This window comes from Paraburkholderia sp. SIMBA_027 (assembly GCF_046535315.1).
GTDB classification, from domain to species: domain Bacteria; phylum Pseudomonadota; class Gammaproteobacteria; order Burkholderiales; family Burkholderiaceae; genus Paraburkholderia; species Paraburkholderia tropica.
The window spans coordinates 229,244-339,552 of sequence record NZ_JAWRWY010000010.1; the positions used below are offsets into that span (position 1 = coordinate 229,244).

General features: G+C 64.5%; 125 protein-coding genes, 1 tRNA gene and 1 pseudogene (2 of these 127 running past the window's edge). 96 read left to right on the plus strand and 31 right to left on the minus strand.

All coding sequences use genetic code 11. The features are described 5' to 3' along the window. The 3 genes from SB764_RS20355 to SB764_RS20365 all read left to right on the plus strand — a co-directional run. Positions 1–1,188, plus strand: partial view of an AAA family ATPase gene (locus SB764_RS20355; RefSeq protein ID WP_410864573.1) — the 3' portion only. 81 nt of this gene lie to the left of the window's left edge; only the last 1,188 of its 1,269 coding nucleotides appear in the window; its start codon lies off the left edge, out of view; the stop codon is at positions 1,186–1,188. 12 nt (positions 1,189–1,200) lie between these two features. Then, entirely contained in the window at positions 1,201–3,000 is a 1,800-nt protein-coding gene (locus tag SB764_RS20360) for a cobaltochelatase CobT-related protein (protein WP_410864575.1), read from the plus strand. A 160-nt stretch (positions 3,001–3,160) separates the two neighbouring features. Then, the gene (locus SB764_RS20365) at positions 3,161–4,426 is read left to right on the plus strand and encodes a J domain-containing protein (RefSeq protein WP_410864577.1); all 1,266 of its coding nucleotides are present in this window, start codon (positions 3,161–3,163) and stop codon (positions 4,424–4,426) included. 14 nt (positions 4,427–4,440) lie between these two features. Here the strand turns inward: SB764_RS20365 and SB764_RS20370 are convergent, their stop codons facing one another. Continuing rightward, positions 4,441–4,860 carry a MarR family transcriptional regulator gene (locus SB764_RS20370; RefSeq protein WP_080180489.1) on the minus strand — a complete coding sequence of 140 codons (420 nt, stop codon included), beginning with the start codon at positions 4,858–4,860 and terminating at the stop codon, positions 4,441–4,443. Between the two features lie 252 nt (positions 4,861–5,112). Between SB764_RS20370 and badH the strand changes: the two genes are divergently transcribed. The 3 genes from badH to aliB are packed head-to-tail and all read left to right on the plus strand — an operon-like array spanning position 5,113 to position 7,920. Further along, the gene (badH, locus tag SB764_RS20375) at positions 5,113–5,880 is read left to right on the plus strand and encodes a 2-hydroxycyclohexanecarboxyl-CoA dehydrogenase (protein ID WP_065063498.1); all 768 of its coding nucleotides are present in this window, start codon (positions 5,113–5,115) and stop codon (positions 5,878–5,880) included. Positions 5,881–5,931: 51 nt separating this feature from the next. After that, positions 5,932–6,714: a 2-ketocyclohexanecarboxyl-CoA hydrolase gene (gene badI, locus SB764_RS20380; RefSeq protein ID WP_110326087.1), complete on the plus strand. Its 783-nt coding sequence runs from the start codon at positions 5,932–5,934 to the stop codon at positions 6,712–6,714. A 54-nt stretch (positions 6,715–6,768) separates the two neighbouring features. Then, the gene (gene aliB / locus SB764_RS20385) at positions 6,769–7,920 is read left to right on the plus strand and encodes a cyclohexanecarboxyl-CoA dehydrogenase (protein WP_410864580.1); all 1,152 of its coding nucleotides are present in this window, start codon (positions 6,769–6,771) and stop codon (positions 7,918–7,920) included. 12 nt (positions 7,921–7,932) lie between these two features. On the opposite strand, the gene SB764_RS20390 is transcribed toward aliB, so the two are convergent. The 3 genes from SB764_RS20390 to SB764_RS20400 form a co-directional block, all read right to left on the minus strand. Continuing rightward, positions 7,933–9,546 (minus strand): inorganic phosphate transporter, encoded by a 1,614-nt coding sequence (locus SB764_RS20390; protein WP_110326583.1) that lies wholly within the window; start codon positions 9,544–9,546, stop codon positions 7,933–7,935. Positions 9,547–9,814: 268 nt separating this feature from the next. Then, the gene (locus SB764_RS20395; protein WP_065063504.1) at positions 9,815–10,993 is read right to left on the minus strand and encodes a porin; all 1,179 of its coding nucleotides are present in this window, start codon (positions 10,991–10,993) and stop codon (positions 9,815–9,817) included. Positions 10,994–11,132: 139 nt separating this feature from the next. Further along, complete coding sequence (locus SB764_RS20400; RefSeq protein WP_110326581.1) at positions 11,133–13,034, minus strand: bifunctional sugar phosphate isomerase/epimerase/4-hydroxyphenylpyruvate dioxygenase family protein; 1,902 nt, start codon at positions 13,032–13,034, stop codon at positions 11,133–11,135. 345 nt (positions 13,035–13,379) lie between these two features. On the opposite strand from SB764_RS20400, the gene aroQ reads away from it, so the two are divergent. From aroQ to SB764_RS20460, 12 genes are all read left to right on the plus strand, one after another. Next, positions 13,380–13,847, plus strand: a complete 468-nt coding sequence (gene aroQ / locus SB764_RS20405; protein WP_065063506.1) for a type II 3-dehydroquinate dehydratase — start codon at positions 13,380–13,382, stop codon at positions 13,845–13,847. Next, positions 13,844–14,740: a shikimate dehydrogenase gene (locus SB764_RS20410; RefSeq protein ID WP_321868793.1), complete on the plus strand. Its 897-nt coding sequence runs from the start codon at positions 13,844–13,846 to the stop codon at positions 14,738–14,740. Before aroQ ends, SB764_RS20410 begins: the two co-directional genes overlap by 4 nt. Positions 14,741–14,782: 42 nt before the next feature. Beyond that, complete coding sequence (locus SB764_RS20415; protein ID WP_336753978.1) at positions 14,783–16,165, plus strand: MFS transporter; 1,383 nt, start codon at positions 14,783–14,785, stop codon at positions 16,163–16,165. 245 nt (positions 16,166–16,410) lie between these two features. Further along, a complete protein-coding gene (locus SB764_RS20420) occupies positions 16,411–17,085 on the plus strand; it encodes a TetR/AcrR family transcriptional regulator (RefSeq protein WP_065063510.1) in 675 nt (224 codons plus the stop codon). Between the two features lie 285 nt (positions 17,086–17,370). After that, on the plus strand, positions 17,371–19,044 hold the full coding sequence (locus SB764_RS20425) for a methyl-accepting chemotaxis protein (RefSeq protein ID WP_065063512.1): 1,674 nt from the start codon (positions 17,371–17,373) through the stop codon (positions 19,042–19,044). A gap of 46 nt (positions 19,045–19,090) precedes the next feature. After that, positions 19,091–19,618: a chemotaxis protein CheW gene (locus tag SB764_RS20430; protein WP_183715397.1), complete on the plus strand. Its 528-nt coding sequence runs from the start codon at positions 19,091–19,093 to the stop codon at positions 19,616–19,618. Further along, on the plus strand, positions 19,615–21,303 hold the full coding sequence (locus SB764_RS20435) for a CheR family methyltransferase (protein WP_410864584.1): 1,689 nt from the start codon (positions 19,615–19,617) through the stop codon (positions 21,301–21,303). Before SB764_RS20430 ends, SB764_RS20435 begins: the two co-directional genes overlap by 4 nt. Beyond that, on the plus strand, positions 21,296–22,033 hold the full coding sequence (locus tag SB764_RS20440; protein WP_231957707.1) for a chemotaxis protein CheW: 738 nt from the start codon (positions 21,296–21,298) through the stop codon (positions 22,031–22,033). The genes SB764_RS20435 and SB764_RS20440 overlap by 8 nt, the downstream gene beginning before the upstream one ends. Continuing rightward, on the plus strand, positions 22,030–24,429 hold the full coding sequence (locus SB764_RS20445; RefSeq protein WP_410864586.1) for a hybrid sensor histidine kinase/response regulator: 2,400 nt from the start codon (positions 22,030–22,032) through the stop codon (positions 24,427–24,429). The genes SB764_RS20440 and SB764_RS20445 overlap by 4 nt, the downstream gene beginning before the upstream one ends. Continuing rightward, positions 24,429–25,457: a chemotaxis response regulator protein-glutamate methylesterase gene (locus tag SB764_RS20450; protein ID WP_183715393.1), complete on the plus strand. Its 1,029-nt coding sequence runs from the start codon at positions 24,429–24,431 to the stop codon at positions 25,455–25,457. Before SB764_RS20445 ends, SB764_RS20450 begins: the two co-directional genes overlap by 1 nt. Positions 25,458–25,521: 64 nt before the next feature. Further along, the gene (locus tag SB764_RS20455) at positions 25,522–26,637 is read left to right on the plus strand and encodes a diguanylate cyclase (protein WP_080180480.1); all 1,116 of its coding nucleotides are present in this window, start codon (positions 25,522–25,524) and stop codon (positions 26,635–26,637) included. Between the two features lie 926 nt (positions 26,638–27,563). Further along, on the plus strand, positions 27,564–31,457 hold the full coding sequence (locus SB764_RS20460) for a beta strand repeat-containing protein (protein ID WP_410864739.1): 3,894 nt from the start codon (positions 27,564–27,566) through the stop codon (positions 31,455–31,457). Here SB764_RS20460 and SB764_RS20465 read toward each other — a convergent pair. Both SB764_RS20465 and SB764_RS20470 read right to left on the minus strand, forming a co-directional pair. Then, positions 31,403–32,488, minus strand: coding sequence for a phage integrase central domain-containing protein (locus SB764_RS20465; RefSeq protein WP_410864588.1), 1,086 nt, complete (start codon positions 32,486–32,488; stop codon positions 31,403–31,405). The two genes, SB764_RS20460 and SB764_RS20465, sit on opposite strands and share 55 nt — an antisense overlap. After that, positions 32,478–32,684, minus strand: a complete 207-nt coding sequence (locus tag SB764_RS20470; RefSeq protein WP_124262478.1) for an excisionase — start codon at positions 32,682–32,684, stop codon at positions 32,478–32,480. Before SB764_RS20470 ends, SB764_RS20465 begins: the two co-directional genes overlap by 11 nt. Positions 32,685–32,973: 289 nt before the next feature. Here SB764_RS20470 and SB764_RS20475 point away from each other — a divergent pair, with 289 nt between their 5' ends. Beyond that, positions 32,974–33,210 (plus strand): hypothetical protein, encoded by a 237-nt coding sequence (locus SB764_RS20475; protein WP_124262477.1) that lies wholly within the window; start codon positions 32,974–32,976, stop codon positions 33,208–33,210. Here SB764_RS20475 and SB764_RS20480 read toward each other — a convergent pair. The 3 genes from SB764_RS20480 to SB764_RS20490 all read right to left on the minus strand — a co-directional run bounded on the left by SB764_RS20480 (position 33,207) and on the right by SB764_RS20490 (position 36,145). Then, on the minus strand, positions 33,207–34,451 hold the full coding sequence (locus SB764_RS20480) for a hypothetical protein (protein ID WP_410864591.1): 1,245 nt from the start codon (positions 34,449–34,451) through the stop codon (positions 33,207–33,209). The genes SB764_RS20475 and SB764_RS20480 overlap by 4 nt on opposite strands. Positions 34,452–34,849: 398 nt before the next feature. Continuing rightward, the gene (locus SB764_RS20485; protein WP_410864593.1) at positions 34,850–35,233 is read right to left on the minus strand and encodes a hypothetical protein; all 384 of its coding nucleotides are present in this window, start codon (positions 35,231–35,233) and stop codon (positions 34,850–34,852) included. Between the two features lie 12 nt (positions 35,234–35,245). Next, complete coding sequence (locus SB764_RS20490; protein ID WP_410864595.1) at positions 35,246–36,145, minus strand: hypothetical protein; 900 nt, start codon at positions 36,143–36,145, stop codon at positions 35,246–35,248. Between the two features lie 194 nt (positions 36,146–36,339). On the opposite strand from SB764_RS20490, the gene SB764_RS20495 reads away from it, so the two are divergent. Together SB764_RS20495 and SB764_RS20500 are read left to right on the plus strand one after the other, a co-directional pair. Beyond that, on the plus strand, positions 36,340–36,606 hold the full coding sequence (locus SB764_RS20495; RefSeq protein ID WP_124262473.1) for a hypothetical protein: 267 nt from the start codon (positions 36,340–36,342) through the stop codon (positions 36,604–36,606). 21 nt (positions 36,607–36,627) lie between these two features. Next, complete coding sequence (locus SB764_RS20500; protein ID WP_410864597.1) at positions 36,628–36,864, plus strand: hypothetical protein; 237 nt, start codon at positions 36,628–36,630, stop codon at positions 36,862–36,864. Between the two features lie 384 nt (positions 36,865–37,248). Here SB764_RS20500 and SB764_RS20505 read toward each other — a convergent pair whose 3' ends face one another. The 6 genes from SB764_RS20505 to SB764_RS20530 all read right to left on the minus strand — a co-directional run bounded on the left by SB764_RS20505 (position 37,249) and on the right by SB764_RS20530 (position 40,200). Then, the gene (locus SB764_RS20505; RefSeq protein WP_410864599.1) at positions 37,249–37,509 is read right to left on the minus strand and encodes a hypothetical protein; all 261 of its coding nucleotides are present in this window, start codon (positions 37,507–37,509) and stop codon (positions 37,249–37,251) included. Positions 37,510–37,544: 35 nt separating this feature from the next. Continuing rightward, positions 37,545–37,736 carry a hypothetical protein gene (locus SB764_RS20510; RefSeq protein ID WP_410864601.1) on the minus strand — a complete coding sequence of 64 codons (192 nt, stop codon included), beginning with the start codon at positions 37,734–37,736 and terminating at the stop codon, positions 37,545–37,547. Between the two features lie 18 nt (positions 37,737–37,754). Beyond that, positions 37,755–37,889 carry a hypothetical protein gene (locus SB764_RS20515; RefSeq protein WP_410864603.1) on the minus strand — a complete coding sequence of 45 codons (135 nt, stop codon included), beginning with the start codon at positions 37,887–37,889 and terminating at the stop codon, positions 37,755–37,757. Then, positions 37,889–38,485, minus strand: coding sequence for a hypothetical protein (locus SB764_RS20520; protein WP_124262295.1), 597 nt, complete (start codon positions 38,483–38,485; stop codon positions 37,889–37,891). Before SB764_RS20520 ends, SB764_RS20515 begins: the two co-directional genes overlap by 1 nt. 298 nt (positions 38,486–38,783) lie before the next feature. Beyond that, positions 38,784–39,056 (minus strand): zinc ribbon domain-containing protein, encoded by a 273-nt coding sequence (locus tag SB764_RS20525; RefSeq protein WP_410864605.1) that lies wholly within the window; start codon positions 39,054–39,056, stop codon positions 38,784–38,786. A 238-nt stretch (positions 39,057–39,294) separates the two neighbouring features. After that, positions 39,295–40,200, minus strand: coding sequence for a helix-turn-helix transcriptional regulator (locus tag SB764_RS20530; protein ID WP_410864607.1), 906 nt, complete (start codon positions 40,198–40,200; stop codon positions 39,295–39,297). Between the two features lie 82 nt (positions 40,201–40,282). Between SB764_RS20530 and SB764_RS20535 the strand changes: the two genes are divergently transcribed. From SB764_RS20535 to SB764_RS20610, 16 genes are all read left to right on the plus strand, one after another. After that, a complete protein-coding gene (locus tag SB764_RS20535) occupies positions 40,283–40,498 on the plus strand; it encodes a helix-turn-helix transcriptional regulator (RefSeq protein ID WP_124261082.1) in 216 nt (71 codons plus the stop codon). Positions 40,499–40,555: 57 nt separating this feature from the next. Continuing rightward, positions 40,556–40,777, plus strand: coding sequence for a hypothetical protein (locus SB764_RS20540; protein ID WP_410864609.1), 222 nt, complete (start codon positions 40,556–40,558; stop codon positions 40,775–40,777). A 308-nt stretch (positions 40,778–41,085) separates the two neighbouring features. Beyond that, the gene (locus tag SB764_RS20545) at positions 41,086–41,685 is read left to right on the plus strand and encodes a toxin YdaT family protein (RefSeq protein ID WP_410864611.1); all 600 of its coding nucleotides are present in this window, start codon (positions 41,086–41,088) and stop codon (positions 41,683–41,685) included. Beyond that, positions 41,682–41,960, plus strand: a complete 279-nt coding sequence (locus tag SB764_RS20550; protein ID WP_410864613.1) for a hypothetical protein — start codon at positions 41,682–41,684, stop codon at positions 41,958–41,960. The genes SB764_RS20545 and SB764_RS20550 overlap by 4 nt, the downstream gene beginning before the upstream one ends. Positions 41,961–41,967: 7 nt before the next feature. Continuing rightward, positions 41,968–42,975, plus strand: coding sequence for a helix-turn-helix domain-containing protein (locus SB764_RS20555; protein WP_410864615.1), 1,008 nt, complete (start codon positions 41,968–41,970; stop codon positions 42,973–42,975). 2 nt (positions 42,976–42,977) lie between these two features. Further along, positions 42,978–43,205 carry a hypothetical protein gene (locus SB764_RS20560; RefSeq protein WP_410864617.1) on the plus strand — a complete coding sequence of 76 codons (228 nt, stop codon included), beginning with the start codon at positions 42,978–42,980 and terminating at the stop codon, positions 43,203–43,205. Positions 43,206–43,331: 126 nt separating this feature from the next. After that, positions 43,332–43,553 (plus strand): hypothetical protein, encoded by a 222-nt coding sequence (locus SB764_RS20565; protein WP_410864619.1) that lies wholly within the window; start codon positions 43,332–43,334, stop codon positions 43,551–43,553. Next, positions 43,550–44,131: a DUF1064 domain-containing protein gene (locus SB764_RS20570; RefSeq protein ID WP_410864621.1), complete on the plus strand. Its 582-nt coding sequence runs from the start codon at positions 43,550–43,552 to the stop codon at positions 44,129–44,131. Before SB764_RS20565 ends, SB764_RS20570 begins: the two co-directional genes overlap by 4 nt. After that, entirely contained in the window at positions 44,131–44,601 is a 471-nt protein-coding gene (locus tag SB764_RS20575; protein WP_410864623.1) for a hypothetical protein, read from the plus strand. The genes SB764_RS20570 and SB764_RS20575 overlap by 1 nt, the downstream gene beginning before the upstream one ends. Further along, positions 44,601–45,176, plus strand: coding sequence for a hypothetical protein (locus SB764_RS20580; RefSeq protein WP_410864625.1), 576 nt, complete (start codon positions 44,601–44,603; stop codon positions 45,174–45,176). The genes SB764_RS20575 and SB764_RS20580 overlap by 1 nt, the downstream gene beginning before the upstream one ends. After that, the gene (locus tag SB764_RS20585; protein WP_410864627.1) at positions 45,173–45,616 is read left to right on the plus strand and encodes a nuclease domain-containing protein; all 444 of its coding nucleotides are present in this window, start codon (positions 45,173–45,175) and stop codon (positions 45,614–45,616) included. Before SB764_RS20580 ends, SB764_RS20585 begins: the two co-directional genes overlap by 4 nt. After that, positions 45,604–45,945 (plus strand): hypothetical protein, encoded by a 342-nt coding sequence (locus SB764_RS20590; protein ID WP_410864629.1) that lies wholly within the window; start codon positions 45,604–45,606, stop codon positions 45,943–45,945. Before SB764_RS20585 ends, SB764_RS20590 begins: the two co-directional genes overlap by 13 nt. Next, positions 45,942–46,271: a hypothetical protein gene (locus tag SB764_RS20595; RefSeq protein WP_410864631.1), complete on the plus strand. Its 330-nt coding sequence runs from the start codon at positions 45,942–45,944 to the stop codon at positions 46,269–46,271. Before SB764_RS20590 ends, SB764_RS20595 begins: the two co-directional genes overlap by 4 nt. After that, positions 46,268–46,456, plus strand: a complete 189-nt coding sequence (locus tag SB764_RS20600) for a hypothetical protein (protein WP_410864633.1) — start codon at positions 46,268–46,270, stop codon at positions 46,454–46,456. The genes SB764_RS20595 and SB764_RS20600 overlap by 4 nt, the downstream gene beginning before the upstream one ends. A gap of 175 nt (positions 46,457–46,631) precedes the next feature. Further along, a complete protein-coding gene (locus tag SB764_RS20605; RefSeq protein WP_410864635.1) occupies positions 46,632–47,255 on the plus strand; it encodes a hypothetical protein in 624 nt (207 codons plus the stop codon). A gap of 192 nt (positions 47,256–47,447) precedes the next feature. After that, positions 47,448–47,524: transfer RNA gene (locus SB764_RS20610), tRNA-Met, on the plus strand. A gap of 42 nt (positions 47,525–47,566) precedes the next feature. Here SB764_RS20610 and SB764_RS20615 read toward each other — a convergent pair. Continuing rightward, positions 47,567–47,761, minus strand: a complete 195-nt coding sequence (locus SB764_RS20615; protein ID WP_410864637.1) for a hypothetical protein — start codon at positions 47,759–47,761, stop codon at positions 47,567–47,569. Between the two features lie 57 nt (positions 47,762–47,818). On the opposite strand from SB764_RS20615, the gene SB764_RS20620 reads away from it, so the two are divergent. From SB764_RS20620 to SB764_RS20695, 16 genes are all read left to right on the plus strand, one after another. Then, positions 47,819–48,298 (plus strand): hypothetical protein, encoded by a 480-nt coding sequence (locus tag SB764_RS20620; protein ID WP_410864639.1) that lies wholly within the window; start codon positions 47,819–47,821, stop codon positions 48,296–48,298. Positions 48,299–48,305: 7 nt separating this feature from the next. Continuing rightward, on the plus strand, positions 48,306–48,701 hold the full coding sequence (locus SB764_RS20625; protein WP_410864641.1) for an HNH endonuclease: 396 nt from the start codon (positions 48,306–48,308) through the stop codon (positions 48,699–48,701). 264 nt (positions 48,702–48,965) lie between these two features. Continuing rightward, on the plus strand, positions 48,966–49,436 hold the full coding sequence (locus SB764_RS20630) for a terminase small subunit (RefSeq protein ID WP_410864643.1): 471 nt from the start codon (positions 48,966–48,968) through the stop codon (positions 49,434–49,436). Positions 49,437–49,439: 3 nt separating this feature from the next. Beyond that, entirely contained in the window at positions 49,440–49,847 is a 408-nt protein-coding gene (locus tag SB764_RS20635) for a hypothetical protein (protein ID WP_410864645.1), read from the plus strand. 64 nt (positions 49,848–49,911) lie between these two features. Further along, positions 49,912–51,102: a tyrosine-type recombinase/integrase gene (locus SB764_RS20640; protein WP_410864647.1), complete on the plus strand. Its 1,191-nt coding sequence runs from the start codon at positions 49,912–49,914 to the stop codon at positions 51,100–51,102. A 60-nt stretch (positions 51,103–51,162) separates the two neighbouring features. Beyond that, positions 51,163–51,375, plus strand: a complete 213-nt coding sequence (locus SB764_RS20645) for a helix-turn-helix transcriptional regulator (RefSeq protein ID WP_410864649.1) — start codon at positions 51,163–51,165, stop codon at positions 51,373–51,375. Positions 51,376–51,775: 400 nt separating this feature from the next. Continuing rightward, entirely contained in the window at positions 51,776–51,946 is a 171-nt protein-coding gene (locus SB764_RS20650) for a hypothetical protein (RefSeq protein WP_410864651.1), read from the plus strand. Further along, the gene (locus SB764_RS20655; protein ID WP_410864653.1) at positions 51,943–52,326 is read left to right on the plus strand and encodes a hypothetical protein; all 384 of its coding nucleotides are present in this window, start codon (positions 51,943–51,945) and stop codon (positions 52,324–52,326) included. The genes SB764_RS20650 and SB764_RS20655 overlap by 4 nt, the downstream gene beginning before the upstream one ends. Before the next feature lie 274 nt (positions 52,327–52,600). Then, positions 52,601–52,780: a hypothetical protein gene (locus tag SB764_RS20660; RefSeq protein WP_410864655.1), complete on the plus strand. Its 180-nt coding sequence runs from the start codon at positions 52,601–52,603 to the stop codon at positions 52,778–52,780. Continuing rightward, the gene (locus SB764_RS20665; RefSeq protein WP_410864657.1) at positions 52,777–54,390 is read left to right on the plus strand and encodes a YfjI family protein; all 1,614 of its coding nucleotides are present in this window, start codon (positions 52,777–52,779) and stop codon (positions 54,388–54,390) included. Before SB764_RS20660 ends, SB764_RS20665 begins: the two co-directional genes overlap by 4 nt. A 103-nt stretch (positions 54,391–54,493) precedes the next feature. Further along, a complete protein-coding gene (locus tag SB764_RS20670; RefSeq protein WP_410864659.1) occupies positions 54,494–54,865 on the plus strand; it encodes a hypothetical protein in 372 nt (123 codons plus the stop codon). After that, positions 54,862–55,119, plus strand: coding sequence for a hypothetical protein (locus tag SB764_RS20675; protein ID WP_410721864.1), 258 nt, complete (start codon positions 54,862–54,864; stop codon positions 55,117–55,119). The genes SB764_RS20670 and SB764_RS20675 overlap by 4 nt, the downstream gene beginning before the upstream one ends. A gap of 130 nt (positions 55,120–55,249) precedes the next feature. Beyond that, entirely contained in the window at positions 55,250–56,533 is a 1,284-nt protein-coding gene (locus SB764_RS20680; RefSeq protein ID WP_410864661.1) for a phage major capsid protein, read from the plus strand. Between the two features lie 105 nt (positions 56,534–56,638). Beyond that, entirely contained in the window at positions 56,639–56,965 is a 327-nt protein-coding gene (locus SB764_RS20685) for a hypothetical protein (RefSeq protein WP_410864663.1), read from the plus strand. An 8-nt stretch (positions 56,966–56,973) separates the two neighbouring features. Further along, entirely contained in the window at positions 56,974–57,129 is a 156-nt protein-coding gene (locus SB764_RS20690) for a hypothetical protein (protein ID WP_410864665.1), read from the plus strand. After that, on the plus strand, positions 57,126–57,440 hold the full coding sequence (locus tag SB764_RS20695; RefSeq protein ID WP_410864667.1) for a hypothetical protein: 315 nt from the start codon (positions 57,126–57,128) through the stop codon (positions 57,438–57,440). The genes SB764_RS20690 and SB764_RS20695 overlap by 4 nt, the downstream gene beginning before the upstream one ends. A 61-nt stretch (positions 57,441–57,501) precedes the next feature. Here SB764_RS20695 and SB764_RS20700 read toward each other — a convergent pair whose 3' ends face one another. Both SB764_RS20700 and SB764_RS20705 read right to left on the minus strand, forming a co-directional pair. Next, entirely contained in the window at positions 57,502–58,389 is an 888-nt protein-coding gene (locus SB764_RS20700) for a hypothetical protein (protein ID WP_410864669.1), read from the minus strand. A 55-nt stretch (positions 58,390–58,444) separates the two neighbouring features. Then, positions 58,445–59,326, minus strand: a complete 882-nt coding sequence (locus tag SB764_RS20705; protein WP_410864671.1) for a restriction endonuclease — start codon at positions 59,324–59,326, stop codon at positions 58,445–58,447. Here SB764_RS20705 and SB764_RS20710 point away from each other — a divergent pair. The 28 genes and pseudogenes from SB764_RS20710 to SB764_RS20845 all read left to right on the plus strand — a co-directional run bounded on the left by SB764_RS20710 (position 59,325) and on the right by SB764_RS20845 (position 81,449). Further along, a complete protein-coding gene (locus tag SB764_RS20710; protein ID WP_410864741.1) occupies positions 59,325–60,989 on the plus strand; it encodes a terminase large subunit in 1,665 nt (554 codons plus the stop codon). The two genes, SB764_RS20705 and SB764_RS20710, sit on opposite strands and share 2 nt — an antisense overlap. 7 nt (positions 60,990–60,996) lie before the next feature. Further along, positions 60,997–62,292: a phage portal protein gene (locus SB764_RS20715; RefSeq protein ID WP_410864673.1), complete on the plus strand. Its 1,296-nt coding sequence runs from the start codon at positions 60,997–60,999 to the stop codon at positions 62,290–62,292. Further along, on the plus strand, positions 62,270–63,112 hold the full coding sequence (locus SB764_RS20720) for a head maturation protease, ClpP-related (RefSeq protein ID WP_410864674.1): 843 nt from the start codon (positions 62,270–62,272) through the stop codon (positions 63,110–63,112). Before SB764_RS20715 ends, SB764_RS20720 begins: the two co-directional genes overlap by 23 nt. A 4-nt stretch (positions 63,113–63,116) precedes the next feature. Beyond that, the gene (locus SB764_RS20725) at positions 63,117–64,397 is read left to right on the plus strand and encodes a phage major capsid protein (protein ID WP_410864676.1); all 1,281 of its coding nucleotides are present in this window, start codon (positions 63,117–63,119) and stop codon (positions 64,395–64,397) included. 75 nt (positions 64,398–64,472) lie between these two features. Then, on the plus strand, positions 64,473–64,637 hold the full coding sequence (locus SB764_RS20730) for a hypothetical protein (protein WP_410864678.1): 165 nt from the start codon (positions 64,473–64,475) through the stop codon (positions 64,635–64,637). A gap of 3 nt (positions 64,638–64,640) precedes the next feature. Beyond that, positions 64,641–64,982: a head-tail connector protein gene (locus SB764_RS20735; RefSeq protein WP_410864680.1), complete on the plus strand. Its 342-nt coding sequence runs from the start codon at positions 64,641–64,643 to the stop codon at positions 64,980–64,982. Then, on the plus strand, positions 64,982–65,329 hold the full coding sequence (locus tag SB764_RS20740; protein WP_410864682.1) for a phage head closure protein: 348 nt from the start codon (positions 64,982–64,984) through the stop codon (positions 65,327–65,329). Before SB764_RS20735 ends, SB764_RS20740 begins: the two co-directional genes overlap by 1 nt. Then, on the plus strand, positions 65,322–65,504 hold the full coding sequence (locus SB764_RS20745; protein WP_410864684.1) for a hypothetical protein: 183 nt from the start codon (positions 65,322–65,324) through the stop codon (positions 65,502–65,504). The genes SB764_RS20740 and SB764_RS20745 overlap by 8 nt, the downstream gene beginning before the upstream one ends. Beyond that, positions 65,491–65,844 (plus strand): DUF3168 domain-containing protein, encoded by a 354-nt coding sequence (locus SB764_RS20750; protein ID WP_410864686.1) that lies wholly within the window; start codon positions 65,491–65,493, stop codon positions 65,842–65,844. The genes SB764_RS20745 and SB764_RS20750 overlap by 14 nt, the downstream gene beginning before the upstream one ends. A gap of 4 nt (positions 65,845–65,848) precedes the next feature. Further along, entirely contained in the window at positions 65,849–66,283 is a 435-nt protein-coding gene (locus tag SB764_RS20755; RefSeq protein WP_410864688.1) for a phage tail tube protein, read from the plus strand. Between the two features lie 3 nt (positions 66,284–66,286). Beyond that, complete coding sequence (locus tag SB764_RS20760; protein WP_410864690.1) at positions 66,287–66,670, plus strand: hypothetical protein; 384 nt, start codon at positions 66,287–66,289, stop codon at positions 66,668–66,670. A 2-nt stretch (positions 66,671–66,672) separates the two neighbouring features. Then, positions 66,673–66,981 (plus strand): hypothetical protein, encoded by a 309-nt coding sequence (locus SB764_RS20765; protein WP_124262325.1) that lies wholly within the window; start codon positions 66,673–66,675, stop codon positions 66,979–66,981. After that, a complete protein-coding gene (locus tag SB764_RS20770) occupies positions 66,965–67,405 on the plus strand; it encodes an HK97-gp10 family putative phage morphogenesis protein (protein WP_260400537.1) in 441 nt (146 codons plus the stop codon). Before SB764_RS20765 ends, SB764_RS20770 begins: the two co-directional genes overlap by 17 nt. Further along, a complete protein-coding gene (locus tag SB764_RS20775; RefSeq protein WP_410864692.1) occupies positions 67,392–70,346 on the plus strand; it encodes a phage tail tape measure protein in 2,955 nt (984 codons plus the stop codon). Before SB764_RS20770 ends, SB764_RS20775 begins: the two co-directional genes overlap by 14 nt. After that, positions 70,346–70,684: a phage tail protein gene (locus SB764_RS20780; RefSeq protein ID WP_410864694.1), complete on the plus strand. Its 339-nt coding sequence runs from the start codon at positions 70,346–70,348 to the stop codon at positions 70,682–70,684. The genes SB764_RS20775 and SB764_RS20780 overlap by 1 nt, the downstream gene beginning before the upstream one ends. 6 nt (positions 70,685–70,690) lie before the next feature. Continuing rightward, entirely contained in the window at positions 70,691–72,088 is a 1,398-nt protein-coding gene (locus SB764_RS20785; protein WP_410864696.1) for a tail fiber domain-containing protein, read from the plus strand. Continuing rightward, on the plus strand, positions 72,085–72,768 hold the full coding sequence (locus SB764_RS20790) for a phage minor tail protein L (protein WP_410864698.1): 684 nt from the start codon (positions 72,085–72,087) through the stop codon (positions 72,766–72,768). Before SB764_RS20785 ends, SB764_RS20790 begins: the two co-directional genes overlap by 4 nt. After that, positions 72,769–73,524 carry a C40 family peptidase gene (locus SB764_RS20795; RefSeq protein WP_410864700.1) on the plus strand — a complete coding sequence of 252 codons (756 nt, stop codon included), beginning with the start codon at positions 72,769–72,771 and terminating at the stop codon, positions 73,522–73,524. Beyond that, positions 73,517–74,097: pseudogene (locus SB764_RS20800) on the plus strand (tail assembly protein). The gene SB764_RS20795 and the pseudogene SB764_RS20800 overlap by 8 nt, the downstream one beginning before the upstream one ends. Next, positions 74,097–77,486: a host specificity protein J gene (locus SB764_RS20805; RefSeq protein ID WP_410864702.1), complete on the plus strand. Its 3,390-nt coding sequence runs from the start codon at positions 74,097–74,099 to the stop codon at positions 77,484–77,486. The pseudogene SB764_RS20800 and the gene SB764_RS20805 overlap by 1 nt, the downstream one beginning before the upstream one ends. Next, positions 77,486–77,797 carry a hypothetical protein gene (locus SB764_RS20810; protein WP_410864704.1) on the plus strand — a complete coding sequence of 104 codons (312 nt, stop codon included), beginning with the start codon at positions 77,486–77,488 and terminating at the stop codon, positions 77,795–77,797. Before SB764_RS20805 ends, SB764_RS20810 begins: the two co-directional genes overlap by 1 nt. Then, positions 77,797–78,546 carry a hypothetical protein gene (locus SB764_RS20815; protein ID WP_410864706.1) on the plus strand — a complete coding sequence of 250 codons (750 nt, stop codon included), beginning with the start codon at positions 77,797–77,799 and terminating at the stop codon, positions 78,544–78,546. The genes SB764_RS20810 and SB764_RS20815 overlap by 1 nt, the downstream gene beginning before the upstream one ends. Before the next feature lie 11 nt (positions 78,547–78,557). Beyond that, complete coding sequence (locus SB764_RS20820; protein WP_410864708.1) at positions 78,558–78,872, plus strand: hypothetical protein; 315 nt, start codon at positions 78,558–78,560, stop codon at positions 78,870–78,872. A gap of 83 nt (positions 78,873–78,955) precedes the next feature. After that, the gene (locus SB764_RS20825) at positions 78,956–79,264 is read left to right on the plus strand and encodes a hypothetical protein (RefSeq protein WP_124261043.1); all 309 of its coding nucleotides are present in this window, start codon (positions 78,956–78,958) and stop codon (positions 79,262–79,264) included. Further along, complete coding sequence (locus SB764_RS20830) at positions 79,261–79,479, plus strand: hypothetical protein (protein WP_110328083.1); 219 nt, start codon at positions 79,261–79,263, stop codon at positions 79,477–79,479. The genes SB764_RS20825 and SB764_RS20830 overlap by 4 nt, the downstream gene beginning before the upstream one ends. Further along, a complete protein-coding gene (locus SB764_RS20835) occupies positions 79,479–79,979 on the plus strand; it encodes a lysozyme (protein ID WP_124262336.1) in 501 nt (166 codons plus the stop codon). The genes SB764_RS20830 and SB764_RS20835 overlap by 1 nt, the downstream gene beginning before the upstream one ends. Next, on the plus strand, positions 79,979–80,521 hold the full coding sequence (locus tag SB764_RS20840) for a lysis system i-spanin subunit Rz (RefSeq protein ID WP_410864710.1): 543 nt from the start codon (positions 79,979–79,981) through the stop codon (positions 80,519–80,521). Before SB764_RS20835 ends, SB764_RS20840 begins: the two co-directional genes overlap by 1 nt. Positions 80,522–80,600: 79 nt before the next feature. Then, positions 80,601–81,449: a hypothetical protein gene (locus SB764_RS20845; protein WP_410864712.1), complete on the plus strand. Its 849-nt coding sequence runs from the start codon at positions 80,601–80,603 to the stop codon at positions 81,447–81,449. A 373-nt stretch (positions 81,450–81,822) separates the two neighbouring features. On the opposite strand, the gene SB764_RS20850 is transcribed toward SB764_RS20845, so the two are convergent. The 3 genes from SB764_RS20850 to SB764_RS20860 are packed head-to-tail and all read right to left on the minus strand — an operon-like array spanning position 81,823 to position 83,041. Then, positions 81,823–82,140, minus strand: a complete 318-nt coding sequence (locus SB764_RS20850; RefSeq protein ID WP_410864714.1) for a hypothetical protein — start codon at positions 82,138–82,140, stop codon at positions 81,823–81,825. 9 nt (positions 82,141–82,149) lie between these two features. Continuing rightward, entirely contained in the window at positions 82,150–82,686 is a 537-nt protein-coding gene (locus SB764_RS20855) for a helix-turn-helix domain-containing protein (RefSeq protein ID WP_410864716.1), read from the minus strand. After that, positions 82,637–83,041: a hypothetical protein gene (locus tag SB764_RS20860; protein ID WP_410864718.1), complete on the minus strand. Its 405-nt coding sequence runs from the start codon at positions 83,039–83,041 to the stop codon at positions 82,637–82,639. The genes SB764_RS20855 and SB764_RS20860 overlap by 50 nt, the downstream gene beginning before the upstream one ends. A gap of 588 nt (positions 83,042–83,629) precedes the next feature. Between SB764_RS20860 and SB764_RS20865 the strand changes: the two genes are divergently transcribed. After that, positions 83,630–85,495 carry an autotransporter domain-containing protein gene (locus SB764_RS20865; RefSeq protein ID WP_410864720.1) on the plus strand — a complete coding sequence of 622 codons (1,866 nt, stop codon included), beginning with the start codon at positions 83,630–83,632 and terminating at the stop codon, positions 85,493–85,495. A 66-nt stretch (positions 85,496–85,561) separates the two neighbouring features. On the opposite strand, the gene SB764_RS20870 is transcribed toward SB764_RS20865, so the two are convergent. After that, positions 85,562–86,134 carry a nucleotidyltransferase family protein gene (locus SB764_RS20870; RefSeq protein ID WP_110326078.1) on the minus strand — a complete coding sequence of 191 codons (573 nt, stop codon included), beginning with the start codon at positions 86,132–86,134 and terminating at the stop codon, positions 85,562–85,564. A gap of 207 nt (positions 86,135–86,341) precedes the next feature. Here SB764_RS20870 and SB764_RS20875 point away from each other — a divergent pair, with 207 nt between their 5' ends. Beyond that, positions 86,342–86,896 (plus strand): hypothetical protein, encoded by a 555-nt coding sequence (locus SB764_RS20875; RefSeq protein WP_110326076.1) that lies wholly within the window; start codon positions 86,342–86,344, stop codon positions 86,894–86,896. A gap of 36 nt (positions 86,897–86,932) precedes the next feature. Here SB764_RS20875 and SB764_RS20880 read toward each other — a convergent pair whose 3' ends face one another. Continuing rightward, positions 86,933–87,385, minus strand: coding sequence for an Lrp/AsnC family transcriptional regulator (locus SB764_RS20880; RefSeq protein ID WP_065063530.1), 453 nt, complete (start codon positions 87,383–87,385; stop codon positions 86,933–86,935). A 131-nt stretch (positions 87,386–87,516) separates the two neighbouring features. Between SB764_RS20880 and SB764_RS20885 the strand changes: the two genes are divergently transcribed. The 4 genes from SB764_RS20885 to SB764_RS20900 all read left to right on the plus strand — a co-directional run bounded on the left by SB764_RS20885 (position 87,517) and on the right by SB764_RS20900 (position 90,494). Beyond that, on the plus strand, positions 87,517–88,143 hold the full coding sequence (locus SB764_RS20885) for a LysE family translocator (protein WP_065063585.1): 627 nt from the start codon (positions 87,517–87,519) through the stop codon (positions 88,141–88,143). 128 nt (positions 88,144–88,271) lie between these two features. Further along, on the plus strand, positions 88,272–89,093 hold the full coding sequence (locus tag SB764_RS20890; RefSeq protein WP_065063532.1) for a hypothetical protein: 822 nt from the start codon (positions 88,272–88,274) through the stop codon (positions 89,091–89,093). 22 nt (positions 89,094–89,115) lie between these two features. Beyond that, the gene (locus tag SB764_RS20895; protein WP_065063534.1) at positions 89,116–89,634 is read left to right on the plus strand and encodes a sigma-70 family RNA polymerase sigma factor; all 519 of its coding nucleotides are present in this window, start codon (positions 89,116–89,118) and stop codon (positions 89,632–89,634) included. After that, the gene (locus tag SB764_RS20900) at positions 89,631–90,494 is read left to right on the plus strand and encodes an anti-sigma factor family protein (protein ID WP_183715385.1); all 864 of its coding nucleotides are present in this window, start codon (positions 89,631–89,633) and stop codon (positions 90,492–90,494) included. The genes SB764_RS20895 and SB764_RS20900 overlap by 4 nt, the downstream gene beginning before the upstream one ends. 149 nt (positions 90,495–90,643) lie before the next feature. Here the strand turns inward: SB764_RS20900 and SB764_RS20905 are convergent, their stop codons facing one another. Continuing rightward, complete coding sequence (locus SB764_RS20905; RefSeq protein WP_065063538.1) at positions 90,644–90,997, minus strand: DUF4148 domain-containing protein; 354 nt, start codon at positions 90,995–90,997, stop codon at positions 90,644–90,646. 286 nt (positions 90,998–91,283) lie between these two features. Here SB764_RS20905 and SB764_RS20910 point away from each other — a divergent pair, with 286 nt between their 5' ends. The 3 genes from SB764_RS20910 to SB764_RS20920 all read left to right on the plus strand — a co-directional run bounded on the left by SB764_RS20910 (position 91,284) and on the right by SB764_RS20920 (position 96,287). After that, a complete protein-coding gene (locus SB764_RS20910; protein WP_321890943.1) occupies positions 91,284–92,411 on the plus strand; it encodes a transporter in 1,128 nt (375 codons plus the stop codon). A 214-nt stretch (positions 92,412–92,625) separates the two neighbouring features. After that, positions 92,626–94,479, plus strand: a complete 1,854-nt coding sequence (locus SB764_RS20915) for a diguanylate cyclase (RefSeq protein WP_074984890.1) — start codon at positions 92,626–92,628, stop codon at positions 94,477–94,479. A gap of 134 nt (positions 94,480–94,613) precedes the next feature. After that, entirely contained in the window at positions 94,614–96,287 is a 1,674-nt protein-coding gene (locus tag SB764_RS20920) for an EAL domain-containing protein (RefSeq protein WP_343665657.1), read from the plus strand. Between the two features lie 88 nt (positions 96,288–96,375). On the opposite strand, the gene SB764_RS20925 is transcribed toward SB764_RS20920, so the two are convergent. The 4 genes from SB764_RS20925 to SB764_RS20940 form a co-directional block, all read right to left on the minus strand. Continuing rightward, positions 96,376–97,335 (minus strand): ABC transporter substrate-binding protein, encoded by a 960-nt coding sequence (locus tag SB764_RS20925; protein ID WP_065063543.1) that lies wholly within the window; start codon positions 97,333–97,335, stop codon positions 96,376–96,378. 103 nt (positions 97,336–97,438) lie between these two features. Next, positions 97,439–98,473, minus strand: coding sequence for an ABC transporter permease subunit (locus tag SB764_RS20930; protein ID WP_065063545.1), 1,035 nt, complete (start codon positions 98,471–98,473; stop codon positions 97,439–97,441). Positions 98,474–98,529: 56 nt separating this feature from the next. Beyond that, positions 98,530–100,083 carry a sugar ABC transporter ATP-binding protein gene (locus tag SB764_RS20935; protein ID WP_065063547.1) on the minus strand — a complete coding sequence of 518 codons (1,554 nt, stop codon included), beginning with the start codon at positions 100,081–100,083 and terminating at the stop codon, positions 98,530–98,532. Then, entirely contained in the window at positions 100,070–101,332 is a 1,263-nt protein-coding gene (locus SB764_RS20940) for an ROK family transcriptional regulator (protein ID WP_110326068.1), read from the minus strand. Before SB764_RS20940 ends, SB764_RS20935 begins: the two co-directional genes overlap by 14 nt. Before the next feature lie 471 nt (positions 101,333–101,803). Here SB764_RS20940 and SB764_RS20945 point away from each other — a divergent pair, with 471 nt between their 5' ends. Further along, positions 101,804–102,226, plus strand: coding sequence for a VOC family protein (locus SB764_RS20945; protein ID WP_321903211.1), 423 nt, complete (start codon positions 101,804–101,806; stop codon positions 102,224–102,226). A 44-nt stretch (positions 102,227–102,270) separates the two neighbouring features. Here SB764_RS20945 and SB764_RS20950 read toward each other — a convergent pair whose 3' ends face one another. Next, positions 102,271–103,644, minus strand: a complete 1,374-nt coding sequence (locus tag SB764_RS20950) for an MFS transporter (protein WP_183715378.1) — start codon at positions 103,642–103,644, stop codon at positions 102,271–102,273. Between the two features lie 306 nt (positions 103,645–103,950). Between SB764_RS20950 and SB764_RS20955 the strand changes: the two genes are divergently transcribed. Next, positions 103,951–105,033, plus strand: coding sequence for a lactonase family protein (locus tag SB764_RS20955; RefSeq protein ID WP_110326062.1), 1,083 nt, complete (start codon positions 103,951–103,953; stop codon positions 105,031–105,033). A gap of 61 nt (positions 105,034–105,094) precedes the next feature. Here the strand turns inward: SB764_RS20955 and SB764_RS20960 are convergent, their stop codons facing one another. Continuing rightward, positions 105,095–106,372 carry a serine hydrolase gene (locus SB764_RS20960; RefSeq protein ID WP_410864725.1) on the minus strand — a complete coding sequence of 426 codons (1,278 nt, stop codon included), beginning with the start codon at positions 106,370–106,372 and terminating at the stop codon, positions 105,095–105,097. A 509-nt stretch (positions 106,373–106,881) separates the two neighbouring features. On the opposite strand from SB764_RS20960, the gene otnI reads away from it, so the two are divergent. The 3 genes from otnI to SB764_RS20975 all read left to right on the plus strand — a co-directional run bounded on the left by otnI (position 106,882) and on the right by SB764_RS20975 (position 109,725). Then, entirely contained in the window at positions 106,882–107,667 is a 786-nt protein-coding gene (gene otnI, locus SB764_RS20965) for a 2-oxo-tetronate isomerase (RefSeq protein ID WP_065063556.1), read from the plus strand. 110 nt (positions 107,668–107,777) lie between these two features. Beyond that, positions 107,778–108,776: a D-erythronate dehydrogenase gene (gene denD, locus SB764_RS20970; RefSeq protein WP_110326060.1), complete on the plus strand. Its 999-nt coding sequence runs from the start codon at positions 107,778–107,780 to the stop codon at positions 108,774–108,776. Between the two features lie 43 nt (positions 108,777–108,819). Further along, positions 108,820–109,725, plus strand: a complete 906-nt coding sequence (locus SB764_RS20975) for an SMP-30/gluconolactonase/LRE family protein (RefSeq protein WP_074984879.1) — start codon at positions 108,820–108,822, stop codon at positions 109,723–109,725. A gap of 38 nt (positions 109,726–109,763) precedes the next feature. Here SB764_RS20975 and SB764_RS20980 read toward each other — a convergent pair whose 3' ends face one another. Further along, positions 109,764–110,033: a hypothetical protein gene (locus SB764_RS20980; protein ID WP_321904361.1), complete on the minus strand. Its 270-nt coding sequence runs from the start codon at positions 110,031–110,033 to the stop codon at positions 109,764–109,766. 49 nt (positions 110,034–110,082) lie between these two features. Between SB764_RS20980 and SB764_RS20985 the strand changes: the two genes are divergently transcribed. Continuing rightward, positions 110,083–110,309: the 5' portion of a hypothetical protein gene (locus tag SB764_RS20985; protein WP_321868809.1), read on the plus strand. The gene runs 19 nt beyond the window's last position; the window shows 227 of its 246 coding nt (coding positions 1–227); it begins with the start codon at positions 110,083–110,085; its stop codon lies beyond the right edge, outside the window.

Below are 110,309 nucleotides of genomic sequence, written 5' to 3' on the forward strand. Positions count from 1 at the left end.
TGGCGCGTCTCGCTGTCCGAGCGCGCGAACATGTTTCGCATCGAGCATGGTCATGGCGAGGACGGTGCGGGTCAGGTGGATATCGACACCGTCGTCGACCTCGACAATCTCGAAGCGAAACTGCTGAAGTGGCGGCGCGAAGGTTTCGTTTCCGCCGCCGATCACGAAGACGAGGCGCGCGCCGCACAAGTGGGCAGCGCGTTCGCGGCGGATCTGCAACGCGCCGCACAGGCGGCCCGCGAGGCGCGCGAAGCCGCGCGCTCGCTGAGTTCGGCGCAACGTACCGTGCGCATCGGCAACGTGGATATGCCGGTTTCGACCGATTCGAGCGATGCGAATGCCGCGCTCGTGCCGCGCATCAACGACGCGTATCTCTTCACGCCGCGCGCGGACGACATCGCGCTCGATATCGTCGAAAACCGCCGCGTGATGCTGATCGGTCATACGGGTTCGGGCAAGACCAGTTTCGTCGAGCAGGTGGCGGCGCGCACGGGCCACGGCGTGCTGCGCGTGAACATGAACGGCCAGACTACCGTCGGCGACTTCGTCGGTTTCTGGACCGTGAAAGGCGGCGAAACCCTGTGGGTCGACGGCGTGCTGCCCGTGGCGATGCGCGCGGGCTACTGGCTCATCATCGACGAACTCGATTTCGCCGAGCCGTCGATTCTCGCCGTGCTCACGGCCGTGCTCGAACCGGGCGGCAAGCTGCTCCTCAAGGAGCGCGGCAACGAGATCGTCACGCCGCATCCGTCGTTCCGGCTGTTCGGCACGGCGAACGCGGCAGGCGCGATGAGTGCGTACCGGCATCTCTATCAAGGCGCGAATCTGCTCAACGAAGCCTTTCTCGACCGCTGGCGCGTGTATCTGTTCGATTATCTTTCGAACGATGAGGAAGCCAAAGTATTACTGCGGACCTTGCCCGCGCTCACGCCCGCGCTGGCGCACACGCTCGCGGCCATTGCCGCCGACTGCCGCGCCGCCTTCGCGCGCGAGGATCTGGCGAGCGCGTTTTCCACGCGGCGTCTGCTCGACTGGGCCGAACTGATGCTGCGAACCGGCGACGCCGAGCGCGCCGCCGCGCCCGCGATCTACTCGAAGGTGAGCGCCGAAGACGCCGCGTTGATCCGCAGCATCATCCTCCATCACGCGATCTTCGATGCCGCGCCCGACGGGCAACCCGCAGCCTGAACGCGGCGCGCCATGCAGACCGCCCAGATCGACGAACTCGAAGCGCGCCTCGGCAAGCTCGCGCGCGTGCTGACGGGCGAGCCGCGCGTGACGGTGTCGATGGGGGCGGGCGGCCCGCGCGTGGAGCGCGAGCGTTTCGTGTTGCCGACGCATCAGTCGACGAATGATCCCGCTGCGGGAGCCACGCACGACGAAGACCTGCTGCTCGGCTATCTCGATCTGCTGGCGGCGCGCTGGCGTCATAGCGCGATCCGGCGGCTCGACATCGCCGAAGCGGGCGTGACGGGCCGCATCGCGCAAGCGGTCGAGGACCGCCGCGTGCTCGCGCGCCTGCTCGCCGATTATCCGGGCGCGCGCCGTTACGTCGAGCGCTGGCGCGCGCAGTCCGCGAAGGAAGCGGCGCAGCGCTGGCAGACGCTCGCGTGGCGAGAACGGCTCGTGTGGGCGATCGAGCGTACGCTCTGGAACGAACCGCCGACGCTAAGCGGTCCCGACGCCGATACGCTCGCCGCCGCGCTGCGCGTGCTCGAAGGCGCGGGCGGCGCGTTCGAGACGGCGCGCGCGAGCGCTTCGACCGCGCAAAGCGTGCAGGCCGCGCGCGCCATCGTGGCGGGCGTGCGCTCGCTCGCCTCGGGCGGCGCGAACAATATGATGCAGACGGCCGGTCCCGATCAGACCGTCGACGAAACGGCGCTCGCGCGCGAACTCGACGGCTTCGGCGAGCACGACGATCTCGCGTTCGCGTTCGCGCTCGATCTCGACGGCGCCGATCCCGCGCGGCAAGCCGATACGCAGACGCCCGGCCAGACCGGCGAGGCGCGCAACGAGGCCGTGTCCGCGCCCGGCGCGGCGCTGTCCGAAGCGGATGCCGCCGCCTCGCCGCGCGCCATCGACGCGGCATCGGCGCCCGGCAAACCGTCGCGCTCGATCCCGCTCACCACGGCGTTCGACGTGATCACCGACCTCACCGGCAGCGGCGACGCCACCGCCTGGCGCAAGCTGCGCGCGCTGGCCCGCGCGGAAACCGGTGCGCTGAAAACGCATCTCGAACGCACGCTCAAAGCCGACGAACTCACGCACTGGAAGCGCGAGCAGGAGCGCGGCGAGATCGACCGCGCGGCGCTGGCGCGGCTCGCCGTCTCGCGCGGCTATCGCACGCCGTTTCGCGTGAGCACGCGCGCGAGCGGGCGCGACGCGGCCGTGACGCTGCTGCTCGATCTCAGCGGATCGATGGCGGGGCGCAAGATCGAACTCGCGCGCCTATGCGCGGCGGCGCTCGCCGACGCGCTCGCGCAACTCGATTTCGAGGCCGAAGTGCTGGGCTACAGCTCGATCGACTCGCCGGCGATGCGCGCGCACTACGAGCGCGAACGCGCGGCGCACGCCGATCTGCGCGGCTATAACCGCTTTGTGGAACGGCTCGATCTGCGCGTGTTCAAGCGCTTCGATGCGCGCGACCTGAGCGGGCTCGCGCGCATCGAATGCGGCCACGAGAATCCCGATGGCGAGGCGCTCAGTTGGGCCGCCACGCGGCTCATGGCGCGCAAGGCGCGGCGGCGTCTGCTGTTCGTGCTCTCGGACGGCTCGCCTTCCACGAGCGACGGCGATCCCGCCGTGCTGCACCGCGATCTGCATGCGCGCGTGGTGGAGGTGCGCGGGCAGGGCATCGAACTCGTCGGCATCGGCATTCAGGACGACGCGGTGGAAGCGTTTTATCCGCATTCGGTGGTGGTGCGCAAACTGCACGAATTACCCGCCGTGGCCTTCGCCACCCTGAGCCGCATGCTCGCGCGGCGCACGCGAGAAGCCTGACGACCCCGAACCCTGTGCCACCGCTGTTGCGTGCGCGCCGCGCTTTTCTTGCGATGCGGCAAAGCGTGTTTTAACCTTGTGCGTCTCGCCGGTCGTCTGCGGCTGCTTTCGGGCGGTTCGTGATTCGACTGAACAAACCCCTTGAAACAAGGCTTCGGACATGCCCGCTCCCCATCCGAGGACCCGCGAAGATTACGACCGCCTCTATTACCGGCTCGAACTCGAGCCCGGCGCGAGCGCGGCCGACATCAAGCACAACTATCGCCAGCTCGCGCAGATTTTCCATCCCGACAAGTGGCGCCATCCCACGGCGGCCTCGCTGCATTGGGCCGACGAGCAGTTCAAGAAGATCAAGGAAGCGCGCGAAGTGCTCGAAGGCTACTGGCTCGCGCATCACGAGGCACCCGCGAGCCGCACGGCGCTCGGCGAGTCGCAACTCGCGGAGGCGCGCGGCCAGATGCGCGACCTGCAATTGCGGCGCGAACGTCTGCGTGGCGAAATCGACGCGATGCAAAGCGAGCAGGCACGCGGCGTCGCTGAACTCACGCGCATGCAGGCCGAGCGCGAACGGCTCGCGAGCGAGCTGATTCAGTTGCGTGACGAAGTGTCGAGAGCGCGGATGCGCGAGGCCGCGCGGCGCGATATGGAGCGCATGCAGGAACGCACGCAGCAACGCACGCGCGAGCAAGCCGCCGAGGCGCAGGCGCAGCGCGAGCGCGATGAGGCGGCGTTTGCCGCGCAGGCGGCGTCGGAGGCGGCGTCGCACGCCACGCGCGACGCCGCGATGGCCGCCGGTCCGTGGCCGCCCGCGAAGCATGCGGTGCGCGACGCGTGCTTTGGGCGTCTCGACGATCCGTCGCGCGGCTGGCTGATCACGCTGAGCGGCATCGTCGTGGCGATGATCGTGCTGTTCGTCGTGGCGCACCGGATCGTGTTCAGCGTGTTCGACGCGACGGGCGGCTGGCGCTGGCTAGGCGACACGTTGCAAGCCGTGTTGATTGCGGCGGGCGTGGTTTTCGCGGGCGGTTTTGCTTGGGCGCAGCGTCACTTCTATCGTGCGGATCGCGCTGGACGCGCGCACGCCGTCGCGCTGCCCGCGCCCGAAACGTGGCGGCGCGTGAACGCGGCGCTGCGCGGCACGGGCCGTTATGGCGCGACCTGGCAGATCGAATCGTGCACGCTATCGCCGGGCGATTCCGGTTTCGATCTGCGCGCGGTCCTCACTTATTCGACGAAAGCAGTCGCCGATTCACAGGCGCATCAGACGCTGCGCGTTCACTGCCGCGCGCAGCAAACCGATGCGCAAGAGACGCGTCTCGCATGGGGTTTCACCGTCGAGGCGCCGACGTGGTGGCTCGTGCCGGCCGCGAAGATCGTGCGCGATCTGCGTCGGCGCGTGGAAGCGGAGCTTGCGGCGCGCGTTTGATTTGCCCGGTTGATTCAATCTTCCTCGACCGCGCCGCGCCGCGCGTCGATCTGCTTCATGTTGTCGAGCAGCTTGAGCAGATAGTGCAGCGTGTGCGTCATGTCGTCGACGGAAAAATTCCCCAGCACTTCCTCGTAATACGCCTGAATCTTGGGCGTGGCCTCGTTCAGCCAGAGCTTGCGGCCCGATTCGCTCATGCGCACCCGGCGCGAGCGGCGGTCCTGCGCGTCGGGCGTCGCGCTCAGATGCCCGTCGCGCTCCATGCGGCTCAGCAGCCCTGAGAGATTCTGGCGGCTTACCAGCAGATAACGCGCGAGTTCCCCCACGCTCATGCCGTCGCGTGCTTCTTCGCGCGAGAGTGCGCCCAGCACCGCCCATTGCTGCGTGGTCAGCCCTTCCTCTTCCACCGCTCGCGTGCCCGTTTTATGCAACATATTGGCGGATTGATAAAGACGAAAGAACAGCCGGTTCGCCAGTTCGAAGCGCGTCGCGTCCTCCGATTGAACGGTATTTTCCGGGGTATTTTTTGTTGATGACAAAGGGTTTCTCCTGATGATGCCGCGCTTGCCGATGTCGGATGGTCTGCCTAGTATACGTCAATATATTGACGTAATTGGCGCGAGCTACAAGAAGGCGCCAACGTCGACGGACTCCATGGTAACAACCTCGCCACGCAAGGAGGCGCGATGAAACGGTTCGAAGGCAAAACGGTCGTGGTCACGGGCGGCGGAGGCGGCATCGGCGGCGCGGCGTGCCGGCGTTTCGCGGCGGAGGGCGCGCGGGTGGCGGTGCTCGATCTATCGCTCGATGCCGCGCAGCAGGTGACCGCGCAGATCGTCGCGCAAGGCGGCACGGCGCTGGCGCTGCACGGCGACATCACGGTGCGCGCCGACGTGAACGACGCGATCGCGCAGATCGAGGCGAAACTCGGACCGGTCGATGTGCTCGTCAACAACGCGGGCTGGGACGTTTTCAAACCGTTCACGAAGACGACGCCGGTGGAATGGGAGCGGCTCATCGCCATCAATCTCGTCGGTGCGCTGCATCTGCACCATGCGGTGCTGCCCGGCATGGTCGAGCGCAAGCGCGGCAGCATCGTCAATATTGCTTCCGATGCGGCGCGCGTCGGTTCCTCGGGCGAAGCGGTGTACGCGGCGTGCAAGGGCGGACTCGTGGCGTTTTCGAAGACGATCGCGCGCGAACATGCACGCCACGGCATCACGGTGAACGTGGTCTGTCCGGGGCCGACCGATACCGCGCTGTTCGCCGACTACAAGGAAGGCGCGGGCAATCCGGAGAAACTGCTCGAAGCCTTTCAACGTGCGATTCCGCTCGGACGCATCGGCCAGCCCGACGATCTGCCGGGCGCCATCGCCTTTTTCGCCAGCGACGACGCGCGCTATATCACGGGCCAGGTGCTGAGCGTATCCGGCGGCCTGACCATGGCCGGCTGACACGCGAACGTGCACGCACACGGCACGCCATCACCTCACCAGGACTCGACGATGCAATACGACGACATTCTCTACGAAGTGCGCAACGGCGCGGCATGGATCACGATCAACCGGCCCGAGAAGATGAACGCGTTTCGCGGCCGCACTTGCGACGAGCTGATTCACGCGATCAATCGGGCAGGTTATACGCGCGAGATTGGTGCGATCGTGCTTGCAGGCGCGGGCGAGAAAGCGTTCTGCACGGGCGGCGATCAATCGGCGCACGCTGGGCAATACGATGGGCGCGGCACGATCGGCTTGCCGATCGAGGAACTGCACAACGCGATTCGCGACGTGCCGAAGCCCGTGATCGCGCGCGTGCAAGGCTATGCGATTGGCGGAGGCAACGTGCTCTGCACGATCTGCGATTTCACGATTGCCTCGGAAAAAGCAGTGTTTGGGCAAGTGGGGCCGAAAGTTGGTTCGGTCGATCCGGGCTTTGGTACGGCGTATCTGGCGCGCGCGGTCGGCGAGAAAAAGGCGCGCGAGATCTGGTATCTGTGTCGCCGTTATCCGGCGGCCGAAGCGCTCGCGATGGGACTCGTCAACGCGGTCGTGCCGCACGATCGGCTCGACGACGAAGTGCAAAAGTGGTGCGATGAAATCATGGAGAAGAGCCCGACGGCGATTGCCATCGCCAAGCGCTCGTTCAATATGGATACCGCGCATCAGGCGGGTATTGCGGGCATGGGCATGATGGCGCTGAAGCTCTATTACGACACCGAGGAGTCGCGCGAAGGCGTGAAGGCGTTCCAGGAAAAACGTCCTCCCGATTTTCGCAAGTACGCGAAGTAAAGACGTTTAAAATTAATCTGGATTCCGTAATGATGTCGTGATTCAGGAGCGCGCATGAACCCCTATATCGACGAAGATCTCGCGGCGCTCGCCGAGCACGCGCAGCGTTTCGCGCAAGGGCGCGTTGCGCCCGGCTTTCTGGAGCGCGACCAGACGCGCGTGCTCGATCGCGATCTGATGCGGGAGATGGGCGAGATGGGTTTTATCGCGCCCGAACTGCCTGAGGCGTTCGGCGGGCAGGGATTGGGCTGTCTCGCGGCGGGCGTGATTCACGAAGCGATCGCGGCCGCCGACCTGAGTCTTTCGTACATCAACCTGCTCGCGTCGCTGAACGGGCAGATTCTCGCGCAGCACGCGCGTCCCGAACTCGCGCGGCCGTGGCTCGAACGGCTCACGCAGGGCCGCGCGCTGCTCGCCATCGCACTGACCGAACCGCGCGGCGGTTCCGACGCGGCGAATCTGCGTCTGAAGATGGAGCGCGTGGGCGACCACTACGTGCTCAACGGCGAAAAGACCTCGATTTCCGCCGCCGATCAGGCCGACGCCGCCGTGGTGTTCGCCCGCAGCGGCCGCGTGGAAGACGGCGCGCGCGGCGTGTCCGCGCTGCTCGTGCCGATGGATCTGCCCGGCATCACGCGCAATCGTTTCGATTGCCACGGTCAGCGTGCGATCGGGCGCGGTTCGATTTTCTTCGACAACGTGCGCGTGCCCGTCGATCATCGGCTGGGCGACGAGGGCAAGGGCTTCGTGCAGGTGATGCAGGGCTTCGATTTTTCGCGCGCGTTGATTGGCTTGCAGGTACTCGCCGTCGCGCGTGCGAGCCTCGACGAGACGTGGACTTACGTGGCGCAGCGCGAGGCGTTCGGCAAGCCGCTTGCGGCGTTTCAGGGCGTCTCGCATCCGCTGGCCGAATACGCGACGCAGGTGGATGCGGCGCGCCTGCTGTGTCTGCAAACGCTCTGGCTCAAGGATCGCGGGCTGCCGCACACGGCCGAAGCCGCCATGTGCAAATGGTGGGCGCCGAAGCTGGCCTATGACGTCGTGCATCAGTGCCTGCTGTCGTTCGGCCACGGCGGCTACGATCGCGGACCGATGGAGCAGCGTCTGCGCGACATCCTCGGTTTCCAGATCGGCGACGGCACCGCGCAGATCATGAAGACGATCATCGCGCGTGCGAACGCGGGGCGCGAGGCCGTGCCCGCGTAGCGCGCGAGGTCATCAGAAGATCTGGCGGAACACCCAGTACAGCGCGGCGGCCAGCGCGATGGAAGCCGGCAGCGTGAGCACCCACGCCAGCGCGAGATTGCGAATGGTGCTCCATTGCAGTCCTGAGCCGTTCGCGGCCATGGTGCCAGCCACGCCCGAAGCCAGCACGTGCGTGGTGGAAACGGGCAGGCCGTAGACGTCCGCCATGCCGATGGTGAGCATGGCCACCGCTTCGGCGGACGCGCCCTGGCCATAGGTCAAGTGCTGCTTGCCGATCTTCTCGCCGACGGTCACGACAATGCGCTTCCAGCCGACCATCGTGCCGAGACCGAGCGCGATCGCCACCGCCACTTTCACCCACGTCGGGATGAATTTCGTCGCGTGGTCCATCTGCTTGCGGAAGTCGTCGAGCACGGCGGCGTCGGCGGGCGCGAACGTGGGCGCGTGGGCCTTTTCCATCAGGCGGATTGCTTCGGAGGCCACGTACATGTTGTTGCGCACGTTGTCGACGATCACTTCCGGCACCTTCGCGAGCGAACCCGAAAGGCTCACCTGGTCGCCGATGGTGTCGGTCAGCGCGCGCAGCGCGGGCAGCGTTTGCGGTTGCAACTGGCGCGTGCGCACATACTTTTCGACCTCGGCGCGCGGATCGGCGGGCGCGGCCACGAGCGCGGCGGCAGGGTCGGGCGGCGCATAGTGCGTGAGCGTAAGCGAGGCGGCGCGCGCCGACGCCACGAAGGCCTCGGTCTGCTCCGGCGTTACCGCCTTGTTGAGCGCGTAGGCGGTCGGCACCACGCCGATCAGAATCAGCATGATGAGGCCCATGCCTTTCTGGCCGTCGTTCGAACCGTGCGCGAACGACACGCCTGTGCAGGTGCAGATCAGCAGCACGCGAATCCAGAACGGCGGCGGCTTGGCCGCTTCGGGTTCGCGATAGAGGCGCGGCGCGCGCACGGCGAACTTGAGCGCGAGCAGCACCAGCGCCGAGAGCACGAAGCCCACCACCGGCGAGAACAGTAGCGCCTTGCCCACGCCCGCCGCCTGGGCCCAGTCCACGCCGCTCGTGCCGGACGGCCCGCTGATCCACTGGTTCATGATGCCCACGCCGATGATCGAGCCCACCAGCGTGTGCGAACTCGACGAAGGCAGGCCGAAATACCAGGTGCCGAGATTCCACACGATCGCCGCGATGAGGAGCGCGAACACCATCGCGAAGCCTGCGCTGCTGCCCACCTGGAGAATCAGTTCGACGGGCAGCAGTTGCAGGATGCCGAACGCGACCGCGCCGCTCGACACCAGCACGCCCAGAAAATTCCACGCGCCCGACCACGCGACGGCGACATGCGGTTCGAGCGAGTTCGTGTAGATCACGGTAGCGACCGCGTTGGCCGTATCGTGAAAGCCGTTCACGAATTCGAAGCCGAGCGCGATGAGCAGCGCGAGGCCGAGCAGCACGAAGGGCAGCGCGGAACTCTCGCGCACCGCGTGCAGGTCGAGAAACAGATGATCGAGAACGTAGAGGGTGCCGATGGCGATGATCGCGAAGAACAGGACGATCGCGAAGTGGCGGCGGCGCGGTTGCGCGCGCAAGGGGCGAGTTGCGGGAGGTAAGGGAAGGTCCGGCATGACGGTGCGCTTGAGCGAACTGGGGCAAATGAGTTCAGACTGGTTTGCCTCGCGCGCGCCGCGCCGTGAATCATCGCGCATGACAACGCGGTTTGCGAACGTCGTCAGCGCAATCGGGAGCAATCGGGAGCCGCTCGATCGAGACGGACAAGTGTCGCATATCGACCGGAATCGCCGCGTCAGCCTGGCCGCGCGCCGATATGTCCCTGCGGCGCGACGCCCGTGGGGCGTGGCGCCGCGCGGATTCGCGTCGTATTGACGCGCCGCCTCAGAACAGGAACGCGATGCCCGCCATGCCGACGAACTGCGAGTGCGTGCTCGACGGCGTGCTGTTCTGCGAATCGCCCACGGCCGGCGTCGCGTCGACGATGTCGCCCGCGCCGTTCGCGCCCAGCGTCTGGCCGCTCGCGTGCTGATAACCCTGCAACGCGTAGAGCGAGGTGCGCTTCGAGAGGTGGTAGGTTTCCTTGAGCGACACCTGCTGATAGCGCGCGGCGCTGCTGATGCCGTTCGCCTTCGAGGCCATCGTGTACGCGTAGCCGCCGCCCACGTCGAACGCCGGCGTGAAGCGGTAGACGGCCAGCGCGGCCCACGTGTTGAAGACGGCCGTATCCGCGAAGATCGACTTGCCGCCCGGCAGATATTCGACGTTCGAATACGAGGCGCCGAGCGTGAGATTGCCGATCGCGTAGTTGCCCGCCACGGCAATATGCTGCACCGCGCGCGCCGACACATAGCCCGTATTCAGCGAGGACTTGCCGAAGCTCGCCGTCGACGAGGTGTCGAAGCCGCTCGTCAGCGCGGCGTTGTCCATGCGCAGGTAAGCGGCCGCGAGCGAGATCGGGCCGTTCAGGTAGCGCAGCGCGGCGCTCCACGTCTGCCCCTTGCCGGTGCTGCCCGCAATGCCGCCGAATGCGTACATCGCGCTTGCCTGCAGGCCGTTCCACGAGGGCGTGGTGTAGATCGCCGAGTTGTTGATGCGCACGGTGGTGTCGAGGCCGTCGATATCGCCCGGGTGCGCGCCCGTTGCGCCGGTCAGCCAGTTGCTGCCCGTGAGCGGACCGACGAACTGGTAGTAGGGCGTGTACTGGCGGCCCATCGTGAAGGTGCCCGCGCTGCGGTTTTGCAGACCCACATACGCCTGGCGGTTGAAGATCAGGCCGCTCGACTGCATCGCGCCGGTGTTCGGATCGAAACCGTTTTGCAGATCGAAGATCGCGAAGGTGCCGCCGCCGAGATCTTCCTTGCCCTGGAAGCCGAACTTCGAGGCGTAGACGTTACCCTGGCGCAGATAGACGTTCGACTTGCCGTTCTGGTTGTTCACGTAGGTGATGGCGTCGTCGATGGCGCCGTACAGTGTGACGCTGCTCTGCGCGAAGGCGGGACTGGCGATCAGGGCAGCGCCGGCTGCGAGGAACAGGCCGGGACCGAAGGCGGATTTCTTCATCGTTGTGCGTCTCCAGGAAAAGTAGGAATACTTATTGTTATGTGCTTTTTCGAGCACTTATAAGTTCTGTGCGAGAAGTGGGCGCGGCAGGTGCCGCGCCGGTGTTGCGTACTGTGCTTGTGCTTCGTTGTTTCGTCGATTACTTCTGCGACTGCGCACGTTGACGCGCCTGTGAGGCGAGACGCACGGCCGCGTTCGGCGCGCCATAGCCGTCGTAGCCGCCGCGCCGTTCCACGAGTTCGAGGAAGAAGCGCTGGTCGAGCGTCTCCGTGTAGGCGTGCAGGAATTCGCCGCCGCGTTCGTCGCGATCGTAGAGCAGATTGTGTTGACGCAATGCGTCGAGGAAATCGCCGCGCAGCGCGAAGCGCGCGTCGAGATCGTCGTAATAGTTCGCGGGCACGCGCAGCAGCGGCACGCCCGCCGCTTCGAATTCCGTCACCGCGCGGAAGATGTCGGCGGTCGTGAAAGCCACGTGACTCAGGCCGCTGCCGTGATACGCGCGCACGGTTTCGGCAGCCGCCGTGTGCTGATCGACCGACGCGTTGAGCACCATGCGCAGGCCGCGATCGGCGCTGAACAGGGCGCGGCTGCGCACGAGACCATACGGATCGGGCAGCATCACGGGCGCGCTGGCCTGCAAACCGAACACCGATTTGAGGAACAGCACCCACGCGTCGAACGAACCGGCGGGCAGCGAAAGACTCACGTGATCGATGCCGCTGATCGGGCCGACTTCGGTCGGACCGTCCACATCGGTGAGCACGAAGTCGGCTTCGAACAGCGTCGGCTGACCCGGTTCTTCGTTAACGAAATAGTTAAGACTGCCGTCCGGACCCTGCACGGCGGGCACCACGCGCTCGTTCGGCCCGACGCGGCCCGAGAACGGCTGATAGCCGAAACCGGCGGCGCGTTCGAGCGCCAGTTGCGCGTTGTCCACGCGCAGCGCGGAGGCGCACAGCGAGAGACCGTGGCGCTGGAAAAAGGCGTCGGCGAACGAATCGCGCTCGGCGTTCAGCACGATGGCCGCCGAGCCGTGCTGATAAAGCGTGACGTTCTTCGAGCGATGCTGGCCCGCGCGGCGGAAATGCAGCTTGCCGAGCCAGTCGGCGACTTGCGCGCGCGCCGTATCGTTCACGGCGAATTCGAGGAATTGCCACTCCGTGTGCGTGGGCGCAGCAGGCGGATGATAGAGCGGCGCGGCATGCGCGGTGTCGTGTTCGGCTTCCAGCGTGTCGCGCGTGAGCGCTTCGAGCAGCAGCAGCGAACGATGGCCGTCGGCGGCCGTGGCCGCGGGCGGCGCGCCGCGAAAACCGTCGTTGAAGATCTCGAGCGAAAGCGGACCGGTGTAGCCGCTTTTCACCACTTGCGCCGTGAAATCGGCGAGCGCGAAGTCGCCCTGACCCGGGAAGCAGCGGTAATGGCGGCTCCATTCGAGCACGTCCATCTGCATTTTGGGCGCGTCCGCGATCTGCACGAAGCCGATGCGGCCGCCGGGAATCTGCGCGATGGCGTCGGGCGTATCGTCGAGCGAAAGCGTGTGGAAACTGTCGAGCGCGAGCGTGAGATTCGGATGATTCACCGTATTCACGAGCTGCCACGCATGGCGGTAGGTCCGCACGTGACGGCCCCATGCGAGCGCTTCATAACAGGTCACCACGCCCGCTTCGCCGGCCGCCTTCGCCAGCGCGCCGAGCTGTTCGGCGACGAGCGCGTCGTCGGTGATCGTGTCGGGCGAGACGTTGCTGCAGACCAGCATGCGGTCCGTACCCAGTTCGTGCATTACGTCGAACTTGCGCTTGACGCGCTCGACGTTGCGCGCGAGGCGCTCGGCGCTCACGCCCTCGAAGTCGCGGAACGGCTGGTACAGCACGATATCGAGGCCCAGATCGGCGGCCATGCGGCGCACGTCGGCGGGCGAGCCTTCGAAATAGAGCAGGTCGTTTTCGAAGATTTCCACCGCCGTGAAGCCCGCGGCACTGATGGCGGCGAGCTTCTCCGCGAGCGTGCCGCTAATCGAAACAGTCGCGATCGAGCGGCGCAGGGGCGCGGGAGCGGAGGCGTGGGGCAGCTTGGACATGGCGTAAATGCAGCAATAACTGTAACCGGTATGAGCCGTACGACCCGGGCCGGCGGTGCGGATACAGATGCCCGCCGGAGTGTCGCAAGAATAACCAAACTAACCAGTTAGTACAAATTCGCGGAAACCCCAGGGTGACCCCGGGGCGCGCGCGCGGCACACTGGCGGCCATGCGTGGGATGCCATGCGGCCAATCAATCTCAAGAATGTTATTAGGCGCCGTCTTGTGTTGAGAATCAACCGCAGCGAATTTCGACCGAAGATTCCGCGCTTGCCAAACCGTTGTTGTGCGCTGTTGTGGAGTGTGTGATGCAATTGCCGTCGGTACTGGTCCTGAACGGGCCGAATCTGAATCTGCTGGGAACGCGGGAACCCGCGATATACGGGGCGGAAACCCTCGACGACGTGGCGCGGATGTGCCATGACGCGGCGGCCCGCCTTCATCTCGAAGTCGATTTTCGGCAGTCGAACGCCGAGCATCAACTGATCGACTGGCTGCACGAGGCGCGCACGCGCGTCGACGGCATCGTCATCAATCCGGCCGCTTATACGCATACGTCGGTGGCGATCGCCGATGCGCTGTCCGCCATCGCCAAGCCCGTGATCGAGGTCCATATTTCCAACGTTCACAAACGCGAAGCCTTCCGGCACCACTCGTTCGTTTCGCCGATCGCCGAAGCGATCATCGTCGGTTGCGGCACGCAGGGCTACGTGCTCGCGCTCGAACGCATGCAGACCTTGTTGACCACGAAATTCGCGAAGCAGGTGACGCAATGAGCCAGCACGACAGCAACAAACCGCGCTCGTTCCTTTGCGGCCTGATCGGCAAGGGCATCGGCGGCTCGCTCACGCCCGCGATGCACGAGAAAGAAGGGCGCGAACTCGGTTTCAACTACGTCTACCGTCGCATCGATCTTGACGCGCTCGAACTCACGCCCGCCGCGCTGCCCGAGCTGCTGCTCGCGGCCGAGCGCATGGGCTTCGACGGCCTGAACATCACCTATCCCTGCAAGCAGGCGGTGATCGAGCTGCTCGACGAACTCTCGGACGACGCCCGCGCGCTGGGCGCCGTCAACACGGTGCTGCTGCGCGACGGCAAGCGCATCGGCCACAACACCGACTGGTCGGGCTTCGCGAGCGCCTTCAAGCGCGGCCTGCCCGACGTGTCGCTCGAATCGGTGGTGCAACTGGGCGCGGGCGGCGCGGGCGCGGCGGTCGCGCACGCGGCGCTGCAAATGGGCGCCGGCGCGCTCACGCTGTTCGACGTCGATGCCACGCGCGCCGACTCGCTCGCCGCCGAACTGCAGGCGCGCTTCCCGCAGGCGCGCGTGAGCGCGGGCGGTTCGCTCGAAGCGACGCTCGCGGCGGCCACCGGCCTGATCCACTGCACGCCGACCGGCATGGCCAAGCTGCCGGGGCTGCCGCTGCCCGCCGAGTATCTGCACGCGGGCCTGTGGGTGGCCGACATCGTCTATTTCCCGATCCGCACGGCGCTGCTCGAAGCCGCCGAGGCACGCGGCTGCCGCACGCTCAGCGGCGGCGGCATGGCGGTCTATCAGGCCGTGGACGCTTTCCGCCTCTTCACCGGCGTCGAGCCGGACGCGGAGCGCATGTACGCGCATTTGCAGTCGATGCTGGCACCGGGCGCAGCCCAGGGCGCCGGCCAATAACAAGCCGGGCCAATCCGGCCATTAACAGGAATGGAGACAGACATGGCACCTCCCGTATCCACGGGCCGCGACGCGCCGACGCTTTCCTCGACGTCCGCCGCAGGCGCAGTACGGCGCTCGAAAGCGCGCTATCGCATCCTCGGCCTGCTCGCCGTCGGCACCATGATCAACTACCTGGACCGCACCGTGCTGGGTATCGCGGCGCCGCAACTGACCAAGGAACTGGGCATCAATGCGGCGCTGATGGGCCTCGTGTTCTCGGCGTTCTCGTGGAGCTACGTGGTCGCGCAGATTCCGGGCGGCGTGTTTCTCGACCGCTTCGGCAGCAAGCTCACGTACTTTCTCGCGATGACCTTGTGGTCGACCTGCACGCTGATCCAGGGTTTCGTCGGCAGCGTGGGCGCGCTGTTCGCCTGCCGGCTCGGGCTGGGTGCGGCCGAATCGCCGTGCTTTCCGACCAATAGCCGCGTGGTGGCGACCTGGTTCCCGCAGCACGAACGCGCGTTCGCGACCGGCACCTACACCGTGGGCGAGTACATCGGCCTCGCGTTCTTCAGCCCGTTTCTGTTCGCGCTGATGGGCGCCTACGGCTGGCGCTCGCTGTTCTACGTGGTGGGTGCGGCGGGCATCGGCTTCGGCTTCATCTGGTGGTTCCTGTATCGCGAGCCGCACGAGCACCCGGCGGCCAACCGCGCCGAACTCGATTACATCGAGGCGGGCGGCGGCCTGGCGAAGCACGAACGCAAGGCCGCGAAGGAAGAGGCCGCCGCCGAACAGGCGGGCGGCAAGAGCGCGAAGAAGGGCTTCGACTGGCGTCTCGCGGGCCAACTGGTGCGCCGCCGTCAGCTCGCGGGCATCTGCCTCGGCCAGTTCGCGGGCAACTCCACGCTCGTGTTCTTCCTGACGTGGTTCCCGACCTATCTCGCCACCGAGCGCCACATGGGCTGGCTCAAGATCGGCTTCTTCGCGATCATGCCGTTCATCGCCGCCTCGATCGGCGTGATGTTCGGCGGCACGTTCTCCGACTGGATGCTGCGCCGCGGCTACTCGGCCAACGTGGCGCGCAAGCTGCCGATCATCGCCGGGCTGCTGCTGGCCTCGACGATCATTCTGGCGAACTTCGTCGAAAGCAACGTGACGGTGATCGTGATCCTCTCGATCGCGTTCTTCGCGCAGGGCATGGCGGCGCTGGGCTGGACGCTGGTCTCCGACATCGCGCCGGCCGGCATGCTGGGCCTGACGGGCGGCATCTTCAACCTGGCGGCCAATCTCGCGGGCATCATCACGCCGCTGGTGGTCGGGCTGATCGTGGGCGTGACGGGCTCGTTCGTCTGGGCGCTGGTGTTTATCGGCGTGATCGCGCTGATCGGGGCGGCGTCGTATATCTTCATCGTCGGCGATATCAAGCGGATCGAGCTGGTGTGATCGGTCTGGTGCGCGGCTTCGTCGAGGCGTCAATGAAACCTCGATGAAGCCGCGCCGAAAGCGCGCTGCAACGCGGCGGCAAGATCGGCGAAATACCGCTGCAAGGCCGCTGCAATCCGCGCGCCGCGCGCCTGCTCCAGACGGCCTGCGGAACACCGGCCGGCTTGGCCCGGCCTCGCGGGACGCGGCGCCCGCCATGCTAGAATCGGCCGCATCCCTCCCTCCCTGCGGTCCACAACAACGATATGGCAAGACCGGCGGCTTCGGCCGAACGCAACGACGCTCAATCCGAAAGCCGGCGCAAGTACGATCCGGAGCAAACCAAGCGCAACATTCTGGAAGTGGCGACCGCCGAGTTTTCGGCGATGGGGCTGTCGGGCGCGCGCGTGGACGCGATCGCCGAGCGCACGAACACCACGAAGCGCATGCTGTATTACTACTTCGGCAGCAAGGAAGGGCTGTACGAAGCGGTGCTCGACAAGGTCTACGGCGACATCCGTGCGCTCGAACAGGACCTGCATATCGACGAACTCGATCCCGAGGAAGGCCTCAAGCGCCTTGTCGAATTCACCTTCGACTACCACGACCGCCATCGCGACTTCGTGCGCCTCGTGACGATCGAAAACATCCACGGCGCGAAGTACATCGAGCGGCTCAAGACGTTCCGCACGCGTAACGCCAGCGTGATCCGCACGATCGAGGATCTGCTCGCGCGCGGCGTCGCGGCCGGCGTGTTCCGCACCGATATCGACCCGATCGACCTGCACTTGCTGATCAGCTCGATGTGCTTTCATCGCGTGGGCAACCGCCACACGTTCGGCGCCGCGTTCGGCCGCGATCCGTCGCATCCGCGCCTGCGCGCGCGTCATCGCGAAATGGTCGTGGACGCGGTCGCGCGCTTCGTGCGCAAGACGGATTAAGCAAGCGTTTCAAGCCCGTCGCGGCGCACACCCGAAGGCGATGTCAGCCCGGACGAGCCGAGCGAGCGTGCCCGCCGCAGCTTTGCTGCTATATCGAAAAACGCGCTCAGCGTTGCCGCGCCGCCTCGTCAGGTAGTGTCCTCATCGCATAAAAGTGCTCAAACGCATTACACTACGCCCCGGAAGCCCGTGTGACGGGCCTTCGCCGGGGCGTCTGTGCGCTCGCGCACCTTGCGCGGACGGCAAACGCCGCCTCCCGCCGCCAACCGGAAAAGCCCAAGCGTAATGAGCACAGCCATGCCCCGTTCCGGCTCAGCCGGCCTGCCGCGCCAGACCCACGGTCGCTACACACTCGGGACGCGCATCGTCGTGAGTTTCGGCTTGCTGTTCGTGCTGATGCTCGCCACGGCCGCCCTCTCGTGGGACCGCCTGCGCGCCATCGACGACGAAGCCCTCAGCCTGTCGCACGATTCCGTGCCGGGCCTGTTCTACTCCACCTCGATGCGTGCCGCCGCCAATCAGACCTACGCGCTGGTCGAGCGCGCCGTCTTCGTGGAAACCGATCCGGCCGCCGTGGCGCGCGTCCTCGCGCAACTGCCGGTTGCCGTCAACCAGGCCCAGCAGGACGCGGCGCACTACGAGGCCTCGATGTACGACGCCGACGACCGCGCGCGCTTCCAGCGCTTTCGCGATGCGTACGGCCGCTATCTGCCGCAATTGATGGCCATCGCGCGCCAACTGCCCGCGCAGCGCGCCGCCGCGCAAGGCGCCTTCGTGCAGCTCGACGCGAGCTGGCGCGAAGTGATCGACGCGGCCAACGTGGTCGTCGACGAAAACCGCCGGCGCGCCGACGAGTCCGCGCGCGCGATCCGCAGTTCGGTGACCGGCACGGAAATCACGCTCGCCACGGCGCTCGGCGTCGTGCTGCTGGCCTCGCTCGCGACCGGCTATCTGCTCTATCGCGCGATTACGCGGCCGATGGGGCGGCTCGTCGAAGTCCACGATGCGATGCGCATGGGCAATCTTTCGCAGCGTCTGGAGCTGGGGCGCAAGGACGAATTCGGCGTGCTCGAAGACGGTTTCAACCGCATGAGCGACGAACTCGCGAGCCTCGTGGCACAGGCGCAGAAGTCGTCGCTGCAGGTGACGACCTCGGTGGCCGAAGTGGCCGCGACCTCGAAGGAGCAGCAGGCGACCGCGAGCGAGACGGCGGCCACCACGACCGAGATCGGCGCGACCTCGCGCGAGATTTTCGCCACGGCGCGCGACCTCGTGCGCACGATGGGCGAGGTGGCGACCGTGGCCGAGCAGTCGGCTTCGCTCGCCACCACGAGCCAGAGCGGCCTCACGCACATGGAAGACACCATGCGCAGCGTGATGGAAGCGGCGGGCTCGGTGAACGCCAAGCTCGCGATCCTCAACGAGAAGGCCGTCAGCATCAACCAGGTGGTGGCGACCATCACCAAGGTCGCGGATCAGACCAATCTGCTGTCGCTGAACGCGGCGATCGAAGCCGAGAAGGCCGGCGAATACGGCCGCGGCTTCGCCGTGGTGGCGACCGAGATCCGGCGACTGGCCGACCAGACCGCGGTGGCGACCTACGACATCGAGCAGACCGTCAAGGAGATCCAGTCGGCGGTCTCGGCGGGCGTGATGGGCATGGACAAGTTCGCGGAGGAAGTGCGCCGCGGCATGCACGACGTGCAACTGGTGGGCGGGCAGCTTTCGCAGATCATCGGCGCGGTGCAGACGCTCGCGCCGCGCTTCCAGGTGGTCAACGACGGCATGCAGGCGCAGGCGACCAGCGCCGAGCAGATTACCCAGGCGCTGATCCAGCTTTCCGAGGCGGCGCAGCAGACGGCGGAGTCGCTGCGCCAGTCGTCGCAGGCCATCGACAATCTGACGCTCGTGGCCAACGAACTGCGCACGGGCGTGTCGCGCTTCAGGATCGAGGCGTGACGCGGATGACGACGCCCATGATGACGCGCCGCTGAACGGAGCCGCGATGCTCTTTCTGGTCTTCGAGCTGGATGGCGAACGCTACGCGCTCGACGCGCGCGAAATCGTGCGCGTGTTGCCGTTGCAGCCGGTGCGCGCGTTTGCGGGCACGCCGCCGTATATCGCGGGCGTGATCGATCACGACGGCGCGCCGGTGCCGGTCGTCGATCTGGCGAGGCTCGCGCTCGGGCGGCCGTCGCGCGCGCTGATGTCGACGCGGCTCGTGCTGGTGAACGACGGGGCGTCGGGCGTCGATACATCGGGCGGCGCTTCAGCCGACATCGATACGCCGCCGCGCTGCCTCGCGCTGCTGCTCGAAAGCGCGACGCGCACGCAGACCCTCGCCGCCGACGCCTTCGCCGAAGGCGGCATCGCCACGCCCGAGGCGCGCTGGCTCGGACCCGTGGCCAGCGACGCGCACGGTTTCGTGCAATGGGTGAAGGTCGATCAGTTGCTCGACGCGCGCGTACGCGCGCTGCTGTTCCCCGATCCGCCTTCGTGGCGGCGCGCGGCCACTGACGGGCGTGCGCCATGAAGACCTTCGATCCGCGCTTTTCCGCCTGGCTGCTCGAAGAAACCGGCATCGAAGCCGAATCGCTCGGCGCGCACGCGCTGGCGCGCGCGGTGGCGTCGCGCGCGGCGGCGATGATCGCGGCGATGCTGGCGGCCAGCGAGGGTGGCGAGGGTGGCAACGCATCGGCGCACGGCCATGCTTCGCACCACGGCGGCCATCGCAGCGTGCATCACCATGGGCATCACAACGCCCATCACGATTCCCATCGCGCCTCGCATCACGGTCATGCTCACGCCGCGCCCGTGCAGCCGCCGGTTCCGGCGCAATGGGAAGGCGGCCTCGCGCTGCCCGACAAGGTCCGCGACGCCTACTGGACCTACCTGACGACCGCGCCCGCCGAACGCCAGGCGCTCATCGACGCGCTGGTCGTGCCCGAAACCTGGTTCTTCCGCGAGCGCGAAGCCTTCATGGCGCTCGCGCGCATCGGCGCCGAGCATCTGACGAAGCATCCGGGCGAAGTGCTGCGCGTGCTCAGCGTGCCGTGTTCGACGGGCGAGGAACCGTATTCGGCGGCGATGGCGCTGCTCGACGCTGGGCTCTCGCACGCGCAGTTCGGCATCGACGCACTCGACATCAGCGCCGCGTCGATCGAAGCCGCCGCGCGCGCCGTGTATGGCCGCAACGCGTTTCGCGGCGACGCGCTGTCGTTTCGCGAACGCTATTTTCACGCCGGGCCGGACGGCTGGCGGCTGGCCGATACGGTGCGCCGCGCCGTGCATTTCGAGCGCGCGAATCTGTTCGAGTGGCTCGCGGCGCATCCGGTGCGTTACGACTTCATCTTCTGCCGCAACGTGCTGATCTACTTCGACCGCGCCGCGCAGGACCGCGCGATCGGTCTGCTGCGCGGGCGTCTCGCCGACGGCGGCATGATCTTCGTCGGTCCCGCCGAGACCGGGCTGATGATGCGCCACGAATTCCAGTCGGCGTATATCCCGCTCGCATTCGGTTTTCGCGTGCCCGAGGCCGCGCGCGCCGATGGCGAGGCCGCCGGGCCGCAGGCGCTGGCGTCGTCGCTGGCGGTGGGCTGTCTGCCGGGCGCCAGCGTGACGGCGAACGCGCGCGCGCCGGTGGCGAGCGCGCCCGGCGCGGTGCCGCCTGCTGCGCTGCGTCCGCTGCATGCCGCGCCGCCCGCGCGCGCGGCCGGTTTCGTCGGCGTGGTGCCGGGGGCGGCGAGTGCGCCGGCGGCGGCGTTTTCCGCCCGCGCAGGCGCGCCGCTCAACGGCTTCTCGCCTGGCGTGACGCCCACGCAAAACACCGCGCCGCTCGCGCCGTTCACCGCGCTCTCGACGCGCACGCAGCCGAGCGCGCCGACGCCCGATGCGGCGCTGCGCGAAGCGCGGCGTCTCGCCGACGCGGGCGCGCTCGACGATGCGCAGCGCCTCGCGACCCAGGCCGCGCAGGCCGCGCCGCACGACGCGCCGACGTGGTATCTGCTCGGCCTGATCGCCGACGCGCAAGGTAACGGCGCGCTCGCCCAGGAACACTATCGCAAGGCGGTTTATCTGGAACCCGGTCATTACGAAGCGCTCACGCATCTCGCGGCGCTGCTCGAAGTGCAGGGCGACGCCGAGGGCGCGCGCCGCCTGATGCGCCGCGCCGAACGCGCCGCGCAGCGTGCGCCGGACCGAGGAGGCGCCGATGCGTGACGCGCATGCGATGGACGAACTGAGCGCGCCGCAGGACGTGCCGTTCGACGCCTGCTGGAAAAGCATCGGCGTGCTCGGCGACAACTCGTGTCCCAGGCTCGCCGAATACGTGCGCTGCCTCAACTGTCCCGTGTTCGAGCAGGCCGCCGCACGCATGCTCGATCGTCCCGCGCCGCGTGAGGTGCGCGATCTTCGTGATCCGCGAGACAATAATCGGCATGCCGAATTATCAGGATCGCGAAATAATCATGCGGTGCGCAGCAACGCGCGACAGACCGGTTCGCTGGTGTTTCGCGTCGGCGCGGAATGGCTCGCGCTGCCCGCGCAGGCGCTGCGCTACGTGGGCGAGTCGCGGCCTGTGCATTCGCTGCCGCACCGGCGCAGCGCGGCCGTGCTCGGCGTCGTGAACGTGCGCGGCGTGCTCACGCTCGCGGCGTCGCTGGCCGAGTTGCTGCATATCGATGCTGCCGCGACCGTTGCATCCGCCTCGGTGCGCGTAGCCACGCCGCGCCTGCTGGTGACGGAGTGGGGCGGCGAGACCACGGCGTTTCCCGTCGACGATGTGGACGGCGTCGCCTGGTTCGGCGACGACGAACTGCTGCCCGCGCCCGCCACGCTCGCGCAGGCGGCGGGCCGTCACGTGCGCGGCGTGTTCGTCTGGCGCGGCCGTTCGGTGGGCGTGCTCGAACCCGATGCGCTGTTCGGCGCGCTTGCGAGGAGTCTGCGATGAGCAGCCAGCACGGCGACCACGACGATAACGACAGCGCCGACGACCTGAGCCGGCGCTCGCTGCTCGACCTCTTTCACGAGGAAGCGCAGACGCAGACGCGCACGCTGTCCGCCGGTCTGCTCGCGCTCGAAGCGGCGCCCACGGAGGCGTCCACGCTCGAAGCCTGCATGCGCGCGACGCACTCGCTCAAGGGCGCGGCGCGCATCGTCGGGCTGCCCGAGGCGGTCGAGGTGGCGAGCGCGATGGAGGACTGTTTCGTCGCGGCCCAGCACGGCCTGCTGACGATCGGCGCGGCGCACATCGACGCGCTGCTGGTCGGCATCGACATGCTGCTCGCGGCCGGTGATCCGGCTGCGCCGCCGCTGGCGCGCGACGCGGTCGAGGCCTTCGTGACGCGGCTCGTGGGCGCGGCGCAGGTGCAGCAGGAGACGCGGGCCTCGGCGCAAGCGGAAACGCCCAACGACGCGGAAGCGCTGCTGGCCGCGAGCATCGCGGCGCTGCAATCGTCGCAGCCGTCACAATCGCCACAATCGCCACAAGCGGACGAACCGCCCGCAGCACCGCCAACGCCAGCACCGACGCCCACGCCCACGCCAACGCCGCCCGAAACCGCAACGCCCGGCACGCCGCACGAAAGCCACCGCATGCTGCGCGTGCGCGCGGGCACGCTCGACCGTTTGCTCGGGCTCGCGGGCGAGTCGCTGGTGGAGTCGCGCCGCATTCGTCCGTTCGCCGACGGCCTGCTGCGCGTGCGCCGCGCGCAGAGCGGCGTGCTGGCGGCGCTCGGCCAGTTCCACGAACGCCACGGCGACACGCTCGACGCCGACGCGCGCGCCTCGCTCGCCGACGTGCGTGCGGCGCTGGGCGCGCTCGAACGCCAACTCGCCGAACGTTTCGACGACCTCGACCGCATCGACCGGCGCGGCACCCAGCTCGCGCAGCGCCTCTACGACGAAGCCCTGCAATGCCGCATGCGCCCGTTCGGCGACGCGGCCCACGCCTGGCCGCGCATGGTGCGCGATCTGGCGCGTTCGCTCGGCAAGCGCGTACGTTTCGTCGTCGATGGCGAATCGACCCAGGTCGACCGCGACATCCTCGAAATGCTCGATGCGCCGCTCGGCCACCTGCTGCGCAACGCGCTCGATCACGGCATCGAAGATCCGGTCGCGCGGCTGAGCGCGGGCAAGCCCGAGGAAGCGCGCCTTACGCTCGAAGCGCGCCACAGCGCGGGCAAGCTGCTGATCGCCGTGGCCGACGACGGCGCGGGCGTCGATCTCGACGCGCTCAAACGCGCCATCGTCGCGCGCGGTCTCGCGCAGGCCGACGCCGTGGCCCTCATGTCCGAGCCGGAACTGCTCGACTTCCTGCTGCTGCCGGGCTTCACGATGCGCGAGCGCGTCACCGACGTGTCCGGGCGCGGCGTGGGTCTCGACGCCGTGCAGAATTTCGCCAAGGCCGTGCACGGCACGGTGCGCATCGAAAGCACGGCGGGGCGCGGCACGCGTTTCGTGCTGCAATTGCCGCTCACGCTTTCGGTCATGCGCAGCCTGATCGTCGATGTGGCGGGCGAGGCCTATGCGTTCCCGCTCGCACACGTGCGGCGCGCCTTGCGCGTGCCGCGCAGCGCGATCGAAATGCTCGAAGGCCAGCAGCACATCGCCTACGAAGGGCGGCCCGTGGGCCTCGTGACCGCGCGCCAGTTGCTTGGCGCCGAAGGCCGCGGCGTGCCCGCAGCGGACGCCGACGACGTAAGCGTGGTGCTGGTCGGCGACGACGCGGGCCACGAAGCCGCGCTCTACGGCGTGGCCGTCGACGCCTTCGCGGGCGAGCGCACGCTCGCCGTGCAACCGCTCGACGCGCGTCTGGGCAAGGTGCGCAACGTGGCGGCCGCGTCGCTGCTCGAAGACGGCACGGTGGCGCTGATCGTCGACGTCGAGGATATCGTCGCGTCGGTCGGTCGGCTGGTGCGCGAAGGACAGCTCGCGGGCGTCGCGCGCGGCGCGCAGACCACGGCGCGCGAACGCAAGCGCATTCTGGTCGTGGAAGATTCGTTGACCGTGCGCGAGCTGGAGCGCAAGCTGCTCGAAAAGCGCGGCTACGCCGTGACCGTGGCGGTGGACGGCATGGACGGCTGGAACACCTTGCGCACGGGCCAGTTCGATCTGGTGATCACCGACGTCGACATGCCGCGCATGGACGGCATCGAACTCGTCACGATGATCCGCAGCGATCCGCAGCAGCGCGCGGTGCCGGTGATGATCGTCTCGTACAAGGATCGCGAGGACGACCGCCGGCGCGGCCTGGACGCGGGCGCCGACTATTACCTGACCAAGGGCAGCTTCCACGACGAGGCGCTGCTCGACGCCGTGAACGATCTGATCGGAGAGGCGACCTGATGAATATCGGCATCGCGAACGACATGCCGCTGGCCGTGGAGGCGTTGCGTCACGCCATCGCCAGGCGGCCGGGGCATCGTGTGCTATGGGTGGCGCAGGACGGCGAACAGGCGGTGGACTTCTGCGCCGCGCAGCCGCCCGACGTGATCCTGATGGATCTCGTCATGCCCAGGCTCGACGGCGTGGAAGCCACGCGGCGCATCATGGCGCGCTCGCCGTGCCCGATCCTGATCGTCACGAGCAGCGTTGGCGCGAACGCCTGGCGCGTCTACGAGGCGATGGGCGCGGGCGCGCTCGACGCCGTCGACACGCCCACGCTCGCGGGCCCTGATGCGCGCCGCACGATGGATCTGCTGCTCGCGAAGATCGAACAGATCGGCCGCGTGAACGTGGTGAGCGACGTCGCGCGCACCCAGGGCGCCAGCGCGATCGCCACCGACGCGCGCACGCCGCTGGTGGCGATCGGCGCATCGGCGGGCGGCCCCACGGCGCTCGCCACCGTGCTGGGCGCGCTGCCGGCCAACTTCAACGCCGGGATCGTGATCGTGCAGCACGTCGATCAGTCGTTCGCGGCGGGCATGGCCGACTGGCTCGACGGCCAGGCCGCGCTGAAGGTGCGCGTCGCCAAGGAAGGCGACCGGCCCACGCCCGGCGAGGCGCTGCTCGCGGCCACCAACGACCATCTGTGCATGACGGCCGCCGGCAAGCTCGCTTACACCCGCGAGCCGGCGGACACGCCGTACCGGCCTTCCGTCGACACGTTCTTTCACAGCGTGGTCGAGCACTGGCGCGGCACGGCCATCGGCGTGCTGCTGACCGGCATGGGCCGCGACGGCGCGATCGGCCTGAAGGCCATGCGTGCGAAGGGCTATTACACGATCGCGCAGGACGCCGCGACGAGCGCCGTCTACGGCATGCCGAAGGCCGCCGCCGCGCTCGATGCCGCGCGCGCGATTCTGCCGCTGCCCGTGATTGCCGCCGAACTTTGCCAACGCGTCGGACTGCCCGGCGCGGGACGACCCGAGTAACGAGAGGAACCGGATCGAAGCACGTACCGAGCTTCGATCCGACCCACATCATGCGACCGAAATCATGACCGAGAAGCCGAATCTGACACCCGGAGCCGAGCCCGCACTTGCCGATGGCGGCCCCGACGAGGCTTCGCTCGAACGGGCGCTGGAGGCCGTGCGCACCGCGCTCGAACAGCCGTTGCCGAACGCGGACGTGCCGATGATGGTGCTGCTCGTCGACGACCAGGCGATCGTCGCCGAGGCCGTGCGGCGCGCGCTGTCCGCCGAGCGCGAGATCGACTTCCATTACTGCGCGCATCCCGAGCAGGCCGTGCGCATGGCCGGGGAAGTGCGGCCCACGGTGATCCTGCAGGACCTCGTGATGCCGGGCACCGACGGCCTCACGCTCGTGCGCGCCTATCGCGCCAATGACGCCACGCGCGACGTGCCGATCATCGTGCTGTCGACCAAGGAAGAGCCCGCGATCAAGAGCGCGGCGTTCGCGGCGGGCGCGAACGATTACCTCGTGAAGCTGCCGGACAGCATCGAGCTGATCGCGCGCATCAAGTATCACTCGCGCTCCTATGTGAACATGCTCCAGCGCGACGAGGCGTACCGCGCGCTGCGCCGCTCGCAGCAGGAACTGCTGAAGGCGAATCTGGAATTGCGCCGTCTCACGCATTCGGATGGCTTGACGGGGCTCTCGAATCGCCGCTATCTCGACGAATTTCTCGGCGCGGAATGGCGTCGCGCGCAGCGCGAGAGCACCGAGATGTCGCTGCTGATGATCGACGTCGATTACTTCAAGCCTTATAACGACACCTACGGCCACGTGGCTGGCGACAACGTGCTGCGCTCGGTCGCCACGACGATCCGCCGCGAGGTGAAGCAGCCGCGCGATCTGGTGGCGCGTTTTGGCGGCGAGGAGTTCGCCGTGGTGCTGCCGGGCGCGGGCAGCGTGTTCGCGCGCATGCTCGCGGAGAAGATGCGCCGCGACGTGGCCGCGCTGCAACTGCCGCACGTCGGCTCGAAGGTGAGCGAGCATCTGACGATCAGCGTGGGCGTAGCGACGTTGACGCCGACGGTGGGCATCGCCGAAACCGCGCTGATCGAGGAAGCCGACGCCGCGCTCTATCGCGCCAAGCGAGAAGGGCGCAACCGCGTGGAGTTTTCGACGGGTGTGTCGGGGCGGAATTGATGCGTTGATGTGCGTCGTTGTGCCTTGACTGGTTGCGTCGGCAACGGTCTGAAGAAAAAAAGCCCGCTTCGAGCGGGCTTTTTCTTTTTTCAGGTTATGGCGCACTTGCGCAGCGATTTCGTGACTCGATGATCGCGCTGCCTGACAGCCAAACTGTGCGGCGCAGGCCCGGCAATATATCGGACAAGGTCGAGCAGACGGCATTCCCGCTTTAAACATAGTCCGTCCATGATCCAGGCGGCTCGCACGAATTTTTTACCGGTATTTATCGCCATTCAAAGCAGTTATTTCCGCGCTTTAAAAAGCGATTCGCATATGCCGTTCCCTGTCAATTTTGCTGGGCGCGATTTTAGATATTGGCGGTTTTACCGTAATTTAATCCAGTTCGCAAAAAAATGATTTAAAGCGCGATTTAAAGCTTGAAGTAAGCAAGCTTTTGTCTATGCTCTGGATGACAGTCAATGATGTGAACAAACGATCCACGAGAGTACACCGGGAGGCACCCTCCATGAAACCGCTCACCAGCCCATCCTGATTGGCGCGGCGAGTCCTGCACGCTTGCTGTACGCGTGTTGCTCGTCCGCGGCCGCCATCCGTTCGCCTTGTCGCCGCTTGCCCGCAAAGCGCCCGTGCGCCTTGCGTCGGGTGTCTGCGCGCGCCGTCCATGACCGGCGCCCGCGCGCGCACGGCCGCGACGGCGCCGATTTGACTCGCGCATGCCATCAGTGCGGGACGGGTCTGTGCGCGCCTGCGAAACGGATATCGACGTAGTGCCGATTCACGATCTTCTAAGGGGAAAGGGCGTGAGGGAATCGAACGGTATTTGCGTGCTACGCGTTGCGCCTCGCGCAATGGGCGGCTTTGTTTCCGGCGACGTTATTGTCGCGTTGATTGTTCAGTGCGCTTCGTTGTGCGCTTCTTTGGTTATTGCGTTATGCATTTTCCTGCTGACGCCAGGCCGCGCGCAGGCGACGACCTGCACGACGGCAGGCTCGGTGGTGAATTGCACGGGCGCAGCCAATCCGCTCGCGCCGAACTATGCGAATACCACCAGCGGTATCACCGTCAACGCCGATTCCACGACCAACTTCGGCGTCCTGCTCGGCGTGGGCGGAACGGCGGTGTCGCTCACGGGCAGCAACGTCACCTTCAATAATAGCGGCACGATTGATCCTTCTCTTTTAGGCATACTGAGCATCCTGTCGAGCGGCACGGTGATCGGCAACAGCAGCGCGAGCACCATCAACGTGACCAACAACGGCACGATGAACGGCACCGCGCAGCTCGTCACCGTCAATCTGTCGAATCTCACCGGGCTGGCGCTCGCCGTGCAGAACGGCGCGGGCGGCGTGAGCAACATCGTCAATAACGGCACGATCGGTTCCAGCGCCATCGCGGGCGTGACGGTCGCGCCCGCCGATCGCGTCACCGCCGCGGTGTACGGCGGCGGTCAGGTCAACTTCACGAACAACGGCACGATCTCGGGCCGCGTGGGCTTTCAGGCGTCGACGGCGGGCAACACGTTCCGCAACACGGGCAGCGTGATCGGCAGCGTGTCGATGGGCGCGGGCAGCACCAACAACTTCTATGCGTACACGGGTTCGTCGGTGTCGGCGGGCACGGGGGCGTATGTGGGCGTGCTCGGTCTCGTCGGCGTGAATCTGGGCTTTGCGCAGGCCGGTTACGTGGATGGCGGCAGCGGCGGCAATAACACGCTGCATCTCGCGCAGGCCACGGGCGGTCCGGCGGCCGGCCAGGTCACGATGTCCAACTACATCAACTTCAACCATCTCTCGCTGGAGAGCGGGACGTGGACGCTCAACGGTCCGTCGGGCGCGCTCGACGCGACGCTCGCCAGCACCGCGACGGCCATCGTCGATAACGCCACGAGTCTCGGCACCGGCACGATCACGGCGACGGGCGGCGCGCTCGAAGCCGCGGCGGCGGGCCTGAACATCGCGAATACGATTTCGCTCGGCACGGGCGGACTCATCGCGCAAGGCAGCAATGCGTTCACGCTCTCGGGCGTGCTGTCGGGCACCGGCGCGCTGACCAAGACCGGCACCGCGGCGCTCACGCTCACGGGCGCAAACACGTATAGCGGCGGCACGAACCTGAACGGCGGCTCGCTCGTCGCGGGCAACGCGGCGGCGCTCGGCAGCGGCGCGCTCAACGTGGGCGGCGCGGCCACGCTCGATACGAGCACGGCGGGCCTCACGCTCGGCAACGCGGTCAATCTCGGCGCGAACACGCTCACGCTCGGCGGCAGCAATGCGGCGACGCTCAGCGGCGTGATCGCCGGCACGGGCGCGCTGGTGAAGAGCGGCGCGGCCACCGTGACGCTCACGGGCGTCAACACCTACACGGGCGGCACGACGATCAACGCGGGCACGCTCGCGCTCGGCACGGGCGGCAAGCTCGCGGCGACGGGCGCGGTCAATCTCGCGAGCACGGGCGCGGCGCTCGATATCAGCGGATCGGGCGCGAATCAGACGATCGGCGCGCTCTCCGGTTCGGGCAACGTCACGCTCGGCGCGCGCAGTCTTACATTCGGCGATGCGACTGCGCAGACCTTCAGCGGCGTGATTAGCGGCACGGGCGGCGTGACCAGGCAAGGCAGCGGCACGGCGACGCTCACGGGCGTCAATACCTACACGGGCGGCACGACGATCAATGCTGGCACGCTCGCGCTCTCGGGCGCGGGCAATCTCGCGTCGGCGGGCGCGCTCACGCTGGGCGCGAGCGGCGCGAATTTCGATCTCAGCGGCGCATCGGGTGCGCGCACGGTCGGCGCGCTCTCGGGCGTGACGGGCAGCACGCTCGCGCTCGGCGCGAACACGCTGACGTTCGGCGATGCAACGAACCAGACCTTCGCGGGCGTCGTCAGCGGCACGGGCGGTCTCGTCAAACAGGGCAGCGGCACGCAGACGCTTTCGGGCGCGAACACCTACACCGGCGGCACGACGGTCAACGTGGGCAAGATCGCGCTGGGCGCGGGCGGCTCGCTGGCCTCGACGGGCGCGCTCACGCTCGCGAACGCGGGCACGGGCTTCGATATCAGCGGCGCGTCGGGTGCGCAGACCATCGGCGCGTTGTCGGGCGTGGCGGGCAGCACGCTCGCGCTCGGCACGAATGCGCTGACCTTCGGCACGACGACGAACCAGACCTTTGCGGGCGTCATCAGCGGCACGGGCGGTCTCGTCAAGCAAGGCAGCGGCACGCAGACGCTGACCGGCGCGAACACCTACACGGGCGGCACGACGATCAACGCGGGCACGCTCGCGCTCGGCGCGGGCGGCAGTCTCGCGGCGGCGGGCGGCGTGACGCTCGCGGGCGCCGGTGCGGGTTTCGATATCAGCGCGGCGAGCGGTGCGCAAACCATCGGCGCATTGAGCGGCGTGAGCGGCACGACGGTCGCGCTCGGCGCGAACGCGCTGACGTTCGGCAACGCAACGAATCAAACCTTCGCGGGCGTGATCGGCGGCACGGGCGGCGTTGTCAAGCAAGGCACCGGCACGCAGACCTTGAGCGGCGCGAACACCTACACGGGCGGCACGACCGTCAACGCGGGCACGCTCGCGCTCTCCGGCGCGGGCGCGCTGGCGGCGAACTCGGCGCTCACGCTCGCGAATGCGGGCAGCGTGTTCGACCTCGGCGCGGCGAGCGGCGCGCGCAGCATTGGCGTGCTCAACGGCGTGACGGGCAGCGCGATCAATCTCGGCGCCAATGCGCTGACGCTCGGCGGCGCGGCCAACGGCGCGTTCGCGGGCGCGATCAACGGCACGGGCGGCATCGTCAAGCAGGGTGCGGGCGTCGAAACGCTGACGGGCGCGAACACCTACACGGGCGGCACGACGGTCAACGCCGGCACGCTCGCGCTCGGCGCGGGCGGCTCGCTCGCATCGACGGGCGCGGTCAATCTCGCAAATGCGGGCGCGGGCTTCGATATCAGCGCGGCGACGGGCGCGCAGACGATCGGCGCATTGAGCGGCGTGAGCGGCACGACGGTGTCGCTCGGCGCGAACGGACTCACGTTCGGCGATGCGACGAACCAGACCTTCGCGGGCACGATCTCCGGCACGGGCGGGCTGACCACGCAAGGTTCGGGCGTCGAGACGCTCAGCGGCGCGAACACCTATAGCGGCGGCACGGCGCTCAATGCGGGCGGGCTCGTGCTGGGCAACGCGTCGGCGCTCGGCTCGGGCGTGCTGACCATCGGCGGCCCGGCCTCGCTCGACAACACGAGCGCGATCACGCTCGCCAACGGCGTCGTGCTCAACGGCGCGCTCACGGTGCTCGGCTCGAACGCGCTGACGCTTGCGAGCGGCCTGAGCGGCACCGGCAGTCTGACGAAGAACGGCGCGGCCACGCTCACGCTGAACGGCGCGAACACCTTCACGGGCGGCACGGCCGTCAACGCGGGCACGCTCGCGCTCGGCGCGGGCGCGACGCTCGGCGGCAACGTCGCGCTGAACGGCGCGGGATCGACGCTCGATCTCAGCGGCGCGGGCGGCAACCAGACGCTCGGCGCGCTCTCGGGCGTGGCGGGCAGCGCGCTGGCGCTCGGCGCGAACACGCTGAGCTTCGGCGACGCGACGAACCAGAGTTTCGCGGGCGTGATCAGCGGCACGGGCGGGCTGGTGAAGAACGGCGCGGGCGTCGAAACGCTCAGCGGCGCGAACACGTACAGCGGCGGCACGCGTCTTTGCCCGCAAACGCCCGCCCAGCTTGAATCGTTCACCATCTGTTCACTATCTGTTCAAAATCAGATACTGCCAATGCGCACCTTCATAGGCTCGATTCCGCGCCCGTCAGCGTAGAGATCGGCCGTGGTATCCGACTTGTGCCCGAGCAGCGCCTTGGTGTCTACATTGCCCTGCTCAAGATAGAGCCGCTTGCTAAGGCTGCGGATTTCGTGAAAGCTCGGCGCGCCTTTGGCTTTGATCCCAGCGAGGCGTCGAGCGCGAGCGAACCGCGTGCTGATCGAGCTCAACTGGACTGGATCTCCGACGTGTGTCGGGCCTTGCCGCCGCACGTGGTGAATCAAATACTTGCTGACGACGCCCGTCGATCTGCATCGCGCAATTACGTCGGCAAGCGACATTCCGATGGCATCAAGCCTAAGTTCCGTCGGAATCGCAATCCGAACCCCTGTCTTCGAGCGCTCAAGGATTGCAATTTCTCCGCGCACAAAACCGCGCTCCCAGCGCGCAATCGTCGACCTGTCCTGACCTGAAACGAGAGCAAGCAGCATCGCGTTCTCTAGCCACGGGGCGACTTCGCCGGCTTTCGCTCGAATTGCGTTGAACGCATCGAGCGTCAGCCGCTGCCGTTGAACCTTGATTCGTGCGCGGTCGGTCGCCTCCGCAGGATTCTTATCCATCCATCCCAGCGCCATGCCACGCCGGCAGATCGCGCGCAATCGGCTTCGGATATTGACGGCCCATTGCATCTTTCCTTCCTTCTCGTACGCCTCAAGCACTTGAGCCACGTGTTTCGTGGTGAGTGCCGCGCATTTGATGTCGCCGAGTCGCGCCTTTATTGCTCGATCGAGATATTTGCGCTGATCGATCGTAGCCTGCTTGACACCATCATTCGGCATTTTGAGGAGCAGGTCGGCGATTGTCTCTCCGGTGTCGTTCATTCGCTCGACGAGGCGCTTGCTGGGCGCGAGTTCCTTGAGCTTCGCGTTGGCCTCGACTACTTCGAATATAGCCTGCTCGATTGGCATGTATCCCAGCGTGATGCTTTTCTTCGTGCGCGGATCACGCCAGACGAAGTACCCCGGGCGCGGCTCATGGAGATTCGCGGGCCAGTTGGCCCGTCGACGGATGCGCGGCCTAGCTGCCATAGCCGAAAGCCCGGTGAACGAGTCGTGGCGCTTGAACGCCGTTGCGGAATACAGCTTTGTCGTCTACGTAGTAGGCGCGGCCAACCTTTTCTGGCGCAGGATAAATCTTGCGGTCCTTGATCCACTGGCGCGCCGTCCGGATCGCTGGCGGCGGATCGAATTCGCGCTTGAGCCATTCGTCGAGTCTGATCTTCATTGCGAGTTAACCTCAGCTTGTCGGTTATGGTGCACGTCTATGGGTGCGCGGTTACCTTCGGCGCGCATGATTGCGCGCCCAGCGTCCGAGTCGCGGTTCATTGCACATCATCCGGTGCGGCGGCGCTCCCCCAACTGACGATGGGCTCGACCTCTCCACAGCTCGGGGCGCATCATTCGGACGCTGATCTAACGGATGCTCGGCAGAGAAGGGACCGTCGATCGCGCAGCTTGAATACGCGTAGAGATCGACTGTGCTAGAGTTTTTGGTGAGCAAACAGGAGGCAATCATGGCTTCTCCAAACGTTGAGGAATATGTGCATGGCGCGCTTGTCATCGTTACGTTGATCAAAGACAGAGACGAGGCCTCGTTCGTGATCAAGCACGGCGACAAAGCAAGTGATCCAAAGCACGTGAGCATTGAGCACTACCTAAAAGCAGGCCTGTCCGACCGCGACGCCTTGAATAAAGTGCTCGATCTCGTTAAGGACGTGGTGCAGAGCGCTCACGTTGCTGGCCTCTTCTAAAATCGGTCGTCACCCTTCACCGTGGCTTGCGAGGTGGCGCGGGCAGCAGTCCACGTCGCTAGATGGGCATCCCACGCCAAGCGCGCGCAACCCTCCGTTTCGGGGCGGTCATACCCCATGTGCTGCACGAACGCCGCGCGCTCGTTGGGCTGCGCAGCCCGCGGGCAATGCTTCGACGGGCAATGCGCGATCTTCGTGCTGCCGCCGCATTCTGCGCACGTCGTGTCCGCGTCCGCATTGCTCTTCACAGATTCTTGCCAGGCGTTCAAGCGAATCCAATCGTTGCGTAGCCGTCCAATATCGAAGCGCCAAACAAGCGCCATTTGGTCGGGGACGGGCAACGGCTGTTGCTTGCAATAAGCGTCCGTCAGGCGCTTCACCGAAGCCTTGATACTCCGATTGCCATGCTTCATCGGGTCTTCGCCTTCGGGAGCCGTCAGGATCGGCGCTGCCGCATCTGCGGCGACGGTAGGCGTAGGGGCGTTGCACAGCGTGTCGCCCATCTTCTCGCCCTCGTTAATCCAGCCGAGCACCTCGTCAAGCTGAACATAGCTGGTGCGTTGACCGCCGAGTAATTCCTCGCGCGTCGGGATGCGCCTTACTGCGCGCCGCAGCCATGTCCACGGTGCCGGGCTTCCGCCCGCGCGGAGGCGTCGCAACTCCAGCAACACGAGCATGATCGACTCGGCTTCCATCACCGTGATGCCTCGATTTTCGGTGTTGCTCAGTGCCTCGATCTCGTCCATCGATTGCACGAGTGCGCGCTGATCCACGGGCCGCGCTTCCTCGGACTGCTCGCGTGCAATCTCATCGGCGTCGCTGGCGGCCGCCATCGCGTCATAGTCGGTGTCATCCCACACGGCGCCGATGCCGCCGCACTCGCCGCAGCCCGAGCCGAGGTCGCAATTCATGATCGCGCTGAACGGGTAATGGCCGACAGGATGGCCATCTTCTGTTTCATGGCAGCCCGAGCAGGTGCGCCAAAATCCATCGCCGTTCGTCAGTTCATCTTCGACGCCCAGCAGTTCTATCGGGACCGTCGGCGTCACGGCATCGGCCGCGACGACGTTCTCACGCGCCGTTGCGTAGAGGCGGCTGGTGAACGTGCGAAGGTAGCCATGCCACTCGGGCGGGAAGGCGTCATGCGGCGGCGGCACGAGCCCGGTGATCTTGCCGATGAATTCGGCGCACGCCTTCACCACTTCGGGATTCAGGTCGTCGGGGAGTTGATTAGTGTCCATCGTTATCCTCGATAGGTGCAGTGAATCTCAGGTTCCGAGCCAGTGCGCTCTTATGCATTGCACATCAGGGTTTGCTCCACGTCGCTCCGCGAAATAGACTCTGCCCATAGACGTATCCGGGAGCAAATGAGATGTGGAGAAAAGCATTCGAATCTCGCGGCCACTTGGTGTTTATTGAGGTCAACGAGCGGCCCTCGGGGAAGTTCTCTTGGTGGTACACGATCGATAAGCTGCATTTCACCGAGGGTAGGGGCCTCCGCGCGCGGAGCGTAGGCGTTGCTATCGCGGAGGCGGAGCATGACGCCATTCGAAAAATAGACTGCCTGATCGTCGCAATGGAGCGCAGGCACGGATGATTCACTCATGTCCGTAACTAAATTGGTTGGGGTTCAAGCTGCTCACTTCACTTCGATGTCCGGGACGATCGCGGACGGCTTGAAGACGACCTTGTAGCGGTACGTGCTCGCGGCGGCCGGTTCGAGCTGCTCGATGAAGTACGTCACGTCGTTGGACAGCCCGAGGAAATGCTTTTTGTATTCATTCGGGCCGGTCTTGCAGATGATCGCGAGCTTGGTGTCGGTGCTGGAGTTGTCCTTAGAGCACAGGCCCTCGATAGTCAGCATGTATTCGCCGGTGAAGCCGTTGTAGAAAACGATGCGGCGGTTGATCTGGAAGTTGGCGGCGGCTGTCGACAGGTTCTGCGAGGCAACGTCGGCGTCGCTGTTGCAGCCCGAGAGGATTGCGGCGATGAGCAGTGCGGCGGCGATGGCGGTCTTCTTCATGATTTGTCCCTGTCAGGTAGTCGGTTCGAGCTGCTTGCGGACTGCTGCGGCACGTGACTGCGAGCAGCCCAGAAACTTGCGGATTTCGGTCACGGTCGCGCGCAGCTTGTCGCGCGCTACTGCGTCCCTGACTCGGGTAACGTCGTCTTGCTGCTCGAATACGGGAAGCGAGAGCAGCGGTGCGGGCGCGGCGGTCACGACCGGCGCGACTACGTGACTCTCGGTCGTGACTGCTGCCGTTACTGCGGCGTTACTCTCTTGCTGGGCGGGCGTTACCGGCGATTCGGTTACGACGCGAGTCACGTCAGACGGGCGGAGCGCGAGCAGCCAGGCGAAGCACGCGACTGCCTCAAGTACGCCCGCGAAGGCGAGTCCGGTCACGAGTTCCGCGCGCGGCGCGGTCACTTCGAAGGCAGTCAGAGCGCCAGTCACGGGATCAGCCAAGGCTGCGGCGCGCTCGGCGGCGACGCGATCCTGCGCGGCCTCAGCGCGGCGCGCGGCGGCCAGCTCGGTGTCGAATTCCTCTATGCGGGCGGCAGCGGCGGTGCGCTCTGCGCGCAGGCTCATACAGGGTTCGACGCAGCGACGCGCATTGGTGCGGGCCAGTCGCGTTACTGCGTCAGCACGGTCACGTGCGATTTCGGCCATACCGCGTCCCTTTGTCGTGACTGCCGGCACCGCGGCGGCGCGCAGTTCACCCGCATGCTTCTGCGCCATCAGAAAGAAGACGGCATGGCCGTAGCAGGTCGCGGCAATGCAGCCAATCCAGAGCAGGAAGCCGACGGCGCGCACGCCGCGACTGTGGGCGCGGACCAGCGCGGGCAGCAGATGGGCCGCGACGACAAGCACGACGCCGACGGCGATCCACAGCACGCGCTCGGCGAGGAAGCCGCCACGCTGCCAGCCAGCCATGATCGAGAGGCAAGCCGCAGTCACGGTAGCCGCGACTGCGAGTAATGCCGGGAGCGTCCTCATTGGCATGTTGAGCCCCCGCAAATCACGTTTCTATATATCGCTTGTGGCGGACTGGTATTAGGCGCACTATGGGTTCGGGAATCGAACTTTCGACCTCGCGACGGTCTTCCCGGTACTCGATGGGAGGGCTTATGGAAACGCGCCTTGACACATTCAACGGCTGGCAGATGCGCGTGACGGTCGAAAGCAGGCTTACGCCCGCAGGTGAGGCGAAGTTCTACATTGTCGAGCCCATCACATACAGCGAATACTCCAGAATTTCTCCTCGAACCGAAGCAGAAGCGCGTGGCGCGCGCGGTCCTTTTGACTGCTCCGACGACGCGTTCCGTGCTGCCTTCGCCAGTTGCCGGCACGCTATTGGAAATGTCATCAGATTGCGGGGATGGCAAGACGGCTGATGAAGTGGCCATTTTTGCGCAATGATGAATCGCCAGATAAGCTATCGCGGCTTCGAAATCCATGTCCAGCTGACTGAAGTCGCTCCGGACATGTACAGCGTTACCTTCCAGATAACAGGCCACAACGTTGGCCGTTTGAGTACGGACGGTGCCATCGTTACGGTGCAGCATGGCCCATTCACAATGCGCTGGGCGTACCTTGTTGCCGAAATCGCAGGACAAGCGGCCATTGACGTTCTCATTGGCCCCGAGGCGTGAACCGACAGGTATCGGCCGAGAGGTGTAACGATGCGATGGCGCGCAGAGGTGTTCCACGGGCGTGTAATGAGCGCGGCCGTAGAGGTGAGCATTGACGAGTTGGGGTTGAAGCACGCCTACATCGCGCTTCCATACGGTTACTACACACCTCCGCATGGCTCGCTGAGGCAGCCAGAAATGCTGGACCACGATTGCGGGCCGTTCGGGAGTGTCGACGCCGCATTCGCGGTAGCGTTCAGCGATTGCAGACGGTGCATTCTCCAAGATATGACCCGTGAGCGCGCTGCTTCGACTGATTGAATTCAATTCCATCGACTTGCTCGAAAAAGGACCGGCCCATACTGGCGCCGATCAAGCCGCAGCTCGGGGGAGCCGCCGGAGCGATTAAGCGGCGGCGAGGCCGTCGAATTCGCGGTCAGCGAAATCCGGATCGCCGGGATAACGTTGCGTGCCGTCGGCGCGCTGCCAGCAGAACAGCGAGCCCTGGCGGTGCGGGAACCAGTAGCCGGAACACGTGCACGTGACTCGCTTCGTGTCGCGGCGATTCATCCAGCGATCGACGCGGTAATTCCGTTTGCCGCAGACCTCGCAGGCGGGCACGCGCAGATACTCGGAAAGCTTTCGCTTCAGGCATCGTCGCGTCATGCAATGGCGGCATCGAACGTGACAGCGCATCGTGCTTACTCCCACGCGCTCGGGTAGGGCTCGGCAGCATCGTTGCTGAGCGGCTGGATCGCGCTATATGCAGCCCAATCCAAAGCTTCGCTGTCTCGCTCGCGGCGGTGCGCGAGCAACTTGCCGACTCCGATTGCGATCGCGCCCAGCGAAATGGAAGTTAGGACTACGATGCAAATAACTTCGATGATGTCCATTGGTGAGCCTTTACAGGATCAGGTGCAGCGATGCTTGCTGCAGTGGGCTTCGAATGCTGCTTCGCGCTCGCGCATCTGAGCGTGGAAAGCGAGCAGGGCGATGGCGACGAATCCGGCGATGCAGATGCGACCAGCGAGCTTGAGCGTTTCCATCAGAGTGCACCCGCGCGCAGCGCGACGATCAGATACCAGAATGTGCCGATCACGACGCCGGCCACACCGACGGCAGCGGTGCGCGCAACATTCGTAAGTATGGATTCGCACCCTAAAAGATAGGAATACTGCAAGCTTGAATCGGCTTTCAAATTGCTAATCGGCAGGCGGCGCAAGCTGCGGGAGATTCCCAGGGTTCTTCGCATGCGAAGCGTGCTATGGTCTTCGAGAGCATCACGGTAATTTCGGGAACTAATCAACTCAGCCGACGTATGAACATCAGCAGCGCCCAAATTTTTGACCGTTCCGACGAGCGCTACGAATCCCGCCTTGATCAAAAGACCATTCAAGTAGTCCTTCGGCGAGGATTCGGAGTTACCTCGTTGCGAGACTTCGACAACATCGCTCCCAATTCGGAAGTTCACGTCGTTATCGCGTCGACCGCTGACTCTGCAAAACGGGTGCGCAAGGCACTCGCGGAAGCCTTTAATGGCGATACGGTTTTGGTGTACTACTGCCGAGCCGAACTCCGCGCCGACGTTCGGCGTGAGTTGCGGGTGGGTAGGCCGCGTCTCGCCGCCGTCGCCTAGTCGCATTTGCCTTTCCATCTCTCAAGCTCCATTAGGTATCGCAGCACTGAGCGGGGACGCTTCTCTCACTGTCCGCGAGGGTCCATGCGTGGGAGACATCACGCTACGGGCTGTTTAGAGTCGCCGCGCCGACTTGAAGCGCCCCCGCTCAGTGCTTCGGTGAGTGCGTGAGACAGATATTAGTCGCGCTACTTCTATTAGTCAACAGCCGGACTAATAATTGTGGATGTGACTTTGTAACTCGGCGAGCGGAAATGAAAAAGCCCGCCGGGTGGCGGGCTTGTGGGGGAGTGTTTGACGTGGGTCAGCTAAATTCGTGACCGCAGAATCGGCACACTTTCGCGGCGTCCTTGACGGACTCGGCGCAGCGCGGGCACGTCTTGTCGGCAAGCCTGATCGGCTCGGTGGCCGTTACCGCGTCTTTCGCCGGGAGCTTCGTGCTACACGCGACGACGAGCGTCGCAATGAGGCCCAGCGGAATGGCAAGCAACGCCCAGGCGATGGGGCTGCGATTCTTCGAATTCGCGACGAGAGCCGTCAGGAGTGCCACGACGATCCACGCGAAGAGCAGAATCATTTGCGATGCTCGTAGTGATCGCCGGTTCGGGCATTCTTGTAGTGGCCGCCTTTGTGCGACGAGCCGTGGCCGCCGGCGTAATGGCCGCCGCTAGCCCACGCCGCCGAGGCGGCAAAAAGCATCGCTACCAGCAGCGCAGCTGGTCGCAGTCGTTCTCTCATCATTTTTTGGTCTCCAAATTCGCCCGCGAAAGGGCGCGGGCCTTCCCCGAAACGGTGTATTCCGGCGCGTGGCGCTCTTATACGGCGCCACTGACGCCCATCACGCGCGCGATGACCTCGACGTGCTGCACCTGTGGAGGCGTCAGATTCATGTCGGGGAAGCGCGTCTTGTCGGGATTGTCCGAGCGAACGAGCAGGCCACCGTCCGGCTGCTTGAACAGTCGTTTGACGTACAGCTCGTTTTGATAGGCGATCGCATAGACCTTGCCGTCGATGATGTGCGTTGCCTTGTAGTCGACGACGAGCGAATCCCCGTCGATTAGGCGCGGCTCCATTGACTGCCCGTCGTTGACAATCGTTGCGGCGTGATCGGGATTGATGCCGAGGCGTTGGCACCACGCACGACGAAAAGCCTGTTTCTGGCCCTTTTCGTCGACGTGCCAAACAATCCTTCCGTTCCCCGCGGAAAATTTGACATCCAGCCTTGGTATTAGCACGTATTCTTCACCGAGTTCTTCTGGGTCGTCCCACGCAAGGATGGGGCGCGCGCTTACAGATGCTCTCCCGTCTGTAAGCACTTTCTTAGCTAGCTTACCTGCTGGAAGGTTACTCCCGCTAGAGGGCGAACCTGATTCGAGTAAGCCGCTATTCCGTTCGGTGTTTGCTGAATGCTCTCCGGCGGATCTGTGCTCAGCAGTCGCCATCGCGCCCAGGTTCCGCAGTTCAGCGGCGATAGCGGGGCTGATGTCCTCGGCCGAGCAGCCGATCAAATGGGCGAATTTCACGAGCGCGGCGCCGTTCAACGGGATCTTGCCCCGAAGGTATTGGCTGAAGGCGCTTTGGCCGAATCCAAGTTCAGAGGCGGCCGCCTCTTGCGAAGCCGGGCGACCGTGCGCGCGCCGTTCGTCCTGCCAAACTGCAAAGAGTCGGCGCAGGCGCTCTGCATCGGCGAGCTGGGAAGGGGTAAGGGGTTTAGCTGGCATGCGCGAACAATATAAGCACGGCTACTAAGAATCAAAGAGTACGACTGTTGACAAGGCTTATCAGTCCGACTAATATCGACTCATGAACGGACTGATCGCCCTCCGCAAGAGTCTGTCGATGTCGCAAGCCGAAGTTGGCGCTGCCATCGGTGTGACTCAATCCACGATCTCGCAGTGCGAGCGAGGTGAAATTCTCTTGTCTCCCGACAAGGCGAAGCGCCTTGTGCTGCTCGCTCGCGCTCGTGGCGTGCTGGCGTCTCTCGACGCGCTGTATTTCGGCAGTCCTGCTGCGGCATGACGGCAAAAGCCCGTTCGTTTCCATAGTCAACTCGCACCCATCCACGAGGCAAGTCGAATGCACCTTCCGCAACATCAGGCACTGCTCGCGCACGCCCGCGCGCGCGGCACGCTCGATCAGGCAATCGAGCGCATCAAAGCCGAAAACCCGAAAGCCTTCCACGTCGAGGAAGGCGAGAACGAATCGTTGTCGCAGCGGCGCTTCTTTCACCAGCCCGCGAGTTTGGTGCCGATGAAGAGCTGCGTGCACATCCACGTGCCCGCTCGCGCTGCGGCGTAACTGGCGGTTCATCTGGAAAGCAGCGGCACGAGTGCCGCGAGTAGCAGAAGGGAGGCGATCGATGCCGTTTGTTCGATGGCTGCTGACGTTGAGAGAGTTCGCCCAGCTCCATAGCGCGGAGCGGGCGAACCGGATGCGAGGCGATTCCCCGCGCCTCGATCCGAAAAGGTCGTACTGGTGCGACCCGAAGCAGCGCTTGCGGTAGCTGACAACGTCGTTTTCATTTTTCTCTTTTCCCTGTTTGCTGAGCTGGTTATTAGTAGTCCTAAGCGCTTAGAGGGACTGTACGCCACGGAGATTTAAAGATCATGCGAACCATTTCGCACAGAAGCCCGATCGCGGCAGCGAAGGCGGCGATTACCGAGCTGAAGAACATGCACGGCTGGTCGCGCGAAACGGTCGTCGACGAAGTCGTGACTGCTCACGAGCGCATTGGGGCGGAACGCCGCGTCAATGTCCACTTCAGCGATCACCACGACATCGTGACGCGCCAGAAGACGAACGCGGATCGCGTCTATCGCTGGCTCGACGACGACGAGAACGACCGCAATCTGCTGTCGGCGAACATGCTGCCGTCGATTCTGGCGGCGCTTCCGATCGATCTGCGCGTCGCGCTCGTGAACGAGATCCTCGCGCCGCTGGGTTTGTCGGCCCGTGTAATCGAGGGCAGTGGTGGTGACGACGTGAACGCGCAAGAGATCATGCGCGCGCTCGTTCGCGCTAACCACCGCACCGAGGCCGCGGCGGCGGATTTGCTCGACGGCGTCGACCCCGGCGAGCTGCCGCGCCTGTTCAACAGCCTGGTCGAGGACATCAGCACGAAGCAGGAACTGGTCGGCACCGTGCAGACGGCGATGCTCAAGACCGGCGAAGCGGTCCCCGCAATCACGATCAAGGTGAAGCGATGAAAGCCACGGCAACGCAACTGGCGGCGCACGACGCGCTCGACGAGTGCGGCACGCGCCGCACGCAGAAGCAGATGATCCTCGACCTCTTTGCGGGCGACCCTAGCGTGGTTCTGACGCGCGAAGACATTGCCGCGCAGACGAATCTGAAGCTGTCGAGCGTCTGCGGTCGCGTGTTCGAACTGCTGGCTTCGGAGCTGCTCGCGGTGCGCGGCACGCGCAAATGCGCTGCGACGGGCCTCGATCACGAGCTGGTCGGCTTGCCGAGCCCGTTCTGAGGGCGCCATGAGCATCAAGGTCATGGACAAGGTTTGGGACCGCTACCCCGAGGGTGGCGGCGAACTGAACCTCGCGCTCAAGCTGGCCGACTATGCCGACGACGACGGCACGCACATTTTCCCGAGCATCGAGACGATGGCGGCGAAGACGCGGCAATCGGAGCGTGCGGTGCAGTACCAGATCAAGCGCATGCTCAAACGCGGCTGGCTGATCCTCGTCGCCAACGAGGGAGGTGGTCGCGGACGTGCTCGCGAATACCGCATCAGCACTGAATGGCTAAACGGTGCAGATCTTGCGCCCATTCCTTCAGGCCAAAAGGGTGAAGATTTTGCACCGAATGGAAAGGGTGCAAACGGCGACGTAAAGGGTGCAACTGGCGACGTAAAGGGTGCAAATAAGAGCGCTAAAGGGTGCAAAGCTTTTGCACCCGACTCGTCAGGAACCACCAAGGAACCGTCAGAGAACCATCAAGGCGCGCGGCAAGCGCCGCGAATCGCGTTGCATGCCGAACTGCGAGCGATGGAACTGCCCGAATGGGTGCCTAGCGAATCGTGGCTCGACTGGTGCGAGCACCGCGAGGCGAAAGAGAAGAAGGCCGACATCCCGTGGACCCGTCCGGCGGCCAAGGTGACGCTCAAGAAGCTCGCGAAGATTCACGACCTCGGTCGCGACGTTGTGACCGCAATCGATGAGTCCGTGCTCCGTGGCTGGACTGGCATCTGGGAAGCGAAGGACGAAGAGAGCGGCACGGCCGCTGCCGGCGGTGCGCCCGATGGTTGGTGGAACGAGGAAGCTGGTTGGCGGGATCAGGGCAAGCGACTCGGCATCGACCCGGCGCGCTTCCAGTATTTCGAGCAATTCAAGGCGAAGGTCTGCAAGACGCTCGGGCCCGGCGCGTGGACGGATTACCTGCTCGCTGCGGTCAGCCGTGAGAGCGAGCAGCGCGGCGAGGCGCTTTACGCGTATCTGAACGACGTACCGCGCGACCAGATCGCGCAACGGGAGGCAGCGTGAGCATGAATCTGTTCGATCCGAAGCCGTTCTACCTCGTCTGGTCGCCGACCGGGCAGAAGCCGCCGACCTTCAAGCATCCGTCGCGCCAAGGTGCGGTGATGGAGGCCGAACGCCTGGCGCGCGAACACCGCGGACAGAAGTTCTTCGTGCTCGCTACGACGGACAGCCGGATCGTCGACGACATGGTGCGCTCGACGTTCGAGTTGAAGACGGACGAGCGGCCGTTCTGACGCGGCGATCTGGAAACAAAGCGAGAGGCGATACAAGCCGTTCGCACTCCCAGGGTATACGCAGGTATACCCCGACCAATTCAAGCGGGATGGCGGGCCGTCTCGCAAGCCGCAGGGGTATCGAAGATGACGTTATCAATCGACAACGCAACGCCGGAAGAGTGGGACGCGGCGGCGCGCGCGGCGCGCGACGAGCCGATCGAATGTAGCAAACGGCGCAAATGCGGCTGGCAGGGCACGCACTCGCAGCTCGTCGGCGTGCCCCACAAAACGTGGGCGAAAGCGCAGCAACTGGTCTGCCCGAAGTGCGGATGCGAGTCGTACTACCGCCGCGAGATCAAGGAATGACGAAGCGCATGACGTGGCCGATGGTCGTGCCGGCGGGCACGAAGACGGTCGGCACCGCGCGCGTGCGCGAAGACGCTCCGATGCCGTATGCGCAGAAGAAGCTGGCCGAAATGCACGGCACGAAGCCCGCGCACCGGTTCGACGACATCGCGGACGGCTCGGACGACGCTGGCGCGCTGACGCCTGCGTATCGCCGCGAGACAACGCCGTGGCCGGGCATGGCGAAGCCGAAGAAGGCACCGAAGTACCGCAACACGAAGTGCGAGCACGACGGCATCAAGTTCGACAGCCAGAAAGAGCGCTCGCGCTGGTTCGATCTGATCCAGATGCAGGCGCGTGGCGAGATCCGCGAGCTTGAGCTGCAGGTGCGTTTCGAGCTGACGCCGCGCAAGCAGCGCGACGACGGGACGTGGGAGCGCGCCTCGTACTACGTCGCCGACTTCGTCTATATCGAGGTCGCGAGCGGCAAGCAGGTCGTCGAGGACGTGAAATCGCCCGCGACGCGCAAGAACCCAGCGTACGTCCAGAAGCGCAAGCAGATGCTGGCCGTCCACGACATCACTATCAAGGAAATCTGATGGCAGGCAACAAGAAACCGCGCAAGGCGTACCGCCCGCGCACCGTGAGCCGCACAGCGGGTTTCGATGTGATGGAGCGCCGCACGCCGATGGACGTCAGCCAGACGACCGATCTGGGCATTGCCTATCACGTCGCGCTGAACGAAATGATCAACGGCCGCGGCACCGAAGAGCATTGGTCGACGATCGTGTGCGCGCTGAATATCGCGCTTGTGATCGCTGAGACCGGCCCCGGACTCGACAGCATTGGGATTATCAAATCGGCCCTCGACGGCATGGTCCGCGCGCGCGACCGCGCTCGCCGATCGGGGAAGTGGGGCTTCGATGGCGAGGCGCTGAACGTCGTCAAGATCTCGATCGAGGTCCATGACGCGCAACTTGCGACCTTCACGAAGTCTGCCGTGCTCGCCGCGCTGGCCGAGGTGCATCGCCGGATCGACGCCGGTGACGCTTTCGAGGAGGCAGCGTAATGGCCGCGCCCAAGTGGACTGTGGAAGAGGACGCGCTGCTGCGCAAGGTCTGGGGCGAACCGGCGCCGCTGAAGACGGTGCTCGACCAGTTTCCGCTTCGAAGCCTGGCCGCATTGGTTGCGCGTGGCCGCGACATGAAGCTGCCGGATCGCCGCCGCGCAATTCCGGCCGAGCGCACCAAGCAAACGAGCTGGGCGCGCCTTCGCGCGGTGCTTCAGTCGCGCCGCGCGACGATCGCTCAGTTGGCGGCCCTCGCGATCTGCTCTCAGCCGACCGTGCGCCGCTTCATCCGCGCGAACCGCGCCGAGATGCGTATCGCGCGGTATCTCCCGCCGGGCGAAGACGGCAGACCGACGGCTGTCTGGGCATGGGGTGCTGGTCAAGATGCTCGTCGCCCGGCTCCGAAGTCTGCGAACGAGATCGCCGCGCGCTATTACCGGAAGCTCAAACGCGAGCGCCCGGAAGTGCTCGACAAGATCCGGGCTCGCGCTCGTGTGCGCCACGCGGATCGGGTTGGCCGGTTGGTTCGGCGCGACCCGGCTGTGGCGGCGATGTTCGGCTCGGCAGGCGCATGAAGCGCTCGGGATTCGGCCCGCGCAAGACGCCGATGTCGCGCGGCTCCTGGAAGTCCTCACCTTCAGCGGCCACGCTGAAGCGGCGCTCGACGATGAAATCGCGCGCGAAGAAGCCGACGGTGGCGGAAGGATCGAAGTATCTGGCGGCGTGCCGCGGCGAGCCGTGTTACCTGCGCGTGCCGGGCGTCTGCCGCCGGAACCCGAACGACGAAACGGTTGTGCCGTGCCACGAGAACAGCCTGGCGGCTGGGAAGGGCATGGGATTGAAGTCGAATCACGCGCGCACGGTGCCGGGCTGCTTCTGGTGCCATAGCTGGCTGGATCAGGGGAGCGCGCCGCGCGAGAAAAAGCAGGTGACATTCAGCCAGGCGTATCTGGAGTGGTCGCCGGTCCGCGCGCGAAAGATGGGTATTACGGAGGAAGTCGAGTGCAGCCTGTGAAAGTGGAAATCAACCTGCCGATGCCGGCCGCGATGCAAAAGCGCTGGTCGAACGGCCGGTTCATCAGCGAGCGCGTCAAGCAGCAGGTGCTGGTGATGGCGTACGGATTCCGCCGCAATCGGACGCTGGACAGGTCGAGCAAGGAATATCTGGTCGACGTGCTCGCGGAAATCCCGGGCGGCTATCGGTCGTTCGTGCGTCGCGACCAATGGGTGACGGACAAGCTCGCGTGGGTCGAAGCGCTGATCGCGCTCAGCATCAACGCCGCAGCGCTCGCGCCGTTCTTTGCCAGTGGCGAGCGTGAGTGGCGCGCGGAGGTGCCCGCGTGAAGCCGATCCGCCTACAGGTTCAGATGCCGACGCTCGGCGTATTCACCATCAAGGGCCGATCAGCCATCGGCGAGGTCGAGCAGTTGACGGAAACGATGGTGATCGCACTGCGCCGCATGGAGTTCAAGGGCGTGCTCGACGAGCAGACGGTTCGCGCGCTGGCGTTTGTGCCCGACGTGTTCAGGCCGCACCTGCGCTGCGAGGGACGCTTGATCGACGGCGAATACGCGTGGTGCCTCGCACACGTGGCCGACAACAAGAAGTCGCTGGCGCCGTTCATGGCTAGCGGTGACCGTGAAGCAACTTGTGACGAGGTGACGAAATGAATCAAAGCGACGTGGCGCTGCTGATGTTCAAAGGAATCGTGACGGAAATGGATGAGGCCGATCGCGGCGCATTCGATGGCGCGTGCAACGAGATTCGTGCCGTTCTGGAGAGGCGGGGACTGCTTGGCGAAATGGCGTTGGGCTTTGTCATGCTCGAAATGCAGGCCAAAGAGAGCGGCAAGTGACAAGCCCGCGCCGAATGCAGATCAAGCGGCGGCTGTTTGGGATCTTTCCTTACACGACGCTTCACCCGAAGCCGCATATCCAAAAATTCGGCGAAATCTGGGTGTGCCGTGCGAGTCGCGAAGATCCGGCGAGCGAGGCATATGCCGGTGTCTCGCCGCGAGCAGCGTGGAGTGAGTGGGCGCGCTGGTGGCTGATTTGAGCAACAACACAAACGACAGGGCTGATATGAACGCACGACACGAAGGCATTTTCCGCAGCGCCGAAGAGGCAATCACGTTCGCGTGCAACTATTCGAGCCAGCAATACGCCATGTCGCCGATGGCGAAGCTGCTGCAAGGCCCGGCGCGCGGAAGCGGGCGCGGTTTGACCGGTCTTGACGGCGCGGGCCAGTCGGGCATGGTGTTCCGTGAGCTGGAAACCCTCGACTACTGGCAGATGCTCGCGCTGGTGGCGGGCAAAGCGATTCGCAGCGAAAGCTGCAACTGCTTGAGCCCGTGCTGTCGCGGTTGGCGGATGACCGAGCTGTTCCGCGAGTCGGTGTCGCAGCTCGCCGATCAGGTCGCGCGCGAGGCGCGTGACGTGCTGCCCGTGAAGGCATTCCGCGTCGCAGTGCTGCGCAAGCACTTCGGCGACAAGATCCACGTTCTCGACGAGGCCGAAAAGCTCGGGATCGACGAGCATCCGGCAAACCGTCACGCAACGACTATCCGCAAATGGATTCGCGAGCTGGAGAAGAAGGGATTGACGGCGCTGAGCGAACGGCTTGATACAGTAGGAATGTTGGTGAGGACTACTTGACGTGCGAGAAAACCTCGCATAAACTGCGTTTTCATATACCGTACCAATGGTGCGAACAAAAAGCCCGCAAGCGAAAGCAAGCGGGTTTTTTGTTTGGTGCGGGTGAGAGCGCCACTTCAGCAGAATGTTGTCGGACACACGGCCAATAGAGGCCTGTTTGCACTTATCGCCGTGTTGGCTTACAATCCCGGTCGCGGGGTGGAGCAGTTCGGTAGCTCGTCGGGCTCATAACCCGAAGGTCACAGGTTCAAATCCTGTCCCCGCAACCAACATCGAAGCCCGCTATGCGAAAGCAAGCGGGCTTTTTGCTATCAGACGGTTTTGATCTTGTCTGCGATCGTGTTGAGGAGTGCGGCTATGTAGGTTCCGTCCTTTTCTCCGGTCTGCGCGATCTCTTCTAGTGTGCCGTTCGGCACGCCAAACAGCTTCAGATTGTTCGCCTCCGCCGCAGCAGTAACGATTTGCGTGGCGAGTTCCATCGCCTTGTATTTGGTGATTGACGACATTCTCTCTTCCTTTGTTGTTTGCCGGCCCACCCGGCACAACGATTCTACCTGCACGCCATGAACCTCAAAGCCATCATTCAGAAGGTCGTCTCGTGGTTCAGGAGCGAGGCGAAGTCGGTCGAAACCCGCGTCGTCGTCGATGCGCATCTGACCGAGCAGGACGTGAAAGACCTTGGGGATTTGATTCGTGCGGAAATCGACGAGCGTCTGAGCGGGCTTGGAGCGGCTGTCTCTGCAGAGACGGATGCACGTCTGACGGCCGACACCGCGCTCGCAGCGCAAATCAGTCCGGTCATTGCCGCATCGTCTGTCTCGGTGCTGGACGAAGCGACTGGCGCTGGCTGGACGATCTCGAAAGACGGCATCTTTTCTATCACCAACTCAACCACTGAGGCAGATATGAGCAACATCAACGTCGCAATCCAGATCGCTCTCGCGCTGAAGGCGAACGACCCGAGCCTGACCGATGCAGCCGTGCAAGCCGCTGCGAACGCCGCGCTCGCTGCTGCATATCCGGCTGTCGCACCGGCTGCCTGATCGCTGCATGCCGCGCCTTCGAACGCTGCCGTCTCGCCTGTCGTCGTTGCCTAGTCGTGTTGCCGTCGTGCAGCCCGGCTCGTGGCGAGCAGGCAAGACGAGCAGCGCGGCGCGCGGCTACGGGTACGACTGGCAGAAGCTGCGCGCGCAGCACCTCGCTGCGCATCCGCACTGCGCGTTCTGCCTGCGTGACCTCGGCATGCTCGGCTTGACGCCAGCCGAAGTCGTACTCGCGTGTGCCGAGCGCGGCGTTGCCGAGCCACTTGGCAACATCGGCGATCACATCACCCCACACCAAGGTGACGATCGGCTGCGCCTCGACCCGAACAACGTGCAGACGCTGTGCAAGCCTCATCACGATGGCGAGAAGGCTCGGAGCGAGCGAGACCTTGGGAGTCGATAGCGCCTAATCGCAGGCTATCGAGTGTATTTATTCGTTCGATTTAATTTGTGGAATACCTGATGCGACTTTCTGCACATTTTTTGTGCAGACATCCGGCTGTTCGTGAAACTGTTGCGTGGAGCCAACGAACTGCGTGCGATTTCATTGAGTTTGTAAAAATTACCGATAGTCTGGGCCGGGGCAGTCAAAAGTCTAGGGCTATCGACGGCCTCGACCGACCGTTCCCGCACGCACAGAATTTTTTCCCTTTTGGAGTTTTTGTTAATGGCTTTAACAGCGAAAAAGCGGCTCTTTGCCGATGCTGTTTTAGCCAGCAAGTCCAATAGGGACGCGGCAATCGCCGCCGGCTACAGCGAAAAAACGGCCTCGCAGTCGGGAGCCCGCCTTGTTAAAGACAAGGACGTCGCGCTGTACGTGGCCGCGCAGCGAATCGAGAGCGAATCGAAGGCCGCGCCGCCGAAAAGCGCCGCGCCTGATCGCTCGCCGCCTCCGGATTTCGATCCGTACGCGATGACCAGCTTCACGGACCCGAAGGCATTCCTGATTGCCGCTATGAATGACGGGCGGACGGAACCGAAGCTGCGCGTCGACGCCGCGAAAGCGCTGATGCCGTTCGTCCACGCCAAGGTTGGCGAGGCCGGCAAGAAGGACGCGAAGGGCGCGGCGGCCGAGAAGGCCGCGAACAAGTTCGCTGCGCTCGCGGCGCCGAAGCTGATTGTCAACAACAGGAAGTAGCGTATGGAATGGTCGACCGCGTGCCTGGACTGGCCCGAGCGGCTGCGGTCCGGGCGCTCGATCATTCCGCCGCCGATCTTTCCCGAGCAGGCCGAGCTGGCGCTGAACGTTTTCAAGCAATTGAAGATCGTCGACGCGCCAGGCAGCCCGACGTTCGGCGAGGCGTCGGCGCAATGGGTCTTCGATCTGGTCGCTTCGATCTTCGGCGCGTATGACGCTAACAGCGGTCGGCGGCTGATCACCGAATGGTTCGTCTGCATCCCCAAGAAGAATTCGGAGACGCGTTTCCGAGAGATTCGATGCTGTTCGCGGCGGTACTCCGTGCGACAGAAACTCTCGGGAAAATCAACGCTTTGGCGAAGATTTGATGTTCGGGGGAGTTCCATGGGATCCCCGTACAGCGCCCCTTAAGTGGGGGTAGCTGTGGGGGTACTTTCCGAGCTAACCGTCGTTTGTAAATCAGATACCCCCAAAAATGCGTCTAACCAACATTGCGATTCGGAATGCGAAGCCTACTGAACGTCCAAGAAAGCTGGCGGACGGTCGCGGACTGTACTTGCTTATCAACCCAAGCGGTTCACGCTGCTGGCGTTGGAAATATCGCTTCCAAGGGCGAGAGAAGTTGATGGCGTTCGGCGTCTATCCTGACGTGTCGTTGGCCGAGGTCCGCGAGAAGCATATCGAAGCCCGTAAGTTACTCGCGAGCGGAGTCGATCCGATGGAGAAGCGGCGCGAGGCCGCAGAAGTGCGCCCCTATAAGACGTTCGAAGAGGCCGCCGAGCAGTGGTTGAACTACTGGAAGCCAACGCGCACGGAGTCACGAGTAAAGCAGGTAGCGGCATATCTGCAATCCGACATATACCCAGTGATTGGGCGCCGAGCACTGGCGGATCTTCCCAGCTCGGTGTTCCGAGACATGGTGAAGAAGATAGGGGCGAGGGGGGCACCAACCGTTGCCAAATTAGTTCTGCAGGTCTGCAATCAGGTGATGCGATACAGCATCGCGCATGATTGGGTGCAGCGTAATCCTGTCGCAGAGCTGCGTGCGGGCGATCTAATGGTGATACCGAAAACGAAAAACCACGCACGCGTTGGTGAGGCAGATTTGCCCGCGCTGCTTCATGCAATCGACAACTACAGCGGCGAAGAACAGACGCGCTTGGCGTTCAAAATGATGGCGCTTACTTTTGTCCGAACGGCGGAATTGATCGAGTCCACCTGGGCCGAGTTCGATCTTGACGCAGCGCGATGGACGATCCCGGCTGACCGGATGAAGATGGCGACCTCTCATGTTGTTCCGTTGTCGTGGCAAGCGGTCTTGACGCTCAGGCGCCTGCAAGTTCTCACGGCTGGCGGAGACTTTGTTTTCCCTGGCCGTGATTCGCACAAGAGGCCAATGAGTCGCGCAACGCTTCTGATGGCCCTGCGTGTACTTGGCTACCGCGGGCGAATGACGGTGCATGGTTTCCGCGGCATTGCTTCAACGACGCTTCACGAGCAGGACTGGCCGCACGAGCATATCGAGCTGCAATTAGCCCACCAATCGAGGGGGGCGGTTAGCGCGGCATACAACCACGCCCAATATCTTCCGCAGCGCGAAGCAATGATGCAGGCATGGGCCGATTATCTTGACGCTCAGCGTGCCCGCTACGCGCCACCGATCTAAGACGCAGCACTATGCAACGATAGTCCGCCCAGCGCGGGCTTCTTTTTGCCAGGAGGTTTCATGAGCAACACCCTTATCAAGCTGTCCCGGGTCCTCGAAAAGACGGGTCTTAGTCGGACGTCGGTCTATACCAATCCAACATTCCCGAAGCCGATCAAGCTGAGCGCGCGCGCGGTGGCATGGGTAGAAGGCGAAGTCGATGGATGGATCGCCACGCGCATCGCCGAAAGTCGCTGCGCTGTTGGCGACCAATGCGGGCCGGAACGGCACTGACAAAGCTGACAAAAGGGCAGCACACTTTATTGATGCGGCCCCATTCCCCGCTGACACAACTGACAGAAGGGTGCTTTTGTCAGTTGTGTCAGTGACCCCGGGAGGTAGTTTGCGAAAAAGGCGCTTGCATGACGTAAACCCGTGCGCGTATACTTTTCGCGTGGCTGAGACAGCAGCCACCGGGTTTGGCGACCTGGAAATGTTGGCGGACGACCGCCCGAGCGCGGTTTTTTTACGTCCGTGTGCCTCCGCACGCCTGTACGATCAACGGGTGGGCCTAGGTGGGGAGACCTTCGGGTCTGCCGGTGCCAACGTTCCGGTTCGCCAACCCTGCTTAGTGCCCGCCCACCCATTTGGCGATGGGAAGCGGGCTTTCGACACCAACGTTGGAGGCCGAACGATGCGCCACCCCCTTGCTCGCCCTGAGCGAACCCAACCCCTTCCCGAACTCGTAAATCGCGCACTGCGCGACGCCGCGCTCGCACCTACCGTCTTTGACGCGCTCGACATTTGCGCCGACGCCCTGCTCGTGCTGGCTGCGCTCGCCCAGCCGCTGGAGGTGCGCGCATGACTTCCGCTGCTGAAATCCTCCATAACCCGGAACTGCTCGAAGCCTTTGTCGCTGGCAGCACGTGGGACCGCGACAACGTGATTCGCACCCTTACTGCCACGGCGGAGAAGAAAGCCGCTGAGGCCGAGAGCGCGAAGCAGCGCGCCTACGCCGAGTATCCCGCGCTGCTGAAGCGGGCGCGCGAAGAACGGGACCGTGCCCGCCGCGAGCTGGCGAACGCCGCGAAAGCTCTGCGCCACTGCTGCACGCTGTTCCACACGATCAAAAGCCTGGTGTGCGACGAAGAGTTTGACCTCGCGGAGATTGGCGAAGATCAGGCTGGTTTCGCCGCCGAGCGGGCGCAGGACGAAGCCGACTACTTCGCGGAGACCGCGCAATGAATGCCCGGACCCAATCAATCACTCTCTGGATGCCAATCTGGTACGACGCTGGCCGCGAGATTGATGGCCTCTGGTGCTCCTGTACGCACTACGGCACTGCGCTGACCGACAAGCGAAAGGCGTGGGCTGAGGCACGCCGAATGTGCGATGCAATCGGCGGCATTGGCTTCTGCGTGCGACGCGTCGAGCCGGTAATCCGCGAAGGGGCCAGCACGAACGTACCACACGAACTTCGGCGTATTTCTAACGCTGAGCAGTCCTCACGAGGTGAGCAATGAGCGAGGCACAGGCCATCAAAGATCGCGTCAATCGACAGATCGAGTGCGAAATCGAAATCTGCAGGAAAAGAATGGGTGAGGCGGAATGGAAACTCCACGGCGAGTGGGTAACGGAAAACATCGTGACGGCCGCGAAGATCTGGATCATGCGCGCGCTGCGGGAGGGGAGCCTGTGAGTAATTTTCTCGAAGATCTCGCGCTTACCGACGACGATCTGCGCGCCGCGCGCGAGCGAAGCGAAATCAACCGTGTTCGCATGAATTTTCTGGCTAAAGGTGCCGCGGCTGGCGGGATTGCGTGGCCGGACATCGAGCCCCTGCCGGACTCGCTCAAGCCAGTTGAGCCATTCGCCATGGCGCTCTTGCCCGATAGCTTGCGGCCATGGGCGCAGGACATCGCCAACCGCGTGCAATGCCCGTCGGATTTCATTGGCGCGACCATCATTGGCGCGCTCGGCATCGCCATTGGCCGCCGCGTGGGCGTGCGCCCGAAGCTGCGCGACGACTGGACCGAGTACGCCAATCAGTGGGTCTGCATCGTCGGCCGCCCGGGCGTAATGAAGTCGCCGGCAATGAGCGCCGTGCTCGCGCCGGTAAAGCGCCTCGACATGGAGGCTAGCCAACGATTTGAGGATGAGTTGGCGCTCCACGAGTCCGAAGCGAAGATCCACAAGATGCGTCAGGACGCTGCTGAGAAAAAGGCAATGGCCGCGCTCAAGAAGAACCCGGACGCGGCCGTCAGCCTGCACGAATCCGAGCCGCTGGAGCCGCCGAAGCTGACGCGATACCTGGTCAACGACGCGACGGTCGAGAAGCTGGGCGAGATCTGCGCAGACAACCCGCAGGGCGTGGGCGTGTTCCGTGACGAGCTGGTGAGTCTGTTGAAGGGCCTCGACCGCGACGGACAGGAGAGCGCACGAGGCTTCTATCTGACCGGCTGGAACGGGAACGACGGCTATGTTGTTGACCGCATCATGCGCGGACATCAGCGCATCGAAGCCGTGTGCCTCTCGCTGATCGGCTCGACGCAGCCCGGGCGCCTGTCCGAATACCTGCGCAGCGCTATCGGGGGCGGGGCGGCTGACGATGGCCTCGTGCAACGTTTCGGCGTGCTCGTATGGCCTGACGTACCGCGCGAGACGTGGGAGAACGTCGATTGCTGGCCGGACGCCGAGGCGAAGCATGCCGCGCACGCGGTATTCAAGCGGCTCATTGACGCTGACCCGGTCGAGACGTGGCAGGCGGAGATCCCTGTCGGGCCTGACGGCGAGCCCGACGGCAACCCGCCATTCCTGCGACTCTCTCCCGAAGGTATGGAGATCTTCGTCGAGTGGCGGACGGAGCACGAGAACGCTCTGCGCGGCGGCGACCTGCACCCGGCTATGGAATCACACCTCGCGAAGTACCGGAAGCTGGTTCCGTCGCTCGCGCTCGTGCTGCACCTCGCCAACGGCGGCACTGGACCGATAACCGACTACGCCATGAATCAGGCTCTCGCGTGGGCAGCGTACCTGCGCAGTCACGCCGAGCGCGCCTATGGCTCCGTGCTGGTGGCCGAGGTGAGCAGCGCGAAGGCCCTCCTGCGGCGGATCAAGGCGGGCGACCTCATGGACGGATTCTCGGCGCGCGACGTCTATCGCAATCAATGGTCGGGGCTGGAGAACCGCGAGGCAGCGACGAAAGCCATCGGAGTGCTGGTCGAGTACGGCTACCTTGTGGCTGAGGCGGCCGAGACTGGCGGGCGCGCGAAGTCGGTCTATCGCATTCACCCGGGGGCAAGGAAGTGACTCTCCATCGTGACTCGTTACCCGAAAGCGTGACCGCACGTGACTCGCTCGTTACTCGGCTGACGCGCGCGGCGCGCGTGCCCAGCCAAACGGAGGATGCCCGATGAACAAGTACCTCGCGCGCCTGCAATCTGCAACGAACCCGGCAAAGCCCTCGGCATCACCTTTTGTCAGTTTTGTCAGTGGCCCGGGTGGCTCCAATGCATCCGGCGAATTTTGGCCGTGGGCGCCCTACCTCGGCGCGGCCGATGTCCAGCGCATGCAAACGGAGCTGGTCGGAATGATCGAGCGGCTAGCGGATCTGGAGGAATGGCCTGACGAGCAACGCGACGACGTGCTCGCTCGCGCCGTGCGCGGCCCGCTGGCCGACCTGCTGCCAAACCTGCACCACTTCAACCAACGATTGACGGAGGCGGCCTCCGTAGCGGCGGCGCGCAAAGCCGTCGAGAAACGCACCTGGAGGTTTGATCGATGAACACGACCGAAAAGACCATCGCCGAGTATCAGGGCGCTGTGAAGAACCTGTTTCAAGCCGCGTTCGATCAATTGCGCGTCGAGAATCCCCAGCACTACGCGAACTGCTCGGACGTGCTCAACGCAGGCGGAATGATCGAGCTGCGCAGTTGCGCGATGGCGGGCGGGCTGCTGGAGACGGTCATCAGCGTCGTGGACGCCGCGGGCGAGTCGGCAGAGGTGTGCCGTCTTGAGACTGGTGTTGTTAACCACTAAGTAGTCCTATACACTATTGACAAACGGCCTCATGTATGCGTTAGCGCGTCATGGGGCCGATGCATAAGGCGGTATGCCGGGCGCTACCGTAACCACGAAGCACAACATGCCGTGCGCTGTTGAGCGGGTCGTGACGAAGCACATTCCAGAATTCAACTTTATGAGGCATCACATGCAAACGAATAACCCGGTTCGCGTTCCGCGCGGCATCCAATCCGTTCAAGCCCAAGGCGGCGGCCTCGACATCAAGGCTCTCATCGAGGGTGCCACGGCAGCCGTCAACGGCCTCAAGGAAAAGACTGAAGCCGAACTGGCGGATCTGCGCAGCGCAGTCGACGAGCACTCGGTCGCGCTCGCATCGCACCAGATGCACGGCGGCGCTAGCGGTGCGAACGCACGCGAAGAGCAACTGCCGATCTATGCGGCTCGCGGTCTGCGCGCCGCGCAAATCTCGGCGCACTACAAGCAGCGCGCCCAAGCCGCAGGCGAAGACGCCAGCATCAACATGGCCGACTTCCTGCGCGGCGTGGCAGGCATGAAGTGCTCGGATGCGGTCAAGGCATCGCTCGCAGTCGGCACGGACCCGGCGGGCGGCTATGCTGTGCCAAGCATCGTCATGCCGAGGATCATCGATGCGCTGGTCGACCAGAGCGCACTGCTCACGGCTGGCGCTGGCATCCTTCCGGTGGCGGGCGGAGCCAAGAGCTTGACCGTGGCAGGCATCGACACGCTGCCTACGCCTGCATGGCGTAACGAGCTGGCCGCGATCGCCGAAAGCGAACCGACGTTCCGCGGCGTGGTGGCGACGCCCCGCTCGCTCGCCTGCATCGTGCGTATCAGCCGCGAACTGCTGGCCGATGCTGACGACGTATCGCGTGCAGTGACTCAGGCAATCTCGCAAGCGTTCGCACTGGAGTTCGACCGCGTTGGCCTGGTCGGCAGCGGCGTTGCACCGCAGCCGCTCGGCCTGTACGGCATGGCGGCAGTGACGAAGATCGAGCAGGCGGGCGCGAAGTTCGCCTATAGCGACATGCTGGCCGCGTATCAGACCCAGCTCGAACACAAGGCGCCTGCGCCGACGGCTGCCATCATGGCGCCGCGAACGCTGGTCGGTTTGGCTGGCTTGACCGACTCCACGGGTCAGCCGTTGGTCGCACCGCCGCTGCTGTCTGGCGTGCGCCAGCTCTCGACCAACGGCGTACCGGTCAACCTCGGCGACGGCGGCGCCAAGAGTCTCGTGTTCGTCGGCAACTTCTCGACGGTGCAATACGTCCTGCGCGAGACGCTGAACATCGGCCTGCTGCGTGAAGCCTACGCCACGACCGGCGAAATCGGCTTCCTCTGCCACGCTCGCGTGGACGTGATCGCGAACTACCCGCAGGCAATCACGGTGATCGAGGCCGTCGCGAGCTAACGCAATTGGGAACGGGGCGGTCAAAAGTTGTGCACCACTTTAGTGCTAGACCCACCGTTCCCGCACGCACAGAATTTTTTCCCCTTTTCAAAAGGATTTCAGCAAATGGCAGGCGTCAAAGGACGGTCCGGAGGGCCGCGAGCCAATAGCGGTGGGGCTCGGCCGGGCGCTGGTAGACCGAAAAAATCAAAACCGGCGCCCGCGCCGCTCGATGAGCGCGACATGCTCCAGCTTCTGCAGGACATCGCGCTCGGTCGCGTGGACGCCACCCCGATTCAGGTGCGCGCCGCCGTCGCGGCAGTGCAGTACACACACCATAAAAAGGGCGAAGGCGGTAAAAAGGACGAGCAGGCCGATGCGGCGAAGAAAGCCGCGAACAAGTTTGCTTCGATGCCGCCGCCGGCGCGTCTCATCGTGAACAATCAGAAATAGGAGGTCGGATGGACATCCCGACGACTGAAGACCCGAAGGTTTTCCTGTTGGCTGTCATGAATAACTCCGCCGTCGACATGCCGACGCGCATCGCGGCCGCCGCCGCGCTCATGCCGTACTACCACGAGCGACTTGCTGACGACGAAGAGGACGAAGAGCAGTGACCGCGGGCCTCCAGATATTCGATGCGAACGGGAACCCCGTGCTCGACGCGACGTATCGCGTAATGCGCCTCGGCGGGTCGCGTAGCCTAACGGGCGGCCAGAACGACAGCGTCACAGACGACCGACTGCTACAGGGCGGCTGGTTCTCGTTTGCGCCGAGTGGCACGAAGGGCGACGCCTACCTGTCTGGCGGCATCATCACGCCTCGTTTCTCTATCAGCGGAAACGTGCTGTCGTGGACGTGGGCAGCGAAGAATAACGCGACATACGACACGTACCAGACTGGCGTCGTTTTCTGGGGGGGATCGTGATCGCAACTATTTCTGAAAACGGCCGGGCTAAGACAACTTAGCCCTTGTCTGTGATGCTGAATTATTCGCTAGGCGTATCTTCCATTTCCTCGACATCAATTGCTTTCGGACTCGGGTAGGCTGCCTCCGCCGCCTTGAGTACATCCGCAACAGCGCTTACATGCCATACCCGTCCTAGGTCGGATTCGCTGTTCACCCGTCCGGAGTATATGCCGATAAATTCCCAAGGGTGTGTCGCTCCGAGAGTCGAGCTCACTTTGTCATCTTTAGGCACTCGAAATCCGAACGGACGATATGCGATAACTGGTGATCCGGATTGGCCTTGGCGTGTCCGGCAATCAACCAAAAATACTGGATTCTCAGGGGTTATCAAGCTCATTTCTTGTGCCAAGAATCCAGTGGCCCAAATGGGAAATTTCCCGAATGAAGAAAGACCAAATGGAAAGCCAATCACGCTCACAGTTTCTCCCGGCGCTATAATTAAGCCAGGGCGATCGAGATCCATGCCAATGTAATAAGGCATCTTATAGACGTCACTTCCCCATTTGAGATTAAGAGCCACGACGTCTGCTTTTTCCCCTAATGTCGGGTGTTCAATCCACCACGGTGTGCCATCATCCTTATAGAGGGGGAGCGTTATAACCTTCCATTGACCCGACTCGATGGGCTGTTTGTGGAAGAAAATCCGAATTCTGTCTGGTATTCCACAAGTCTTACTAAGATACTCACCGGTCTCTTGATGCTTCCCAGTCACGTTGTGACGATTGGTTATTAGCGCGCAATGAGGATCCTTGTTGTACGCTGCTAGGAACGCAGTTCCCCGGCTTAGAATCGTCTCTCCGAAACACATTTCAATGTAAAGTGACTTCATCGTCGGGACTGTGACCGACAAGGTCAGTGCATTGCCAGTAGGAAGCGTAATGAATTCAGGAAGAGAGGATATTGTCATCGTCGATTATTCGGCTGATATTGAGGGGTTAAAGAAATAACTCGAATCTGATGAGTTATGCTTCCCACCCAATCAACCCGCGCAGCGAGATGACAGGTTTGATAGGTGGTTCTTGCTCATCTTGGAGCTTTGTCCATCTCGCTTCTATTTCCTCTGGCTCCAATGCTCCAACCGAAAAGGAGTTTGTGTGGGTCAGACCGGTTTGCTCGTCAAGGAATCCACTCACGCGCTCGATCTCCAGTTGTCCGAAATAGCGATCGACCCTTACATCAAGAAATACCGAGAGAGTTACCTGAATATGCTCACCGAAGCCATTGTCTACCTGAACGTTGCCGGGAAAGATAGCCAGTTCATCGTGTTTGCCAGCGGTCGTGGGGTACTCCGCGTTATTCCACTTCCGTAACGCGGTGTCCAGCGCCGTCCCGAGTGACTGGCCGTTCTCGTCGAATGCTTCCTGATAGGCAGGGCTGGCGGTGATGCGGAAGGGCTTGGCTGCTACGGTGGAGATCTGGAAAGCCATAGTTGTTCTGACGTATTCGCAGACAGCCGGAATAGTTGGACGAGTGCGCCACTTGTGATCCCCCGTGTCGACAGGCCGATAGAGTTCCATCTGGAGCTTCTTGGCGACAGTCTTCGCAGTCTCTGTGAACCCGGCTGGACATACAAGCACCCCCTTGTTTGCACCAATATCATTCACCATGCCAGCAAATTCTTCGACGCCTTTTACATCAACGGGTTTTTTGTAGTCTTTGCAATCGATGGCGATTGTCATGGGGTATTGGCCTATGTTCTGCGTCACCAGCACATCCACCTGACGGTCAACTTCCGAATTCCGTCCTTTGATTTTGACGTTGTGCTCGACCTTCGCAGCCGGGGCAAGATTTTGCTGAATCCTCGCGACGAGGTGTTCCAGGTCCAGCCAATCCTTGGTGTTCATGGCGCGGCCGACTTGTGTTGCTCTCTTCTCTTTCTTCCCCATGTTGTCCTCATCTATGCCTTTGGCATATTTTGGCTATGCAGACGGCCCCGAGTTCTGGCCGACCTCCAAGCGACCATCTCATGGGGGTAGGCGTTGGGGTATTTCGATATTATTCTACGCTCACCCCCCCGTTGCAGAAGGGTCGGGCATCCATTTCCGTATTCCCAAGAAGAACAGCAAATCGACGCTGGCCGCGGGGATCATGATGACGGCCATGATCCTGAATTGGCGGATGTCCGCGGAATACGCAATTCTCGCGCCAACGATCGAGGTTGCTAACAACAGCTTCGCGCCGAGTCGCGACATGGTGAAGCACGAGGAAGATCTCGACGATCTGTTCCAGGTGCAGGCGCACATCAAGACGATCACGCACCGCACGAGCGGCGCGACGTTGAAGGTCGTCGCTGCCGATGCGAACACCGTGTCGGGCAAGAAGAGCGTCGGAACGCTGATCGACGAAGTCTGGTTGTTCGGCAAGATGCCGAATGCGGAAGACATGTTGCGGGAAGCAACCGGTGGCCTGGCATCGAGGCCCGAAGGCTTCATCATCTACCTGACGACGCAGTCGAACGATCCGCCGGCGGGCGTGTTCCTGCAGAAGCTGCGCTACGCGCGCGACGTGCGCGACGGCAAGATCGTCGATCCGTGCTTCGTGCCCGTCATCTTCGAGCACCCGCCCGAAATGGTGCGGCGTAAAGAGCACCTGAAGGTCGAAAACCTTGCGATGGTGAATCCGAACTTCGGATTTTCCGTCGATCAGGCTTATCTGGAGCGCGAGTTTCGCAAGGCTCAGGACACGGGCGAAGAGTCGTTCCGCGGCTTTCTCGCGAAGCACGCAAACGTCGAGATCGGCCTCGCGCTGCGCAGCGATCGCTGGGCGGGCGCTGAATTCTGGGAAGCTGCGGCGCTCGCGCCGTCCCTCTCGATCGAGGAACTGATAGAGCGCTGCGAAGTAATCGACGCAGGCGTTGACGGCGGCGGCCTGGACGACTTGCTCGGGCTCGCGCTCGTCGGGCGCGAGAAGGGCACGCGAAACTGGCTAGCGTGGACGCACGCATGGGCGCATCCGTCCGTGTTCGAGCGACGCAAAGAGATCGCGGACACGTTGCGCGACTTCGAGCACGAGGGCGATCTCACGGTCGTCGAGCAGATCGGCGATGACGTGACAGACGTCGCGGCGATCATCGCCCAAGTCCACGCCGCTGGCCTACTCGATAAGGTCGGCGCGGACCCGGCGGGCATTGGCGGCGTGCTCGACGCGCTTGCGGAAGCGGGCGTGCCGGAAGACAAGGTGATCGGCATATCGCAGGGCTGGAAGCTCTCGGGCGCAATCAAGACGACCGAGCGCCGGCTCGCCGCTGCGAGCGGACGCAAGGCAGACGACAGCGGCACGCGTCCTGATGGCACGCTGATTCATGGCGGACAGCGCCTTATGGCGTGGGCGGTCGGTAACGCGCGCGTCGTGCCAGTCGGTAACGCCGTGAACATCACGAAACAGGCCAGCGGGACGGGAAAAATCGACCCGCTCATGGCGATCTTTGACGCGGTGTCGCTGATGGCGCTCAACCCGCCGGCGCAAGGCGCGTCGGTGTATGAGTCGCGCGGCATCCGATTCCTCTGAGGTGCGAATGGGTTTTTTCGATCGTTTCCGACGCGAAAGCGCGCCGGAGGCCCAAGCTCGCCCGCAGGAGCCGACGTTTCAGGCTTCCTCGGCTGCGGCCACGCCGCCGGGCGAGACGTTCGACGGGATCGACGATCCGCGCCTGCTCGAATACATCCGGCGCGGCGAGCTGAACGGTGGCATGAATGCGCGCGAGGCGCGCGCGTTGCGCAACACGGCCGTTCTTCGCTGCTGCACGCTGATTTCGCAGTCCATCGGCATGCTGCCGCTCAACCTCATCGCGAGCGACGACACAAAGCAGGTTCAAAGCGCCAATCCGGCGCACCGGCTGCTGAAATATCGCCCGAATAGCTGGCAGACGCCGCTGGAGTTCAAGAGCCTGCTACAGCTCCGCACGATGCTCGACGGCCAGTCGTTCGCGCGCGCAATCTGGTCCGGAAACCGGCCGATCATGCTGATCCCGATGGATCGCGGTTCGACTAAGCCGCGCCTGACCGACTCGTGGCAGATGGTCTACGACTACACGACGCCGTCCGGCAATCTGATTACGCTTCCTGCGCGCGAGGTGTTCCATCTTCGTGACTTGTCGCTCGATGCTGTGAACGGTCTATCGCGCCCGAAGCTGTCGCGCGAAGCGCTTGAGCTTGCCGAGCAGGCTGAACGCGCAGCGTCGCGCACGTTCCGTACGGGCGTGATGGCTGGTGGGGTGATTGAGGTTCCGAAGGAACTTTCAGAAACCGCTTACAAGCGGATGAAAGAGTCACTGAACGATGACTACAGCGGATCGGATAACGCCGGCCGCTGGATGATCGCGGAAGAGGGGGCGCAGGCCAAACAGTTCACCTCAACGGCAGTGTCGTCGCAACAGATCGAGACGCGCAATCACCAGATCGAAGAGGTGGCGCGCACGTACGGCGTGCCGCGCCCGCTTCTGATGATGGACGACACGAGCTGGGGCAGCGGCATCGAGCAGCTCGCGATCTTCTTCATTCAGTACACGCTCGCGCCGTGGTTCGTCTCCTGGGAGCAGGCTGCAGCGCGGCTGTTTGTTCCCGACGCGCAGCTCGACGCGATCCAGTTCAAGTTCAACGAAGGCGCGCTGCTGCGCGGCACGCTCAACGATCAGGCGACGTTCTTCTCGAAGGCGCTCGGCGCCGGCGGCCAGTCGCCGTGGATGTCGCAAAACGAGGTGCGTGAAATCTCCGACCTTCCGCGTTCGAGCGACCCGCAGGCGGACCAGCTCCGCAATCCGATGACACAGCAACCGAAGGGAAGCGGCAATGAGCCTCCTCAAACTGCCTGAAATCCGCGCCGACCATCGGCTCAACACCGCGCAATACGACCTGCGGCCCGACGCGCTGGAGCGCTGGGAGCCCGGCACGCGCGCGGCGGCGGCCGATGACGCCGCATCGATCTCGATTTACGACTCGATCGGCGACAACTGGGAAGGCACGGGCGTCACGTCGAAGCGGATCAGCGCCGCGCTGCGCACCATCGGTGCGCGCGATCTCACGGTCAACGTGAATTCGCCGGGCGGTGACTTCTTCGAGGGCGTCGCGATCTACAACCTGCTGCGTGAGCACAAGGCCAAGGTCACGGTCAACGTGATGGGGATCGCCGCTTCGGCGGCGTCTGTGATCGCGATGGCGGGCGACGAGATTCTGATGGGCGAGGGATCGTTCCTGATGATCCACAACGCCTGGACGGTCGCAATCGGCAACCGGCACGACCTCGCGCAGGCGGCGCAGACGCTCGAACCGTTCGACACCGCGATGGCGAGCCTCTATGCGAAGCGCGCCGGCATCAGCCAGGCCGACGCGGTCGCGCTGATGGACAAGGAAACGTGGATCGGTGCCGAGCAGGCTGTATCCGACGGGTTCGCGACCGGGCTGCTCGACAGCGCGCAGGTCGCGAAAGACACCAACGCGAGCGGCAGCCGCAAGGCGCTCGCTCTCATTGAAGCGTCCATGGCGCGCGCCGGCTACTCGCGCGGCGCGCGCCGCGACGCTCTCAAAGCCCTATTCGACGGCACGCCGGGCGCTGCCGCTGATAACGCCATGCCGGGCGCTGGCGACGACGTTGCAGCCTCGCTGCAAAACCTCATCAACGCTCTTCAAGGATAAATCCATGAGCAATCGCAAGCATCTCCTCGTCGCCGCACTGGCGGCAGCCATGTCGGGTTCGTATGGCGCGGTCCCGCGCGGCATCGTGGCAGTGCGCGCCGATACCGGTGACGTCAAAGCGCTCATCGACGGCGTCAATCGCGCCTTCGACGCGTTCAAGGCCGAGCACACGAAGCAACTCGACGCCGTGAAGGCGGGTCTGCCCGCGTCCGACATCACCGCGAAGGTCGAGAAGATCGGCGCGGATCTGGACTCGTTCCAGAAGGCGCTCGACGAGCACAGCGTGAAGATGGCGTCCCTCGAAATGGGCGGCGCGGGCGGCGCGAAGCTGCGCGACGCCGAATACACGGACGCGTTCAAGGCGCACGTGAAGAAGGGCGAAATCAACGCCGCGCTGAACAAGGGCGCTGACGAGCAGGGCGGCTATCTGACGCCGGTCGAATGGGATCGAACCATCATCGACAAGCTGGTGCTGATCTCGCCGATGCGCCAGCTCGCACAGGTGCAGTCGGTTTCGAAGGCTGGCTTCTCGAAGCTGTTCAACATGCGCGGCACCGCGAGCGGCTGGGTCGGAGAGGCCGACGCGCGCCCGCAGACCGCGACGGGTACGTTCAAGTCGCTGTCGTTCGCGTCCGGCGAGATCTATGCGAACCCGGCGGCCACGCAGGGCATTCTCGACGACAGCGAGATCGACCTCGAAACGTGGCTCGCGAACGAAGTGCAGACCGAGTTCGCGCGGCAGGAAGGCATCGCGTTCCTGTCGGGCGACGGCGAGAACAAGCCGAACGGCATCCTGACGTACGTTACCGGCGGCGCGAATGCTGCAGTGCATCCGCTCGGCGCAATCGGCGTCGTGAACAGCGGCGCGGCGGCGGCCGTCACGTCCGACGGCGTGCTCGACCTGATCTACGACCTGCCGAGCGCCTTCACTGCAAACGCGCGCTTCACGATGAACCGCAACACGCAGCGCGACATTCGCAAGCTGAAGGACGGCCAGGGCAATTACCTGTGGCAGCCGTCGTACGTCGCAGGCCAGCCGGCGACGCTCGCGGGCTACCCGATCACGGAAGTGCCCGACATGCCCGACGTCGCTGCGAACTCGACGCCGGTCCTCTTCGGCGACTTCAAGCAGTCGTACCTGATCGTCGACCGCATGGGCGTGCGCTTGCTCCGCGATCCGTACACCGCCAAGCCGTACGTCCTGTTCTACACGACGAAGCGAGTCGGCGGCGGTCTGCTGAATCCGGAGCCGATGCGCGCGATGAAGATCGCCGTGGACGCCTAACCGGCAAAGATTCTCCGTGGGTGGGTGAGTGGCTTAGGGGCGTCCGTGGGACGCCCCATTTTTTTGGAGAACGATATGGCGAAGTTCATCAAGCCGTTCAAAGGCGTGCCGAAGGGCGAGATCTATCCCAAGCAGTACGCCATCGACGATGACTGCCCCGAAGAGCTGGAAGCGGGCGCGCGCGAGCTGGGCGCCCTCGAAGGCTCGGACGACAAGAAGGCCGCAGCGGCCAAGAAGTAAGCGATGGCTCTCGTTGAACTCAGTCTTGCGCTCGGCTTTGTGCGGCAGGACGCTGGCGTCGAGGACGACGTCGTGCAGGCCCTGCTGGACGGCGCAACGCAGTCGGCCGTCGACTATCTCAACCGACAGGTGTTCGAGACTCAGGTCGACCTCGACGCCGCAGTTACCGACGGCACAGCAGGCGATAACCCGATGGTCGTCAATGCTGCGATCAAGGCCGCGATCCTGAAGACGACAGCCGAGCTGTATGCGAATCGCGAGGATACGGCGATCGGCACGATTGCGGAACTGCCGTTCAACGCGCGGACGCTGCTGCGGCCGCATCGAATCGTGCCGGGGCTGTGATGCGCGCGGGCACTCTCAACCGCCGCGTGCGCATCGATCAGCGCTCGGGCAGCGGCACGCTGAACGATCCGACGGGCTGGGCGCCGGTCGCGACAGTCTGGGCGAACGTGAAGATGCTCACGGGCAAGGAAACGCTGCTCGCTGATAGCGACGTCGGCGAGGCCACTGCGAGCATCCGCATCCGGTTCCGCACGGACCTCGACAACAGCATGCGCGTCGTGCTGCTCAAGTTCGTCGGTGGCCAGCCGGTCGACGAAGCGATTTTCAACATCCAGAAGCCGCTGCCGGACTACGCCGGGCGCGAATACACGGATCTGGCGTGCACGGAAGGGAGTAACGATGGCTGAAATCGTCATGAATTCGATGAATGGCCGCGGGCGCGAGTTGGCGGACATGCTTCGTCGTGAACTAGGCGTGCCCGATCACGTGCTTTCGTTCTCCGTGCATTTCGGCCTCGATTCGCTCGTACGTGTGCAGTGCGAATACATCCCGAAGGAGCAGCCGGCCAATGGCGACCGCTGAATCGATCGTTGACGCGGCGCTCGCCGCGCTCGCGGGCGGGCGCGTCTATCCCGACGTCGCGCCGTCCACGCCCGTCAAGCCGTACATCGTCTACCAGGGCGCCGGCGGCGTCGACGAAACGACACTCGACGGCGTCGACACGCTTCAAAACTGCCGCATGCAGGTGGCCGTGTGGGCAACCACGCGCGCCGAAGCGGCAACCCTCATTCAGCAGGTGCGCGCGGCGATGACCGCTGCGCCCGTGCTCGGCACGCCGATTGGCGCGCCCGTCCCGGTGTACGAGGACGACACGAAGCTTTTCGGCAGTCGGCAGGACTTCTCAATCTGGTATCAGGAGTGAATCTATGACCAGCACCGCAATTAGCGCGCAGGGCAGCGAGTTTTTCATCGACACCGCTGCGTCGGGCGCTGCAGAACCGACGTGGACGAAGGTCAAAAACGTCAAGTCGTATAGCGGCTTCGACGGCAGCGCGACCGAAATCGACGTGACCGACCTCGACTCGGAGGCAAAGGAAAAGCGCCTCGGGCTGATGGACAACGGCTCGTTCTCGATCGACGTCAACGTCAACATGTCCGATCCGGGCCAGGCGGCGATGAAGACCGCGCAGAAAGCGTCGAGCCTCGAATCGTTCAAGCTGAAGTATCCCGACGGCAGCTACGACACGTTCGACGCGTCGGTGAAGTCGTTCCCGATCTCGGGCGCGACCGACGCAGTGATCACGTCGACCATCGCGCTCACGATCTCGGGTGCGGTGACGACCACGGCAGCGGGGGCGTAATCGATGCTGACGCGTGAAATGATCCTCGCGGCCCACGATCTCGGATTCGAGATCGTCGAAGTGCCGGAATGGGGCGGGAAGGTCCGTATTGGCGTCATGAGCGGCAAGGTCCGCGAAGACCTGATGGACGTGCTCGCTGAAAAGCAGCCGCTGTCGCGCTTTCAGGCTCTGATGCTCGCGAGCACGATCGTGGACGAAGCAGGTGTGCCGATGTTCTGCGCGGATGACGTCGAGCAACTGCGCGGCAAGAACACCGAAGTCCTGGTGCGCCTCGTCGAGATCTCGATGCGGCTGAACAAGATCGGCCAGACGGCGACGGAGGACGCAGAAAAAAACTCCGAAGCCGCCCAGAGCGGCTCTTCTGGTTCCGACTCGCCCGCGAGCTAGGCATGTCGGTGGCGCGCTGCATGGCGGAAGTCAGCAGCGCGGAATTTACAGAGTGGCTCGCGTATTCGCAGATCGAGCACTTTGGACCGGTCGTCGAAGATCTGCGCGCCGGGGTCATCGCATCAGCGCAGTACAACGTCGCGCGCGATCGCAGGGCTCACCCAGAACCATTCGGCCCGAAGGACGTCATCCCGTGGCTGTTCGAGGCGCGCGAAGGTGGCGATGAGCCAATCCTGTTCGACGATCCCGTAGCGCAGACGAATCTGCTGCGTGCTCAGTTGTTCGGAGGTCGAAGTGGCGAAGCTAATTGAGGTTAGCAACCCGGACGGCTTCTCGGACATGCTCCGCAAGATGGAAGGCGCCTTGGGCGAGTCTGCGATTCGCAAGGCGGGCGCTGCTGCTGCCACAGTCGTCCTCAAGGAGGCGCAGCGGCGCGTGCCGATCGGGCCGGGTGCTCACCACCAGGGCAGTGAGCAGTTTCCGGTCGGCCACGGCCGTGATTCTCTGCTCGTCACGTTTCTCCCCGAGAAGTCCGTCAACGGCCGGCAGGCCACGTACGCCGTTACGTGGTCGGCAAGCGCCTATTACCTGAGATTCGTCGAATACGGCACTTCGAAGATGGCCGCGCAGCCGTTCTTCCGACCGTCCATCGACGCGACCAGGTTGGCGCAGTACTACGCCGTGGCTCAAGAGCTAGACAAGGCAATCGCGGAGGCAAAGATTGGCGAACGCTAACGAAACGCGGTATGAGGTAAGTGTCGGCGCGGATGGTGTTGCAACCGGCCTGCAGAAGGCGCGCACGAGCTGGACCGCATATACCGCGACGGTCGAGCAAGCCGCGCAGCGGCAGGCGCAAGCGCAGAAGGCAGTCGACGAAGCGCGCGAGAACGGCATCGCCGTGAGCACGCGCATGATGAACTCGACGAAGCGATTCATCGACTCGCTCGCGCAAGAAGCGGCAACGGCGGGCAAGACCCGCGCGGAGCTGCTCGAATTGCGCGCCGCGCAGATGGGCGTCTCTGACGCAGCGGCCGGCTACATTGCTCAGATCAAGGCGGCATCTGATGCGACGTCGTCGGCGAGCGGCGCAGCGCACGAATTCAGCCTGAATTCTGCGTCAGCGCGGCGCGAGATCGCAGTGCTGGCGCACGAGGCGTCGCAAGGTTCGTGGAAAAACTTCGGGGGCTCTCTGCTCGTGCTCGCCGAGCGCACTGACGCACTCTCGCTGGTGATGAGCCCGCTCGGGATCACTATCGGCGCGACGGTCGGTGCGATCGCGCTGCTGACGCACGCGGTCATTGAGGGCTACACGCAGTACGCCGCCTTTGAAAAAGCGGTGGTCAGCACGAACGGTGCGCTCGACGTGTCGGCGAGCCAGATGCAGGCCATTGCAGCGACGTTCGAGGACGCGAAGACGTCGTTCTCGGCCGCGCGCGAAACGCTCGCCGCTGTCGCTGAGACGGGCCGGTTCACCGGCGACGATCTCGCCCTGGCGGGACGCGCTGCGGTCGCGATGAGCGAGGACACGGGCGTCAGCGCGGACAAGGCCGTCGAATCGCTGGTCAAGCTGCACGATAACGTGCTCGAATGGCTGACCACGTATCAGGAACAGCACCACACGTTCTCGGCGGCGCAGGTCGAAGAGATCGAGAACTTCGTGCGTGCGGGCGATGCGGCGTCGGCGCAAAAGGCGGCCATGCTGGATCTGGTCAGCGCGCACGAGCAGGTGGCGGCATCGGCGGAGAAAAACGTCGGCATCGTCATGCAGTATTGGAACGATTGGGGGCGCATCATCGATCGCGTGAAAAACGCGATCATGAGCATCGGCGTTCCGGACAGCCTCGAAAAGCAGGTGGGCGACCAGCTCGCGCGCGTCGAGCAGGCGCAACGCAACTTCGACCAGCTCAAGGGCGCGTCGTCGTTCAGTGTCGATGCCGCAAAGCAGACGCTCGCGGCGGAGACCGAAAAGCTCAACGTGCTGCGCGAGCAGCAGTCGGTGCAGTTCAAGACTCAGCGCGACGCGGCACAACGTGCGGCGGGCGGCGACGCGGCCGTGGCGGTCAACAAGTACGTCAACGACACGAAATACGCGTCGCCGCTCGAACAGCGCACGCTCGCGATCAAGCAGGAGAACGCTGCCTACGCCGAGGCGACGAAGGACGTCGACAAGACCTCTGCGGCGTTTGTTGCCGCTGAAAAGCGGCATGCGGACAACCTTGCCGAGATCGACAAGCAGTATCAGAGCCGCAACGGCTCAAAAGCTGCTGCGAGCGCGGCAGCGGCGGCAGCCCAGAACGCGATCAGCGCTCAACTGGCGGCGCTCGACCAGCAGCAGAAGGACATCGAGACGAAGCTGAAAACGTCTCTCGATCACATCAAGAGCCTGCAGGACCAAGGCTTGATCACGCAGGAAGACGCGCTCAAGCAGTCGCACGACGCGCGGGCGGCCGCGCTTCAGCAAGAGCTGCAAATCGAGCAGCAGCAGGTCGAGATCGCTCAGGGCAAGAAGCAGAAATCGGCGATGGAGAAGTACGCCGGTGAAGTCAAGGCGACGCTCGACAAGATCCATGCGAACGATCAGCAGTACACCGACGATTCCGACGCACTGGCAAAGAAGCGCGCCACGGCGCTGAAGGTATACACGGACGCGCTCAATCAGCAGTTGCAGACGCAACAAGCGGCCGCCGACCAGACGCTTGCCGGGCTGTCGATGGGTTCGAACGATCGAGCGGATTTCGACAAGCAGATCGCCATCCGGCAGGACTACGACCGAAAGGTTGCGGATCTGGCGCGGCAGCAGACGGAAGGCAAGATCGGGAAGGATCAGTACGACGCGGAACTCGCGGCGACGCAGGCCTACTACGATCAATCGGTTGCGATCGCACAGAAGTCGTCGGCGGACATTCGCGCTGCCAATGCAGATTGGACGACCGGCGCGAAGCGGGCGCTCGCCGACTATTCTGACGAGGCTGCTAACGTGGCCGCGTCGACGGCGTCGACGTTTCAGGATGCATTCCGGGGCATGGAAGACGCGTTCGCGAAGTTCGTCACGACCGGCAAGCTCAGCTTCGGTGATCTCGCGACGAGCGTTATCGCCGACATTGCGCGCATGCAGGCGCGTGCGGCTATTTCGGGGCTATTCAACTACGCGGCGAGCGCGGTGGGCTCGTATTTCGGCGGTGGTTCGTCGCTTTCGTCCCTCTTCGGCACGACCAGCACGTCGAGCGTTGCGAGCGCGGCGTCGAGCTATTCCGTGGGAAGCGACTCGTATGGGTTTCACCTCGCCGGCGGCGGTCATGTTCAAGGCGAGGGCACTTCGACGTCGGACTCGATTGCGGCGTGGCTCTCAGATGGTGAATACGTGCTCAAGGCGTCGGCTGTGCAGCGCATTGGCGTGAACAACCTCGACGCGATCAACAGCGGCGCAGCAGTCCATAGTGCGGCGCGATTCGCTACTGGCGGTTTGGTCGGCGGCGGTACGTCGTCGGTCTCTTCGGCGCGCGGCGGTGACACGAACGTGCAGGTCGATGTGTCGACTGGCGGCGGCTCCCTAGATCAGACCGATGTGACGTGGCTGCAAGGCCAGATCAAATCGCTGGTCGATAGTCGATTGGCTCAGAAGATGAAGGGGCAGGGCGGCTACGCCTGGCAGCAGAAATACGGGAGCGTGGGCTAATGGCTGATGTGTTCACCTGGGCTCCGACCGTCGCGAATTCGAGCGGCAACGCAACGCTGCGCACGCGCACCGCGCAATTCGGCGACGGCTACGCGCAGAAGGCGGCGGATGGCATCAACGGCCGTTCGTCGACCTTCTCTCTGCAGTTCATTGGCGACGCCGAGAAGATCACGGCGATTCTCGCCTTCCTTGACGCGCATGCCGGCGCCACGTCGTTCCTGTGGACGCCGCCGCTGCGCGCGCAAGCGCTATTCACCTGCGAGGCGTACACCGAGCCGACCAAGGACGGCAACGTGTACACGATGACCGCGACGTTCAATCAATCCTTCGCTCTGTAACGACACATGACGGCACTCCAGACTGTAAATCTCGGTACGGCTCCGACCGGCACCGGTGGCGATACCGTGCGCGTCGCAAACGTGAAGGCGAACGCGAACGTCGCGGTGCTCAACACGCAGGCCACGCTGACGAGTTCGTCGCCGAACGCCGTGCGCGACCTGACGGCGGCCGACATGGGAAAGCGCGTGAATTTCACGCCCACGGCGGCCGGCATCGTGCATTTCCCTAAAGCCAGCGACACGGGCGCGGATCAGATCGTATCGGTGCACAACCTCGCAACGGCCTACGACATCACGATGGCGATCGCGACGGGCAGTGGTGACACCGCGCCGACAATCGTCGTCGTGAAGCCGGGCGAAATGCTGACGTGGGAGACGGACGGCGTTTCGCAGTGGCGCACGATCGGCCGCAAGAAGGCGTTCGACGAGGTCGTGCAGGGTAAGTTGACGGTGCTCGGAGCGGCGACTGTGGCGTCTGTGGCATCGACCGGCGCATTGTCCGGCGGATCGCTTTCCATCGGGACCGTCGCGTCGATCTCCGCGGCCGGTGCTTTCTCGGGCGCGAGCGCCGTCTACGCCGGCAACGTTTCTGCTGGAACGCTCAGCGTGACCGGTCTGGCGACGCTCACCGGCGGCCTGTCCGTCGGATCTGCTGCGCAGGCATCGATCACTGCGGCCGGCGCGCTGTCGTGCGTGAGCGGCGCGTTCAGTGGCGCCTGCGCTGCGGCTTCGCTCCAGTCGACGTCGGGAACGATTACGGCCGGTGCGTTGGCTGCGACTGGCACGAGCGCGATGCAGTTACTGTACGACGGCACAATGCGCACGACCACCAACGGCACGAACAACTGGGGGGCGTGGGGGGCGATCTGGAACAAGGTCAACCTGCCACGCAATAGCTTTGTCGGGACGAACAGTTCGAACACGCTAAGCATCTGGTGGGACAGCGCAAACACGGGCTGCCGCTTCCAGATCGACAGTACGCTCAATTCGCTGGTGCTCGGCGTTTCGAACACGTTCCACATGGCATGGAACAACTCTGCCGTGGGCCTGTATGTGGACTCGACGTCGCTCGGCAACATCACGACGAGTTCCGACTATCGCGCAAAGAAGAACGTCAAGGCGCTCAAGGTGGACGCGGTGACGGTGGTCAAGGCGCTGCGCCCGGTCACTTTCGAGTGGGCGGATTTCGAGCTGTTCAAGGCAGACGGCGTCGAGCATGTCGGTTTCATCGCGCATGAGATTCAAGCTCTTATCCCGAGTGCGGTGAACGGAGAAAAAGACGCCGTCGACGAGAATGGTACTGCGCAGATACAGAGCCTGAATTGGGCTCCGATCGTTGCGGTTCTGACGTCTGCACTTCAGCAGGCATTCGCGCGGATCGAAGCGCTGGAGGCGCGGGCATGACCATCACCGCAGACGTTCAGCAGCTTGAACCGGGCCGCCTGATCGAGCTTTTCGAGGTCGACTGCACAGGCATCGGTGGCGACATGCTGCGCTTCCACGAGCACCTGCAAACCGGCTCGATCTGGTGGCAGGGCAACGAGTACAAGCCGTGGCCGATTCAGGTGTCGGGATTCAAGCGCACCAGCGACGCGCAGCAGCCCACGCCCACGCTCACGGTCGGCGACATCAACGGCACGATCTCGGCGCTGTGCGTGTATCTCGACGATCTGGTCGGCGCGACGGTGCGCCGCCGACGCACGCTCTCGAAATACCTCGACGCGGTCAATTTTCCGGACGGCAACCCGACTGCGTACCCGGACGCGGAAATGTTCCCCGAGATCTGGCGCGTGGAGCAGAAGAGCAACGAGCAGCCCGGCCTGCAGGTCGAGTTCACGCTCGCGTCGCCGCTTGACTTCGGCGGCCAGCAGCTCCCCGCGCGCCAGATCGTCAGCATCTGCCAGTGGAAATACCGCGACGCGAACTGCGGCTACACGGGCACCGCGTATTTTGACGCCAACGACCAGCCGGTGACCGATCCGGCGCTTGACCGCTGCAGCATGAAAACGAGCGGCTGCGAATGCCGCTACGGCGTCAATAACCCGCTGCCGTTCGGCGGTTTTCTCAGCGACACCCTTTCCTGAATGAACGAAACGACGAAGGCCGCGATCGCCGCTCACGCGATCGCGGAGTACCCGCGCGAGTGCGTCGGGCTGGTGGTGCTCGTCCAGGGCGCGGAGACGTATATGCCGTGCGCGAACTGGGCGGCCACGCCGAGCGAGCAATTCGTTCTGGCCGCCGAGGACTACGCGCGCGCCGAGGACGCTGGCGAAATCGTTGCGCTCGTGCATTCGCATCCCGGCGCGCCGGCGCGGCCGAGCGCCGCCGACAAGGCGATGTGCGAGCAGGGCGGTATCGCGAGCTGGGTGATCGTCTCACTGGGCGTGCAGGCGAACGGCTCGATCGCGGTAGACGACTGGTGCGAGTTCGGCCCGAGCGGATTCATCGCGCCGCTGGTCGGGCGGCAGTTCGCGCACGGCGTGCACGACTGCTACGCGATCGTGCGCGACTGGTATCGCCTTGAGCGCGACGTGGTGCTGCCTGACTTCGCGCGCCGCGATGACTGGTGGGACGACGGCCATTCGTCGCTCTACCTCGACAACTACCGCGCCGCGGGCTTCGAGGATGTCGGGCCGGGCGCCGACCTGCAAGTCGGCGACGTGCTGCTGATGCAGATCCGCAGCCGCAACGGCGTGCCGAATCACGCGGGCATCTACATCGGTGACGGCCACTTTCTGCACCACATGCACGGGCGGCTCTCGGGGCGCGCCGTGTGGGGCGGCATGTGGGCGCAATGCCTTCGCACGGTGCTGCGATACAGAGGTGACGTGAATGAATGAGCAACTGACCATCATTCGCCTTTACGGGATTCTCGGTGCCATGTTCGGGCGTGAGCACCGCCTCGCCGTGAAGTCGACTTCCGAGGCGATGCGCGCGCTCGGCGTCGTCATCCCGGGGTTTCCGCTTTCATGGCGCGCTCGCGCGAACGTGGGCTCACGTTCGCAGTGTTCGTCGGCAAGCAGAACATCGTGCGCGACGAACTGGAATACCCGGTAGGGCGAGACGAGATCCGCGTCGCGCCGGTGCTGATCGGCAGCAAGCGCGGTGGCCTGTTCCAGACGATTCTCGGCGCCGCGCTGGTGGTCGTCGGCGTGGTGGCGTCGGCATACGGCCAGGCGTGGGGCACCCAGCTTATCGGGCTCGGCGCGTCGATGGCGCTGGGCGGCGTCGTGCAGATGCTCAGCCCGCAAACGTCGGGCCTCGCGGGCACCGTCGATAACGGCACCTCGTATTACTTCAACGAACCGGTGAACAGCGCCGCGCAGGGCGAGCCCGTGCCGATCGTCTACGGGCGAATGGTGGTGGGTTCGAAGGTGATCAGTTCGGGCATCTACGCAGAGGATCAAAGCTGATGCAGATTTCTGGGGCAAAGGGCAGCAGCACCAGCACGCCGACGGAGTCGCCTGACAGCCTGCACTCGATCGCCACGGCGAAGGTGCTCGACCTCATTTCTGAAGGTCCGATCGTGGGCCTCGTCAACGGCCTGCAATCCGTTTTCCTCGAAGGCACGCCGATCCTCAACGGTGACGGCTCGGCCAACTTTTCGAACTACTCGGTCGACTCGCGCGTCGGCACGCAGGATCAGGATTTCCTCTCGGGCTTTCCGTCGGTCGAAAACGAAACGGCCATCGGAGTTGAACTGACGAGCGACACGCCGTGGGCGCGCGCCATCGAGAACACGCAACTGTCGGCCGTGCGCATTCGCTTCGGTCTGCCGTCGTTCGAGCAAACGAACACGACGACCGGCGACGTGACGGGCTATCACGTCGATTACGCGATCGACATTGCTGTTGATGGCGGTTCGTATGCGCAGGTGTTGACGGGCGCTTTCGACGGCAAGACGACGTCGCTTTACGAGCGCAGCGTGCGCATCGAGCTGCCGACTGCAACGACGGGGTGGATTGTGCGCGTGCGTCGGCTCACTGCGAACGCGCACCAGACGTACATTCAGGACACGATCAACATCGAGGCGATCACCGAGATTATCGATCGCAAGCTGCGTTATCCGATGAGCGCGCTGGTCGGCATGACGTTCGATGCGCAGTCGTTCAGCTCGGTGCCGACGCGCTCGTACGACGTCAAGGGCCGCATTATCAGCGTGCCATCGAACTACGATCCGGATCAGCGCACGTACTCGGGCACGTGGGACGGCACGTTTAAACAGGCGTGGACCGACTGCCCGCCGTGGATCTTCTACGATCTCGTGCTGAACGATCGTTACGGCGCGGGCCGCTACGTCGATGCGTCGTCGCTCGACAAGTGGTCGCTGTACGAGATCGCGCAGTATTGCGACGCGATGGTGTCTGACGGCAAGGGCGGGCAGGAACCGCGCTTCACGTGCAACTGCGTGATCCAGTCGCAATCGGACGCGTTCAAGGTGCTGCAGGACATCGCTGGCATCTTTCGCGGGCAGGCGTATTGGGGCGCGGGCAACGTGATCGCCACGGCGGACATGCCGTCCGATCCGATCCACATCTACACGCAAGCGAACGTCGTCGACAGCAAATTCGCGTACGTGGGCTCCGAGCGCAAGTCGCGCTACACGTTCGCGCAGGTGAGCTGGAACGATCCGTCGAACCAGTATCAGCAGACCGTCGAGCCGGTGTCTGACGATGATGGGCTTGCGCGTTACGGCGTCGTCAAGGCGTCTATCACGGCGTTCGGCACGACGTCGCAAGGCCAGGCGCACCGGCTTGGCCTGTGGACGCTTCTTACGAGTCGCCTCGAAACGAACACGGTGTCGTTTCAGGTCGGGCTCGACGGCACGCTCTGCATGCCCGGCGAAGTGATCGCAGTCGCTGACGTGAACAAGGCCGGGCGGCGCATCGGTGGCCGCATTCGCTCGATGAGCGGGCGCACGGTCGTGCTCGACAAGCCGCCGACGGCGGCGGCCGGCGACACGCTCACGGTGATCATGCCGGATGGCGTCGCGCAGGCGCGCACGGTGCAATCGGTGGCGGCTGACACATTCACGATGACCGCGGCGTTCGACGATGACGCGGTGCCGGGTGCGGTGTGGATGCTGGAAAGCAGCGATCTCGTTTCGCAGCTCTTTCGTGTGGTCGGCGTCGAGGAAGATGACGACGGCGACCAGATCACCTACACGATCAACGCGACGCAGCACGAGCCCGGCAAGTACGCTGCGATCGACAACGGCGCGCAGATCCAGCAGCGCCCGGTGACGGTCGTGCCGCCGTCGGCGCAGGTGCCCCCGACGAACGTGCGCGTGTCGACGTACTCGCTCGTCGATCAGGGCATCGCCAAGACGAACATGGTGATCTCATGGGACTCGGCCGACAGCGCGGTGCGGTACATCCCGGAGTGGCAGAAGGACAGCGGCGAATGGGTCGCGGCCAACCAGACGGGCGGGCTGCAGGTGGAAGTCTCGGGCATCTACCAGGGCAACTATCTCGCACGCGTGCGCGCGCAGAACGCGCTGGGCGTGACGTCGATCCCGGCCTACAGCGTGGAAACCGCGCTGACCGGCAAGACGAGCCCGCCGCCGGTCGTGACGTCCCTGACGACCACGACGCAGGTGTTCGCGATCCAGCTCGACTGGACGTTCCCCGCGGATGGCTCGGCGAACGACACGCAGCGCACGGAGATCTGGTACAGCAGGACGCCGGATCGTGCCGACGCGGTGAAGATGGCCGACTACGCGTTTCCGCAGGCGCGCGCGAACCTGATGGGTCTGGCCGCCGGGCAGTCGTTCTATTTCTGGGCGCGCCTCGTCGACACGTCGGGCAACATCGGCGCGTGGTATCCGACCGGCGCGGGCGTGAATGGGCAGAGCAGCAGCGATGCCGACGAGATTCTGTCGTACCTCAACGGGCAGATCGGCAAGGAGCAGTTGACGCAGGATCTGCTCGCGCCGATCGAGGCGATTCCCGATCTGCAGCAGGACGTCGAAGCGAACGCCGCGGCGATCACCAACGAGCAGCAGGCCCGCGTCGATGGCGACACGGCGCTGTCCGAACGGCTCGATCAGGTGAGCGCGCAGGTCGTGATTCCGGACATGGCCGGGGACGATGGCGGCTATGCGGGGTCGACCGAGGTATATGCGGGCGTCTGGTCGGAACAGTCGGCGCGCGCCGAGGGCGACATGGCGAACGCCAGGAACGTCGAGACGGTCACGGCGCAGATGAGTTCGACGAAAGCCACGCTGCTCGCCGCGGTGCAAACCGAGACGCAGGCTCGCGTCGATGCTGATAGCGCGCTCGCGACGCAGATCACGACGGTGCAGGCGCAAGCCGACGCCAACAGCGCGGCCGTGCAAACGGTGGCGAGTTCGTACGCGGACCTGAACGGCCGTGTTGCCGCGTCGTACCAGATCAAGACGCAGATCACGACCAACGGGCGCACGTACATCGCGGGTATCGGCGTGGGCGTCGACAACAGCAGCGGCGTTGTCGAATCAACCGTGCTGCTGTCGGCGAGCCGCGTTGCGATCCTCGACCCGAACGGCAGCGCCGTGACGTCGCCGTTTGTCGTACAGGGCGGCCAGGTCTTCATCTCGCAGGCGCTTATCGGCACAGGCTGGATCACGAACCTGATGATCGGCGATGTGATCCAGTCGACGGCCGTCGGTGCGAACGGGCAGCCGCGCTGGAAGCTCGACAAGAACGGCACGCTCACGCTCAACGGCGCGAACGGCGGCAGCGGTTACATGACACTGACCGACTCGACGCTGCTGGTCTACGACAATAACAACGTGCTGCGCGTGCGTCTGGGGCTCTGGTAATGACGGCCGGTCTGCAGATCTTCGATGCGAGCGGAAACATCGTGCTCGACGCGACGTATCGCGTTATGCGCCTTGGCGGCCTCGCGACGGTCACTGGTGGGCTAAATGGAGGCGTGACAGACGACCGGCTTGCGCAAGGCGGCTGGTTCACTTTCCAGCCTTCCGGCACGCGTGGTGACGGATATTTGTCGGGCGGCGTAATCGTCCCGCGCTTCACGCTGAGCGGTAACACGCTTTCGTGGACGTGGAACGCAAAAAACAGCACGTACGACATTTATCAGCAAGGCTATGTGGTCTACGGGGGTAGCTGATGACGGCCGGATTTCAGGCGTGGACCGATACCGGCCTCGTGCAGATCGACGGCAGCTCGCAGAATTTTGCGCTTCGGCAGTCATTCAGCGTGACGACGGGTTCCGGCGCGGTGAACCTCGGGAAGTCGAACGCCGGCGTGCAGTACACCGTCGCGGCGAACGTCGCGAATTTCACGGTTTCAGCGGTCTACCCACTGATCGCGCTCTACAGCCCGAACGCGTACGCAACGATCCTGAAGTGCCAGAACGTCGGCACCAATTCCTGGGCGATTCAGGTCTGGTCAAACGTGGCGGCGGCGGTGCAGGTCTACGTATTCGACCAGTCGTTAGCGGCTGCGCCGTCCGGTGCCGGGTACGGATTGCAGGTGTTCGACGGGAGCGGCAACCTGATCGCAGACGCGCGCCAGCGCCTCGCGCGCGTGCTCGACATGCAGAGCGGCAACATCATGGGCGCGGGTCCGGGCTGGGGGCAGTGGAACCAGGTCGATCTGCGGCAATACACGTTCGGGCCATATTCGGGCGTCGCCAAGATCGGCGTGGCAGCAATCGCGACTGCGTGGGTTTCTGCGCCGGCGGGCGGTAACGATAGCGGCTGGTACAACGTGAGCGGCCTGCAGACAGTCGGCAACACCATCAATTTTCAGTACGCCTATAACGCCGTCGGCAGCACGACGCATCCGGGCAACAACACGTGTTTCGGTTCTCAATACGACTGGGCGTTTCTGGCAGTCGATCTGAGCTATATCTGACAGGAGAAAGCATGCCGATTAAGAAGGACTACGAGACGCCCGCGACGGGTGCGATTGCGAGCTATCACGTCGCGGCTATGGTGACGCTCGACGCGATTTCGAAAGCGACGTCTGTCACGCTGCAGTCGTTTCTCAGCGCTGACGCGCGCGCCTCAGGCAAATCGCCGATGTACCAGCAGCAGATCATGATCACCGGTCTGCCGGATTCGGGCACCGACGCTTTCGCGTTCGCCGACGCGCAGCTCGTGGCCGCGCCGCCGAGCGACGATGCTGCGACGCTCAACCCGGCGCGCTACGCGTTCGCCGGCGCGGAGATCGTCGACTGACCTCATAAGAAACACGAAATACATGCCGCCCACGAGGCGGCTTTTTTATTTCCGGGGGACGGATGGAAGGTCAGAAGCAGATCGTGGAAGCGCTGGACGGGCTGCGCGAAGACCTCGCGCAGCGGCACAGCGAAAACGTGACCGCACAGAGCGTCGCGGACAGGAAGCTCGACGAGGTGATTCGCCGGGTCGATGACCTGCACAAGGCATTTCCCGGCGGCGATTGGGATGGGCATCGCCGCTACCACGAGACGCTTATCGAGCGCGCCGAGGCACGCGCGAAGTTCTACAACGACCTGCGTAGCGAGCTGGCGAAAAAGGGCCTGTGGGCGCTGCTCGCGCTGATCGGCGTGGCGCTCTGGCAATACCTCAAATCGAAGGTGATCGCGTGAAACCTGTTTCGTATTGGCGCAAGGCGCACCGGCGCAACTCGGTGCGCGCGCTGATCGCGTCGACCGCCGTTTCGTTTGTCGGCGGCGTCTGGTCGGCGCTGCCTGAAGCGTGGATCGACCGGCTGCCGACGTGGCTTGTCCTGTCGGTGCCGTTCGCAATCAGCGCGGTGGGTCTTGTGCTCGCCTATCTGCATCAGCCGTCTCTGGAGGATTGATGGCAAACCGAGCTGGAAAGAAGAGCCTTGCGGCAGTCGTTGGCGCGGGCGCGGCGGCAATTCTCGTGTCTGTCGTGCCGAAGTTCGAGGGCGTCGTGACGCGCGGATACCTCGACCCTGTCGGCATCCCGACGAAGTGCATGGGCGACACGCACAACGTCGTCGTGGGCAAGCAATACAGCGAGGCGGAGTGCCGCGAATCGCTCGAAACGCAACTGATCGCGCACGCCGAGCCGGTGCTGAAGTGCACGCCGTCGCTCGCAGGCCACACGTACCAGCTCGCGGCGGCCGTGAGCTTTGCCTACAACATCGGCGCGGGCGCGTACTGCGGCAGCTCGACGGCGCGCCGGTTCAACGCGGGCGACTGGCGCGGCGCGTGCCGGGCGATGAACGAATCGGACGCGGGCCGCGCGCAATGGGTGACGTCGGGCGGCCGCGTGCTGCCCGGTCTGGTGAAACGGCGCGCCGACGAGCGCGCGCTTTGTGAAAAGGGGCTGTGATGCTGAAAACCATTCTGCCGTACCTGATCGCCGCGCTGATCGGCGCGGGCATTGGCTTCGGTGCCGAGCACGTCCGCGCGCGCGGCGCGCTGGCGATCGAGCAAGCGGCGCACGCGAAGGACAACGAGCGGCACACGACCGACATGCTCAACGTGTCGCGCGCGGCGCTGGAGGGCGAGAACCGCGCGATCGACGCGCACAACCTGGCCGCTTCCGCGGTCGCTGCGGCGGATGCCGCGACTACGAAGGAGAAGGACGCACATGAAACCGACAATCGCCGCTATCGCGCTGCTCTCGCTGCTGGCACTGAGCGCGTGCGCGTCGCAGTGCGAAACTGCACTGCTGCCGATCCCGGTGGCCTCGCCGGATCTCCCGGCGCCGCCGGCGTGGGCGATGGAAGCGCCGCCGTCGCAGACCTCGACCCAGCGGTTGCAGAACGCGTTTTCCGGGTCGCTGGAGACGACCAGCACGAAATCGACAAAGTGAAGGCGCTGCAGGCGTATGTCTGCGCCGTCCGTCCGAAAACGCCAGGGTGTTCGTAGGCGTACCGTAAACCCGTGTAAACTTTATGGCGCGGCTTGAGAGGGCCGCTCCAACAAGAAACCGAACCGGGGAACAAGAATGAAAAAGAGACTTGCAGCAGCCTTTCTTTTTGCGGCCGGCCTGGCCGCGTGCGGTGGTGGCAGTGGAGATGGCGACAGCGGCAGCGCAACGCCCGCGGCGAAATCGCTCACGATCTCGATGTACGGCAAGCCCGTCGTGACCAGCACGACGACCGCGGTCGCGCACTCGCAATTCAGCCTGATCTCGGCCGCCGTGGCCGCCGACACGTCGAATCCCGCATCGGACGCACAGGCGTCGGCGAAGTCGCTGACCGATGCGCTTGCCGCGCGCGGCGTCACGGCGGACATCACGAACCAGGTGGTCGACGGTACGGCGCTTCATCAGATCGTGACGACCGAGTACAACGGCAAATCGCCGACGGCGGACCAGTTCAAGACGGACCCCAGCTCGTGGCTGATCGTGAATTTCCAGCTCGACGACATGGTGACGCCGACGACCGACCCGGCACAGCAGGCGGCCTTGCAGCAATTCACCGCTGATTTGCTCGTCTTCTCGCAGTGGGCCGCAGTGGCGGGCAAGGCGGTGTTCGTGGTGCAGCCGATTCTCACATGCGACTCGATGTATTCCGCCGCGAGTGGTTTGTCTAACGCGGAGCAGGTCGCTCAAAGTAACGGCGCGCCGATCCGCTTCACTGGCACAGTTCCGACCGGGTTCGCATTCGATTCCAACGGCAAACCGGTGCCGTTCAACGGAACGGACCTGTCGCACTACGGCGCGGATTGCCGCACGCCCGACGCCTATCTGCAAAACGCGGTGGTCGACTCGATCGCCGACGACATCGCTCTTGCCTATAGAGAGCAGGCGGGCAGCGCGAACGCGGCGAGCGCAGCATCGGCAGCGCAGTGACGAAAAAAAGCCGCCGCATTGTTCAGGTGCGGCGGCTAGTGCGAGTCTCCTGGCGCTACTTGCCAGTGGATGCGGGAGTGTCGGGACCGCAGCCAGACCACACGCTATCAGGACATAAACCTTTCGCAAAGCTTTCGAAACGTTTATCTGTCGATTTACCCCGCCTCACAGCGCGCACTCCCGCGCCGCTTCCTGAACCGTTCCACTCTCTCTTCCACTGAATCGTAAGCGCGCTCGAAGTAGGCGCAGCCATGCTGCGGCGAGCCGACGACCATGCGGACGTCGCGAAAGCACCAAGTGTGCGGCCCGCGCCACGCGTTGCCGCCATAGAACTTGCTTTGATACACGGCCGATCACTCGATGCGGTTTTTAGTTAGACTTTGCCGTTAACAATGCTCTTCATTTGGTCGAGCGCATGCTCTACAGCAATCTTGTTTTCGCTCATCGTCTTTCGAATGTTATCGGCGAGCTCTAGGATGGCGATCGTCGGGATGGTCAGCAATGAAACCACTTTGCGATGTTGTACCTTCTCTGCCGGATCTGCCAGCTGTTGTTGATAAACAGCCAAGGTAGTGTTTGGGAATCCGAAAAGAGCGGGTCCAAATCCGTCAACGGAGTATCGCGGCGTATTGTCAGGTATTTCGACCTTGACTTCTACGCCGTTCTCCTGTGATGTAAGAATTTTATCCATTAGGTGACCTTAGAGTTTGGTGATGGCAAGTGGTGGCATGCCAGCATTCCCTGCAATATAGATAGACCCAGCGGTCGATGTAACGTAGTTTGATTTGCAAATGACGCTTCCATCAAAAACTACGTCGACCGAAGTGTTGGGTTCGCCACTCTCATCGAATTCGCTTGTATACGGCTTCGGGGTAAGGGCGGCAGGTGACAGGTCTGCGGTGCGTCTCAATAGCGTCGAATAAGGGACGAACTCGATCCACGCGGCGACATCGAACGCCTGCGCGATCTTATGAAGCACCGTCAAAGACTGCCTTCCATAATCAGGATCTTCAAGCCTCGCAATGGCGCTTTGCCGCGTGCCCAGCTTTTTAGCCATTTCGGCCTGCGAGAGTCCGGCAGATTCTCGTAGCAAACGAATTTGCGTAGCGATTTGATTGCCTGCAACAGATTTCGCAAACGTTGATCGATAGGTCTTCGACCGGAGCTTTAGTAGCCTTGTACTCGGTTTAGTCGACCTCGATCTCTTTAACGGTTGCAGTTCCTCCACGAACGGCATTCCACCGTGTCCGAGCGACTTCACAAAAGTTGCTTGTGCTGTACTGCTTCCCTTTGTGGGTAACCCAGATGACGATCGTAAACTGCCCGTCGGCTGGACCAAAGTAGCCCATTGGCCTTTGCTGGAGATCGTGAGCTTTGAACCTGATCTCATAGATGTCTTTGCATTTGTCATCGATCTTCCAATCCAACTTCTTCGCGTACGGATCGACCCACATCGGCGGAGGCTGATCTCGCAAATACATCATTCGTGCATCACAGGCGGCCTGCCCCTTTTCTCCGAGCTTCTCGTAACGCTCCGTGAACACGCCCCGACCCGTCTTCGGGTCAACCATTTCATTGTAGGTATAACGCACAATTTCGCCCGAACTTTAGCACATATTTGTGATCGCTCGCCCACGGATAAACGTTCGCGACCGGTTCGCGCGTGTTGTGGCCGACGTAATTGCAATCTCTGAATGTGACGAAATGTAACCGAATTCCGTTTTGTGTGTTGAGATGTCGGTAAATTATGCCGGACGCATTGAGTCTGGCCGCGCAGGGAGACACTATTTGGGCTTCCGCGAGGTCGACTTGTAATTTCGTCGATCATCGCCCCTTGTCTTGGCGTCGGTGTCTATCAAGGACGACTATGCGTCAAATTCACGCGTGAAGTTTCCCCCATACCGACGAGGGCGCAGGACGCCCGTTGCGCCTGGAAATTTGCGTCTCCGATTCGAGCGGCTAATTGTCGGTTGAGTGTTTAAAACCCCATGTAAGTATCTGATTCTATTGGCGTCGATACGCAGTGGTTGGCATGTTATTTTTTGCCGGAATTCTCGCGTAACCTTATGAATTTGTTGCGTTTACGTGGTTTGTTGCCAGCATAAAGCGGCGGCACGACGCTCAACGACGGCACGCTCACGGTCGGCTCGAACACGGCGCTGGGCACCGGCGGCCTGACCGTGAACGGCGGCACGCTCGCGCTCGGCACGACCGGCGGCGCGCCGCTCGCCGTGACGGTGGGCTCGCTCGACGGCGCGTCCGGTTCGAGCGTCTCGCTCGGCAGTTCGAGCCTCACCGTGAACGGCGGCGGCAGCTATGCGGGCTCGCTCACGGGCACGGGCTCGGTGACAAAGTCGGGCAGCGGCACGCTTACGCTCGGCGGCACCAGCACCTATAGCGGCCCGACCACGGTCGCGGGCGGCACGCTCGACGTAAGCGGCTCGACCGCCAATTCGACGGCCACCGTGCAGAACGGCGCGACGCTCACGGGCACCGGCACCGTCGGCGGCCTGATCGTGCAGAGCGGCGGTACCGCGGCGGCGCTCACGCCGGGCCAGAGCCTGAACGTGGCGGGCAACGTGACCTTCGAATCGGGATCGAACTACCAGGTCGCGGCCACGCCGACCCAGGCGGGCAAGATCGCAGCGACGGGCACGGCGACGCTCAACGGCGGCGCGGTCAGCGTGCTCGCGGGCCAGGGCGCCTGGTCGCCGCAGACGCAGTATCCGATCCTCACGGCGGCGGGCGGCGTGAGCGGCGCGTTCCAGAGCGTCAGTTCGAACCTCGCGTTCCTCACGCCGTCGCTGAGCTATACGCCGAACACCGTCAACCTGACGCTCACGCGCAACGACCAGCCGTTCACGTCGGTGGCGGTGACGCCGAACCAGAGCAGCGTGGCGACGGCGGTGGCCTCGCTCTCGACGACGGGCCCGCTGTATCAGTCGATCCTCGCGACCGATGCCGCCACGGCGCGCCAGGCCTACAACATGATCGACGGCCAGTTGATCTCGGATGCGAAGACGGTGTTCCTGCTCGATACGCGCTATCTGCGTGACGCGGTCACGGACCGCCTGCGTCAGGGTCTCGCGCCGACCGACGGGCCGCTTGGGGCGCTGTCGTCGGGACCGGCGCTGTGCGATTCGCGTCTCTCGCAAGGCGCAATGTCGGGCGACAGCGTGCACGGCGGTTCGCAGGGCGCGTGCGCGAACAGCACGCCGTATCAGCCGGTGGTCTGGGCGCAGGGCTACGGCGCGGATAGCCGGCTGGCGGGCGACGCCAATGCCGCGGGCCTCGACCGCACCACGGCTGGTTTCATCGGCGGCGCGGATATGGCGCTGAACGACCGGTGGCGTGTGGGCGTGGCGGGCGGCTTTGCGCACAGCTCGCTGGAGAACGGGCTGAACTCGTCGGCATCGGTCGATACGTATCACGTGGCGATGTACGGCGGCGCGCAGTACGGGCCGATCGGCGTGCGGCTCGGCGCGGCGTACACCTGGAACGATGCGAGCGAGGATCGCTATCCGGCCTTCACGGGCTTCTCCGATCACGACAGCGCGAACTACGACGCGAAGGCCGCGCAGGTGTTCGGCGAAGTGGGCTACGCGGTGCCGTTCGATCGCTTCGCGGTCGAACCGTTCGCCGGGCTGGCGTATGTGAATCTGCATAGCGACGGCTTTTCGGAGAACGGCGGTCAGAGCGCGCTGCGGGCTCAGGGCGATACGGAGAATATCGGCTTCTCGACCCTGGGTCTGCGAGTGGCGACGCGGCTCGGCGAACTGCCGCTCGCGAGCGTGAGCGCGCATGCGATGGCGGGCTGGCGGCATGCGTTCGGCAATACGCAACCGACTTCGACACTGGCGTTTATCGATGGCGGGTCGGCGTTCTCGGTGGCCGGTGTGCCGATCGCGCGGGATACGGCGGTGGTCGAATTGGGCCTGGATGCGAGCGTCGCAAAGAATCTGACGCTGGGCGTCGCGTATAGCGGGCAGTATGGCGGCGGCTCGCATGACAATGCGATTTCCGGGCGGCTGGCGTGGCGGTTTTGAAGTTATTTGCGAGTTCGCCAGAGCCTGTTTTTGGCGGATGGGCGAGCGCTTCGGTTGGCGCTCGTCCTACCATGGCTCGATGCGAAGATGCGGCCATTCGCGCTTCCAGCGTGCGGTTTTTTCGGCGTAGACCGCCGGGATCGGCAGTGCGCGATTGGGCTTTAGCGTGCCTTCGAATAGCGACGTCAGGCCGAAGGGGCAATGGACTTCGAATTGCCGATTGTTCTGGTGGCGGATTCCGATTGCGACCGTTGCACAGGGGAATCGATCTATGCCGTCGGAGGCTTGTGCGACCGGGCCGAACGGGATGCCGAATTTGTTTTCATACCATAACGGCACGCGGGCCTGGTTGCGGATCTGGACTTCTACGGGAACATCGGAGAACAGTTTTTTCGCCTTGCAGATGACTTCGTTTTCCGCGTCCCATGACGTGTCGCGGTCGTAGTAGAACAAGTCGTAGTCGCGAATGCCCGCGTGAATCTCTCGCTCGCACGTGAAGTTCCAGACGGTCTGCGCAATGCAGCCCGCAGTGAGCCACCAGTCGTCGACGCCAAGATCGCCCGCGCGATTCAGAATGAGCGTGTTCCAGGGGTTCTTTTGGATCACCTCGATGAGGTCGAGTTTTTGAACGGCGTTCATGGGTTTTCGCGCTGCTGCGGTGGCGTTGTCGTCGACAACGAGTAGTGAAGAATAATTCGGGCATTACAAAAGCGCGCGTTGTGCGACTTCCAGATCGCGCATGCTTGAGCAACCCATTCGCATAATCGAACAACACCATTTTCGTTCAATCGACAGCGCCGCACAGAACGCGGACAATGCATCGTGTCCAGCGCGCGTGAGTCGACGATGCATCACAACGACCTGCTCTTTATTTCGCGGCATCTTTCGCCAGCCGAAGTGTGTGCACAACTGCTTGCTTTAAGCGTTGTCGAATATAGCCGCGCGCCGGGCTTGAGCGTCGTGCTGACGCTAAACGGCACAGAAGGCCAACTCGCCGACACAGGCAGAGGCATGCGACTCACGCCGGATCTGGGCGATACGATTTCCCACGCCGAGCGAGCGCTGACCGGCTTCTATCCGTGTCTGTCGTCGAACGAGCACGACAACGCCATACTCCAGGAACTGATCTGGGGCGACCACGGCTCACTCGGTCCTTCGGTTGCCAACTTCGCCTGCCCGGCGCTGAGATTCACCAGTCGACGAGAAGGCGAGGTCTGGTCGCAAAGCTTCAGATACGGTCAGCCATCCGGCCCGGCCGCGTTGCTGGGCGCGACGAATACGACCGGCACGACCATCGATTTCACCACCGAAACCGCAATCGACGCTACCGAAGTCGCGGCGCTCGTCGCCCGATTGCGCAAGCGCATCCCTGAACTCCAGATCACGATTCACACGCGCTAAAAGCCATCGCGCACGCATGCGAGAAAGCACGCCGCCTCACAACGGCAGCGGCCGGTCCTGAAAAATGCTCTTCATGACGAGCGTGGAGGTGAGGCGCAGCACGCAGGGCAGCGGCAGCAGACGCCGGTCGTAGAGCGTCTGGAACGCCTTCAGGTCGCGCGTGACCACGTGCAGCATGTAGTCGGGCTCGCCGAACAGGCGTTCGGCGCGCGTGATCTCCGGAATGTCGATGAGCGCGTCCTCGAAGGACTGCACGTTCTCGCTGCTGCCCTCGCGCAAGGTGGCGAAGACGATGGCCGAAAAATTCAGCCCGACGGTGGCGGGGTCGATGGTGGCGCGATAGCCGCTGATGACCTCGGCGCTCTCGAGCGCGCGCAGCCGGCGCTGGCACGGCGACAGGCTCAGGCCCACGCGTTCGCTGAGTTCCGTGATTGAAAGTCGTCCATCTTGCTGAATCTCGGCAAGAATCTTGCGGTCAATGGCATCCATGTGAGAAATATTAGCGCCTGAGGACGCCGACTGGCAAGAAATAGGGAGCACATTCCGGTGCGCAAACCGTAAGATTTGCGCCCTCGGGCGGTGGCGCCCGTCTTACCGGAAGTACAGCAGTGGAAGTGAGCATGTTGACGGCGTTCTGGATCGTTTCGTTCTCCCTCGTCATGGTGCCGGGCGCCGACTGGGCCTACGCGATTTCGGCGGGTTTGCGCGGCAGCGTGATCGCGCCGGCCGTCGGCGGCATGTTGCTGGGCTATCTCGCGATCACGCTGGTGGTCGCGGCCGGTGTCGGCGCGCTGGTCACGAGCGTGCCCGCGCTGCTTTCGGTGCTGACGGTGGTCGGCGGCGCTTATTTGCTGTGGCTCGGCGTACGCACGGTGATGCATCCGGCCGAACTCTCGGCGGGCCAGGAAGACGGTCCGAAAACGGGACGGCAGAGCCGCTGGGGCTGGTCGATGCGCGGTTTCGCGATCAGCGGCCTCAATCCGAAGGCGATTCTGCTGTTCGTCGCGCTCCTGCCGCAGTTCACGCGCCGCGACGCCGGCTGGTCGGTGTCCGCGCAGATCGTCGCGCTGGGCGTGCTGCATATGATCAATTGCGCGTCCGTCTATTCGGTGGTCGGGTTCGGCTCGAAGGCCGTGCTCGGCACGCGGCCCGCCGCGGCGCGCCGCGTCAGCCAGTTGTCGGGCGTGGCGATGATCCTCGTCGCCGTGCTGCTGTTCGCGGAGCAGGTGTTCGCCTTCACGCGCTGAATCTGCGCTGAATCCACGCGGTTCCTTCCTGTTTCCCCGTCCTCGTCCCTGCCTTTCTCGCCCCCGCCCGGAATAAATCGCCGGGCCGCCTGTTAGTCCATTATCTCCATCCACGCAGGCCGACGATCATGGTTTCCCAAGGGCCGCCCGACGAGCGGCCGGTGTCCGAGGCCGATATTCAGGCCTACACTGACGGCTCGCTGGCCGGCGAGCACGCCGCGCGCGTGCGGCGTTATCTGGCACGGCGGCCCGGCGAATGGCATCGGATCCTGTTCTATCGGCGTCTCAATGCGCAGATGCGCCGCTCGTTTCACGCGGCCGCAGCGTCGCATCCGGCCCTGGCGAGCACGCAGTCCGGCACGCAGTCCGGCATGCCGGCGCGGCGCGCCGGGTTTGGTCTGCGCGCGGTCTGGCGCCGCCGCGCCGCCGCGCTCGCGCTGGTGTGTGCGATGCTCGCGGCGGGCGCGGCCTGGCTGGCGCTGACCGAACCGGACGACCACACGCTGAACAACGCGGCCGTCATGGCGCTGATGGAAGCGGCTCCGGCCGCGTCAATCGGCGCCGATCACGCCCATGAAGGCGCAAGCGTCGATAACATCTATCACGTCGATGCAGCCGCCGACGCCGCGCCGTTCGATCTGGCCTCGGCGGGCTTGCGGCTCGTGTCGGCGGGCAAGATGGAGCTGGGTCCGTTTGCGCGCGCCGCGCGCTACGTCTACGAAAATGGCGACGGCGAACCGGTCGTGCTGCTGGGCGCGCGCGCCTGGTTCGCGGCCGACGCGCCGCAGTGGAGCGCGCGCCGCGTGGGTGCGCTGCGTCTGCTCGGCTGGACGTCGCACGGCACGCGCTGGGTGCTCGCGGGCAATGCCGCGACGCACGGTCTGATGCGCGCCGCCGACGTCGCCACGCAGCAGGGCGCCTCGCGTCGCGAGCGCCGCACGCACGAATAAAGAGGGCAGAGAAGGATGCAACATGGACATCCGTGACGAACTGATCGATCACGTGCCGCGCCTGAGGCGCTATGCGCGCGCGCTGATCAACAACCGCGAGCTCGCCGACGATCTCGTGCAGGACACGCTCGAACGCGCAATCGCGCGCACCGAGCTGTTCCGCGCGGGCACCGACCTGCGCGCGTGGCTGTTCACGATCATGCACAACATCTTCGTGAATCAGGTGCGCAAGTCGGCGGCGCGCGGCACGCATGTCTCCGTCGACGACGACAGCGTGCCCGAAACCGACTACGCCGTGCCCGCGACCCAGACCGGCGCGCTCGAAGTGCGCGATCTCGACTTCGCGTTGCAGCGGCTGCCGGTCGAACAGCGTGAAGTGGTGCTGCTGGTGGGCCTCGAAGAAATGAGTTATGCCGATGTGGCGCTGGCGCTGGACGTCCCCATCGGCACGGTGATGTCGCGGCTGTCGCGAGGACGCGAGCGCCTGCGTGCGCTCATGGCCGGCGCGGTGCCGCGCGCGAATCTGAAGGTGGTGCGATGAGCGAGCAACAAATTCCCGTGACCGAAGACGAAATCCACGCCTACGTGGACGGCACGCTCTCGGAAGCGCGCCGCGCCGACGTCGAGCGCGAGCTCGAACGCAATCCCGACCTCGCCGCGCGTGTCGGCGACTTCTTTTCGCTGAACAGCCTGCTGCATGAGCGCTTCGACAGCCTGCTCAGCGAGCCGGTGCCCGCGCGTCTGCGCGCGGCGAGCGAAGCGCCTGCCGCGCGCGTGGACGCGACCAGAACGCTGAACCCAGCGCTGAAAGCGCCCGTGCGCGCGGCCGCCAACTGGCCGAAATACGCGGGCATGGCGGCCGCGCTGGTGCTGGGCGTGGGGATCGGCTGGGGCACGCATTACGGCGCGGCATTCATGCCGGGTACTGCCGGTCGCGGCGATCAGCAGACCGCGAGCGCCGACACGACGATGAGCTTCGTCCACGAAGCCGCGCTCGCCCATGTGGTCTACATGCCAGAAGTCGGGCGTCCGGACACCATGAGCAGCCATCAGGAGCAGGACTTCGTGCAATGGCTCGCGAACCGGCTCGGCACCGACGTGCATCCGCCCATGCTCGCGAAAAGCGGTTTCGAGCTGGCGGGCGGCCGTTTGCTGCCCGGTCCCGACGGTGAAGTCGCGCAGTTCATGTATCACAACGCGCAGGGCGAACGCGTGACGCTGTGCATCTCGCACCGCAAGACCAGCAGCAACACCACGGCGTTCAAGCTCTACGAGGATGGCCCCGTGAGCGTGTTCTACTGGATCGACGGCGACTTCGGCTACGCGCTGTCCGGCGGCATCGACCACAAGGTGATGCTGCAACTCGCGCACGACGTCTATTCGCAACTGACGCCGCATTGAAGCTCTATTGACGCGGTATTCATGACGTAGCGGTGCGGATTGCCCGCACCGCTCTTGCCGCGTCATGGTTCGCATGCGAACGCCGACGCCCCGCTCATCGAGAGCGGGGCGTCGGCGTTGCACGGTGTCGAACAGCGTCTTCTCTGCGCTCAGCTACCCTGATAGATATTGCAGAAGCTCGCCGGGCCGACGCACATTTGCGGCGCGCCCGACTCGCTCGTGCCGGGCATCGGCATGCCCATGCCGCTTTGCGCGACGGGATCGGCCGCGGTCTGCGCGACACGCGGCGGCTGCTGATGTTGCTGTGCGGCCACTTGCTGCGCGAACACGGGACTCACGTCCGGGTACGACGCATCGGTCACGAAACGCGAGCCGTTGTTTTCGGCTTCGATCAACTGCTGGCGCACTTCGGCGCGCGTGAGGCCTTGTGCCGAGGCTTGCGTGACGGCGCCCACGGAGGCAAGCGCGATGAAGGTGGCGAACATGGCGTGGCGAATGGACATTTCGAACTCCTGATAATGTGAGGTTGGTGCGTGACCGGAATCGATCGTGTTGGATTCATGTCGGCCTGCATGGAGATGAACGCATGGCGCGCCGTGCTATTCCGTTCGCGTGTGTATCTTCGTGTAGCGATGTAAGCGGGGCGGTCGGCAAACTCGGCGGAACGCGCCTCGGAGTTTGGCCGGGACATCGGCGAAATGTGACGGTTTTGTGTCTTTGAGCGCGTGCAAGCTTGCCCGCGAAAGCACCCGTGTGGCATGCTTGCGGCGATCAAACGGCCACACGACCATGGATCTCGCTTCGTCCATTGCAACTTATGGCGCCGACATGTCGGGCCTGATATGCGGATTCCGCTTCACGCCTGGCCAGCCGGGCCAGCCCGTCAGCGGCGAGGAAGTGCTGCGCGGGCTTCAGCATGCGCGCGCCCTGGCCGCCGAGGCCGCCGAGGCGGCGCTTGCCGCCGCCGCGCGCCAGAATGCGGATCTCGCCACGCCCGATTGCGCGCCTGTGCAGCCCGAGCCCAATCCGGCCGACGACGGCGCCTTCTACTGGCTGCACTTCAATCTCGCGCATGCCGCGAGCGCCTCGTGGATGCGCTCGCATCTCGATCTGCCCGACGGCTTTTTCGAAATGCTCGTCGAAGGCTCGCATTCCACGCGTATCGAACACATGGACGGCGCGCTGTTCGCGGTCGTCAACGACGTGATGTTCGATTTCGAGCTGACGCCTTCGCAGATCGCCACGCTCTGGTCCTATACGCACGAACGCCTGCTGGTGACGGCGCGCATGAAGCCGCTGCGCTCGATCGACCGTTTGCGCGGCGACGTGCGCAATGGCGAGACGTTCCGCTCGCCCGCCGAACTGCTGATTCATCTGATGCGCGATCAGGCCGACCTGATGGTGGAAATCGTGCGCCGCACGAGCATCGACGTGGATCGCGCCGAAGATCAGTTCCTCGCCTCGCGCCGCTCGAAAAGCCGACACGAACTGGCCGCCATGCGCCGTATCCTCGTACGATTGCAGCGCATGCTCGCGCCCGAACCCGGCTCGATCTTCCGTCTGCTCGCGCGTCCGCCGCGCTGGCTGCAATCGCCCGACGTGCAGGATCTGCGCGAGGCGACCGAAGAATTCTCGCTCGTGCTCGGCGACATGGCGGGGCTGGTCGAGCGCATCAAGCTCCTGCAGGAAGAGATCGCCGCGCGTCTCGAAGAGCAGAACAACCGCACGCTCTTCACGCTCACGCTGGTGACCGTGCTCGCCTTGCCGATCAATATCGTCGCGGGTTTTTTCGGCATGAACGTGGGCGGCATTCCGCTCGCCGAGAACCGGCACGGCTTCTGGCTGATGGTGCTGGTGGTGGCGAGTTTCACGGCGCTGCTCGGCTGGTGGGTGTTCCGCCGCCGCGGCGACAGCTAGGCGCGCGTGCCATAACGCGCGCGCGGACTGGCGGCGAAAATTGAGGCCTTTATTTGAGGCCTTATACTACGCGCTCGAACCGTCGGCCCCGCGCCGTTTTGACCCTTTCCACCCCTCCAGTCTGTGTGCTAACGCTATGGCCGTCCCTCCGCCATCCGTCGAATCCGCGACTGCCCCCGCTGCCTCCAAAAGCGGCGGCGCGCGCGTGCGCGGCATGGACGATGGCGCGTTGCCGCCTGCTCATGAAGCCCTTCATGAAGTCGCCCGCGAGGCCCCGCTCGACGCCTTGATGCGCGTGATCGCGCGCCACTTCAACGTGGCTTCCGCCTGCGTGCTGCCGGGCCACATGCGTGACGACGCGCACGCGGGAGCGTGGCTGGGCGAGGGCGTCGATGCACCGTTGCGCGACGCGCTGCTCGAACTGCAGCGCGCCGAACGCCTTGGCGGCGCGCAAACGGGCGCGTTCGCGAGCGAACCGATCGTCGTCAGCGACGTGGCGGGCGATCCGGCCTGGCAGGCCTGTCTTAATCGCGCGAGCGCGCTGCCATTTCGCTTCGTCGCCGCCTGGCCGCTGGCGGGCGCGAACGGCGACTCGCCCGGCACGCTCTACCTGATCGATCACGCGCCGCGCGAGCTGAACGCCGCCGAGCGCGCAAGCCTCGACGATTTCGCGCGCGTGATCGCCACGCTCGCGGTGCAGGCGCCGCCGGCGCACGACGAAGTCGAAGCGCTGCGTGCGCGCGAGCGTCTGCTGGCGCTGGCGATCGCGGGCAGCGGCACGGGCATCTGGGATCGCGACGTCGTCACGGGCGAGATCCGCTATTCCACCGGCTGGAAAGCGATGCTCGGCTACGAGGACGACGAAGTGACGAGCCGCGTAGAAGACAGCCTCCTGCGCCTGCATCCCGACGACCGCGATTACGTGAAGGCGACCATGCAGGCGCACTTCGAAGGCCGCACCGCGCACTACGAAGTCGAGCACCGCATCCGCTGTAAAGACGGCAGCTACAAGTGGATCTGCAGCCGCGGCAAGGTGACGGCGCGCGACGCGGACGGGCGCGCGCTGCGCATGATCGGCACCACGACCGATATCACCTCGATGCGCGAAATGGCCGAGCGTCTGCGCGAGTCGGTGAATCTCGTCACCAATCTGACGAATGAAGTGCCGGGCCTCGTGTTCCAGTGCCATCAGGCGCGCGACGGCCATGTGTCGTTTCCGTATGCGAGTGCGGGGATCGCGGAGATTTACGAACTGACGCCCGCGCAGGTCGCGGCCGACGCGAGCGGCATCGAGGCGCTCGTGCATCCCGAGGATCTGGATGCGTATCGCGCGTCGTTCGCGGCGTCGGCGGCCGTGCTCGCGCCGTGGCACCTCGAATATCGCGTGTGTCTGCCGCAGCAGGGCTTGCGCTGGCGTCAGGGCGATGCGAAGCCACGCCGTCTCGCCGATGGCGCGACCGTGTGGCACGGCTTTATCACCGACGTCACCGAGCGCAAGCGCATCGAAGCCGAGTTGCAGGAGTTCGCGACCACCGACGGCCTCACGCGGCTCGCGAACCGGCGTCATTTCATGGCGCGCGTGGAAGCGAAGCTCGCGCTGCTGCGCCGCGTGGCGAGCGCGGCCGGCGTGACGGGCATGGTCGGCATGAAGGGACTCGGCGGCATCGGCAACGTGGCGGCGGTCATGATGTGCGACCTCGATCATTTCAAGTCGATCAACGACCGCTTCGGCCACGCGGTCGGCGACGACGCGCTGCGCCACTTCGCCGAAATCCTGCGCACGCATCTGCGCGCGGGCGACGTGGCGGGCCGCATCGGCGGCGAGGAGTTCGCCATTCTGCTCGACGGCGCCGACGTGGAAGGCGCGTGCCGCGTGGCGCGCCGCATTCAGGACCGCATCGCCGTCGACCCGCTGCTCAGCGTCGCCGGGCCGGTCACGCTCGCCGTGAGCATCGGCATCACGCAGATGAGCGCCGACGACAGCGCCGCCGAAGCCGCGCTCTCGCGCAGCGACGTGGCGCTCTATCGCGCCAAGAAGGGCGGCCGCAACCGCATCGAGTGCGCCTGAGCGCGCGGTTTTCGGGCATCGCCGTGAACATGCGCGTCTCCCGGCTGCGGAGCAGTGTGCGCTCCTCATTCTGTCCCTTGGTGTAACGTTCCGGCAAGGCTCACGCCATTTCGCGCGTCGCGACGGAGAAACCTGTGCCGTTTCAGTCACCCCGTTCTTCCGATGCACCCGGCATGCTCGCGTGGCTCGCGAAGCTGGCCGCGCGCGGGCTGGTGATCGCGCTCGCCGCCGGCGTGCCGCTCGTGCTCTGCGTACTGCTCACGCGCTACGAAGCCGTACGCATCGGGCGCAGCGAGGCCGCGCTGGCCTCGAACTTCGTCGTCAATCAGGTGATGGCGATCGTCGAGCAGGCGCGCGACGCCGCGCGCTCGGTCGCGCCGCATGCGGGCGCGCCGTGCGAGACGCTGTCGCGCGAACTCTCGCTCGCCGCCGCGACGCAGCCCTATGTGCGCACGCTCAATATTCTCGACAGCGATCACGTCGCCTGCTCGTCGGCGACCGGCAATCAGTCGATCGCGGTCGAGACCTTCCTCAACGGCAACGTGCGCACGCCGCGCGGCGACTGGCTGATGATCGTCCCGGGCACGCCGCTTGTCGCGAACCGGCCCGCGCTGCTGGTGGCCGTGCGCGCCATCGGCGGCCGCAACGTGGTCGCGGCGGTGGACTCGCAGTATCTGCTCGATCTGCTGCACGCGGCCGCGCCGCATAACGAGTTCCGGCAGGCGACGCTGCGCGTGGGCACCGGGCCCGCGCTGCACGAAATTCCCGCTGGCGGCGACCCCGCGCGCGACGAGGCGGGCGGCGACAGCCCGATGGAATCCGCGCCGCTGCTCGCCGACGTGCGCCGCACGATGGACGGCAGCGTGATCGAACTGCGTCTGCAAGGCTTGCCCGAACGGTTGAACGCGACATGGCGTGTGCTGTTGTTTCGCTATCTGCCGTGGACGGCGCTGCTCGCCGCGCTGCTGGTCTGGCTCGTGTATCGCGTGCAGCAAAGCCGCCGGTCGCGCCGCGAGCAACTGCTGCGCGCGATCCGCGCGGGCGAATTTCATGTCGAATATCAGCCGCTGTTCGGCGTGGCGAGCGGGCGCTGCGAGGGCGCGGAAGCGCTGCTGCGCTGGGTGCGGCCCGGCATCGGCACGGTGCGTCCGGACGAGTTCATTCAGGCTGCCGAAGAAGAGCACGTGATCGTGCCGCTCACGCAGCATCTGCTCACGCTGATTGCCCAGGACGTCATGAAATGGGCGACGTTGCCGGGTTTTCACCTCGGTATCAACTTCGCGCCCGAACATCTGTCGAGCGAGGCGCTGCTGCCCGACGTGCGCAACTTCACGCGCAGCATTGGCGGACGCGGCATCGAGGTGGTGCTGGAAATCACCGAACGTTCGCTGGTGCGCAATACCGACGTGGCGCAGCGCAATCTCGTGGCGCTGCGCCGCGACGGCGTGCGCGTGGCCATCGACGACTTCGGAACGGGCTTTTGCTCGCTCTCGTATCTGGAGAAATTTCCGTTCGATATCCTGAAGATCGATCGCGGCTTCGTGCTGACCATCGATGCGCAGGAGCGCAGCGCCGTGGTGCTCGACAGCATCATCGGTCTCGCGCACAGTCTCGATGCGAAACTCGTGGCGGAAGGCGTGGCTTCGCAGGCGCAATTCGATTATCTGTGCGCGCGCGGCACGAACTGGATTCAGGGCTTCTTCTACGCGAAGCCGATGCCCGCCGACGATTTCGGGCGCTGGTATCGCGGGCCGGGCATGGCGCCGTTTCCCGCCCCGGTTGTGGCGGCAGCGCGCGAAGCAACGTAATCCGGCGACCTCAGCGGCTTTCGATCGATGCAAAAAAACGGGCGGCCCTGATCGGCCGCCCGTTTGTCTTCAAGCCTCAGCGCAAGAATCAGTGCGGCGAAGTCCAGCCCTTGTAGCTGCCGACGTTGTCGCGCGTGATGAGCGCGGGCGTCATCTGGATCATCGGATTGGCGGGCTTCTTGCCGTTCATGATGTCGTAGCCGACCTGCACGGCGGTTTGCGCCATTTTCCACGGGTCCTGGCTCGCGGACGCCTGCACGAGCGTGTCGCCCTTGAGCGCGGCTTCGATGTCGGGCGCGCCGTCCACCGAGGTGATCACGATATTGCTGCGGTGCAGTTGCTTGGCGGCCAGGTCGCTGCCGATCGCCTGCGGATCGTTGATGGTGAATACGCCGTCGAGCTTCGGAAAGCGCGTGAGGTAGCCCTGCATCGTGTTCATGCCGCCTTCGCGCGAGCCTTTGCCGTCCTGATCGTCGGAGAGAATCTTGATGCCCGGCGACTTCGCGAGCACCTGCTTGCAGCCGTTCACGCGGTCGATCACCGCCGAGACCTGCGGGCCGTTTTCGATAATGACGTTGCCCTTGCCGTTGATCTTCTTCGCGAGGTATTCGCAGGAGATCGCGCCGGCCTTCACGTTGTCGGTCTGCACGGTGGCGTCGGCGCCCGCGGCGCTCACGTCCACGGCCAGCACCACGATGCCGGCCGCGCGCGCCTTGCGCACGGCGGGCTCGATGGCTTTCGGATCGGAGGCGTTCAGCAGGATCATGTCGACGTGCGCCGAGATGAAGTTGTCGATCTGCGTGAACTGCTTGTTCAGATCGTAGTCGGCGGACACGGCCGTGACCTTCGCGTTCGGATTGATCTGTTTGGCCTTCGCTTCCGCGCCTTGCACGATGGTCACGAAGTACGGATTGCCCAGCGAACCCACGGTGATGCCGATCGACTTCAACTGCTTGTCGGCGGCGTGCGCGCCCTGCAGGGCGCAGCCCAGGGCGAGGGCGGCAACGGTGCGAACGGCGACGGCAACGGCGGTTTTCTTTTTCAGCATGATGTCTCCTGAGGGTGCCTTCGAGTTATGTCGTGTGTCGTGTTGGTGTGTTGTGTCAACGTGCTGTGTCAACGTGCTGCGTGCTGCAAGGGAAAGCGAGGAATCAGGTGCGGGCCGAACCGCGCTGGCGATAGCGGTCGAGCGCCACGGCGCCGACGATCACGAGGCCCTTGATGATGTATTGCCAGATGTCCGAGACGCCGAGCAGCACGAGGCCGTTCGACAGCACCGCGATGATGAGCGCGCCGATCAGCGTGCCGACGATCGAGCCCACGCCGCCCACGAAGCTCGTGCCGCCGAGAATCACCGCGGCGATGGCGTCGAGTTCGTACGACTGGCCGAGTTGCAGACCGTTGGCGGCGTAGAGGCGCGCCGCCGACATCACCGCGCCGAGCCCGGCGAGCAGGCCCGAGGCCGCGTAGACGAACATCTCGATCGCCCACACCTTGATGCCCGAGAGACGCGCCGCTTCCGGGTTGCCGCCCACCGAATAGATATGCAGGCCGAGCACCGTGCGGCGCAGCACGAACCACGACGCGGCCACCACGACGAGCGCGATGATCACGAGCCAGGGCACGCCGAACACCGTGCCGTTGCCGATGAAGGCGAACGAGAGCTGCGGATTGAAGATGGTGGTGTCGTGGCCCATCAGACGCGCCACGCCGCGCACGGCCGTGAGCGAGCCGAGCGTGACGATGAAGGGCGGCAGGCGCAGCAGCGAAATCAGCGCGCCGTTGATGAGCCCGAAGCCGAGACCCACGCCGAGCGCGGCCGGAATACCCAGCCAGCCCCAGCCGACGATGGTCGAGCCGAGCATCGCGGCCACGGCGGACGCGGCCAGAATCGAGCCCACCGAAAGATCGATGCCGCCCGTGAGAATCACGAAGGTCATGCCGGCCGCGAGCACGATGTTGATCGACGCCTGCTGCGTGACGATCGACAGATTTTCGAGCGAGAAAAAGCCGTCGGTGAGCAGGCCGAAGCCGATGCACAGCAGCACCAGCACGGGCAGCATGCCCGCCGTGCGCATGATCGACTTCATGCGCGCGCGATGGCCGTCAACGGTCTGGCCGCGCGTGGATTGCGCGCCCTGGGCAGGCGTGGCCTCGGCCGCATGGCGGGGAAGAATGCTTTTCATGATGTCGTGCTCCTCAATATCTCTTTTGACGGGGCGATGCGCGTCGGGCGCGGCGCTTACGCGGCTTCGTCCAGCGCGCCCTGCGAGCCGGTGGCGAGTTCGATGATGGCTTCCTGGCCGATGGGTCTGCCGGTGTAGCCGCCCAGTTCTCCGGCGAACAGGCCTTCGCGCATGACGAGCACGCGATCGGCCACGCCGATGATTTCGGGCAGCTCGCTCGAAATCACGATGATGCCCACGCCGGTTTTGGCGAGGTCGTTGATGATGCGGTAGATCTCCGACTTCGCGCCGATGTCCACGCCGCGCGTCGGTTCATCGAGGATCAGCACGCGCGGTTTCGTTTCGAGCAGACGCGACAGCAGCACCTTCTGCTGATTGCCGCCCGAGAGCGCGCCCACGTTCACGCGCGGGCTCGGCACGCGTATCGTCAGCGCGCGGATCGACTCCTTCGCGCGCGCCGAGCCGCGCGCGAGATCGAGCACGCCGAAGCGCGCGTCGCGGCCCGCCACGGACACGTTGATGTTGTCGCGCACGCTCATGTCGAGAAAGAGGCCTTGATGCTTGCGGTCTTCGGTCAGATAGACGAGGCCCGCGTTGATCGCGTCGCGCGGCGTGTGGACGTGCAGCGTTTTGCCGTCGATCGAGATCTCGCCGCGCACGCGCGGTTCCGCGCCGAAGATCAGGCGCGCGAGTTCCGTGCGGCCCGCGCCAACGAGCCCCGCAATGCCGAGCACTTCGCCCGCATGCAGATCGAGGCTGCAACCGCGCACGCGCTTGTCGTCGGCGACGTCGCGCACGGTGAGCACGACCTTGCCCGGATCGTAGGGCGCGTGCGCCTTTTTGTAGAAGCCCGAAATATCGCGGCCCACCATCATGCTGACGAGGCTTTCGGCGCTCAGCGCGTCGCGCATCAGCGTGCCGACGTAGCTGCCGTCGCGCAGCACCGAAACACGATCGGACAGCTCGTAGATTTCGGCCATGCGATGGCTGATGTAGATGATCGCGAGACCGTCTTCGCGCAGTTGCAGGATCAGCTTGAAGAGGCGTTCGGTTTCGCGCGAGGAGAGCGGCGTGGTGGGCTCGTCCATCACGATGATGCGCGCTTCGGTATGCACGGCGCGCGCGATTTCCACGAGCTGGCGTTCGGCGATCGAGAGCGAGCCGACCAGCGTGGTCGGGCCGAAGGTGGCGCCGAGGCGTTGCAGCACGTCTTCGCAGCCGCGCTCCATCGCCGCGCGATCGACCATGCCGAAGCGCGAGTTGCCGCGCCGCAATTCGCGGCCCGCGTAGATATTTTCGGCCACCGACAGATTCGGCGCGAGGCTCAGTTCCTGATAGATCACGGCCACGCCGAGTTCGCGCGCGGCGAGCGGCCCGTCGATCGTCACCGGCTTGCCTTCGATGAGAATCTCGCCGCCGGGATCGGCCTGATACGCGCCCGAGAGAATCTTCATGAGCGTGGACTTGCCCGCGCCGTTCTCGCCCATCAGCGAATGCACTTCGCCGGGCCAGACCGAGAGGCGCACGTTGTCGAGCGCGCGCACACCGGGAAAGGTCTTGCTGATGCCCCGCATTTCCAGCAGCGGCGGCGTCGTCTCAGAGCTCGACATGGCTCTCCTCCTGCGCTTGTACGTTGGTTTGTGCGCCGGCGCCCATCAGGATGCCTGCACGCGGCGAAAAGTTGAAGAACATCGGCAGCGTGGCCGCGCCGAGCGCGCCCGCGTCGGGGCCGAAGGTGCCGCGCACCAGCGCGGGCGTGCCGCGCGCCTCGGGGGCGGTGGCGGCCACGGCCACGCGCAGGCGCTGCATGAGCGTGTCGATGAGGCCCGCGTCCACGTCGGCGTCGAGCACCACGGCGGGCACGTCGAGCACGCAGAGCGCGGCGCGCAGCGCGGGCGCGAGCGCGTCGATGCAATCGTCGAGCCATTCCTCGACCGCCGGATGCCGGCGCGCGATGCAGGCTTCGAGATCGGCGCGGCTGTCGACGGTCTCGCCGCAATATTGCAGATGGCGGCGCAGCGCGATCAGCGACGCGCGCGAGAGCAGGATGTCCCATTTGCCGTCGGGCTTGTGCGCCGAAGGCAGGTTGCCGGGCGGCACCGGCATCACCGCGAAATCGCCCGCGTTGCCGGTCAGGCCGCGCACGCAATCGCCGTCGATGGCGACGCCGCCACCGATCGCCGGGCCGAGAAACAGATAGAGGAAATCGTCGCGCTGACGTCCGCAACCGTAGAAGATTTCGGCGATGGCGGCGGCGTTGCCGTCGTTTTCGCTGAACACGGGTAGGCCGGTCGCGCGGCCCAGCTCGGCGGCGAAATCGACGTCGCTCCAGACGCTGAAGGTATCGGCGGGCAGGCCCAGTTCGCGCAGCCAGCTGCCGAGGTTGTACGGCTGCGCCACGCCGATGCCCGCGAGGCGGCGGCGCTCGTCCTTGTCGAGCAGTCCTGACAGTTCGGCGATGTCGCGCTGCACGATTTCCTGCGCGAGCGCGGGTTGCGGCAGCAGCATGTCATGCGAGCGGCGGCCGATCATCTGGCCCGCGAAATCGACGAGCACGGTTTCGATGTTGGTCCGGTCCAGACGCACGCCGATGGCGAATGCGCCGCGCGGCGACAGGCGCAGCAGCGAGGCGGGCTGGCCGCGTCCGCCGTCGAGGCGACGGCCGCTCATTTCGATCAGACCATTGTCGATCAGCGACGTGATGATGCTGCCCACCGCCGTGCTGGTGAGGTTCGCGAGGCGCGCGAGGTCGGCCTTCGACGCCTCGCCGGCGCGCCGCAGCGCTTGCAGCAGCAGACGCTCGTTGAAGCGGCGGACATTGGCCGAATTGCTGCCTTGACCGACATGCGGACTTCTCACGCGTCTCCTCCGTAGCTCTCGATGCGTGTCGACCGGACGGTGTGCGGCGTTCGTCGGCGACTAAATAAATCAAGTTGATTTATTTAATGCCCGATTTCGTCCCGTGTCAGCCTGGGGAAATCCCGGCGCGAGGTGGGCATGGGGCTTGTCAGGAACTCGGCGACGCGCGGCTCAGGCCGACGGCGGTTTTTGCGCGACTGGCCGAATGCGATTATCCGTCCGCGATCAACTTCGTGCGCCGGGCGCGTTGCGATGCGATGCAGGGCGATTGAAAAGGAAGGCGTGGCAGCGTGCCGTTTTTCATGCGCGGCTAACGGCGCAATGAATGGACGATGCCCGGACATCGACGGATTGAGCCGGGCGCGATTCCACGCTAGATTGCGTGTCGGAGCCGCGCTTGCCGCTGGTGCCGCGAAATCGACGTGGTGGCAAACGCGTCGTCGTCGAAATGAATCCGCCAGGGAAACGCCTATGCACAAGCACATCTTCGTCAATCTGGGCGTGCGCGACTTGAAGCGCTCGATGGACTTTTTCGCTCAGGTCGGCTTTACGTTCGAGCCGAAATTCACCAACGAGCAGGCCGCCTGCATGGTGATCGGCGAAAACATCTTCGCCATGCTGCTGACGCCCGACTTCATGCGCGGCTTCACCGACAAACCGCTCGTCGACGCGCGCGAGCAGACCGAAGTGCTGGTCTGTCTCTCATGCGAGTCGCGCGACGAAGTCAATGCGCTCACGGAGAAAGCGCTCGCGGCGGGCGGCACGTCGAAGCGTCCGCCCACGGACTATGGCGACGCGATGTACGGCCGCAGCTTCGAAGACCCCGACGGCCATATCTGGGAGTTGATGTGGATGTCGCCCGAGATGGTGGGAAAGGGCGCGCACGGCGCGTGACCTGTCGGGCGACGGGCGGCGGATAAAGCGCGCCGCAGGCGGGTTCACACCAGCTCGACCCGCTTGATTTCCTTCACGATCACGAGGTAGCTGATCACGGTGATCACGGCGTTCACGCCGACGAAGGCCAGCGCGCCGTCGAACGAGCCGGTTTTCGCCACGAGGTAGCCGATCGCGATCGGCGTGACGATGCCGGCCACGTTGCCGAACATGTTGAAGATCGAGCCCGAGAGGCCGATGGCTTCCTTCGGCGCGGTATCGGCGACCACGGCCCAGCCGAGCGCGCCGATGCCCTTGCCGAAAAACGCGAGCGACATCAGCAGCACCACGAGCCAGTCGCTCTGCACATAATTGCAGCCGACGATGCACGCCGACAGCGCCATGCCGCCCACGATCGGCGCCTTGCGCGCCAGCGTGAGCGAACAGCCCGCGCGAATCAGCGAATCGGAAATCACGCCGCCCAGCACCCCGCCGAGAAAGCCGCAGACCGCCGGCAGCGACGCCACGAGGCCCGCTTGCAGGATCGTCATGCCGCGCGCCTGCACGAGGTAGATCGGGAACCACGTCAGGAAAAAGTAGGTGATGACGTTGATGCAGTACTGCGCGAGATACACGCCCAGCAGCATGCGGTTCGACAGCAACTGACGCATGATGCGCCAGCCGTTGCCCGCCGTTTGCGTCCGGCCGGCATCGTCCGCAGCGCGCGACTTGCGCAGATGGCCGTTCACGAGGCCGCCGCCTTGTTCGATGTACTCCAGCTCCTGCGGATTCACGCCCGGATGGTTCGCCGGATTCTTCATGACCTTGAGCCAGACGAAGGCGAGCAGCAGCCCGGCCACGCCCATCATCAGATAGACGTGGTGCCAGCCATAGGCGTGCGTGACCCACGCCATCAGCGGCGTGAAGACGACGGCCGCGAAATACTGCGCCGAATTGAAGATTGCCGACGCCGTGCCGCGTTCCTGGGTGGGGAACCAGCTCGCCACCACTTTCGCGTTGGCCGGGAACGCGGGCGCTTCCGCCGCGCCCATCACGAAACGCAGCGCGAACAGCGCCGCGACGGCCGCCGCCGTACTGCCGAGCACGCCGATCGCGCTTTGCAGCAGCGTGAACAGCGACCACAGGAAGATGCTGGTGGCGTAGACGCGGCGCGCGCCGAAGCGGTCGAGAATCCAGCCCGCGGGCAGTTGCGAGAGCACGTAGGCCCAACTGAACGCCGAGAAGATGTAGCCCATGCGGATGGCGTCGAAGCCGAACTCCGCGCGCATCGCCGAACCGGTGACCGAGAGCGTCGCGCGATCCGCGTAGTTGAGGGTGGTGATGACGAAGATCAGCGCAAGGATGACGTAGCGGACTTTCGTGCGGCTCGCGGCATCGGCTGCGCTGGCGGCCGGGTTGGCGGTACGGCTCAACGGCATGGGTTCACCTTGGTTCGTGCGCGGGGGAACGGGCGAGCGTCTCCGCGTAATGTCTCCGAGCGGCGCGAGTTGTAAGACATCGAGCCGACTTGTCAGAAGGCATCCTACAATGTCTTACGGCGGCGGAGCAATCGTCTCGGCGCATGTTTCGGTTGAATTCAGGGTAAACGTGGTATTGAGCGGGGCGCGCGCTTGTGGAATTGTTCGCCAAGTTGTTCGACAACATGACGGGCGCCGCGGTGATGATGTTAACAGTGGCGCCCCCGACTACAACAGCCCGGGGAGGCGAATTTGAACAGGAAGAAAATGGCGCAGGCAGTGATGGGCGCGGTGCTGGGCGTCGCGGGCGCGGTGGCGGCGCACGCGGCGACCTTTGTTTATGTGTCGAATGCGGATAGCCAGAACATCTCGGTGTTTCGCGTCGACGAAAGCGCGGGCACGCTCGCCGCCGTCGAGACGGTGCCGGTCGGCGGCACGGTCATGCCGATGACGCTGTCGCCCGACCATCGCCGTCTGTACGCCGGTCTGCGCTCGCAGCCGTATCGCGTGGTGAGCTTCGCGATCAATCCGCTCGACGGGCGGCTCGCCGAACTCGGCCGCGCGCCGCTCGCCGAAAGCATGGCCTATCTCTCGACCGACGCGACCGGCCGCTATCTGCTGTCGGCCTCGTATGGCGGCAACCAGCTTGCGGTGAACCGCATCGGCGAGAACGGCGTGGCGGGCGACGTGCAGCAGACGATCAAGACCGGGCCGATGGCGCACGCGATCCGCACGTCGGCGGACAACCGTTACGCGTTTGCGTCCGTGCTCGGTTCCGACGCGTGGCTGCGCCTGCGTTTCGACGCCACGACCGGTCAATTGACCGAGGACGCCGCGCCCGCGTATGCGCTGCCCGAGAAGTCGGGGCCGCGCCATTTCGTGTTTTCGTCGGACAGCCGCTTCGTCTATCTGATCGACGAACTCGACGGCAAACTGCACGTGCTCGCGTTCGACCGCGCGCACGATACGGTCAAGCCGATCCAGACCGTCTCGATCCTGCCCGCCGATTTTCATGGCGACAAGCCGTGGGGCGCGGATCTGCACCTGACGCCCGACGGGCAATTTCTCTACACGTCGGAGCGCACGTCGAGCACGCTGGGCGCGTATCGCGTCGATCGCGCGACGGGCAAGCTCGCGCGCATCGGCACCTATGCCACGCAGAAGCAGCCGCGCGGCTTCAATATCGATCCGTCGGGGCGCTGGCTGTTCGCGGTCGGCCAGTTGTCGACGCAGATGAGCGTGTATCGCATCGATGCGAAAACGGGCGCGCTCGAAGAAACGGGGCAGGTGCCCGTGGGCAAGGGCGCGAACTGGGTGGAAGTGGTGCGTTACACCGGGTCGAACGAGTAACGCCGGTTCGGCACGGCGCGTCCGCGTGGGTTCTCACGCACGCGGACGCGCGGGTTCGCCTTTAACGCAGCGAACAGTTGAGCCAGTGATGGATGCGCTCGCCGTCGAGACGCGAGCCATCGGCGCTCGCGCTGCCGAGCATCGTGACGATCACCGGGCGGCGGCCGTGCACCATCATGCGCATGACCATGTTGTGGCCCGACTCGTTGATGAAGCCGGTTTTCTGCAAGCTCGCCTGCACGCGGTTGTAGCGCACGAGGCGGTTGCTGTTCACATATTGAAGCTGCCCGCGTCCCGTGGGCACGCGTTCCTGATGATCGGTGGAATAGCGGCGGATCAGCGGATAGCCGTTGGCCGCGCGCACGAGCCGCGCGAGTTCGCGCGCCGTCGAGACGTTCTGCGGCGAGAGTCCCGTGGCGTTGACGAAGTGCGTGTGCGGCATGCCGAGGCTCGCGGCCTTCGCGTTCATTGCGTCGACGAAGGCGGGCTGGCCGCCCGGATAGTCGCGCGACAGCGCCGACGCCGCGCGGTTCTCCGACGACATCAGCGCGATATGCAGCATGTTCGCGCGCGTGAGGCTCGACCCGACGGTAAGTCGCGAATGCGTGAACTTGAGCGTGTCGAGATCGGCGTCGGTCACGTCGATGCGGCGCGCGAGCGGCGCGTGATTCTGGTCGAGCCAGACCACGGCCGTCATCAGCTTCGACACCGAGGCGATGGGCACGACGGCGTCGGCGTTGCGCGCGAACAGCGGCGTGTGCGTCTGTTCGTCGACGATGAACACCGAGCGCGAGAAAAGCCGCTTGCGTGAAGCCGGCGTGTAGCCGCAGCGCGCGAGCAGATGCGGGCCCTGGGTGGCTGATGCGGTGGTCGACACGCTCGTTTGCGGCGCGACGTACGGAATGATTGTCGGCGCGAAATTCGGCGACTCGGCTTGCGCGGTCGTGACGGGCGGTTTCGCGTGGTGACGTTTGGCCGGCGCTTTCAAGTGGGCTTTCGGATGCGCCTTAACGTGCGGCTTCGCGTGCACCTTCGCATGCGGCTTGACGTGCGACTTGCTTTGCGCGATCGAACGGTGAGCGGCATGCCCGTGCGGCAACGGCTTCGTTTTCGCGCGCTTGCCGCGGCGCTTCGCATCAGGCGTTTTCGCCGCGGCGAGCGCGGGCACGGTGCGCTGCGCCGAACGCGGCTTGCGGGTGATTTTCTTCTTCTTGGCGGCCGCGTGGACATGCGGATCGGCGCGATGCCGAGGCGTCGTTGCGGCGAAACTCGCCGTGGCCGTCAGGCCGGCGAGCAGGAGGGCGGAAACGAGGAGCGGAAGTCGAGAAAGGGAAATCACCGGCAGAAGAAGTTGAGGCGGGTAGTTCGAAAGAGGGCGAAGAGGCGCGACGAAGCACCGGGAAACGGCTGGATAGCAGCAGCGCGATGCGAGGCGTATCGCCGCGCGCGTGACTCAATGGTACAGGTAGAACGCGCCGCCGCGCGCATTCTGGCTGTTTTTCCGGCGAAATCGCTGCAAATGGGCGCATGATGCGCCGGAAAATGCGTGATCGGTTACGTCGTTCGCACGCATGTTACCGGTCTCAGGGTTATCGCGAATGGCTGCGTTCGCGCACCGATTTGTATGATGGGCCAGGACATGCCGATGCTCCCGCTCATGCGCTGCGGCTGCGCAGTCGTCGCTGCCGCGTCGAGCGTGACGGGCCACGCAGCCTCATGAACGCCCACACTCCCGCCCCCGCTTCCTTGCCCGTGCATTCGCCCAGCCATTGCGTCGAGGACTTCACTGGCGTCGCCAATCTCGCTAGCATGCTGGATTGCGCCCGCATCCGTTACCGGAGTGTCTAGATGCCTCGCTTCGCCGCGAATCTCACGATGATGTACAACGAGCACGCGTTTCTCGACCGCTTCGCCGCCGCCGCGCACGATGGGTTCGATGCCGTGGAATATCTGTTTCCGTACGACCATCCCGCCGCCGAAGTGAAGGCGCGGCTCGAAGAAAACGGCCTCGCGCAGGCGCTTTTCAACGCGCCGCCCGGCGACTGGGCCGCAGGCGAACGCGGTCTCGCCGCGCTGCCTGGCCGCGAGGACGAATTCCGCCGCGGTATCGACAAGGCGCTCGATTACGCGCGCGTGCTCGGCAATCGCAAGCTGCATGTGATGGCGGGCATCGTCGCTTCCGAAGACACGCGTGCGCAGCAGCGCGAGCTGTATCTGAAGCATCTCGACTACGCCGCGCAGGCCGCGCGCGGCGAAGGCATCACGATTCTGATCGAGCCGATCAACACGCGCGACATGCCGGGCTATCTGCTCAATCGTCAGGACGACGCGCACGCGATCTGTGCCGAAATCGGCGCGGCCAATCTGCAGGTGCAGTTCGATTGCTATCACTGCCAGATCATGGAGGGCGACCTCGCGGTCAAGCTCAAGCGCGATATCGCGCGGATCGGGCATATTCAGGTGGCGGGCGTGCCCGAGCGGCACGAGCCCGATAGCGGGGAAATCAATTATCCGTGGCTCTTTTCGCTCATCGACGAACTGGGCTATACCGGCTGGATCGGTTGCGAGTACTGGCCGCGCGCGAAAGCGTCGGACGGGCTCGGCTGGATCCGGCCTTATATGAAACCGCGATGAAACCGCGATGAAACACGGTGAAAGTGCGATGAAGGCGCGCGCCTGAGGCAGTCGTTCGTGCGTGCGCGGTACGCGGTGCATTCCATCAGGCTTGAACGGAGCGTTCGACTATGAAAGTGCTGATTACCGGCGGTGCAGGATTTCTCGGCCAACGACTCGCGGGCGAACTGCTTGCGCGCGAGTCGTTGAAGATTGGCGGCGTGCAGCAGCGCATCGACGAAATCGTGCTGCTCGACGTGACGCGCGCAGAAGGCCCCGACGATCCGCGCGTGCGCATCGAGGAAGGCGATATTGCGGAGCGCGCCGTGCTGGAGCGCGTGATCGACGGCGAGACGGCCGTGATCTTCCACCTCGCCGCGATTCTGAGCGCGGAGGCCGAGGCGGCGTTCGAGCTCGGCATGCGCATCAATTTCGACGCCACGCGCGAATTGCTCGAAGTGTGCCGCGCACGCGGCCATGCGCCGCGCCTCGTGTTCACGAGTTCGGTGGCGGTCTATGGCGGCGACATTCCCGAAGAGGTGCAGGACGATACCGCGCTCAATCCGCAGTCGTCATACGGCACGCAGAAAGCGATGGCCGAGCTGCTGCTGAGCGATTATTCGCGGCGCGGTTTCGTCGACGGGCGCGTGCTGCGTCTGCCCACGGTCAGCGTGCGGCCGGGCAAGCCGAACGGCGCGGCGTCGTCGTTTGCGAGCGGCATCATTCGCGAGCCGCTCAATCGCGAGATCAGCGTGGTGCCGGTGAGCGGCGCGACGCGCGTGTGGCTGCTGTCGCCGCGTATCGCGATCGAAAACATCGTGGTGGGCGCGGAAATCGACGCGGCGGCGCTCGGTCATACGCGTGTGGTGAATCTGCCGGGCGTGTGCGTGACCGTCGACGAAATGGTCGAAACGCTGAGCCAGTTCGCCGGGCCGAAGGCTGTGGCCCGTATCGAATGGGCGCCGGACGAGACGATCGAGCGCATCGTCAGCAGCTGGCCGTCGAGCTGGAACGTGCGCCACGCCAAAAAGCTGGGCTTCAGCGGCGAGACCACGTTCCGCGCGATCGTGCAGACTTATCTGGAAGACGAGTTGCACATACTGCCCAAACGCGATCACGGGCATCACTAGACGCGCAACGCGATCGAAAGCGCGCGATCAGTCAGGATGACGAATGAACAAGAACGAGTATGAAATCCATGATGCGCGCTTTCGCTGGCTGATTCAGGCGAACGCACCGCTGCAGAAGATCGCGGGCGATTGTCTCTGGAACGAGGGGCCGGTGTATTTTCCGGCCGCCGATCAGCTGCTCTGGAGCGACATTCCGAACAATCGCATGATGCGCTGGGCGCCCGGTGCGGGTGTCGGCGTGTTTCGCGCCAACGCGAATTTCAGCAACGGCAATACGCGCGACAACGAAGGCCGCCTCGTGACCTGCGAGCACGGACGGCGCTGTATTTCGCGCACCGAACACGACGGCAGCGTGGTGGTGCTCGCGTCGCATTATCAGGGCCGCCGTTTCAACTCGCCGAATGACGTGATCGTCGATTCGCGCGGCACGATTTGGTTCAGCGACCCCGACTACGGAATCATGAGCGATTACGAGGGCTTTCGCGCGGAAGGCGAAATCGGCGGCTGTCACGTCTATGCGCTCGAAACCGGCGCGAGCGAGGCGCGGCGAGTGACCGACGATTTCGTCAAGCCCAACGGGCTCGCGTTTTCACCGGACGAATCGCTGCTCTATATCGCCGATTCGGGCGCCTCGCACGTGGAGGGCGGCCCGCGCCATATCCGCGTATTCGATGTGCGCGACGGCGCGTTGTCGAATTCGCGCGTGTTCGTTTCGATTCAGAACGGCGTGCCCGATGGCTTTCGCGTCGACGAGCAGGGCAACGTCTGGACCAGCGCCGAAGACGGCGTGCATTGCTATTCGCCGCAAGGCGAATTGCTCGGCAAGATTCTGCTGCCGGAAGTGGTGTCGAACCTCACGTTCGGCGGGCTCAATCGCAACCGGCTGTTCGTGACGGCGACGTCGTCGGTGTACGCGCTGTTCATGGGCGTGCGCGGCGCGGCGCGCTGAACCTGGCGCGCACGCCTGTAGATCGTGCGTGCCTGCGATCAAGCTGTCGTGGAGATCAGGCCGCCCGTGCTCTGGCCGCTCGCGAGCATCAACTGAACCAGTTCGGCTTGCGCCGTCTGGATCGCGGCTTCGAGCTGGTTGGCCGCGCTGAGCGTCGCATCCTGGCTCGATTTGGCGGAGCCGCCGGTGCTCGTGGATTGCGATGCGCCGGTCGTTTTGCTGGACGTGTCGGCATTCGCGTTGTTGTTCGCATCGCTGGCGTTGGTCGTGCTGCTCGCCGCCTGCGCCGAACCGCCATTCTTCGGCAACGAGGCGAGCTGCGATTCGAGCGCCTTGATCAGCGCCTTGAGCTGATCGATGGCCGTCGTGGTGCTGCTTGAACTCGACGATGACGAACCGCCGCCACCGCCGCCTCCACCTCCGCCGCCGCTTTTCGAAGTCGAAGTCGTCGACGTCGTGCTCGACGTGCTGCTCGACGATGATGTGTCGCTCGAAGCGTTCGACGAAGTGGCGCTGTTATTGCCGTTCGACGTATTCGACGTGTTCGCGCTGGCGCCGCTGGCGGTCGTGGCGATGGCCGAGGT

Bases quoted from the DNA above. Each gene is read 5' to 3' on its own strand.
- SB764_RS20360 (WP_410864575.1), top strand. From the start codon at position 1,201: ATGCAGACCGCCCAGATCGACGAACTCGAAGCGCGCCTCGGCAAGCTC.
- SB764_RS20365 (WP_410864577.1), top strand. From the start codon at position 3,161: ATGCCCGCTCCCCATCCGAGGACCCGCGAAGATTACGACCGCCTCTAT.
- SB764_RS20370 (WP_080180489.1), bottom strand. From the start codon at position 4,860: ATGTTGCATAAAACGGGCACGCGAGCGGTGGAAGAGGAAGGGCTGACC.
- badH (WP_065063498.1), top strand. From the start codon at position 5,113: ATGAAACGGTTCGAAGGCAAAACGGTCGTGGTCACGGGCGGCGGAGGC.
- badI (WP_110326087.1), top strand. From the start codon at position 5,932: ATGCAATACGACGACATTCTCTACGAAGTGCGCAACGGCGCGGCATGG.
- aliB (WP_410864580.1), top strand. From the start codon at position 6,769: ATGAACCCCTATATCGACGAAGATCTCGCGGCGCTCGCCGAGCACGCG.
- SB764_RS20390 (WP_110326583.1), bottom strand. From the start codon at position 9,546: ATGCCGGACCTTCCCTTACCTCCCGCAACTCGCCCCTTGCGCGCGCAA.
- SB764_RS20395 (WP_065063504.1), bottom strand. From the start codon at position 10,993: ATGAAGAAATCCGCCTTCGGTCCCGGCCTGTTCCTCGCAGCCGGCGCT.
- aroQ (WP_065063506.1), top strand. From the start codon at position 13,380: ATGCAATTGCCGTCGGTACTGGTCCTGAACGGGCCGAATCTGAATCTG.
- SB764_RS20410 (WP_321868793.1), top strand. From the start codon at position 13,844: ATGAGCCAGCACGACAGCAACAAACCGCGCTCGTTCCTTTGCGGCCTG.
- SB764_RS20415 (WP_336753978.1), top strand. From the start codon at position 14,783: ATGGCACCTCCCGTATCCACGGGCCGCGACGCGCCGACGCTTTCCTCG.
- SB764_RS20420 (WP_065063510.1), top strand. From the start codon at position 16,411: ATGGCAAGACCGGCGGCTTCGGCCGAACGCAACGACGCTCAATCCGAA.
- SB764_RS20425 (WP_065063512.1), top strand. From the start codon at position 17,371: ATGAGCACAGCCATGCCCCGTTCCGGCTCAGCCGGCCTGCCGCGCCAG.
- SB764_RS20430 (WP_183715397.1), top strand. From the start codon at position 19,091: ATGCTCTTTCTGGTCTTCGAGCTGGATGGCGAACGCTACGCGCTCGAC.
- SB764_RS20435 (WP_410864584.1), top strand. From the start codon at position 19,615: ATGAAGACCTTCGATCCGCGCTTTTCCGCCTGGCTGCTCGAAGAAACC.
- SB764_RS20440 (WP_231957707.1), top strand. From the start codon at position 21,296: ATGCGTGACGCGCATGCGATGGACGAACTGAGCGCGCCGCAGGACGTG.
- SB764_RS20445 (WP_410864586.1), top strand. From the start codon at position 22,030: ATGAGCAGCCAGCACGGCGACCACGACGATAACGACAGCGCCGACGAC.
- SB764_RS20450 (WP_183715393.1), top strand. From the start codon at position 24,429: ATGAATATCGGCATCGCGAACGACATGCCGCTGGCCGTGGAGGCGTTG.
- SB764_RS20455 (WP_080180480.1), top strand. From the start codon at position 25,522: ATGACCGAGAAGCCGAATCTGACACCCGGAGCCGAGCCCGCACTTGCC.
- SB764_RS20465 (WP_410864588.1), bottom strand. From the start codon at position 32,488: ATGGCAGCTAGGCCGCGCATCCGTCGACGGGCCAACTGGCCCGCGAAT.
- SB764_RS20470 (WP_124262478.1), bottom strand. From the start codon at position 32,684: ATGAAGATCAGACTCGACGAATGGCTCAAGCGCGAATTCGATCCGCCG.
- SB764_RS20475 (WP_124262477.1), top strand. From the start codon at position 32,974: ATGGCTTCTCCAAACGTTGAGGAATATGTGCATGGCGCGCTTGTCATC.
- SB764_RS20480 (WP_410864591.1), bottom strand. From the start codon at position 34,451: ATGGACACTAATCAACTCCCCGACGACCTGAATCCCGAAGTGGTGAAG.
- SB764_RS20485 (WP_410864593.1), bottom strand. From the start codon at position 35,233: ATGAAGAAGACCGCCATCGCCGCCGCACTGCTCATCGCCGCAATCCTC.
- SB764_RS20490 (WP_410864595.1), bottom strand. From the start codon at position 36,145: ATGGCTGGCTGGCAGCGTGGCGGCTTCCTCGCCGAGCGCGTGCTGTGG.
- SB764_RS20495 (WP_124262473.1), top strand. From the start codon at position 36,340: ATGGAAACGCGCCTTGACACATTCAACGGCTGGCAGATGCGCGTGACG.
- SB764_RS20500 (WP_410864597.1), top strand. From the start codon at position 36,628: ATGATGAATCGCCAGATAAGCTATCGCGGCTTCGAAATCCATGTCCAG.
- SB764_RS20505 (WP_410864599.1), bottom strand. From the start codon at position 37,509: ATGACGCGACGATGCCTGAAGCGAAAGCTTTCCGAGTATCTGCGCGTG.
- SB764_RS20510 (WP_410864601.1), bottom strand. From the start codon at position 37,736: ATGGACATCATCGAAGTTATTTGCATCGTAGTCCTAACTTCCATTTCG.
- SB764_RS20515 (WP_410864603.1), bottom strand. From the start codon at position 37,889: ATGGAAACGCTCAAGCTCGCTGGTCGCATCTGCATCGCCGGATTCGTC.
- SB764_RS20520 (WP_124262295.1), bottom strand. From the start codon at position 38,485: ATGCGACTAGGCGACGGCGGCGAGACGCGGCCTACCCACCCGCAACTC.
- SB764_RS20525 (WP_410864605.1), bottom strand. From the start codon at position 39,056: ATGATTCTGCTCTTCGCGTGGATCGTCGTGGCACTCCTGACGGCTCTC.
- SB764_RS20530 (WP_410864607.1), bottom strand. From the start codon at position 40,200: ATGCCAGCTAAACCCCTTACCCCTTCCCAGCTCGCCGATGCAGAGCGC.
- SB764_RS20535 (WP_124261082.1), top strand. From the start codon at position 40,283: ATGAACGGACTGATCGCCCTCCGCAAGAGTCTGTCGATGTCGCAAGCC.
- SB764_RS20540 (WP_410864609.1), top strand. From the start codon at position 40,556: ATGCACCTTCCGCAACATCAGGCACTGCTCGCGCACGCCCGCGCGCGC.
- SB764_RS20545 (WP_410864611.1), top strand. From the start codon at position 41,086: ATGCGAACCATTTCGCACAGAAGCCCGATCGCGGCAGCGAAGGCGGCG.
- SB764_RS20550 (WP_410864613.1), top strand. From the start codon at position 41,682: ATGAAAGCCACGGCAACGCAACTGGCGGCGCACGACGCGCTCGACGAG.
- SB764_RS20555 (WP_410864615.1), top strand. From the start codon at position 41,968: ATGAGCATCAAGGTCATGGACAAGGTTTGGGACCGCTACCCCGAGGGT.
- SB764_RS20560 (WP_410864617.1), top strand. From the start codon at position 42,978: ATGAATCTGTTCGATCCGAAGCCGTTCTACCTCGTCTGGTCGCCGACC.
- SB764_RS20565 (WP_410864619.1), top strand. From the start codon at position 43,332: ATGACGTTATCAATCGACAACGCAACGCCGGAAGAGTGGGACGCGGCG.
- SB764_RS20570 (WP_410864621.1), top strand. From the start codon at position 43,550: ATGACGAAGCGCATGACGTGGCCGATGGTCGTGCCGGCGGGCACGAAG.
- SB764_RS20575 (WP_410864623.1), top strand. From the start codon at position 44,131: ATGGCAGGCAACAAGAAACCGCGCAAGGCGTACCGCCCGCGCACCGTG.
- SB764_RS20580 (WP_410864625.1), top strand. From the start codon at position 44,601: ATGGCCGCGCCCAAGTGGACTGTGGAAGAGGACGCGCTGCTGCGCAAG.
- SB764_RS20585 (WP_410864627.1), top strand. From the start codon at position 45,173: ATGAAGCGCTCGGGATTCGGCCCGCGCAAGACGCCGATGTCGCGCGGC.
- SB764_RS20600 (WP_410864633.1), top strand. From the start codon at position 46,268: ATGAATCAAAGCGACGTGGCGCTGCTGATGTTCAAAGGAATCGTGACG.
- SB764_RS20615 (WP_410864637.1), bottom strand. From the start codon at position 47,761: ATGTCGTCAATCACCAAATACAAGGCGATGGAACTCGCCACGCAAATC.
- SB764_RS20620 (WP_410864639.1), top strand. From the start codon at position 47,819: ATGAACCTCAAAGCCATCATTCAGAAGGTCGTCTCGTGGTTCAGGAGC.
- SB764_RS20625 (WP_410864641.1), top strand. From the start codon at position 48,306: ATGCCGCGCCTTCGAACGCTGCCGTCTCGCCTGTCGTCGTTGCCTAGT.
- SB764_RS20630 (WP_410864643.1), top strand. From the start codon at position 48,966: ATGGCTTTAACAGCGAAAAAGCGGCTCTTTGCCGATGCTGTTTTAGCC.
- SB764_RS20635 (WP_410864645.1), top strand. From the start codon at position 49,440: ATGGAATGGTCGACCGCGTGCCTGGACTGGCCCGAGCGGCTGCGGTCC.
- SB764_RS20640 (WP_410864647.1), top strand. From the start codon at position 49,912: ATGCGTCTAACCAACATTGCGATTCGGAATGCGAAGCCTACTGAACGT.
- SB764_RS20645 (WP_410864649.1), top strand. From the start codon at position 51,163: ATGAGCAACACCCTTATCAAGCTGTCCCGGGTCCTCGAAAAGACGGGT.
- SB764_RS20650 (WP_410864651.1), top strand. From the start codon at position 51,776: ATGCGCCACCCCCTTGCTCGCCCTGAGCGAACCCAACCCCTTCCCGAA.
- SB764_RS20655 (WP_410864653.1), top strand. From the start codon at position 51,943: ATGACTTCCGCTGCTGAAATCCTCCATAACCCGGAACTGCTCGAAGCC.
- SB764_RS20660 (WP_410864655.1), top strand. From the start codon at position 52,601: ATGAGCGAGGCACAGGCCATCAAAGATCGCGTCAATCGACAGATCGAG.
- SB764_RS20670 (WP_410864659.1), top strand. From the start codon at position 54,494: ATGAACAAGTACCTCGCGCGCCTGCAATCTGCAACGAACCCGGCAAAG.
- SB764_RS20675 (WP_410721864.1), top strand. From the start codon at position 54,862: ATGAACACGACCGAAAAGACCATCGCCGAGTATCAGGGCGCTGTGAAG.
- SB764_RS20685 (WP_410864663.1), top strand. From the start codon at position 56,639: ATGGCAGGCGTCAAAGGACGGTCCGGAGGGCCGCGAGCCAATAGCGGT.
- SB764_RS20690 (WP_410864665.1), top strand. From the start codon at position 56,974: ATGGACATCCCGACGACTGAAGACCCGAAGGTTTTCCTGTTGGCTGTC.
- SB764_RS20700 (WP_410864669.1), bottom strand. From the start codon at position 58,389: ATGACAATATCCTCTCTTCCTGAATTCATTACGCTTCCTACTGGCAAT.
- SB764_RS20710 (WP_410864741.1), top strand. From the start codon at position 59,325: ATGGCGCGGCCGACTTGTGTTGCTCTCTTCTCTTTCTTCCCCATGTTG.
- SB764_RS20705 (WP_410864671.1), bottom strand. From the start codon at position 59,326: ATGAACACCAAGGATTGGCTGGACCTGGAACACCTCGTCGCGAGGATT.
- SB764_RS20715 (WP_410864673.1), top strand. From the start codon at position 60,997: ATGGGTTTTTTCGATCGTTTCCGACGCGAAAGCGCGCCGGAGGCCCAA.
- SB764_RS20720 (WP_410864674.1), top strand. From the start codon at position 62,270: ATGAGCCTCCTCAAACTGCCTGAAATCCGCGCCGACCATCGGCTCAAC.
- SB764_RS20725 (WP_410864676.1), top strand. From the start codon at position 63,117: ATGAGCAATCGCAAGCATCTCCTCGTCGCCGCACTGGCGGCAGCCATG.
- SB764_RS20730 (WP_410864678.1), top strand. From the start codon at position 64,473: ATGGCGAAGTTCATCAAGCCGTTCAAAGGCGTGCCGAAGGGCGAGATC.
- SB764_RS20735 (WP_410864680.1), top strand. From the start codon at position 64,641: ATGGCTCTCGTTGAACTCAGTCTTGCGCTCGGCTTTGTGCGGCAGGAC.
- SB764_RS20740 (WP_410864682.1), top strand. From the start codon at position 64,982: ATGCGCGCGGGCACTCTCAACCGCCGCGTGCGCATCGATCAGCGCTCG.
- SB764_RS20745 (WP_410864684.1), top strand. From the start codon at position 65,322: ATGGCTGAAATCGTCATGAATTCGATGAATGGCCGCGGGCGCGAGTTG.
- SB764_RS20750 (WP_410864686.1), top strand. From the start codon at position 65,491: ATGGCGACCGCTGAATCGATCGTTGACGCGGCGCTCGCCGCGCTCGCG.
- SB764_RS20755 (WP_410864688.1), top strand. From the start codon at position 65,849: ATGACCAGCACCGCAATTAGCGCGCAGGGCAGCGAGTTTTTCATCGAC.
- SB764_RS20760 (WP_410864690.1), top strand. From the start codon at position 66,287: ATGCTGACGCGTGAAATGATCCTCGCGGCCCACGATCTCGGATTCGAG.
- SB764_RS20765 (WP_124262325.1), top strand. From the start codon at position 66,673: ATGTCGGTGGCGCGCTGCATGGCGGAAGTCAGCAGCGCGGAATTTACA.
- SB764_RS20780 (WP_410864694.1), top strand. From the start codon at position 70,346: ATGGCTGATGTGTTCACCTGGGCTCCGACCGTCGCGAATTCGAGCGGC.
- SB764_RS20785 (WP_410864696.1), top strand. From the start codon at position 70,691: ATGACGGCACTCCAGACTGTAAATCTCGGTACGGCTCCGACCGGCACC.
- SB764_RS20790 (WP_410864698.1), top strand. From the start codon at position 72,085: ATGACCATCACCGCAGACGTTCAGCAGCTTGAACCGGGCCGCCTGATC.
- SB764_RS20795 (WP_410864700.1), top strand. From the start codon at position 72,769: ATGAACGAAACGACGAAGGCCGCGATCGCCGCTCACGCGATCGCGGAG.
- SB764_RS20805 (WP_410864702.1), top strand. From the start codon at position 74,097: ATGCAGATTTCTGGGGCAAAGGGCAGCAGCACCAGCACGCCGACGGAG.
- SB764_RS20810 (WP_410864704.1), top strand. From the start codon at position 77,486: ATGACGGCCGGTCTGCAGATCTTCGATGCGAGCGGAAACATCGTGCTC.
- SB764_RS20815 (WP_410864706.1), top strand. From the start codon at position 77,797: ATGACGGCCGGATTTCAGGCGTGGACCGATACCGGCCTCGTGCAGATC.
- SB764_RS20820 (WP_410864708.1), top strand. From the start codon at position 78,558: ATGCCGATTAAGAAGGACTACGAGACGCCCGCGACGGGTGCGATTGCG.
- SB764_RS20835 (WP_124262336.1), top strand. From the start codon at position 79,479: ATGGCAAACCGAGCTGGAAAGAAGAGCCTTGCGGCAGTCGTTGGCGCG.
- SB764_RS20840 (WP_410864710.1), top strand. From the start codon at position 79,979: ATGCTGAAAACCATTCTGCCGTACCTGATCGCCGCGCTGATCGGCGCG.
- SB764_RS20845 (WP_410864712.1), top strand. From the start codon at position 80,601: ATGAAAAAGAGACTTGCAGCAGCCTTTCTTTTTGCGGCCGGCCTGGCC.
- SB764_RS20850 (WP_410864714.1), bottom strand. From the start codon at position 82,140: ATGGATAAAATTCTTACATCACAGGAGAACGGCGTAGAAGTCAAGGTC.
- SB764_RS20855 (WP_410864716.1), bottom strand. From the start codon at position 82,686: ATGCCGTTCGTGGAGGAACTGCAACCGTTAAAGAGATCGAGGTCGACT.
- SB764_RS20870 (WP_110326078.1), bottom strand. From the start codon at position 86,134: ATGAACGCCGTTCAAAAACTCGACCTCATCGAGGTGATCCAAAAGAAC.
- SB764_RS20875 (WP_110326076.1), top strand. From the start codon at position 86,342: ATGCATCACAACGACCTGCTCTTTATTTCGCGGCATCTTTCGCCAGCC.
- SB764_RS20880 (WP_065063530.1), bottom strand. From the start codon at position 87,385: ATGGATGCCATTGACCGCAAGATTCTTGCCGAGATTCAGCAAGATGGA.
- SB764_RS20885 (WP_065063585.1), top strand. From the start codon at position 87,517: ATGTTGACGGCGTTCTGGATCGTTTCGTTCTCCCTCGTCATGGTGCCG.
- SB764_RS20890 (WP_065063532.1), top strand. From the start codon at position 88,272: ATGGTTTCCCAAGGGCCGCCCGACGAGCGGCCGGTGTCCGAGGCCGAT.
- SB764_RS20895 (WP_065063534.1), top strand. From the start codon at position 89,116: ATGGACATCCGTGACGAACTGATCGATCACGTGCCGCGCCTGAGGCGC.
- SB764_RS20900 (WP_183715385.1), top strand. From the start codon at position 89,631: ATGAGCGAGCAACAAATTCCCGTGACCGAAGACGAAATCCACGCCTAC.
- SB764_RS20905 (WP_065063538.1), bottom strand. From the start codon at position 90,997: ATGTCCATTCGCCACGCCATGTTCGCCACCTTCATCGCGCTTGCCTCC.
- SB764_RS20910 (WP_321890943.1), top strand. From the start codon at position 91,284: ATGGATCTCGCTTCGTCCATTGCAACTTATGGCGCCGACATGTCGGGC.
- SB764_RS20915 (WP_074984890.1), top strand. From the start codon at position 92,626: ATGGACGATGGCGCGTTGCCGCCTGCTCATGAAGCCCTTCATGAAGTC.
- SB764_RS20925 (WP_065063543.1), bottom strand. From the start codon at position 97,335: ATGCTGAAAAAGAAAACCGCCGTTGCCGTCGCCGTTCGCACCGTTGCC.
- SB764_RS20930 (WP_065063545.1), bottom strand. From the start codon at position 98,473: ATGAAAAGCATTCTTCCCCGCCATGCGGCCGAGGCCACGCCTGCCCAG.
- SB764_RS20935 (WP_065063547.1), bottom strand. From the start codon at position 100,083: ATGTCGAGCTCTGAGACGACGCCGCCGCTGCTGGAAATGCGGGGCATC.
- SB764_RS20945 (WP_321903211.1), top strand. From the start codon at position 101,804: ATGCACAAGCACATCTTCGTCAATCTGGGCGTGCGCGACTTGAAGCGC.
- SB764_RS20950 (WP_183715378.1), bottom strand. From the start codon at position 103,644: ATGCCGTTGAGCCGTACCGCCAACCCGGCCGCCAGCGCAGCCGATGCC.
- SB764_RS20955 (WP_110326062.1), top strand. From the start codon at position 103,951: ATGGCGCAGGCAGTGATGGGCGCGGTGCTGGGCGTCGCGGGCGCGGTG.
- otnI (WP_065063556.1), top strand. From the start codon at position 106,882: ATGCCTCGCTTCGCCGCGAATCTCACGATGATGTACAACGAGCACGCG.
- denD (WP_110326060.1), top strand. From the start codon at position 107,778: ATGAAAGTGCTGATTACCGGCGGTGCAGGATTTCTCGGCCAACGACTC.
- SB764_RS20975 (WP_074984879.1), top strand. From the start codon at position 108,820: ATGAACAAGAACGAGTATGAAATCCATGATGCGCGCTTTCGCTGGCTG.